Consider the following 115,343-nt stretch of genomic DNA (forward strand, 5'->3'; position numbering starts at 1 on the left):
GCTGTTTATAATTATTAACTATTTCCAGTCTTTGTTTTTCTGAAAGTATCAAGCCCAAATCCTGTACACCCCTGAAACAGGAACAGAAGTAAAAACAGAAGATACAGAGTTTGTGGCAAATAAAGAAAATAACTCAACCATGTAAATGGATCCACTTCGTAAACTCCGGTTTCAGGTTTCACCGGAACAAGTTCCTTAGGGATTGAATTGAGATCATGCGTGAATAATGCTACCAGTATAATAATAATTAAAAATACAGAGCTTATTCTCGTCCAAAACCCCAGTATTAAAAATAAACCAAATACGCATTCACAGAAAGCTGTAAAATTGGCTGTAAACTGAGGAAAAGGAAATCCAATGGAACTAATGGTGTTCAACATATATCCTTGAAAAATAGGATGGAATAGTTTGTTAAAACCCGCTATAAAAAAGAATAGCCCAATAAGTATTCTGCATATTACATATATATTGACGGTATTCTTTTCCAGGTTTGATAGTATTGTTTTCATTATTTTTTTAATTCATTTATTGATTAAATCAACATGACAACACCATGAACAGGGATTGATCATGTGATTATGGATTAGATAACAGGTTTTCTTATATAAATTTCAGATCGTATAGTTAACGGTAACTGAAATTTATACTGTTATTTTCGGAGGAATCCAGATAGAATTAAAAAATGAAGAATAGGGAGGATCATCATATAAAAAGTAGCGACTGCTTACTTCCGGATCCATAAATTTCTCAAATCCAAAGGAATGAAAAGATGCGGTAAAAAAGAGTGAAGAATTAGAACAATAGTTAGTATTGCATTTTATCGGAGTCTTGTTATTTTCTTCAAGAAAAGTCTTATTACACTTTTTCTGAGGACTTTCTTCGGAATTGGAATTACTTGTGATTTCTATGGTAGAAAAAGCAGTGCGTTCTGTTTTTGGGATCAGAAAATGGAGTAGTATTAAAAATATACTAATTATTTGTATACCCTGTAATATTCCATTTTTTTCTGTCATAAATCCCGCACTATTCAGACAAATATAATAAAATATTTATAGCTTCCTTTTAAATGATTATCATTTTTCAAGTTCCCGAACAACCGTTTTAGCCATTTCTTTGGAGCTGAACGGATTTTGTCCCGTGATCAGATTACCGTCAATTACCACATTGGAAGTCATTGGGATAAAGGCTTTTCTGTAATATACACCTCGTTCTTTAAGTGCTGCTTCGAGATTAAAAGGAACTTCGTTTTTTCTTCTGGCCAATGTTTCTTCAAACCAGTCAAATCCTGTAACAGATTTTCCTTTAATCATATATTCTCCGTCAGATAATCTTACATTCAGCAATCCTCCGACTCCATGACAAATCGCGGCAACTATTTTATGACTTTCATACTGTTTCCTAAGAATAGCCTGTAATGTAGCGTTATCCGGAAAATCATACATGGTAGCATGCCCGCCTGTGAGGTAAACACAATCGAAAGAAGTATTTTCTATTTCACTCAGACTTTTTGTATGAGCCAAAATATCCATAAATGCAGGATTTTCATAATACTTTTTTGAAATATCATCAAGCACAAATGGTTTCAGACTTTCCGGATCAATAGGAGTATGCCTGCCCTTTGGAGAAGCAATGGTAATCTGCCATCCTTTTTCTTTTGCTGCATGATACATATGGGTAAGCTCACTCAGCCACAATCCTGTCTTTAGCTGGCTGTTGGCATATTGGTCTACATTGGTTACAATTAACAAAATATTTTTCATCATAACAGTTTTAATTAAAAGATTTTCTGAATTCTAAAGGAGAAACAGCCGTCTGATTTTTAAACAAACGATGAAAAGACTGTGGATGCTCAAATCCCAGGCTATAAGCAATCTCAGATACGGACATTGTAGTGGTAGACAACAGCTCTTTTGCCTTTTCAATCACTCTGTTCTGAATATGCTGCTGTGTGGTCTGCCCTGTGTGAACCCTTAGCATATCGCTTAAATAATTGGGGCTGATATTCATTTGCTTTGCCACAAATTGTACAGTAGGAATTCCATTGAGCAACAGGTTTTCATTTTTAAAATAATCATCCAGTAAGTTTTCAAGCTGGGTCAAAAGATCATGATTCACTTTTTTCCGGGTTAAAAACTGGCGGTTATAGAATCTGTCACAATATTTTAACAGTAAATCAATATTGGATACCAATAAATCCTGGGTAAAACCATCCATATTGGCTTCGATCTCTCTGCTGATATTATCCATGATATCCGTTACAGATTTTTCTTCTTTTTCGGAAAGATACAGAGCTTCATTGGCCGTATAAGAGAAGTAGCCATAATCTTTTATGACAGAAGCTAATGGATATCCCTGCAGAAAATCGGGATGTATAACCAGCACGTTTCCTCTCACTTCAGAAAGCAGAATATCTTCAAACTGCAATACCTGATGGGGAGCAATAAAATACATGATTCCATCCTCAAAGTCATAATAATGCTGTCCATATTTACATCTTCCTGCACAATCCTTTTTAATGGAAACCACATAAAAATCTGTAGTCACGGCACTCAGAATAGTTTCCGGATCAATACTCACTTCGTTAAAATCAAACACACTGATCAAAGGGTTGGAAGGTCTTTTCAACTTCAGATAGTTGTGCAATGCTGTTATAGACGTTACTTTTTCAGGAGCTTTCATTTTATTTCTTTTTTCACCACCCCGTCAAAAATTCTTTGAATTTTCGCCACCCTCCAAAGAAGGAAAATGTTTTGCCCTTTGGTTGTGGTATTGGTTGTTCTAAGTTACTTATTTTAAAGAATTATTTTGAGCTTTGCTGTTCTTTTTTGATCTCTTCAATTCCCTGTCTGTAGGTAGTTACCTGAAATTCCGGGAATCTTTTCCTGAATTTTGAATCGTCAAAGAGGTTATCATATTGATATCTTGGAAGCAGTTCCTGCAGTTCTTTTGCATTTTTGTTGAAAAATGATCCTATAGTAAAAGCCAGATTCGGGATAATGGAATATTTGAATTCTTTTCCATAGATCTGAGAGATTAGTGCGATGAACTCCTTATAGTTTAACTTATTATCATCTACCGGCAAATGCCAGGTTTGTCCATAGGCATCAGGAGTATTTCCGATTAAAGCTGTAGCGCGGCTTGCATCAGGTGTCCAGATCAGACTTCGCAGTTTATCATCTCTTAAAGGTACTTTCAGTTTTTTATCTTCTTTAATGGCATTAAAAATAAGACTATTGGTAATACTTTGAGTTTTCCCCGGACCATAAAATTCAGGAGCCCTGCAGATTACAGCGTCTATTGTTTGGGCTTTTATTTCTTTCAGAAGCATCTCTGCCATTACTTTTCTTACCCTTCCTTTTCTGCCTACAGGAGCAAATTGGGTTTGTTCTGTTAATATTTCGTTATTCTGAGGATACATATAAGTATTGTCAAAAAATACCAGTTTTGTGCCACTGATTTTACAAGCTTCAATAACATTTTTCAATATTACGGAGAATTGTCTTTCCCAAAGACCGGTATCCATGGGAAGTCCCAGAGTAAAGTAAGCAATTTCACTTCCTTTTACGGCTTCTATTGCCTTTTCTCTGTCTGATAAGTCTGCTGAGAAAACAGTATCTGTATCATTTACTTTTTTAGCATTTCTGCTGACAATACGGATATCTGAAGTATAATTTCTTTTCAGTTCTCTTGCCAGCTCTTCGCCAATCTGCCCATTGGCTCCTAATATCGTTTGCATCATTTTTTATTTTGAGGGTTAGATATCACACTGAAAATAAACAGAATATTCAGTTGCTCTTATTTCTGATACAAAATTCGGGCATAATGATAAAAACAGAGTAACTGAATCCATGAAAATTGTAACATAATCTCTGAGATCATAAAAAAAGCTGAGAAAGTAAAGATCACAACACCTGAATAATTGTCTTTTTATTCTTCATTGTTTCCTTTCTTTCCCAGCCTTAAACTGCTAGCTTTTTTAGTTTTTTCCTATCCAGAGCCAGAGCATTGTCATCAATTCTGCTGATCAGAATGTAGAATAATCCTGCATAAATCATCTGAATACCCATGGCTTCCCAGTTTTCGACAGTACTGCTTCCAAAAAGCAGTAGAACAATCAGAGAAGCTCCGGCTATTGTAGCTATCCGTGTTTTAAAACCAATCATCAACAATAACCCGATGAGAAATTCAAAAAAGGGGAGTGTAATCCCGAAGAGATGTACCATTGACTGTGGAAGCCAGCTCGTTTCAAAGCCTTTCATCATTCCTGATGCGAAGTCCTGTAATTTTACCAAACGGACTAATCCGTGTCCTAAAAGGTTTATTCCCATCGAGACGCGAAGGAAAAAATAGGCTGTTTTTGTGTGCATATAGTAGTATTTTTTTGGGGTTAGGAGAGGGAAGCTGGAGAAAGGAAGTTATTAAGGTCTGCAAAACAAATTACAGGTTAATTTAAACAGATAAAAAAGATGGTAAAATGAATCATACCAGATATAACTTCCAGCTTCCTTACTTGTTAAACTTTTCTTCGTTATTATCAATAGGAGTGTCAGGATCATTCATTACCATTTTGGCTATATCATCTTTTCTCATAAAGACTACTCCTTGTTTTTCTTTGGTATATTTTATAAATCCTTCCATTGCATGTACCATTGCAGGAGTTCCGCCAATTCTGTCGTGAAAGCTGATACTCATCATTCTTCTTTTTGATGCTCCTTCTTCATAAAGACGATCAAATTCAAATTTTAACTGATTCAAAAACTGATCAGGACTCCAATGTTTTCCTTCAATATTAACAATATCATTATTACGCAATGTATAAGGGATTACCACAAAGTTTTTACCTTTTACTTTAGTAATGAAAGGTTCATCGTGGCTTAAATCATCTATATGATACAGAAAACCAAGATCTTGTAGCACTTTAAGCGTATTTGGGCTTCTTCTCAGCCAGTTACAGTTATATCCAACTGCTTTCTGGCCTGTAATTTTTTCAACAACATCTACGCCCTGTTTCACAAAATTTAACTCATCAGCATAATTTTTATTCCACTGATTATCCCAGGTAAAACCATGGGCTGCAATTTCATGACCTCCGTTGGCAATAGCTTTTGCTACTTCCGGATACTTTTCTGCTGCCGTTCCCACCACATGGGAGGTTACTTTAATGTCATATTTTTTCCATAGATCCAGCATTCTGTAAATCCCTTCATTTCCGCCGTAACGATACCAGCTTTCCGCCGGAAGATCTGGCTGGCCTTTAGGAAGTGAAGTTCCACTGAAAGGACTTTCAGCACCTTCAGGCTGCCCACCTGTTTCAAACTGCATGGAAACGGAAATCACCAGCTGTGCCCCATTAGGCCAGTATTTTTTTGTTAAAGTCTTTATTTCAGATTGATCTTTTTTTACTCTTTTATCATGATCAGAAAAAGACATCAGAACGATGGTAGAAGCAAGCAACAGTACAGATTGTTTTATATATTTCATTTTGAATGTATTTAACAGGACAAAATTGATCAATAATGGATCACAATATATTGTAAAAATTAATGGTAAATTTGTAAAAATCCATTCTTTTAATGAAACGAATCGTTAACTTCAATTCTTTTAATGTTTTCAGCATTGAAAAAGAAATATGGGACGTTGAATATCACAATCATAATTTTTATGAACTGATTATCATAGAACATGGAAAAGGATTTCATCATCTCAACAATATTACTTTCCCCTACAAAAGAGGAGATGTTTTTCTCCTGCGGCCCAGTGATGGCCATGAGTTTTCCATTACCAATAAAACACGTTTTATTTATATAAAATTTACAGAACATTACATTTGGGAAAATCTGCTGTCTGATAAAAAAAATGAACTGAAAAAAGTTGTCCAACTTCTGATGGAAGACCATTCCTTTGTATACGAATCGGTGATCAAATGTAAAACAGATAGGGAACATCTGTTGCAGCTTGCCCGAATTCTTCTGTACGAGTTCAGCCACAAAAACACTTATAATAAAGAGATAAGTTCAGATCTTTTCTCTGCCATTATTACTATTCTCATCCAGAATACCATGAGTAATATCACAGCTAAAAACTGGATTACTCAAAACCTGAGCAGAATTGAAAGGATATTGTATTATATGAATATTAATGCTTTGGATGCAGACAAAATGAAAATTGAAAATCTGGCCAGAGAGTTTATGCTTTCTCCTAATTACATCAGCATTTATATTAAAAAGCAGACAGGATTTTCTATACAGCAGCATGTTATGCAGCATAAAATGAAAATTGCAGAAAAACTTTTGCTTCAAAGCCATTACAACATCAGTGAGATTGCAGATAAACTGGGTTTCAATGATGCCAGCCACTTCAATAAAATATTCAAAGGATATAAAGAAATATCGCCTTCTGAGTTTAAAAAGAAATCAATGGTGAAGTAATTAAGATAAATTACATGTCAGTCCCTTATAGTTCTCTTTTACGGCTTAATTAATATTTTCATATCTTTAATAATCAAACTTTTAAACTTATGAAAGTGAGTGCTGGCGTTTTACTCTTTAAAAAAGAAAAAGACAGTTTGTATTACTTTCTGATACATCCCGGTGGGCCTTTTTGGAAAAATAAAAACCTGGGTGCATGGTCTATTCCAAAAGGAGAGCTCCTTCCAGACGAAAATCCATTGGAGCGTGCGTTAATAGAATTTAAAGAAGAAACCGGACAATCTATAGAAGGAGAGTTCATCAAATTATCTCCCATTAAGCAAAAGGGAGGAAAAACCGTTTACGCATGGGCTGTAGAAGCTGATATTGACACTTCAGTTCTTTACAGTAATACATTCTCTATGGAATGGCCACCCAATTCCGGCAAAATAACAGAAATCCCCGAAGTAGATCAATGGGAATGGTTTCCCTCAGAAGAAGCACTGCAACGAATCAATACTGCACAGAAAGATTTCATTACAGAACTTGAAAACATATTAAAAAACAACACCTAACAACAAAAACCATGAAAAAATTAAACAGAAAAAAATTAAAAAACATTATTGGAGAAATAGGAATAGAGCTGAATCTTCCTCTTCCTGTTGGCATATGCCTTGGAAATATTCTTTCCCTATGTCCTCCTCATTCTCATTGCCGCGCAGATGAAAGTTGCTATCCTGATGCAGTGGGTCCCTGTATCAACGGGATGTGTCCTTCCGGCTATCACTGCCATTCGGGAGAATGTGTAAGATAAAAAAACAAAAAACGTTTATCAGACTGATAAACGCTTTTTTATATATTAAAGTTTTACCGCTTTATCCCAATAGCCCTTAGCGCACTGGATGTCAAAAATATATCATCAAAAACAGTAAGCGATTCTACATCATTGAATCCTGCAGGGAGCAGGTCATTTTTATTGAATGATAATTCTATAGAAGCATCATAGGAAGCAATAATTCTCACTTTTGAATATCCGTTATAGTCTACTTTAAAACCTTCAAACATACAGTTCTGTTCGGCCTTCTGATATTCTCCATATTCTTCAAACCCTGCAATATCAGTCCTTTTTCCGTCATTATGGTCAAGGGATTTCCATGAGTCATAATTTTTAGGTTCTTTCAGGATGTTTCCTTCACGATCTAAGGGAACAAACATTCCAAGAGTCAGACGTTTCTTTAAAAAATTGGCATAATTATTCATCAGATTCAAAATCTGAAGATCGGCATATCCTTCGTGTGAATAATATTCCAGCACGAAAGTGGTCATCGGAATCAGCTTATGAGAAGCATCAGTCGGCATAATGAGTCTTTACTTTTTTTGGCCGATAAAAATAGTATTTTTATTTACTTTACCCAATGGAAGTGAATGAATAGGATGGTATTTATACCCATTCTGAATAACAATAAGAGTAGGAATGTCCTTCATTATTCAGTATTTTTGAAGGAAATAACCTTATAACAAAAGCAAACTCTTTTCCCAAAAAAGGAAATATTAGGTTTGTCCAAATTACAATATGTTGAAAAAGATATTATTAGGAGCTGGCATTATTCATTGCTGTTTTTATACTATCATGGCACAAAAACCTGGTGAACATCCTGTTTATACATCTGAATGGGGACATCTCTATCGTGAAAATGGTAATAATAAAGATCTTCTGGGAATATTTTCTACTGAAGCTCCCGTTTACCTTCTGGATTCTACCCAAACCCAATATAAAGTACAGGTAAGTAATGGTGATATTGGGTTCATAGATCGTCAGCCTTTATTAAAATCCATGCGTGGCAAGAAATCTCCGGGTGAACCTGTTCAGTATTTTTATAGAGGAACACAGGGATATCAGTGTCCACACTATTATGTACAGGTATCTGAATTACGTGTAAGGAAAGCTCCTGCCACAGAAAGTGCTGCCATCCGAAGAGCTGCTTTAAACGAGCTGGTGTGCATTGATTATGTCCCTTTATATCAGGATGGCTGGGTATATATTGGAGATCATTTCCATGAAAATCCTGAATATATTCAAATGAAATATCTCGGCACTGAGCTTACTTATGAGAAAGTTTTGAAAGAATATCTTGCAGTGAAAGGAAAAAATAAGGAAAAGGAACTTACACAGGTGGGAAGATTACGTGAAATTGCATGGCTGGAGGACAAAAACCTGAAACAAGCCTTGAATTACTGGAAAGAATCTTATACAAATGCCGGTGTAGAAAATCCTAAAATAGATATCGACTTTGAACTCCTTGTGGCAGATCAATTGGCAAAAAAACAGGGAACAGAAGCTTATGAAAAAAAACTGAAAGCCCTGAACCTGCATTTTATATGGAAAGACACTCAACTTTTTGATGGAAAAATTACAGAGGCCCAGGTAAAACAGCTGGACATGCAGAAAGTAAAAGATATCCCCAATACTCCTGAATGTGGATGGGAGCCCCAATATTTTTACAGAACACCCAATATCACTGTTGCTTTTGAAGAATATAAAGGAAAAGTTTCCGGAAGTATCTACAAAATGTCTTTTAGCAATGGTGAAGCTTTAGTCATAGGAAATGAGCGTATGGACTCCAATTATGATGAAAGAAATTTTGTAACCCATTTTGGGGATATGCTGTCGGCACGCTGGATTTCTTCTCCCCATGAGTACCACATTCAGAATAGTGATGCAGGTCTTTTCATTTTTACCTTTAAAAACGGAAAACTTTTCAGCTATGAATGTATGTTCTATTGCTAGATAAATTTTTAATTACATTTATAAATCATAACATTTAAATTTTACATTAATGACCAATGATCCTATTTCCTTAGCTGCTGATACTGCTGCATTTGGTTATACAATAGCAGAACTCGTTGCTGATAAGTTACAGAATGGGTATTTTCTTGGATATCAGCATCGTGATTTTTGCGGAATGGCAATGAAAATGAATGAAAAAAATCAATTTCTATATGGAGAACTTTACGATGGAACTGACTTTTCTGTTCCCACGGTTTTTGAAGACAGAGGATTATTTGTTGCATGGCTTTCTGAACAATCTACAGCCTCATTAGCCCGACTTGAAGATGATGATTTTTATAGAGGAAATCAGGTAATTACGAGAAAACGGCTATTGGAATTTATAAATGATTGAAATGGGCTTCAGCTAATCCCCAAAAGGCAGGTTCTCTATTCTTCAAAAAGCCCATCTATTTTCCTACAACAGTGATTAAATTTTAAAGCTGTATCTTTACACTACCAAACAAAATATTATGTCATTTATTACACCGGAAGGAGCCAGGAAGGCTCAGCTATCCCTATCCGAAAGAGCGCCCGTTGCTCATGCTATTCTCTCCGGAGCAGAGAATATTTCGAAATACAACAGTGGAGTATGTCATGACGTGGTAGCCTATGCATTATATATGCGTGGGGCATCCATAAGTCCTGCTCAGCTGGCAGAATCAGCCGGACAAAAATGGTTGACTCTATTTAATTATCTTTCAGGAGAGAAATGGGACGGATATTCACCTATTCCCGCAGGAAAAGCCATTGGTTTTTACCGACTTATTGATAAAACCTTCTTTCACTCAGCGGTTACTACTGGAAACGGAAATGAAATAAGATCCGTTAACGGATTTTCATTAGGTTCTGCATGGTCTGTACCTGTAGATATGAAATGGGTATTGGGCAAAAGAAATTCTGATGGCACTTTCAACTATGACGGTACCAAAATAGAAGTCTATATCTCTTCTTTATAGTAACAAATAAAGGTAAAAAGGCAGATGAGCGAATTCGTTTATCTGCCTTTTTTGTTTTTTAAGCATCAGCACATTTTGGGCAGATCCCACTGATAATAAAATTGTACTCCTGTGCTATAAAATGCTCTGGTAAACTGATTTCCGGAATCGCGTTTTCAATGCACGTTACAGAATGACATTCTTTGCAGTTGAAGTGAACATGATTATGGAAATGTTGCTCATGAGTACATTTTCCACTGCACTTCGCAAAATTCACCACACCGTCAATATTAACAATCTTGTGGATAGCGCCTTCGTTTTCAAGCCTTTCCAAAACCCTATAAATCGTTACCCTATTGCATAGATTACCCAATTTCTTTTGGATATCTGAGTGCGTAAGAGCAATATCTGAGTTATTAATAAGGCTTAAAATTTCAGTTTTGGCATGTGTATTTCTGACCTGTTTCATATTTTAATGCAACAAAGTTGCGTTATTTAAATTTTTATCTATACTTTTGCAACAAAGTTACAATAAGAAAAATTAATCCATACTATTATGAAGTCAAAAATTCTTGATGCTGTAGGAATCTCCGCTGCTGTTTTATGCCTGATTCATTGTATAGTCTTTCCATTATTACTGATTGTCCCTTTGGGTATATCCCATAATCCCTATATCGATTTAGCTTTCCTTTGCATTGGTACCGTTGTCGTATTCAGAGTAACAAAAAAAATAACCAACCGATGGCTGAAACTTCTATTCTGGATATCTGTTGCTCTCATTTTTATTTCTGTACTCACAGATCTGATATTTGAGATTCATGTCCCTCTGATCTATCTTGGAACTGCGGGTTTAATCACTGGCCATATCATCAATTTTAAAAATCATAAACATTAATTACATGACGAAAAAACTTCCTGTAACGGTACTCAGTGGCTTTTTGGGAGCTGGAAAAACCACATTACTGAATCATATTCTCCATAATAAGCAAGGCTTAAAAGTAGCTGTCATTGTGAATGATATGAGCGAGGTTAATATTGATGCCCGCCTTATTGAAAATCAAAATACTCTTTCCAGAACAGAAGAAAAATTGGTAGAAATGAGTAACGGATGCATCTGCTGTACACTCCGCGAAGATCTGATGGTAGAAGTAGAACGCCTTGCCCACGAAAATCGTTTTGATTACTTATTGATAGAGAGTACGGGGATCAGTGAACCCATTCCGGTTGCCCAGACCTTTACTTATATTGATGAAGAGAGCGGAATAGACCTTTCCCGTTTCAGCTATGTAGATACCATGGTAACTGTAGTGGATTGTTTCAATTTTATGAAAGATTTCGGTTCCAATGAACTGTTGACGGATCGTGACCTTACCGATATGGAAGGAGATTACAGGACAATTGTCAACCTTCTTACCGACCAGATTGAGTTTGCCAATGTTATTATTTTAAACAAAACAGATCTTATAAATACTGAAACACTTGGATTTTTAAAGGCTGCCATTAAAAAATTAAACCCAGACGCCGTTATTCTAAATTCCGAGTTTGGTAAAATTGAACCTCAACAGATTTTAAATACTCAGCTTTTTGACTTTGATAAAGCACAATCTTCAGCTGGCTGGCAAAAAGAATTACAGGCTGAACATCATACCCCGGAAACTGAAGAATATGGAATAAGCTCATTGGTATTCAGAGATAAAAAACCATTTCACCCTGTAAGACTTTGGGAATATTTGAATTATCATTATCCTGAAGGAATAATAAGAGCAAAAGGCTTGTTCTGGCTGGCCTCAAGACCAAGCGATGCTTTGAACTTTTCCCAGGCAGGAGGCTCTTTCCGTCTGGAAAAGGCAGGAGTCTGGTGGGGCAGTATGCCTATGAACCAACGGGTACAGTATTCTTCATTCACAGAAAATCAGGAGTTTATAGAAAGTAGATGGGATAAAAACTGGGGTGACAGAATCAATGAGCTTGTATTCATCGGGCAGAACCTGGATAAAGATCAAATGATATCAGACCTTCAGCATTGTCTTATTAATGAGCAGGAAAAAGAATTGCTTGAACAAAAAATGCCTTTTGAAGATCCTTTTCCAAAGAATATTTAAAATTAACTTTTAATTAATGCAACTTGGTTTCGATAAAAAACTAAATACAATAACTTTCCGCTTTATTTCAAAACAATATGGACAGAAGAAAATTTCTAAAAGGCTCAGCATTACTTTCAGGGTTATTGACTTTATCACCGTCTGACCTCTGGAGCTTCGGGAAAACTATTGAAAATCCCCACACAGGAAAAGCAAAGAACATCATCTTTATGGTAAGTGATGGGATGAGTCTCGGAACGCTTTCAATGGCAGACATCTATTCCCGGAACATTTTGGGAAAGGGGAGTAACTGGCTCAATCTGTATCATGACAAAAAAGTGACCCGTGCTTTGATGGACACTGCTTCAGCAAATTCTATTGTAACAGATTCTGCTGCGGCAAGTTCAGCATTCGGAGGCGGAATACGGGTTAAAAATGGAACCCTGAACATAGGAGCCAACGGTGAAAAACATCTTCCCATATGGCAGCAATATAAAAAAGCAGGAAAGAAAGCAGGCTGCGTGACAACGGTTACCATCACACATGCCACTCCTGCAGGATTTTGTGTAAACTCATCAAAAAGAAATGCAGAACCTCAAATCGCCGAAATGTATGCTGAGCTGGAACTGGATGTACTGTTAGGAGGCGGAGACGAATTTTTCAATCCAGCCAAAAGAGAAGACAAAAAAGATCTCTACTCTGTGTACAGTAAAAAAGGATACAGGATTCTAAAAACACAGAACGACCTTAAAGAAATCAAAAAAGGAGAGAAGTTATTAGGAATATTCAGTACAGGAGCATTGCCCTACAGTATTGACAGAACCCATCTTCCGGAATTCAAAAACACACCGGCTCTTGCTGAATTGGCAAAGACTGCTATCGATCAGATGAAAGATCATCCCGAGGGTTTTGTTCTTCAGGTAGAAGCCGGAAAAGTAGACTGGTCTGCCCATGCCAATGATGTAGCAGCACTTATCCATGATCAGCTGGCATTTGATGAAGCTGTAAAAACCGTAATGGATTTTGCCGAAAAAGACGGAAATACATTAGTCATTATCACTACAGATCATGGAAATGCCAATCCCGGAACAATCTACGGAGCTGATGCCACCAGGAACTTTAACAGCATTTCAGATTATAAGTACACCAACGAATATATTCTGAACAAGATTCAGAAAGATGATTCCGTAAAAGACATTAAAGACTGGATCTATGAAGGTAATAGAATCATTCTGAATGATGATGAAGCCAAGCATCTTCTGAGTTTTTACAACGGTCTTGAGAAAGAGGAAGAAGGGCTCTATAATTATAAAAAACTGCCTTTCAAACTTTATTCAGAAATTCAGAAAAGCAGGAACTCTGTAGGATGGATCAGCATGGATCATTCCGGAGATTATGTGGAAGTGGCGGCCTATGGTCCCGGAAATGAACTTTTGCAGCCTTTTGTTAAAAATACAGACCTGCATAATCTGATGCTGAAAGCCTGTTTAATATAGACATTCATATTTTTTCATATTTAATTATTTGGGAGAGTGCAAGGCGGAGTGATTGTGTCCGCCTTGTTTTTTTGTGATTTATTTACATACTCTTTATAATATCACCTAATCTTTTCAGAGCATTTTCTACCTTATCATTCCAAAGATTATTACAGCTGATCCGGATATAGTTTCTATAATCTCCATGATTGGAAAACAGCGGTCCCGGAGCAAAATTTACAAACTGATCAATAGCTTTTTTCTGAAGTTCAAATGCATCAATGTGCGCAGGCAGCTCTATCCATACTACCAGACCTCCTTCAGGCCGGCTCATCCGGATATCGGGTGGAAAATATTTTTCTATCGCCTGAAAGGTCAAAAGCATGAGTCTATGCAATTCAGGCCTAAGCTTGCGCAAGTGACGGTCATAAGCTCCTGTTTTCAGTAATTGTAACAAAGAAGACTGTACGATACTTGCTGTAGCAACATTTGTAACAGCTTTCAATTTAATTACCTGCTCTGTAAACCTTCCTGCAGCACACCAGCCGATTCTGTAACCAGGTGCAGCCGATTTGGAAAAAGAGGAGCAAAGCATAATCCAACCATGCTCGTCATAACTTTTTATCGTTGTTGGGCGCTGTGCCTGAAAATGTAAATCCCCATAAATATCATCTTCAATGACAGGAACTTGCATTTTTTCAGCAAAAGCAACTATTGCTGATTTCTGTTCATTATTTAAGGTAATACCATTTGGATTATTAAAATTTGAAATTAAAAGACATGCGGAAATCTTTTGTCTGCTGCAGATTTCTTCCAATTCCTGAATATTGATTCCGGTCAAAGGACAGCCGGAAAATTCAACTACTTTGAGATCAAGACTTTCAATGGTTTGCAATATACCATGGTAGATTGGAGACTGCACAAGAACAGTATCACCCGCTTTTGTGACAGCACGCAGACATAAACTTACTGCTTCCAAAGCGCCATTGGTGATCACTACATCATCAGCCACAAGATTACCCTGCCAAAGGAAAGACCTGCGGGCAAGTTCAGCTCTCAACTGACTGTTTCCTGCAGAAGGTTCATACTGTAAATGCGGTCCTGTTAAATCTCTGGAAGCCTGCTGTAAACTTCTCCGTAAAGCATTAAAAGGCAGAAGGTCCGGATGTAAGACAGCGTTAAAAAATGAAACATAAGATTTGTTTTCCGAATCAGGAAATGATACTTCCTGTAATACTTTCCCAATAGCTATTTTTTGAGCAAGAGTATTGCTTTCAGTCTGTTTTGGCAGATTTACAGAAGAAACTGAAGTACGGAGAACAACGAACCCTGACCTTTCTTTTCCTGCCACCAAACCTTTATCTTCCAATAAAGTAAAGGCTTTCAGAATAGTCCCAACACTTATTTTAAATTGTTGACGAATACTTCGTAATGATGGAAGTTTGGTCCCAACAGGATACGTTCCGTTGTTAATGGAAAGTTCAAACTTATCTGCAAGTGCTATGTATTGAAAATCCTTCATCTGTTATACTAATATATTCATTTTTTGTATCTGTTACAATATAGCAAAGATATCTACTTTTACTGAACAAAAAAATAAGAAGAATATGAAAAAATTAGGATTGGTAGGAGGCATCAGCTGGGCTTCTACTTTAGACTATTACCGCCTTTTGAATGAAGGAATTAATCAGCAATTGGGTGGATTGAATTTCGCAGAATGTATTATTTACTCAGTCAACTTTAATCATTTTCAACAGTTTAATGCAGATTATGACTGGGATGCTACTTACGAACTTCTATACAATGCTGCAGAAAATCTAAAAAAGTCCGGAGCGGAAGCTATTGTACTTTGTGCCAACACAGCCCACATTGTTGCTGACAGGATTGAAGAACAAATAGGATTGCCGCTCATTCATATTACAACCGCTACAGCCAATGCTGTTAAACGGAAAGGCCTAAAGAAAATCGGTTTACTAGGAACAAGCTATACGATGGAGCTGGATTTTTATAAGGATAAACTGATCGAAGGTGGCCTTGAACCTCTGATTCCCGAGAAAAGTGAAGACAGAGATTATATTGAGGATATTTTAAGAAATGAATTAAGCAGGGGAATTATAAATCCTGAAACCAAAAAAAATTATCTGAAGATTATTCAGGAACTTATAGGCCGTGGGGCAGAAGGGATTATTTTAGGCTGTACAGAAATTCCACTTCTGATCAAACAGGAAGATGTGTCTGTTCCGGTATTTGATACCATACAGATTCATGTAGATGCTGCCGTAGCATTTTCCGTTTCAAAGCATAACATAACAGCGATATCATAAAACACTAAAATACAATCAAATACAGTTCAATTTAAAAGAAACCGACAATAATCAATTGAGTTCAATCTATTTAACGGTTTCAAATATAAATACCACATAATCACATGTGGTATTTTTTATTCCATAATACCTATTTCTTCTTTTAAAATCCGGAATTCACTTCAATGAATTTGAAATAATCATATATATACCTTTATTGTGAAATTTACTACAATGGAATACAAAATTATTTCGTATTTTGGTTTACTTATTAAAATAATAATTTAAAGGACTTAAAAATGCTTAAAACACAAACTTTAAGGCTTTGATTATCATTTTTTAATAATCGAAAATGAAAAATCTCTAACAGTTGAAATAATATATGAAGAAGTATCCAATTCCTGCAAATGAAGAAGCCCGAATGAAGAAACTGGAGTTTTTTGATCTTTTAAACCTGGAAAAAGATCCCCAGTTAGACATTTTTGCAGAAACAGCATGCCTCGTGACCGACTGCCCTGCAGCGCTTATTGCCATGATGGAAAGTGAAACTCAGACCATCCAAAGCTGCGTGGGTCTTGCCCTTGATTTTGTAGACAGGAAAAGTACTTTATGCCAATATTCTATTGCAAGTGGAGAGGTGGTTGTTATCAATGATACTTTATTAGACGAAAGATCTTTTGACAACCCGCTTATTCTGGCAGGAGGAATCCGGTTTTATGCAGGAATTCCTCTGATTGATGATGAAGGATTTGTATTAGGAACCATCTGCGTCATTGATTATAAGCCTAAAACAATTACAGACGATCAGATCTCAACCCTGAAAAAGATAGGAGAGGCGATCACAAAAGTCCTGACTGGTAAAAGAAAAAACATTCAGGCTGAATATTTTCAACAGACATTTAGTATTTCCAATAACCTGATCTGTGTTCTGGATAAAGATTTCTCTCTGAAAGATGTCAATCCAGCTTTTGAAAACGTTTTTCAATTGGAGAAGTCTCAGGTCATTGACCAGAACTTCCTCAATGTTTTGGGTAACCATAACTCCCAACTGCAACTGCTTACCAAAAATCTCCCCACTACAGATGAAGAAGTAACATTTACCACATCTACAAATATTGATGATACACAAACCATTATTGTAGAATGGAATCTGAAACTGAATCAGAAGTATTCTGAAATTTTCTGCTTCGGAATTAATATTACCCAGCGTATCGAAGAAAAATTAAAGCTCGAAAGTTCAGAACGCCGCTTCAGAAGCTTCTTTGAAAATGCAATAGGCCTCATGAGTATGCATGACATGGAAGGGAATATTACCGCCGTAAACGAAAAAGGAAGAGAAACCCTGCAGTACTCTGCAGAAGAAGTGGAAGGACTGAATCTCAGAGACCTTGTCCCTGAAAAAAACTGGCCATTGCTGGAACAGTATCTGGAAAGAATTAACAAAAATCAGGAAGATTTCGGAACTATGATTCTGAAAACCAAAGGAGGTGAAGAAGTGATCTGGATGTACCACAATCTGGTGGAAATCAATAAAGAAGGAAACCCTTATGTAGTAAGCACCGCACTGAATGTTACCGAAAGAATGACATTGGAAAAAGATCTTGTTCATACCAAAAAAATGCTGGAACAGACAAGTGCTGTAGCCCAGGTGGGGGGATGGGAAGTTAATCTTAAAAAGAATACCGTATTCTGGTCACAGTCTACCAGAGAAATACATAAAATAGATAAAACATTCCAGCCCAATCTGGAAAATGCACTGGGCTTTTACAGCGAAGACAGCCGCGAAAAACTAAAGTTTTTATTTGAGAGAGCTGTAACAGAAGGTGTTCCTTATGATGAAGAATTACAGCTTGTACGAAATGACGGTGTGATGATCTGGGTAAGGGTAAAAGGAATACCGGAGTTTGAAGAAGGAGCCTGTATCAGAGTATATGGAATCATTCAGGATATTGATAATTTCAAAAATATATACCTTGAACTGGCCAAAAAAGAGGCGATGCTGCAGTCATTCGTCGCCTATGTTCCTGCAACAGTGGCTATGTTTGACAAAGAGCTTAATTATCTTTCTGTAAGCAGCAGCTGGAAAGATGAATTCCAGATGAATGATATCAGGCTTATCGGGGAGAATATGTTCAAAATTTCTCCTAATGTACCGGATGAAAGGTTAAAAATATATAAGGATGCCTTAGCAGGAATTGCCTATAAAAATGAAGACATGGCAATAGAAGTCCCTGGTAAAGAAATAATTCAGCATTACAATATTGAAGTTACTCCATGGTACCTTTCCAGTCATACAATAGGCGGAATCATTGTTTCTGCACAAAATATTACAGCATCCGTAAGAATCAATAAAGAGCTTAAAAACGCCAAGAAAATGGCTGATATTGCCAATAAAGCAAAATCAGAATTTCTAGCCAATATGAGCCATGAAATCAGGACTCCGCTAAATGGTGTCATTGGATTCTCTGATCTTCTGCTAAAAACTCCGTTGAACGAGATACAGACTCAATACCTCAATTATATTAATGAATCCGGGGAAAATCTGTTAAGCATCATTAATGATATTCTCGATTTTTCTAAAATAGAATCTGGAAAAATGGATCTTTCTATTGAAAAATCCAATGTATATGATCTTGTAAGCCAGGTGATCAACGTTATCCTTTATCAATCGCAGAAAAAAAATATAGAATTACTGTTAAATATAGAACAGGGACTTCCGGAAACCATTTGGGTGGACGAATCCAGACTGAAACAGATTCTGATCAACCTTCTCGGAAATGCAGTCAAGTTTACCTCACAGGGAGAAATAGAACTTAAAGTAGAAAAACTGAAGATTGACCATAAAGATATCACATTAAGATTTTCAGTCCGGGATACCGGAATCGGTATTCATAAAGAGAAACAGCAGTTTATTTTTGATGCCTTCACTCAGGAAAACAGCTCTATCAGCAAACGTTATGGCGGAACAGGACTTGGGCTTACCATTTCAAACAATATTCTCAAATATATGGGAAGCAGCCTGTCTTTGGTGAGCGAGGTTGAAAAGGGTTCTGTTTTCTATTTTGACATTCAGATTCCTTATGAAATGACAGAACACCCTGAAGAAGAAGATCTGAAAATAAACAGAGTTCTTATTGTTGATGATAATGAAGCCAACAGGGTGATTCTTCAGCATATGCTTGCCTATAAAAATATAGATTCAAAGCTGGCTGCCAATGGTATGGAAGCTCTTCAGATACTTCTTGCCGGGGAACGTTTCGATGTTATTCTTATGGATTACCATATGCCGATCATTTCAGGACTGGAAACCATAGAAAAAATCAAGGAACTTTTTAATAAACAAAACGAGCTTTCTCCTCTGATTATCCTTCACACTTCTTCCGAAGAACACGATGTCATCAATTCTTTCCGTCAGGAAAACAATTCTTACTTCCTGCTGAAGCCTATCAAATCAGAAGAACTGTATAAAACATTGAAACAGGCTGTAAAGCACACAGAAAAAGAAATCAGACAAGTTCCACATCCGGAAACTGACACTTCATTACTTATGCAGGCACCTCAGGTTCTATTGGTGGATGACAATCCTGTTAATATGGTCCTTAACCATAAAATGATGCGTTCATTAATTCCTGATGCAGAGCTTATAGAAGCTACTGACGGCTTACAGGCATGGGAACAGTGCAAAGAAAAAACATTCAATATCATTTTAATGGATGTTCAGATGCCAATAATGGATGGTATTGAGGCTACAAAACAAATCCGTTTACTGCCCGGCTATGCTGAAGTTCCGATTATTGGAGTAACAGCCGGAAATGTATTGGGAGAAAGAGAAAAATGTATGGATTCCGGGATGAATGATTTTCTGCCTAAACCTTTAAGACAGGCCGATCTTCTGGAAATGCTGAAGAAATACATTATGAATAAAAATCATACAGTGTCTGAGGATTCTCTGGATGAGACAAAATATCTGGATATCAATCTTTTGAATGAACAAATAGGTGATGATGATGAAGATTTCAGAAAAGTATTTTTGGACCTCGTAATACAACAGCTTACTCAGGCTGAAGAAGATATTAAAAAAAATGCCGCTGAAAAAGACAGTACCAACCTGAAATTGATCCTTCACAAACTCAAAGGAACTTCCGGAACCGCAGGATTGCTGAAACTTACAGAATATACGGCAGACTGGGAAAGAAAAACAAATCCGGATATGGATTTTGCTGCCATGGAACAGGAAATCATCCAGGAAATAACAACAGGATTACAATTAATTAAAAATTTAATACAATAAAAAAATAAAACTATGTTGATTCTAATCGCTGAAGACGACGAACTGATTCTAAAAACGATAGAACATAAATTATTAAAAGAAGGCCACGAAGTGATCCTCACCCGCAATGGTAAAGATGCTATTGAAACCCTTAAAACCAAAGAGGTAGATCTGGCTATTACAGATATTATGATGCCATTTGCCTCGGGAATTGAAATACTTTCAGCTATCAAAACAATGGACAAGCAGGTACCAGTGATCATGCTTTCCAGTATGGGGCAGGAAGAAGTGGTACTGAATGCTTTTGACCTCGGAGCTGCCGATTTTATAGTAAAACCATTCAGTCCCAATGAATTGATATTAAGAATAAAAAGATTTTCAAAATAAACTATAACCATGTTTCTCACTACTTCTGTGCATTTTCTTTTTCTTGTATTTATGGGAATGCTTTCTTTAGTACTCTTACTGATCATAGCCGTACTCATTTACAGCTTTTATCAGTACAGAGAATCTCTCCATATTTTCAGATGGTCAGAAATGATCAATAAAAGAATTTCAGAAGTGATTGTATATGGTGAAGAAACCTCTGCTGACAAAAACTTTTCAACAGCATCCGGACATTCTTTATTCAGAAATTTATTCCTACAAAAACTGGCAGAATCCGAGAAGAAATTTTCCGGTGCAGCACAGCATAAACTCAAAGACCTTTTTCAGGAATATGGTCTTCAGGAAGAAGCATTAAAAAAGCTGAATCAAAAGAAGATACATATTATTGCAGGAGGCATACAGGAACTTACAGCGATGAATGTAGAAGAAGCACTGCCAAAGATTTCTACATTTTTAACGCATCCTTCACCACAGGTTTATCAGGAAGCACAATATGCGATGGTTCATTTTAAGGGATTTGAAGGACTCCATTTTCTGAACAGCTTTTCAACAAAGATATCAGAATGGCAGCAGCTGCGTCTGCTTATTTCAGTCACCAGCATTCCTGAAAATTCCAGTGACAACATCAAAAGCTGGGTTGAAAGTTCTAATGCTTCAGTGGTAATTTTTACCCTTAAACTATTAAGAAAATTTCAGGTATTATCTCTTTATCCTTCAGTCATTGATCTGCTGGATCATCCTTCGGTTGAAGTACGGGTACAGGCAGTACAGACATTATTATCCCTTGAAAATTCTTCAACTATTGCTTATCTCATGGAAGTATATCCCAATCAGCCTCTTGAAGTACAGAAAGAGATGCTTAAAGTAATGAAGAAATCAAAAGACCTATGTTCCGTAGATTTTCTGAAAGATCAATTATTAAAAGACACAGATTCCGGAATAAAGGTCTATGCAGCAGAGGCTTTATGCGCAATGGAAAAACAGGACTACCTGATAGAAATATCAAAAAAAGAGACTTCACCAGAGGAATTAATTCAAATCATTAAATACGCGTTACAGGAAAAAGTATGTTAGAATTCTCACACATCATCTATGAAGTTGTTATCTGGCTATTCCTGATTTACGGAACGGCCATAACCCTTATCTATGGCTGGATAGGAATTTATGCACTTGGAGCTGTACTTCGTTATAAAAAAGAAAACACATTTACAGATTACAGCATTATTGCTGCAAACCCCAATGCTCCGGTATTCAGCGTTATTGCTCCGGCGTATAATGAAGGAATGACCATTGTAGAAAATGTACGTTCTCTGTTATCTCTTTACTATCATAACCTCGAAATTATTATTGTAAATGACGGAAGCAAAGATGATTCCATCCAAAAGCTTATTGAAGCTTATGAACTGGAATCCATGGCTTATTTCATTCAGGGAAAAATAGAAACCAATACTGTAAGAGGCGTTTATAAAAGTAAAAATCCAGCCTTTAAAAAACTGATTGTTGTTGATAAAGAAAACGGCGGAAAAGCAGATGCCCTGAACGTAGGAGTGAATATTTCTTCCGGCAAATATCTCGTTTGTATTGACGTAGACTGTATTCTGGAGCAGGATGCAATCCTGAAACTCGCAAAACCAATGCTGGAACAGACCGATAAAAAGTTCATCGCCTGCGGTGGAGTCATTCGTCTTGCTAATAATTGTGTAATAGAAAACGGTAAAATAGTAAGTGTCAACATGCCGAAAACCCTTTTGGGCAGAACACAGGCATTAGAATACATAAGAGCTTTTGTACTCGGACGTATGGCGTGGTCCCGGGCATCAGGACTGATTCTGATCTCTGGTGCTTTTGGAGTTTTTGACAGAAAAATAGTACTCGCTTGCGGCGGTTATGATAAAAATACGGTGGGAGAGGACATGGAGCTGGTGGTAAGGATGAGAAAGTACATGGAAGAAAGGAATGAACCCTATGAGGTGCTTACCATTCCGGATCCTTTATGCTGGACAGAAGTTCCCGAATCCAAAGATATTCTCAGAAAACAACGTAACAGATGGATGCGTGGAACAATGGAAACCCTGTGGAAGCACAGAAAGATGATGTTCAATCCGAAATATGGAAAACTAGGAATGATCAGTCTTCCGTATTGGTTCTTCTTTGAATTTCTGGGTCCGTTAATCGAGTTTTCAGGATATATCATCTTTATTATCTTTTTATTGCTGGGAATTATCAACTGGCCGTTCTTTACGGTTCTGTTTGCCCTCGTTATTTCAATGGGATTTCTTTATTCTATTTATTCAATATTGGTAGATCTTGTAAGCAGGCAGGTTTATACCAAAAGAAAAGATTTCCTCACCCTTATAGTAACAGCTTTTTCCGAACCTTTTTATTTTCATCCTATTGTGGTAAAAGCAGGAGTAAGCGGATTTATAGATTACTTCAAAAAATCTCACGGCTGGGGCGAAATGACAAGGCAGGGCTTCAATCAAAGCACACAGCATTTACCTTTCAAAGAAAGAATGTACGCTATTCTTCAGTCAGGTCTTAAAAAATGGGGAATACTCACATTAGTTTTCTTTGCCTTATTTTTAGTGGGAGTAACTGCAGAATGGTTATGGTATCGGTATACATTTCCAAAATTGGAAACTTCTGCAATTATTGGAAACCTTTTTACAGACAATATTTTATTTGCCCTCAGACTCACATTTTGTGTTGGAACTGCTTATCTTATTATCAATTTCGTCAGAGAAAGCTGGGCAAGAGCTCTTGCTGTTACAATTTTGCTTGTTGTTACCGTTACTCAGTATATTTTATTTCTGTATTTCGCAGAAACCCGCAATATATTGGGTGCAGACCTTTTATACTACAGCAAAGAAGAGATGAAGCAGATTTTACAGGCAAGCGGAATGCTTAATTTTAAGAACTTTGCACTACTGGGTATTTTAATAACGGCTTCTCTCGTTCCTATATGGATAGCAGGTAAAGCAGCCTTAAAATCCATCTATCCGGGACTTGTATTACTGGTCTTCGGGTTAGCAGCATTTTTCATCCCATCCAATATACTGGGTGCCAAAACCTTGGGTTCTGAGAATGAATTTAACCAAAATGCTGCAAAAAGTAAATGGGCTTATTTCTTTAAATCCAATGAAGACAATTTTATCAGTGATCATCCTGAGCTGAATAAGTTACTGAGCGAAAATGAAGACTTCACCGCCAACGCAGAAATGCTCGACAAAAATTTTCCTTTCTGGAGAAAAGAAAATACACCGGACTTTTTAGGACCTTATTTCAACAAATCTGAAAAAGTTCCCAACATCGTTTTCCTTATCATGGAAGGTTTTGGACATGCTTATACTTCTCCAAAGGGATATATCGGTAACTTCACTCCATACTTAGATTCTTTATCCGGCAAAGGATTATATTGGGAAAACTCTTTAAGCTCAGCAGGAAGAACATTTGGGGCATTGCCATCAATCACAGGATCACTTCCTTTTGGAAAGAACGGTTTCCTTGAAATAGAAAAAACACCGGAAAACTTCAATCTTTATAATATTCTGAAGGCGAACGGGTTTGAAACAGGTTTCTATTATGGGGGGCACACATCTTTTGACCGTTACCGCGAGTTCCTTGAATATAGTGGGGTAGATCATATCGTAGACGAGGCTTCATTCAGTAATCCTTACCGCAAGCTTCCCGCCAATAACGGAGAAAGCTGGGGATATGAAGATCAGGCCGTTTTTGGTAAAATGCAGCAACAGCAAAAACCACAGGATCGTCCATATTTCAATATGATTCTTACACTTTCAACACATAATCCTTTCTTAATCAACAATAAAGATTATTATGAAAAGCTGTATAATCAAAGGCTAAATTCAGGTATTCTAACTTCTGAACAGAAGAAATGGGCCGCAGCTCACAAAGACCAGTTGATTTCGGTTCTTAATGCCGATGATGCCATCAAAGGTTTCTTTGAAAGTTACAGCAAACGTCCGGATTTCAGGAATACCATTTTTGTAATCACGGGAGATCACAGTATGCCCGAAATCACGTTACAGTCTAAAATTGATAGATTCCATGTACCATTACTGATCTATTCACCTTTGCTGAAAGAATCGAAACGTTTCTACAAAACAGCAAGCCATTTTGATATTGCACCTTCCATTTTGGCTTATTACAGAAATAATTATAAAATCAGTACACCTTCTACGGTAACATGGGTAGGAAGAGGATTTTCTCCGGATTCCGAAATCAGCAAAACCGGAATTCCAATGATGCAGAGCAAAAACCAGCTTATTGATTTTGTTTCTGAAAAGTATTATATCCATGACGGACAGCTTTTCACCCTGAAAAATATGGAAGAAGATGCATCCAATAATAACGCAACCCTGAGTAAAATCAACGGCAGATTCAATCAATACAAAAGCATGAATTCCCAGTTTTATTCTACTAAAAAACTGATGCCTGATTCGGTAATGGTAAACTTTAAGAAAAAAGTAAAATCAAAGTTTTAAAACTTTCTGGTATAGCCTAACGTAACATCAAACTGATTTCCTTTTTCACCCGGACGGTATTCCTGATTATAATACATCGTCCCCACTGAAAACAGATTGGAATGATAGGAGAAATTGTATTCACCTCCTATTTTAAATGTTTTAAGCTTAAAAGTTTCATTTTCCAGAAGGTTATTACGGTTTTCTTCCGGACTAATTCCGGTTCCGATCTGGAAAGCAAAATAATCCTGGGCTCCTTTTGTATAATACCTTACAGTTCCTGTATAAGAATGTGAAATATTTTTGCTGTCAGGAGTGATATAAGTACGCAGATTAAACCAGAAGTTTTTATAATATTTCCCTATGGCAGCGGTATACATCCAGATACTGCTGCTGAAATAAAGCTGGCGGTACCCTAATTCTGCTTCAAAACTATGGGGAAGGTTTGCATTCAGAGAAACTCCAGTACGATATTTCGGAAACAAACCGACATCGTCAGAATAACCTCCGCCTACATAGAGGTAAAACATTTTAGAAAGCCTTGGGTAAGCTTCCAGCTCAATTTGTGTTCCTCCCTGAGCAAATTTATTGGCATAATTTCCGCGAAGAATTACAGAACCGATAGGAGTAATTCTCTTATAGCTTACCCCCACAATATGCCAGTCATCATCAAACTGTTTGTCAAAATGAGAGTAATTATAAACAATTCCTACTGCATTTTTAGAATTAAGTTCATTTATTCTTACCGCAAGAGCCCTTGCTTCTGTATTTTTAGGATTGATGGTCAAAAGAGTAGTTACAGCCTTATCTGCCTCCTCATAATTATCCATCCCAAAATACACTTTCGCTTTCAGCAATAATAATGTTTCAGATTTAGGATGATAGGAAAGTCCTTTATCTATGATTTCAATAGCTTTTGTATTTTGATCATTCCAGTATTCCAACGAAGCATAGGCCAGAAAATAATCTTCATCCTGAACCTCTCTTTTTCCAAGCTCTTCAAATATGGCCCTTGCGGAAGCCAGGTCTTTGTTCCAGGTATATAGCCTGCCCAGAAAAACAGAAATATCTGTATAATTAGGAGCTTTTTCCAATGCCTCTTTGGCCAGAGCAATAGATGCAGGATAATCTTTCTGTTCAAAAGCAGCGGTTCGGGCTTTAAGGAATAATTCATCAGCTGATAAATTCTGCTGACTGTACATTGTGATTGGAAAAAGTAATGCAAATAAAAAGGTCGAATATCTTTTCATTGAAAGTTTAATTATTAATGAACTACTGGTATCACAAATATATTGAACTTTTACATCACAACCCAGAGATTATTCGTCAAAACATATTTTTTTAAGATTATTTTTCAATTAAACAACACTTAAAAGCAGTTATGATGGAATAATTATTGCCGTAATTAAAAATAACTGATTTCTTCAAAAAACTTCATCATGAAGCAAGATAATGCACATTACAATATACTCCCGGTTTATAAAATCAGGAGCATATTATATAATAAGGTTGATATGAATACTAAGACTGTTTACGGCGGCGGCCAGAAACCTTTTTATCAAGATCCCTGATATCCTGTCTCAGCTCACGGAACATTTCTTTAAAATTATAGCTTTCATAGTCGCCAGGCTCAAAATCTTCCGGGAAAATTCCTGAAGCATACTGCCAGATTTCAACAACTTCTTCAAACGGAATCTCATAAGGTTCATAGAAAGAATTGTCAGCGCTTACACAGATTGTATTTTCTTTTCTTTCCTTAAAGCGTTTATAAGTAATCCCGTCATTCAGCGTTACAAAAACATAGGTTTTTCCCTGTTTCAGATCATTGATTCCTTCCACATATTTTCCTACAATATAAGACCCGTTTCTGAATGGAGGCATAGAATCACCATCTGCGGGGAATGCTCTGTATTTTCCGTTAGTAAGAAAGGGAAGAGCAATACGCTGAAGGCTCTCAATATAATCTACATCACTATAGCCTTCCAGATATCCCATGGAAGCCTTTTGAGGAATAATTTCTATTGTATCATTCCCGTGGGTATCTACCGCTACCGGAAGAACAATTCTATTGTCCGGCAGTTTCAGCATATCATCCGTAGGATACTTCTGAATATCTACGGACAGCATAAGATCAATACTTACATGAAAATATTTGGAGATTTTTATAAGCAGTTCGATAGGAGGTTCAGATATTCCGTTCTCATATTTTGAATACCGGACTCTGGAGATCACCAGTTCATCAGCTACATTTTGTTGGGAGAGCTTTCTTTTCGCTCTTAAGAAGCGTATATTATTTGAAAAAATTGACATTGATAAAAGTATGTAAGCAAAAATACAAAATTTGAATGCGTTAACAACCACTGGAGCGGGTTTTACTAATAAGATATAAGGAAATTTAGCTGGTTTGCTCTCTATTTTTACTAAAACGAAGAAATCTTCATGCCTGAATATTCAATTTTCTCACGATAAAAACTGATTTCCGAGCAAATATACAAGGCTTCGCATAGGTTAAATAATAATCATTAATAAACAGAATTTAGCACAAAAACAATAACTCCAAATTTCATAAATTGAGTTATTATTTTTAACATTTAGTAAATCAATCACATATAAGTGAAAACCATATTTATATTAAAACACACATATATTAATGAAATATTAAATAATAAAAACATATAATTAATTTATTGAAAATAATTTGCATTTGTAAAAATATTATTCATATATTCGTGATGTAATAATCATATAAAATTATAGTTATGAAAAACTTAAAAAAATTAGACAGAAACGAATTAAAAGCTATTTCAGGTAACGGATTACTAGATCCAATCGGCGGACTTCTAGGTGGACTAGGAGGTGTTGTAGGTGGAGTAGTAGGCGGAGTAGGTACTATCGTTGGTGGCGTAGTTACTGGCGTAGGATCTACAGTAGGTGGTGTAGTTGGCGGTGTAAGCACTGTTGTAACTAACGCATTATGCCAGACACAATGTGTTGTAAATGGTGTAATCCACATCAAATTACTTGAGTGCGGATCAACTTGCTAGTCAGTAAGCATTACATGTAAAAAATCAGACCGCTCTTTTCAGAGCGGTTTTTTTATGCCTTTGCCGCACCAGCAATTAAAACTCCTAATTGAAAAAAATTGTTGAAGATTCGGCTGCAGTGTAATATTTGAAATTTATAAATTTTATTGACGATTTACGGCATTCCATAATTTATGATAGATTAGATTTATTATCTTTGGTTAGATCACATAAACTGAAAAAAAAACAATTATTTTAGTGCTGATTGTAAATAAGCAACTCTATTAATTAAATAACAATTATGAAAAAAACCATTACCTTTTTTACTATTCTTTTATCGATAGTAAATATTCAAGCTCAAGAAAATATTGATTTATTGACATACGAAAACACTCAGGATATTAATTTTTTCAATACTATTAAAAGTGGCGCTCAGGTTAAAGAATATGTAACAACGAGTAAAAATAGTGTGAAGGTGGGTGATACTTTAATACTAGGATCTCCTACCTCTGAAGAACTGAATACAAGAACTTATTCAGGCAGCTATGGAAATAAAGCAAGAGGAGGTATTGCACAATCAAGAAGTACTTCAAAAAAAACTTATGAATTTGTACAAATGGGAAGACCAGCCGGATTTGGAAGCATTATGTCTGCTATGGGTGGTGAAGCACAGAATATGGCAGATAACAGTTTAAAAAATACTAAAGTTATTGTCAGAGAGATAAAAACATATCATAGAGGTAGTAAAAATAAACCTTTGTATGTAGTTATGGTTTTGGGAGAAATAAATGATAGAGCTTTTGGAATAAATAAATATTTAAGCGTCATGGATACAGAATTAGGGATTGAGTCTGGTGAAATTCTTTTAAAAAATAGAAAAATGACTAGAGATGAAGCGATTGCAAAATTAAAAGAAGCAAAAGAACTAGTGGAAATTGATATGATGAGCAAAGAAAAGTTTGAAGAATTAAAAAAAGAACTTGCACCGATTATTAACAATAATAACTAAGAATTACACTTTTACTGATAAAGAGAAACATAATTAAGCAATATTATGATCAGTGACTTTCCTGTTATTTTAACAAACGAAAAAGGTAATGAAAAAAAGTCTGAATTTCGTAATACACTATTTAATGTAGACAAAGTATTATCAGCAATAATAATGTAGAACATCTGATGACTATTTATAACTTAGCAAAACAATTAGATATTCGAAATAAAGTATTGAAATTGCTATATGATTTTAATTATCCATTACTGAAGGATTTTTTCACAAGTGCCTACAAGAAAGAGCGTTATTTGGATATGAAAATATATGCTTTACGTGGACTTTTATTGAGGAAAAGGAAATCGCTCAGCTTTAAAAAAAATTTAACCAATCATTGACTAAAAGACAGCAAACGACACCATATAATTTTCAGGAGTATGAACTTTTAAAAGGAAGAAATACTTTGCCCTATTTTGTTGAAAAATTTGGTTATCCTTGTTTTAAAGAAACACTGGAACAAGTAAACATACAATGCAATGCCGGATGCATTTAAAGGACATTATAGAATTGATGAAAATGGAGACATCAAAATGCTGAAAAGCCTAGGAGAATCTAAGGCAATTATGAACAGATTTTGGGAAGAGGAGAGAAGCAAGCTAAAAATAATTCTTTTAAAGCGTATCAAAATCTCAAAAATGATCTAAAATTTTTGTGCTTAAATGCAGCCTTACATAATGTTATTAATATGGATACAAAATCTATCAATTTTCCCAATCAAAGAAACCAAAACGTTGTACTACGTTTCCTGCATTTGTATATTATTTCTTATGTGTATCTTTTTATATTTACATCACAGTTTTCACCTTTAGAAGGAATATATAAGAATGGAGTACTGTGGTTGTGTAAAAATGTTTTTCACCAAAAGCAGGTTGAATATATTAAGATGACTGGCAGCGGCGATACTACATTGGATTATTGGGTAGTAATTGTAAATATTGGCTTAGCGGCCGTGGCTGCACTCGTTATACTTCTTGCAGATAAAAAACAACGAACCTTTAAAGACCTTCATTGGTTTACGGTAGTAGTCGCACGCTATTATGTAGCTATGATAATGCTTTCGTACGGTTTTGCAAAACTGCACAACGGACAATTTCCCGCTAACTCAATTGGCAGATTAGAAGAAAAAGTCGGGGATATGTCGCCAATGGGTATGGTATGGACCATGATGGGAGCTTCCACTGGCTATACATTTATTTCCGGATTGTTGGAAACTATTGGTGGACTTTTACTTCTTTTCAGGAGAACCAAAACTTTTGGCGCACTTTTTTCCATGACAGTAATGATCAATGTGGCTCTGTTGAATTTTTTTTATGATGTGCCGGTAAAAATATTTTCCAGTCATATTGTTTTATTCTGTGTCTTTATTGTAAGCGGTGATGCAATTGCATTATATCGTTTTTTTGTTTTACATCAGCCATCGCAATTACGTTTTCAAAAAAGAACATCTGACAAAAAATGGAAGAGAATTACACTTACCGGACTCAAATGGCTCATAGTGGCTTTTTTTATATTAAGTTCGTCATCAGCGCTGTTTTATACACCTCCGGCTGTACCAATGGAAGGTGCGTATAATGTTGATAAATTTATTATAAACAATCAGGAAATACCAGTCAATGATTCTTTTGGCTGGAAAAAAATATTGATCAGTTATCCAGGCCGGACAAATATAATTCTTAACAATGACAGCACTAAAGTATTTCAGAGTGTTTTAGATACTGGAAAAAAAACACTTATGCTTCGTAAAACAGATCAACAAGACATTTACGCTTACCTGCATTACAATATTCAGAAAGATAGTATCATTTTTACGGGAATTAAGGGGAGCGATTCTATAAAAATAAAAACAATAAGAAAGAAAAAGGAAGATTATCCCTTAAACAAGAGAGGTTTTCACTGGATTAATGAATATCCGTTTAACAAGTAATAATCAATGAAATTTACAGAACAGGAAGAAATAATTGAACAGATATTGAAAGCTGTGGAATTACAAACCGGTATTAACAGATCTGATTTTGTTTCTAATTCAAGAAAAGAAAATTATTTGGACGCAAGAAAAAAGGCTACAGAACTTTTAATTAAAGAAGCTCATTTAAATGATGAAGGAATAGCAAAGGTTTTGGGAGTTTCAAAAAGTACAGCAAACACCTATAGAAACAGTCTGCACTATAAACGCAAAAACTAATAGCAAAAATCTATAAACGTAGCCCTAAGGATTAAAAGATCATTTGATTTTTGAAAATGGAAAACAAATACAATTTAACATAATATAAATTATAGGATTTTTATTATGCCCATTAAAAGAGAGTACTAAGCTCTCCAGAATCCCTTATTCTTCTTTTTTTCTTTACTAATATTCTTTAACCGTTTCTCAGAATTCTTTATTTAATTTCCTCCACCAGCATCTTTTGTACAGACATTTTTTTTTCACGTTCATTTATAAGCTTGTCTAGTCCTTTATAATCATAAATTCATAGTCAGAAAAATTTTCATAATTTTTATCAGTATATACAGCCTCTGTATTTCCTCTTAATTTTTACAATACTCTTACTATGTTTATTAGAATTTATCTCAGACAAATATTATGTTAAATTGAAGCTGATGAGAATCTCCTCTTAATCTTAAAATACAAAATCTTGCCACATGACAGCTTTTATGATCACAAAACTGAATACCTTTATCTTAACCAAAAAATAAATAGTATGAAACCAAAAATGATCTGGGCGAATCTGGCTGTAGCCGACCTTGAACGCACACAGAAATTTTATACAGAACTGGGATTCAAGCCCAATAATCCGCACAGTTCTAATGAATTGGTAAGTTTTTTTGCAGGTGAAAATGAATTTGTTATTCACTTTTTCTTAAAAAACATCATAGAAAGAAATTTAAAAACAATGAAATTTGGAGATCCTCAAACCTCCAATGAAATCATATTCACCCTCTCCGCTGAAAATAAAGATCAGGTTGACGATTGGGCTCAGGAAGTAAAAGATGCCGGAGGAACTATTGTTTCAGAACCTGAGAGTTTTGGAGAAAATTATTATGGTTTTGTGTTTGCAGATCCTGATGGACACAAGTTTAACGTATTTTATATGTAGATTTTACCCTATTTTTTCTATATTTGATATTCAACAGATAAATATGAACTTAGCGAGCTGTATTTCCCCACCAAGATTTTAATATTTCAAATTCTGATTTGAAGTGCTGAAGCTGATAAATTTTTATTGGCCAATTGGTTTATGCTTCAAATTTCACAATACATAATTTAAAATCTTTATACAGTTCATTCTCAATGAAAAAATCATATTTATTATTGCATTTGGCCGTAGTACTGGCCGGATTTACAGGAGTATTCGGAAAATTGATATCACTTAATGAAGGTCTTTTAACATGGTACAGAGTTATGTTTTCCTGCGTGATTCTGTTTTTTATCCTTAAAATATTTAAAATTCCCAATACCGCTTCAGGAAAAGAAAAACTGAAAATTGCTCAGGCAGGACTTCTTATTACCTTACATTGGGTTCTGTTCTATGCAAGCATCAAATATTCCAATATATCAATTGGAGTTGTGTGCTATTGTCTCACCAGCTTTTTTACAGCTTTACTGAAACCGATTATTGATAGACAGAAATTCAGGTTATCAGAACTGGGACTCAGTACTTTGACGCTTTTGGGAATCAGCCTCATCTTCCATTTTGATGCGTCTTACCAGCTGGGAATTATTTTAGGTGTATTTTCTTCTGCAGTTGCAGCGCTTTATACCATTTATAATGAGCGCCTGGTTCAGCGTTTTGACAGCATTATTATCAACTATTATCAGATGCTTGCCGGCACTGTATGCCTTGGAGCAATTTTGCCCATATATCTCCTCTATTTCAAAGCAGATAGCATAGTTCCTGGATTAAAAGACATGGCTTATTTAGGGCTTTTAGCGCTTTTTTGTACGGTAGGACTTTATGTGATATTTGCAGAAGTTTTAAAGAAAATTCCGGCCTTTACAGTGAACTTAACTTTCAATCTGGAGCCGGTATATGCTATTATTATTGCCTTTTTATTTTTCGATGAAAGTAAAGAAGTTAATCTTTCGTTTTATATAGGATTGGCATTTATTATTGCTTCCGTAGCTTTGCAGACATTGATTTCAATTAAGAAAAAATAATAGAAATAGATATCTTATTTATTAAAATATTCTAAATTAAATTGCTCACAGTTATTTTTTTTCATCAAAATCATATATTTGCTACTAAACAAAAAAATAACTGTGAGTAAACCTATTATATTTGGTGAAATTGAAGGTATTGAAGAGGGATATCATTTTAATAATAGAAAAGAGATGATGCCAACAAGCTTTCATAGAAATTGGGGTGCAGGAATTGACGGAAATGCAAAAGAAGGTACTGCTGCAATTGTTCTTTCTGGAGGATATGAAGATGATTTAGATTTTGGAGAAGAAATTATTTATACGGGTGCTGGTGGTAACGATAGCAATACTGGAAAGCAAATAAGAGATCAGACATGGGAAAAAGGGAATGCTGGACTTATAATAAGTATGGACCAAGGATTACCCGTAAGAGTTATACGGGGATCAACACATAGATCTGAATTTTCTCCTCAAAATGGTTATTCTTATGCTGGATTATATAGCGTTGTTGATGCTTGGGAAGAAACTGGTAAAAGTGGGTTCAAAATTTGTAGATTTCGTTTAGAATATTCTGGTAATAATCAGTCTAAAAAAACAGTGCAACAAATTGAATTAGACTATTCTGAAAGGACAAAAAAAAGAATAGAAAGTACTATTTTAAGAATTGTACGAGATACTAAAGTTGCATTGCAGATAAAAAGATTATATAATTTTAAATGCCAAGTTTGTCAGATTTCTATTCCAACCAAATTAGGTCATTATGCAGAAGGAGCTCATATCAAACCGCTAGGTAAACCCCATAATGGAGATGATAATCCTAATAATCTTATTTGTCTTTGCCCTAATCATCATATCATGTTTGATAAAGGTGTATTTTCAATTAAAGATGACTTACAATTAATTGGTTTATCAGGAGAACTTACAATTAATGATAATCATACATTGAATCTTTCAAATCTACAATACCACCGTCAAACGCATGGTTTCGAATAAAATATTAGCCTCTTAGAAATAATATTTTGAGAGGCTTTTTTATTTAAACTTATTATTTATTAATCCCTAAACTGTTGTATATCTTTACCTGCCATATCCCCACGACCTCTTTAAGCATAACAAAAGTAAACGCAGCATTATAGCTGTTAGGAAAAAAAGTGATTTCTGAATCTATAAGATCTGATGCCTGCGGAATAGGTTTTAATCCAAATATCTGAAACAAAGCAACAGATCTTTTCATATGAAAGCCCGAAGTAACCAAATAAACATTTGTAGGAGCCATCTTTTTTACAATCGGACTTGAGAATTTTGCATTCTGATACGTATTCATGCTTTTATCTTCCTTGATGATATCGGAATCTGACACCCCCATTTTTTTAAAGTTTTCACTGAATAATTCTGCTTCGCTTGTATGCCCTCTTCCCTTTCCGGAAATTATTATTTTACAGGGCATATTTTTTTCCTGAAATTCATGATACAATTGATAGGCCGTAACAATTCTGGAATAAGACATCGTATGCAGTTTTTCAATATTGTTAATATCTACAACTCCACCACCCAATACAACAATAACAGGTTTCTGAGTAACCGCTTTATTCATTTCAGAAGTCTTGAGGTAATTATTCTGCAGATATCCGGAGATTAGTTTCCCTAGGAAGCCATTTCCTATAAAGATGATGATTAAAACGACCGATATACCAATTCCTATTCTAAGTTTTTTACGCTTATTTTTTCTTTTCAGCAAAGCTATTATAGCTACTGCAAGAAATAATAAGAAATAAGGTTCCGTAAATAGCTGTAAAACACGAAATAAAATGTCCAGTAAAAATTTCATCTATGATAATATTGATTAATGTATAGAAAACATCAGATACAAAGGTAGCCATTTTCCTGAGGACTGCCTTTCTCAATGCACTTTCAAAGGTTTATTTGAAATAATTTCTTTTTTATTTAATACTTTTATAAAATCAGAATGTAAAGTACAATGGATTATCAAACCTTTCAGCCACAGCCCGATCTGGCTTCTATAATAAAATGCTATTGGACGCTGGACAATCCCATGGAAGCCATTCCTCAGGTACAAACCATTATTCCGGATGGCTGTATGGAAATGATTTTCCATTATGGTGATCTTTACAAGCAATATATTAACGGGAAAGCAGTTCTGCAACCCAGGAGCTGTGTTTTCGGACAACTCACTGAGCCGTTAAAAATAGAACCGACAGGCATTACCGGTATTTTCTCTGTCCGTTTTCATCATGATGGCTTTATTCCTTTTGCTGCCATTCCTATTAAAGAAATGGATAATCAGGCTATTCCACTGGAAAAACTCTTCGGAATACACGGAACTGAGTTGGAAAAAAACGTGTTGCAAGCCCCTACCACAGAAGAAAAGATACATATTGTAGAAACCTTTTTATTGAAAAGACTGAACAGAGAAACCATCGACAGAATTGTACAGTCTACCATTGATCTGCTTTTAAATGTTGATGGAAAAATATCCGTAAACGAACTTTCCAGGCAAACAAATATCAACAGAAGACAACTGGAACGCAAATTTTCATCCGTTATTGGATTGAGTCCGAAACAGCTTTCAAAAACCATACGGCTTCAGACGACACTCAAGCATCTTCTCAATAAAGAATACACCAGCCTTACAGCACTCGCCCACGAATCTGAATATTATGATCAGGCCCATTTTATCAAAGACTTCAAAGAATTTACAGGATTTACACCCAAAGAATTCTACGGAGATACGCTGCAGATGTCTCTCCTGTTTTACGGAAAAATTTCCTGATGTCGCATTTTTACAATTTTAAAACGCTTCTTATCCTGAACTTTGCTCAAATCAAACAATTGGGCAATGAAAACAACATTAATACTTGCAATGATCGGTCTATCCATCGCAGGCAGCTGGGCACAACAACAAAGTGAAACTAAAAAAATAGAATGGCTTCTCGGAACCTGGGAAACCAAAACCTCAAAAGGAAATCTCTATGAAACCTGGACACGAAAAAGCCATACAGAATTTCAGGGAAAAAGCTACTACCTGAAACAAAAAGACACTCTCTTTTTAGAATCTGTTCGTCTGGTAGAAAAAGAGAAAAAGCTGCATTATATTGTTTCTGTAAAAAATCATAACCATGAACAGCCTGTAGATTTTGCTTCTAAAGCAATAAAAGATCCTGCTTTACTTGTCTTTGAAAACCTTCAGCATGATTTTCCTCAAACCATCACTTATAAAAAAGTGGGCAAAGATTCTTTGTTTGCAGAAATCTCCGGAATTATGAACGGAAAAATGGCCAGACAGGCATTTCCTATGAAGAAGATACAATAACTCTTTATTCTGCTTGTCATAGCAGGTTTTGCATTTTCATACGGATATACAATGTATTGACCGCAACAAAAAAATTAAAAAATTATTAAAATTTTTCGCTTAATTTATCTTTCTGTTTATACAATTATTTATACATTTGCACTCATCAAACAACACACTTTTTAGTGTGCTAATGAAAAAGATAAATACCTACCCTAGTGAAAAAGCAGAAAAGTATCGCCGTTTTTATGACCGTACTCCATATATTTTTGGACAGACATTTTTGTAAAGAGAAAAACAAAAGCTCTTCCTCAAATCTCAGGAAACAGTTGTAACATCAAACAAGGAAAAGAAATCCTTAAGACAAAAAATAAAGATTGATATTGAACCTGTTCAATATTTTCAAAAAAATCATCCGGCAAGTAAGGAAAGAAATACTCTACTTTTCTTAGATAGATGATTATTTTTCCCCTACAATTCTATTATCATAGCATTATATATTCGGCGCCTCTGGCGCCGAAACTTTTCACTACCCTTCATCAGGCAAGAGAACTTGCTAACCCGTTAGCTTCCTAAACTTATCTCTCGAAAGCCGATCCTTATTTTAAAACTATATTTTAAATTAAAATAAGATATCCTATTAATAAATAATATTGTTAAAAGATTTAATATCAAAATTAACATTATCTCAATATAATATGGATTTAAAAAAAATACATTTGTCTTGTACAATTTAACATAATACCGAAATGTCAACAGTTCTCAAAACATTTGTAGCTTATCTTAAAAGACCTGCTCTTTATCCTGAACTGGGCAGAAAAATCATTAAAAATACGGTAAGCAGAAGAAGTCCGTTTAAGGGAAAAGCAAAAGCAAATTTCTGGGCTGCATCCGTAGCAGTTTCACAAAAAGAGGTAATCTCTAGACTTTTCTCTATAGATACAGATCATTTCAGATCTACTTATGCTGATATCCTGGAAAAAGCCCGTGTAAAAGAAAAAGAATGCCCCATTACAATGGGTGGTGCTGGCGCACTGGAGCTTATTTATTATGCCTGTGAATTTACCAAAGCACAAAACGTTCTTGAAACAGGAGTGGCTTATGGATGGTCTTCCTTAGCCATATTGCTTTCGCTTCAAAAAAGAAATGGTACGCTCTATAGCTCAGATATGCCTTATCTTGCTCAGGATGGTGATCAATATGTAGGATGTGTTGTTCCTGAAAACCTTAAAAAATATTGGAAGCTATTCCGTTTTGCAGACAGAGAATCTTTACCGAAAATTTTGAAAAAAGTTTCTTCTTTTGATGTTTTTCATTATGATTCCGATAAAAGTTACCACGGAAGAATGTGGGCTTATCATAAGATTTATAAAAGACTGAGACCTGGCGCAGTATTTATCAGTGATGATATTGGCGACAATTCCGCGTATCAGGATTTTTGCAACAGAATGAATATCAGTACTCTTGTTGTAGAATACAATGGAAAATATATCGGAGTTTTTGTAAAACAATAATCTTCCGCTTCATCGGGCAAGTTCACTTGTCCATTCTTTGCTTCCTAAAATAAAAACTCTTCTAATTAAAGCCTTTTGTAATAATTATTATAAAAGGTTTTTTAGTTAAATACCATTTTTTTCAAAAAAAACTTGCGTAGCTAAATAACTACACGATGAATTTAAGAAGAGATGTATTTCAGGCGATAGCAGATCCTACAAGACGATCTATATTGATGTTGGTGGCGGCACAGTCGATGACAGCGGGAGCCATTGCCTCCAATTTTGATACGGCGAGACCTACCGTTTCAAAGCATCTCCAGATCCTTACAGAATGTGAACTGCTAAGATCCGAACAAAACGGCCGAGAAATAATCTATCACCTAAATCCCAATAAAATGAAAGAAATAGCCGATTTTATAGAACCCTTCCGCAAAATGTGGGACGAAAAGTTCAATAAGCTGGAAAGTGTAATGAAAGCCTATCAGAATAAAAATGCGTGATGCGAGATTCGGGGTACGGTTTCGGGATGTGCAGGATAAATGATTTGCAGCTTACCATCTCAAAATCCTCACACACAAAATAACTCAAATCTCAATAACCCGTAACACGCATCAAACCCAAAACCCTCCCACTCTAATACTCTCAAACCCAAGAAAACCACCAACATCATGGAACTTAAAACAAAAATCCACGCCGAAGACGGAAAACAGGAAATTTTCATCACCAGAGAATTTGATCTTCCGGTAGAACTTCTTTTCAAAGCCTATACAGAAGCAGAGCTTTTTGAACAATGGATGGGCACCAAAGTGACAAAATTTGAAAACAAACAACACGGAAGTTACCGATTTGAAACGTTAAATCCACAAGGAGATGTAGTTTTCAGTGCCAATGGAACTATTCATGACATTGTTCAAAATGAAAAAATTATAAGAACTTTTCAGATGGAAAACACTCCTTTTCCTGTTCAGACTGAGTTTTTAGAATTTGAAAAAATCACGGATACCACCAGCAAAATTACCATCCAGACGATCTATAAATCTGTAGACTTCAGAGACCAGCATCTGAAAATGCCATTCGCACAGGGAATCAATATGGCGCATAACCGTTTACAGGAATTATTAGGTAACAGGTAGCAGATAATAGGTGATAGGAAATGCGTACATCGAAATATACGGGATGCGAGTTTCGAGATTTATACTCCACCCCAACTCTCCCACTCTAATACTCTCAAACCCTCAAACATAAAACACCATGAATCCAAAAGTCAATTTTTTCTTTAATGAAAGCCAGCAATGGCACAAAGAATTTGAAAAATTAAGAACAATTGCCCTAAGCACCGAACTTGTAGAAGATTTAAAATGGGGATGCCCGTGTTATACTTACGAAGGAAAAAATATTTTCCTTATCCACGGTTTTAAGGAATATTGCGCCCTCCTTTTCTTTAAAGGAGCTTTGATGAAAGATCCGGACCAGATTCTGATCCAGCAATCCAAAAATGTACAGGCAGCAAGACAGGTTCGTTTTACAGATGCAGATCAAATCAATGACTTGGAAGATGTTCTTCGGAATTATATGTTTGAAGCCGTTGAAATTGAAGAATCAGGTGCTAAAGTTAAAATGAAGAAAACAAAAGAGTTTGAAATGGCCGAAGAGTTTCAGAATAAACTGGATCAGGATCCGGCACTGCAAGAAGCTTTTAAGGCATTAACTCCCGGAAGACAAAGAGCTTACCTACTCCACTTTTCTTCTGCAAAACAGTCCAAAACCCGTGAAGCCCGCATTGAAAAATGCATTCCACAAATCATGGACGGAATAGGATTAAACGACTAACTATAAAAAACATATCATGAACACACCACAACAATCACAAAAAAGAACAAAGATCATCTATTGGATTTTTACCCTTTGGATGGCACTGGGAATGGTTTCCACCGCAATTGTACAGCTGATGAAAAGTAAAGATGAGCTGCTCAATTTCACCAATTTAGGTTATCCTTCTTACCTGATGACCATCATCGGAATATGGAAAATATTGGGAGTAATTGCCATATTAATCCCCAAACGCCTGCTTTTAAAAGAATGGGCTTATGCAGGATTTTTCTTTGTAATGTCCGGAGCTGTTATTTCCCATCTGATCGTAGGCGATATGGCAGGAAGAACTTTTCCGGCAGTATTATTATTGATGCTGGTTATTATTTCCTGGTATTTCAGACCTGCAGACAGAAAAATCACTATTATTGACTAATCATTTTTAAGATTAAAAAAGAAAGAAATTTTATCGCAGATAAAAGCCTTGCGCATAAAAAAAACTCTTATTTGTAAAACTTGAGCCTTTGCGATTATCCAACAGTATAAACCAATTCAATCAATAATAAAACAAAACTTGATATGAAAAAGAAACTGACACAAGAACAAATCAACGAACTTTTAAAAACACTAAAAGCCCGTTTTGAAAAAAATATGCCCCGCCATAAAGACCTGAAATGGGAAAAAATCCAGCAAAAACTGGAAGCAAACCCTGAAAAAATATGGTCTCTATACGAAATGGAAACTACAGAAGGTGAACCCGATATTGTAGATTACAACAAAAAGACAGATGAATATTCTTTCGTTGACTGTTCTCCGGAAAGCCCGAAACGAAGAAGCCTTTGCTATGATTATCAGGCCTGGGATGCCCGAAAAGCCAACAAACCGGAAAGTAACGTCATCGACAAAGCTAAAGAAATCGGTATTGAACTTTTAACAGAAGAACAATACCGTAACCTTCAGGAACTTGGAAAGTTCGATCAAAAGACATCCAGCTGGATAAAAACTCCATCACAGGTAAGAGAACTTGGAGGCGCTCTTTTCTGTGACAGACGATACAACACCGTATTCACTTATCACAATGGTGCAGATTCTTATTATGCAGCAAGAGGATTCAGAGGAATACTAAAAATATAAGAATACATCAGGAATCTCTCAACCAGGGAGATTCCACACTCCAGAAGATAATTTTTACCCCAAGATAGTTTTCAGCATATTCTACAAACTCTTCTTTGGTAAAAGGTTTTTTAGTTTTCGGATTTTTGTACGTAAGAGTCGGCTCCTGAACCGCCATGGCAACTAAAGGCAGCTTTCCTTTATATTGATTAAAAAAGGGATATGAGTTTTTCATCTGGCCTTTTTTATTCGGAACAATATCCGGTCCTCCCAGCCCTATATTATTTTTATAGGCAAAATCAAATAATCTGGACATGTATTGATGATCATTATCCCATTCACAAGGAAAAAAATTGACATACTGCAAAACATTGGATTGATGGAAAGCATTTCTCGCAAACTTCAGATTTTCTAATTCGGCCTGAAAATAGCGGTCACAGCTAAAACCTGTTTTATCTGCTCTCATTTCTATATCTATTGATGTTTCAGGAAGATTAATCCCTTGAATTTTGCCGTCAAACTTCTGTGCCAGCGCTCCTATAAGCTTTTGAAATCTCTCCCGGACAGCAGAATTCCATTGCTGGGTAACCCATCCGCTTCCAACAGGTTTATTCTCACCAGGGTTATCATATTGAGGAACCAATCCTCCTGTATACTCTTTATCATTCAACAGATAATCAGGAACATACCTGGCCTGTGGCTCAAAAAACCTGTCCTGAAGCTGAATAAATAATTTTTTATGCAAAGAAGTTAAATATTCCAGATCTTTTTCAATACCAGAAAAATCATACACACCTTTTGAAATTTCCAAAGCTCTCCAGTTGTAAACAATCTGTACCCCTCCAATATCCTCACGAGTGATCATTTTTTCTATGTTCTTAAGGTCTCCCGAAGATGTATAAATATAATTCTGAGGAGTCTGTCCCGACATCCAATGCAAACCAAGCATAAGTAATCCCAATCCCAGCGCTTTGGTAATTTTTTTCATTACAATCATTTCGCAAGGTAGATCATTTTTCGTGCCTAAATCTGTTTAATAACTAAAGATCAGGATTACAAGGTTACAGGAACTGAGTACTGTGATAGAAAAATAAAAATCAATTAAACATATCAACTCATATTTTAATTAGCATTTTTTCTTAAAACCTCTTTTAAAAAACACTAATTTTCATCATAAAATGATTATCTCTTTATATCCTATTTTTAATATACAAATACTATTGTTATTTTAGCAGAATAGAAATTTGATTTAACAATTAAGGATATGAAAAAATTAATCTTATTGGGTGCTGTATCAGCTTTTTTAATCAATTGTAATAAGAAAACTGAAGCTCCGGCTCCCAAAGCAGCTGCAGATACCATCGCTGTTGAAGAACCTGTAATAGATACTCTTGGGCCAAAATCGTTCTGCTATATCGGGGTAACAGGAAAAGACAGTGTTTTTGCTTCTATTGATGACAATTTAGGAACAATCACCGGAAAATTATCTTATAAAAACAGTGAAAAAGACAGCTCAAAAGGAGATATAACCGGTTTCAAATCCGGAGATACCCTGAAACTGACTTACGAATTTGCTTCAGAAGGTAAAAAAAGCAAAAGAGATATTTACTTCATCCAGAAAGACAATACTTTGACAGAAGGAATTGGAGATCATAAAGAGGAAGACGGACAGTCTAAATATGCTGACGAGAAAAAAATCAGCTATAAAGACGGACAGAAGCTAAGCACTGCAGACTGTAAAGTAGTAAGTGAAGCCTTAAAAAAATAATATATTATCAATAAAAAGTTGTCTCAAAAGTCAAAATAATAGGCTTTTGTCATTCTGACGAAGGAAGAATCTTATTTAAAACAAGAATATGAGATTCTTCACTACATTTCAGAACTACGTTCGCAGACCTTTAGCCTGTATTCAGAATGATATTTTTGAGACAACTTTTTATAACTATAATTCTGTTTCTATAATCTCAATAAAGCGGTTCACAGCTTCATCACCCGTATTCCAGGAAGTAATAAGGCGAATGGCCGAAAAATTATCATCTACTTTTTTCCAAACATAGAATTCAAATTTTTCAGACAGAATCTCAATAAGATCATTACTCAGAATAGGAAAAATTTGATTGGTATAGGTATCTGAAAGAAAGGCCGCTCCTTTTTTCTGCAATGCACTCTTAATTTTCATAGCCTGCTGATTGGCATGCTTCGCCAGATCAAAATACAGATTATCTTTCATCAGTTCCATAAACTGTATTCCCAACAATCTTCCTTTAGCCAATAAAGCTCCTTTCTGTTTGATATTAAATGCAAAATCCTCCTGAAGAACCGGATTATTAATGACAATAGCCTCTCCTATCAGCGCTCCGTTTTTGGTTCCTCCAAGGTAAAAAACATCCGTCAGACGGGCTACTTTTTCCAGAGTAAGATCACTGATTTCTGATGTCAGCCCATGTCCCAACCTTGCTCCATCCATAAACAGGTATAGTTTATTTTGCTTACAAAATGCTGAAAGCTCTTCCAGTTCTTTTGCCTGATAAATGGTTCCCAGCTCTGTAGAATTGGATATATACACCAGCTTAGGCATCACCTGATGAGGCACATTGCTATGACCTTCTAAAACAGGAATGATGTCTGACGGTTTCAATTTTCCATCCTCAGTTTCAATACTTAATACTTTATGGCCTGTGGCTTCAATAGCTCCTGTTTCATTATTCAGAATGTGGCCGGGAGCGGCAGAGATCACACATTGATAAGGTTTTAAGATGGCTGAAATAACAATTAAGTTAGCCTGCGTTCCTCCTGAAACCAAAAAAACTTCAGAACTCTGATTGTTGATTTTTTCTTTAATTAGTGTTTTTGCTTTTAATGAATACTCATCTTCTCCATATCCGGCCTGCTGATCAAGATTATGCTGTAAAAGAGCCTGTAAAATATTGGGGTGGCACCCTTCAGAATAGTCGTTTTTGAATGAAAATTTCATAGAGTAAAAGTAAAAAAAGTTAAAATAACAAGAGTAAACTTTTCATTTTATTTTGTTAGATTTGTATTGAAAATCATCTAACATTTTGAAAACAACCCTAACAGAAGAGAATTACCTGAAAGCTTTGTTTCATTTAGTTGACAATGAAGGAAAGGTTACGATTAATGAACTCAGTAAATTTTTGAATGTAAAAATGCCGAGTGTCAATAATATGATGAAAAAGTTTGCAGAGAAAAAGTGGGTCATTTATGAAACCTACAAACCTTTAATCGTCACAGAAAGCGGAAGACGTGAAGCTGCGCTGGTAGTCCGAAAACACAGACTTACCGAAATGTTTCTGGTTAAAAAAATGAATTTTGGCTGGGAAAACGTTCATGAGATTGCGGAACAGCTAGAGCATGTACATTCTCAAATTTTCTTTGATAAAATGGATGAAATTCTGGATTATCCTAAATTTGATCCCCATGGAGAGCCTATTCCTGATAAAGACGGAAATATTATTTCCCAGGATCTGCAGAAACTCAGCAATTGTGAACCTGGTGAAAATGTTACTTTTGCTTCTGTCACTTTATCTGACGATGCTTTCTTAACCTATCTCAACGATCGAAAGCTTCTTCTCAACACCAAAGTAAAAGTCGTTAAAGTGGAAAGTTTTGACAAATCAATGACCATAGAAATTGATGGTAAAACAGAAATTTTAAGCAAAAAAGCGACTGAAAAAATATTGGTTAAGAAATAATCTTAACGATAAAAATAAGCCTCACAGATTGTAAAGTCTGTGAGGTTTTTTATTCCCGCGACATCACTTTAAATAAGTTTTTTGAAATCTTAAAAAACAGTGTGTTTCTATTCCTGTAACTGTTAAAAAACGGTTAAACTCTCTTTCATAAAATACCTGAAAATTAATTTTTAATTAGGTTTGCAAAACATTCTACAGACTTTGTCTTTCCGACAAATACAAATAATTAATTATTACCAAAAAAAAATTATGAAAAAAAGCATTCCGTTTTTTATTATTTCGATGTTATTAAGTCCATTTACAAATGCTCAGACTACTGAGGTAAGGGATTTTGTGATTGAACCTCAGATTAAACCCAATTTTTATATTTACAAAACTTTCGGAGTATTTGGAGGAAAAGAATATTCTACCAATGCTGTTTATCTTGTTACAAAAAAAGGCGTGGTCCTATTTGATGTGCCATGGCAGAAAACCCAATATCAAAGCTTGATGGACACTATTCAAAAACGTCATAACCTTCCTGTTATTGCAGTATTTGCCACCCACTCGCATGAAGACAGAGCCGGAGATTTAAGCTTTTATAACAACAAAGGAATTAAAACTTATGCAACAGCAAAAACCAATGAACTGTTGAAGAAAGACGGAAAAGCGACTTCTACAGAAATCATCAAAACAGGGAAACCTTACCGTATTGGCGGAGAAGAATTTGTGGTAGACTTTTTGGGTGAAGGACATACAGCCGATAATGTAGTGGTATGGTTCCCAAAATATAAAATCCTGGATGGAGGATGTCTTGTGAAAAGCAAATCAGCAGTTGATCTCGGCTACACAGGAGAAGCCAATGTTGCACAATGGCCACAAACCATGACAAAACTGAAAACCAAATATTCACAGGCTACTCTTGTGATTCCCGGCCACGATGAATGGAAAGGCGGCGGACATGTAGAGCATACTCTTGATCTTCTGAATAAAAAATAAAATCAAAGAGCCCTGGCAAATGCCTGGGCTCTCTAATTTTAAAGCCATCATTTTAATGATTAATATTTTCTAAGAGTTGTGATACGCTTTCTATTTCCTCTAATGTATTGAAATAATGAGGTGATAACCGGATCGCATGATCTACATTTTTAGATGTAAAATCAATTAATGCATCTCCTTTTTTATTTTCCTTAAAAAACACATTGTTCTCAGTCAGTATTTGATGAACCTTTTCAACCCCTCCGTCTGCCTGGCAAAAAGTAATAATACTGCTTAATCTGTTTCCCTTATCCAAAACTCTGAAGCCATTCTTCTGCAAACTGGTCCTTAAGGTATCTGCCAACGCACGATTATAATTCTCAATTTGATCTATTCCAATCATATTGGCATAGCGCAAAGCCTCTGTAAATCCTAACAGAGCAGCGTATGACCTTTCAAAAAGTTCAAACCTTTTAGCAGTATCATTAAGTTTAAAATCATCAAAAGAAGTCCATTTTGCCCCAAAGCTATCTAAAAACAAAGGATACATATTCTCATTTAAGGCCTTATCAGAAACATACAAAAAGCCTGTTCCCCTTGGTCCTCTCATAAATTTCCTTCCGGTTGCCGTCAAAAAGTCACAATTAATTTTTTCAACATCCACCACAATCTGTCCTACAGACTGACATGCATCCACAAGATAAAGAACATTATACTGTTTACATAAGTTCCCCACTCTTTCTACATTTTGAATTAGGCCGGAATTCGTAGGAATGTGAGTGACAGCAATTAATTTAGGATTATGCTTTTTGATTAAATTCTCAAAATCTTCAAGATCAAGTTCGTAGTCAGGCAGATTGGCAACTCTGATGATTTCAATATGATACCTTTTCTTCAGGGAAATAAAAGCAATCTGATTGGATATATAATCATCGTTGGTAGTAATAATACAGTCTCCTTCTTTAAAAGAAATACTGGACAATGCTTTTGCATAACCATCTGTTGAGCTGCTTACAAATGCAATATTGGAAGGTTTTGCATTAATCAGTTTCGCAGTCTCTTCATAAAACTGGCTTATATGAGCTGAGTTTCGTACCGCAGCCGTATAGCCTCCAAACTCCTGTTCTTCATATAAAAATTTAACTGTAGCATCTACAACGCTCTTAGGCATTAATGATGCCCCTGCACTGTTTAAAAATATCTTATCCGAACATCCCGGGGTCTCCTGTCTAATGAGCTCTAAATTCATTTTTATCAATCCTTAAAGTAAATTTACTTTTAATTTTTTCTGCATATCCACATAAAAAATCCCGAATTTAAATCCGGGATTCTATTTTTTAAAGTGATTTAATCTAAAACACTCCAGCCTCTTTTAGGATTTGTATTGGTAGAAACCTCCTGCTCGTTAACAATGATGTTTTCTTTTCTCTGACCGATATAATCAAGTTCGCTTAGTTTAGAGAAAATTGTCTCAAGACTTTTCAGCATCTGTTGGATGTAAAGCAACGGTTCTCCACAGTTATGATGATCATAATTCGTTTCTGCAACAATAGAAAGCTGGTTTAATAAAGTATGAGGAGCAATCTCACTCCATTCCAGACTATAATTCAGCATTTCTTCCAATTCAGCAGGAACAAGAAGCTGGGTTGAATTATATAAATGAAGAGCTAATCTTGCAAAAGACTCAATCAAAAATACAGGTGGCTGCCAAGGAGTAATATTTCTGAACTGGAAATACATATCTCCAAAAGTATTCACCATTGTGCTGCACAGGAACTTAACGTTTTGTGCTAAAGCTGTATTCTGGTTTTTATGGGAGGTCTTCTGAATAATTTTAAAAGCATATTGCTGAAGATTCCCGATAGATTTTGCATAACTGCTGTAATAATCCACCAAAGCCGGATGACTTTGCACAGAAGTACAAGGCGGAATAAAGTTGGAATCTACCTGAGCGATATTCCCTTTTAAATCTACTTTCCCAATAATAAGATAATTACCTCCGGAATAGCTGCTGTTCAAAGAAGTTACAGGAAGCAGTTCAATATGGTGGTTGGGCTGTGCGCTTGGGTGACGTGGCGGAATTTCTTCAGGGTCAATATCTCCGAAAGGAACTTTATCAAAAGGGTTTACAGAGATTAAGATATAATATTCTCCGTCTGCCTGCTCTTCGTTCATAGATTTTGCCAAAGACTTTACACTGATTCTTCTGTCTGTCAGTTCAATACGGTACCCTGCCATTGTTACAGCGCTGCAACGCTTGATAACAAGCTGTACATCATTGGTTGCTGTGTTGTGAACATCAAAAATGGTACGGTCTGTAAATTCATTGGAAATAGGCAGAAGTCCGTAGTTATATGTAGTAATTCCAAGGGAATTGGAATCTCTGATGGTATCAATTAAGAAATTATCCTGATCATTAAGGTGTCTCTGGGAAACCTTCATCCCATCCACCCAATTGATTGCAAAATGTTTTATTGGCTGTATCATGTTTAATACTTTTTAATTTTTTGTGATTATGATTTTCTTGCGACTCCCTCCTCTTCATGCTGAATGACTCTCTTACAAATCACCACTTCATTTTCAGAAATGCTGTTTGTTGTAATGTCCTGGTCGAAATCTATATATTTTCTGAAACTGAAAAACGATTTTTTAGTGTAAAATATCCAGTAATAAGGTTCATTCCCCTCATCTGAAAGATGAATAATAGAACCTGGGTTTTTATGGTTATAATCATCCACTACTCTATAGAACCAATCTCCGAAGGTAACTCCTGTCGGAAGTGTTTTCGCTTTGATTCTGAAACGGTTGGTATCTTCTAATTTTTTGCTCAATTCAACATTCAGTACCATTAATCTGTCAAAATCTGCCCCTTCAAAATCTGGCAGTTTCTGCTCCGGTGAATATCTCCATGTTTTATAAATATCAAAAGGAATTGTAATAAACTGGATATAACAGTAATAAAATACCATCGGAACTACAAAGATCAGCATACTTGTTGCTGCCATTACAGAATATCCTAATCCTTTACTCATCCAGTTAAAGATCAAAGTAAAAAGATACCCTCCCAAAGCGATACACGTTAATGAAAGTATAGACTCAAACAGAATACTCATTGCCAGAGATTCTATATGCTTCTTGAAATATTTATGCAATAAATTCACATGAATAATCCCAAAAATAAGGTAAATAACTTGTGCGATGAGATACCAGTACGGATTAAAAAGGTTTCCGGCAAATCCAAAAAACCCCGGAATAGCCAGGCATAAACTGCACAGAAGTACATATATAATAATTACTTTAATTTTTATCGCAGGTTTATTTCTCCTGATTACACCCAGTATAACCATCATAATAATTGCGATTAAAGGCATTAAGATATACCTTAAAAAAATACCTTTTACTGAAGAAATTTCCATTTGTTTCTTTTCGAATTTATACTTTGTTGGTAGTTGTAAATATAATAAAATAATTTAGAGGAATGTAGAGTATCCAAGGCGGCTGGCATTTCTTCCATCGTCCTCAAGACTGAACGAATATTCCTCTTTTTCTGTAACAAAATTCTCTTCCACATCCACTGTTACCGGAAGAAAATAATCATACAGCGACTGAAGTACATTTCTGAACGGACTTCCCGGGATATATTTTTTCATATCTTCATAAGGTATAGGTCCAATATTCACCACCCAGTTTCGCTGCCCATCCATATGAGGACCACTTGGAATATAGGTTACCCCCAATCTTGAATTCCCCAATAACATGGAGTTATCATTTTTCTCAATCTCATCAATAATGTTGGGTGAAAAAGTTACGTTTACCGGTACCTGCAGGAAAGCAGTCATACATCTTTCAAACCATTTTTTATCTCCTCTTATCTGGTGGAAAAACGGAAGAATATGCATAAAAATATAGGCACTCTGCTTGTCCAGCATCTTTATCAGCGGCCAGAGTTCACTTACCGTTTCCAATAAAGAATCCGTATTGCTTGTAATATCAAATTCAGATTCTTTAAGTAAAGCACTGATCTCCGTAAAAAAAACTTCCAGCTCAAAAGGACGGAAAAACTTACGGGCATCATCTTCTACTCTTTTCTGTTTACGGATTTCCCTTACCACAGTATCTACATTCTTTCTGGAAGCCCCAAGAGACGGCGGATGGAATAAACCCTCCGGAAGATAGTCATAAATGCCTTCCCTGTAACTCTCTATGGTAAATACTTCCTCATCAAATCCTAAATAACTGCTTGAAATACTCTTAATATCCTTCAGATAAGCACGGTCGTTCACGCCAACACGCTCAATAAATATATTGCTTACCGCACGGTGATATTTCAAAAGGTTAACAGCCACAGCTTCAGCTTTAAAGTCTGTCTGCAGCTTATTGTAATGCATATCTACAATATTAGTCTCATACATAGTGTTTCCTCTGATTATGACTTGTAAAGATAATATATCTCATAAGTTTGAAAAAATATTTTACGAATAATTTTATCCTAAAAATAATAATTTATTGACATTAAAAGGAATAAATTCAGGCAAATTCCGTAAAAATACGGTAAATAAAAGGTTTACTTGTTTTTTTAAATTTAAAACTAACTATTCAGAATCAGACGGTTAAAGGTCTAAAATTCAATGTTTGAGTTGATATTAAAGTTTTTTATTTTAGTTCATCCTTTATATATAAGAATCTTGTGTCTTACTATTCTTCTATATCCACACTCTCCTGTTCCTGTTATTTATTCTCGTCTCCTGATCCGATAAAATATAAGCTTCAAACGTAGTACAATTACATCTTATCATGCAGATTAAATTTTATTAACATCATCTTATGGAATAAATTCGGGATAATGCATGCTCATTCCGAAAGTGGGCCGTATCTTTGCAGACTGAAAATTGTTATTTAAAATGAAAAGTATTTATTCTAAAATTCTGATTTTAGCATTCATGGCCTCTTCACTTTATTCTTATGCATGGGGATTAACGGGACACAGAGTTATTGCAGACATTGCAGAAAACCATCTTTCCCGAAAAGCAAGAAGAGAAATCAAAAAAATAATGGGAAAAGAACGCCTGGCTTACTGGGCAAACTGGCCGGATTTTATTAAATCTGATACCACAGGAGCATGGAAGCAGGCTTCGTCATGGCATTACGTAAACATTGATCCAATGACCGACTTTAAAGCTTTTGAACAAAACTTAAAAGCACAGGCAGGACCAAGCCTTTACACTCAGGTAAACACCCTGTCCAGCCAGATCAAAGACAAAAACACTTCTGAAAAAGACAGAAAAATTGCTTTAATCTTCCTTATCCATATTATGGGAGATCTTGCACAACCCCTTCACGTAGGAAGAGCAGAAGATTTGGGTGGAAATAAAATCAATGTGACCTATTTCGGGGAAAAAACCAATTTACACTCAGTTTGGGACGGAAAATTGGTAGATTCTCAAAAATACAGTTACACAGAATATTCTAAACTTTTAGATATTAAATCTAAAGAAGAAGTAGCACAGATACAGTCCGGAACACTGGAAGACTGGTTGTATGATTCTCATAAAATTGCCAACAAGATCTATGCGCAGACTCCTAACGATTCTAAATTATCTTACGACTATCAGTATAAATTCAACGATACAGTAGAAAGACAATTATTGTATGGAGGATTGAGACTTGCAAAAGTATTAAATGAGCTTTTTTAGTTACTAGTTATGAGTTGCGTGTTGCGAGTTTACGGGTTCACAAACCCAAACTTAAAATAGTACTCTTAGATATAAAAACGAAACTTCGGTTTCGTTTTTTTTTGTTTAAGGTTTAAGGAAATTACAGAATTCTCAGATAAGGTCTGGTCTTTTTGTTATTAATGAATATTTTATTTATAGTCCGAAACAAACCATAAACAACTGAATATCAGAAATATATTTTGTTTTTAAGAAAATTATCATTATTTTAACAGGTTTCTTTTCACAAAAAAAATAAAACTTGTGTAACCTTTTTACCTTTTCATACGTATATATTATAGTAACTCTTTTTTGAGGATAAAATAAATGAGACAATTAAAAATCACTAAGCAGGTAACCAACAGGGAAACTGCTTCATTAGACAAGTATTTGCAGGAAATTGGTAAAGTGGAACTGATCACTGCGGACGAAGAAGTAGAATTGGCACAAAGAATACGTGCAGGCGACAGAGCCGCACTGGAGAAATTAATCAAAGCCAACCTTCGTTTCGTAGTTTCTGTATCTAAGCAATACCAAAATCAAGGTCTTTCTTTACCCGATTTGATCAATGAAGGTAACCTAGGATTAATGAAAGCGGCAAAAAGGTACGATGAAACTAGAGGTTTCAAATTTATCTCTTATGCAGTATGGTGGATCCGTCAATCAATCTTACAGGCATTGGCTGAGCAGTCAAGAATTGTAAGACTACCATTGAACAAAATTGGTTCTATCAACAAAATCAATAAAGCATACGCTCACCTTGAGCAGGAAAATGAAAGACCACCTTCTCCGGAAGAATTGGCTGAAGTTCTTGACATGAGCGAGGAAGATATTAAAGAATCTATGAAAAACTCCGGAAGACACCTGTCTATGGATGCACCTTTAGTAGAAGGTGAAGATTCTAATCTTTATGATGTATTACGTTCAGGAGAATCTCCAAGTCCAGATAAAGATCTGATGCTTGAATCTCTACAAATCGAGATTGAAAGAGCATTGAATACTTTGACGCCAAGAGAGGCTGATTTGGTAAGATTATACTTCGGACTGAACGGAAAACACCCAATGACTTTAGAGGAAATTGGTGAAACTTTCGATCTTACAAGAGAGAGAGTTCGTCAGATCAAAGAAAAAGCAATTAAGAGACTAAAACACAATACCAGAAGCAAGATTCTTAAATCTTATCTGGGTAAATAATTTTAGCGTAAAAAATTTTATAGGCGGAGTCTGGTTTCAGGCTCCGTTTTTTTATTTATTCCAAAGGCTATATAGAATCAATTACATTCAATCTGCAGACTTCTGTAACATTTTTCACCGTTTGTTCAACTAATTAAAATCATATCCTTTCCTCATTTGCATTAAAATCTAAATGAGTAATTTTAGTTGTTGGGATATGATACTGATGATACACCAAAATAAAAACAGACTATGAAAAAAATACTTTTTGCCTCTATCCTTGCATTATCTGTACTTTCTTGTAGAGAAAATAAATCCCAAAAACATGATATTGTTGAAAAAGCAGCTGAGAATACGGAATCAAGTATGCCAATAAAGAGATTAAGTAAAACTCAGGATATATTCAATGGTATTTATTATGAAAAAATAAAAAATGATGAAGGATTAAAGAAAATGGATGAGAAAATATCTTTAATTCAAGAAGATGCTCATAAAATGCAAAGTATATAGCAGCATCATTTCTAATTCAGAAGATTATTATTTGATTGCAAAAAATGAAGCAAAATCTATTAATGATTCGGTTTTAAGAAAGGAAATGATGAACCTCATCACAGAAAGTTCAGACAAGTATTATCTAAAAGTTCAAAAAATAAAAGAACTTAAGAGTAAGATTAATAGGAATAAACAAAGTATTTACAGTGTATATGCTGCACTCAAAATCAGAAAAACCCTTCCTGAAATTGAAAAATACCAGAATGCCCATCCTCTGAAAACAGACAGCCTCAATCAATTCATCAATAAACAAAAACAACTGCTGGAAGAGTTGAAAAAAATAAAATAAACACCGCTACACCTCATGAAATATACTACAAAATGGCTCACTGATAAAGCCCGCGTTAAAGAACTTGTGGACTTTTTTATTACTCATAAAACAGACTCTTATATTTCCCATGGTGAAATGATGTCCGGCAGAGCCATCGATTCCCATCACTGGAATCCCGATCTTGAACTGATTCTTACCGAACAGCTGATTACTGATTTTAATTCTGATGGCAGTTCTAAACTGAATATTTTAATTGCAGAAAACGAAAATGGGGAAATTGTCGGAATGATGGTTTTCAATGTGATCAACAGTCCCTTTAAAAAGTATGCGATTTTAGAAGACATGCTTTTGGATCAGTCCGTAAGAGGCCAGTCACTGGGAAGTAAACTTCTGGAAAAAGCTATTCATGAATCTAAAAACTGGAATATCAGTTTTATCTTATTGGAAAGCGGAGTCAACAATCATGGAGCGCACAACTTTTTTAGCAGATATGGTTTTAAAAAGGTATCGGAAAGCTATATTATAACAATTTAAATTAAATGATGTCTTATGAACACCATTTCAATCATCGGAGCCGGAATCGGAGGGCTTACCCTCGGAAATATACTGAAACAGCATCAGTATGATTTTACAATCTACGAGTCTGCCCCTGAAATAAAACCTGTAGGAGCCGGAATTATGATGGCAGTGAATGCAATGCAGGTTTTTGATCAACTGGGATTAAAGGAAAAAATTGAAAAGGCAGGTAATAAAATTCACAGAATTGTTATCGCCAATGAATCTTTACAGACTATCTCCAAGACAGAAATTCTGGAACTTGAAACGAAGTACAATTCATGTAATGTTGCAATCCACCGTGCTGAACTCCAAAAGATTTTAGCTGAAAACCTTTTTCCCGATTCCATTAAACTGAATCATTCTCTACAGAAAATTGAAAAAAAAGAAAACTATATTTTAGATTTTGAAAACGGAAATCAGATTGAAAGTAAAATCGTTTTTGGAGCAGATGGTATAAAATCCCCTATCCGAAATCAGATTTTAAAAACCGGAACAATCCGCAACTCAGGGCAGAAATGCTGGCGCGGTCTTTTAGATTTCGATCTGCCTGAGAAACATCATCAGGAAGCTTTTGAAATGTGGGGAAAAGGAAAACGCTTTGGGTTTGTAAAAATTTCTGACAAAAAAGTATACTGGTATGCCTGCGTGAATGAGAAAAGTTTCGGGAGATATATTGAAATTGCAGAGATTTTTAATGATTTTGATCCTTTGGTTTTACAAATTATTGACGCTACTCCAGACGAAAATATTATTTGTAACACAATTTCTGACCTCTCACCTATTCCCAAATGGTATTCTGAAAATCTATGCCTGATTGGAGATGCCGCTCATGCCACAACTCCCAATATGGGTCAAGGTGCCTGTCAGGCTATTGAAGATGCTTATATCATCGGAAAGCTGTTGGAAAAAGATAAGGATTTCAATACAGTTTTTGAGGCATTTCAAAGCATCAGAAGAAAAAAAGTGGATTATATTGTCAACACAAGCCGAACCATAGGAAAAGTATCCCAATGGGAAAGAGGAAATTCAATACGTAATTTTCTCATGGGTATGATTCCGGAAAGCATCAATCAAAAAATGGCTAAAAAAGTTATAGAACTGGAATTGTAAAAATTCGGTTAAAAAATAAAATTTAAAAAATTATATTCGATTTATTAATAACAACTAAAAATTAAAAACATGAAAAAAATCTTTTACGTATTGCTCTTATTCATAGGAGTACATACAGCACAAGCACAGGAGGTCCCGGTACTGGACAGGGGTTTATTTTTTGGGAACCCGGAAATTTCCGGAGGACAGCTGAGCCCGGATGGAAAATGGATTTCCTTCACGAAAGAATATGGAGGCATTATGAATATATGGGTAAAAAAGATTGATGAACCTTTTGAAAAAGCCCGCCCACTAACGGATAGCAAGCGCCCGATGAACGGATATTTCTGGTCAGAAGACGGTAAGTATATTCTTTATGTAAAAGATGGAAATGGTGATGAAAACATGAATATTTTTGCTGTAGATCCCATGGCAAAAGTAACCACCGGAGTTCCGGAATCAAGGAATTTAACTCCGCTTAAAGAAGTAACAGCTCAAATCTACATGGTAAGCAGAAAAGATCCTGATTTGTTGATGGTGGGATTAAATAACCGTGATAAAGCATGGCATGATTTATACTCATTGAAAATTTCTACAGGTGAGCTGAAAAAGATTTATGAAAATACAGACCGCATTACAAGTTATGAATTTGACTGGGATGAAAAATTGAGAGTTCTTTCCAAAACGGATGATAAAGGAACTACCCAGTTTTTTTATAAAGAAGGAGATAAACTCACTCCTATTTACGAGACTTTGGTAACGGAAAGCGCCTATATCTCAAACTGGAACGAGGATAATTCTAAGTTCTATCTGGTAACCAACAAAGGGAACCTAGATAAATCAACCTTATTCCTGATGGACCCGAAAACCAAAGAGATTACAAAAATAGAAAGCGATCCTAAAGATAAAGTAGATTTTGGAGGGTTGTTTCTGGACAGAAATACAAGAAAGATGATCTATACCTCTTACACCGGAGATAAAACAGAGTATTACTGGAAAGACAAAGTATGGGAGGACAATTATAAATTTCTGCAAAGTAAATTTCCTGGAAGAGAAGTTAATTTTTCAAGTTCTACCAATGATTATTCTAAATTCTTAGTTGCTGTTGGAGGTGATAAATATGCTTCAGAAGCGTATTTCTTTGATGCAAAGACAAAACAGCTGATTTTCCAGTATACCCCAAGAACAGAATTAAAAAAAGTGGAAAAATATCTGGCTGCGATGACTCCTATTTCTTATAAAAGCAGTGACGGACTTGAAATTCCGGCTTATCTGACTTTACCTGTAGGTTCATCGGGTAAAAATGTACCTGTAGTTGTTTTGGTTCACGGAGGTCCGAAAGGTCCAAGAGATTATTGGGGATACAATTCAACCGTACAGTTTTTAGCTAACAGAGGATATGCGGTATTGCAACCTAATTTCAGAGCGAGTGGTGGATACGGTAAAAAGTTTCAGAATGGCGGCGATCTTCAGTGGGGAAAACTGATGCAGGACGATATTACATGGGGTGTAAAATATTTAATTGATAAAGGAATTGCAGACAAAAGCAAAGTAGTGATTATGGGAGGAAGTTACGGTGGATATGCAACGCTTGCAGGTTTAGCATTTACTCCTGATGTATATGCTGCCGGAGTAGATATTGTAGGACCAAGCAACCTCTTTACTTTACTGGATTCTGTTCCTGCTTACTGGGAAGCTGCACGCGCTTTCCTTTACGGAATGGTAGGTGATCCTAAAACTGAAGAAGGCAAAAAACGTATGCATGATGCCAGTCCGTTGTTTAGTGTGGATAAAATTAACAAGCCATTATTGATTGTTCAGGGAGCTAACGACCCGAGAGTAAAACAGGCTGAAGCAGATCAGATTGTCATTGCGCTGCGTGATAAAGGTAAAAAGGTAAATTACATCCTTGCTGATGATGAAGGGCACGGATTCCGCAAACCGGTGAACAGCATGGCAATGTATGCTGAAACAGAGAAATTCCTTGCTGAAGTAATTGGAGGAAGATATCAGAAAGAAATGCCTGAAAATGTAGCAAAACGTCTTAAGGAAATGACGGTTGATATTGCAAAAGTTACTTATACTCCGGCGAAAAGCGAAAAAACCGCAGGAGCTTCTAAATAAAGTTTCGGTATAATAAAGACAAAGCCATCTCATTTTTACGAGATGGCTTTTATTTTTTAAGTCTTATTTTTCATTTTCAGTCTGCATCAGCTCTATCCAGTGAACTATTTCTTTTATCTGTTTTTCGGAAAGTTTAGCTTCCGGATGAAGATAAGTATATGAGGTAAGCGGCATTTTCTTCTGTTGTATCTGATTGGCAATAGAATTTAATTTATTGACCTGTTTACGACGGCTGTAATTACTCCATTCATTAAAATTCAATTCTTCTTTTCCTTTTTTAATATGCTTTTCAAGATAATAACTTAAAGGCTGTATATAGGAATAGAATGGATAATGGGTAGAATTGCTATGACAGTCATAGCAGGAATTTGTAAGAATAGATTGCACATTCTTAGGAAGCTTGTAAACCTTTGAAATATCTGTTGAAGGAACCTGCCCATAATCAATATTACGGGCAGGCTGAATGATCTGAATGAGTAAAAAAATTAGAACAAACCCTAACAATATGTTTTTCACGTGTCGGTTCATTTTTTTTACAATTTTAAAATACTTTTTTTATAGATCCGCAATTGATCATTTTTTGCCCTTCATATGGATTGACAATCTCTTCCGACTCACTGATCCAGGTTCCACCCTTTCCATTATTATACATAGGACAGAAATCCTGATACAATTTTAATCCGTCAGTCCCCTTTTCTTTTATTAAATCAGTAATATCATTACTCAGAGAAAGTAGATGTTCTCTCTGATGGGCTATATCGTCAGATTTTTCACTGATATGCTCTGCATTTTCTGCTGCACTTTCCAAAATATCTTTTACTTCAGGGCTTAGTTTACTTACATCCTGTTTTTTTAAGACAGAATATAATTTTTTAGCTTCTGATGAGGCTGTTTTAGAATCATCCTTCGTTAAAGCATTTTTTAAAGGAAGATAGCTCTCAACAATCTGTTTTATTGAAAATGCTGAAGAATCTGTTGATTCCTTTTTATCTTTCTCCGAATCATTATCTGCCTTTAGCGGTTCGGTTGCTACGGATGATTCTTCCTCCATTTTAAGATCAGCTTTTGTCTCCTTTTTGGTGGAATTGTTTTTAGTACATGAGTATAAAAGACCTCCTACTAAAAGAACGGTTACTATGTTTTTCATTGTTTTACTAATTAATTTTATAAAAATTTTAATGTTTTATCAGTATGTTAAAGTAACACCTGCACCCCAGCCCATTTCATTATCATAATTTCCGGAAACGGATATCCATTTTTGAAGAATGTACCTCATTCCTGTTGAAAATTCACCATCGGAATTGACACTGAAATTTCCTCTCAATCTTCTGGAAAGCGGGATATCCTCACGGCTCAGTTCTAATAATACTTTTCCGTTTTGGTCAACACTTGCATCAGCGGTAATCAACATTGGCAATACATACTGCATACCCACCATGAATGCAAATTTGTTTTTTGAAGCTTTCTGCTGTCCGAACCAGGTCTTTTTACCATGAAAATCCATTCCCAATTCCTCTGTCATCTGCCTTTCCATAATCTCATGATTTTTTTGAACTCTTACTCCTGCATACGGAAGTGCCCATTGGAATTTCCCTAAAAATCGTCCCACTTTTGCACTTCCTTCAAAATGATCAAAATTCCAGTTAGAATGAAACTCATTAAGGTTAGCCCATCTCGGACCGAACATTGTCATTGTTTCTGCATGGATTTTATTGCTTGCGACATCCAGCATCGCCATAGAGCTGGTCATTTTATTATCCTGTATAAAATTTTTCCAGGCCAGTTTTCTGTTCGGAAGCTGTGGATTGGGTTTAGAGTTTTCATAGCTGAAAATTCTTCCCATTCCTGCCATCATATGGTATAAAATATGACAGTGGAAAAACCAGTCACCATCCTGATTGGCTGCAAATTCTATCGTTACGGTTTCCATCGGCATGATATCTACTACGTTTTTCAGTGGAGAATACTCTCCTTTTGAATTGATCAGTCTGAAATCATGACCATGAAGATGCATCGGGTGGCGCATCATAGAATTATTATACATTTTAATTCTAAGAACTTCTCCCTTTTTTATCAGGATTTTATCTGTTTCTGTTACGGTTTTATTATCCAGAGTCCACAGATAATGATTCATATTTCCTTCCAGCGTAAACTTCATTTCACGGATGCTGTCTGTAGGAAAAATAGTTTTTTCAGGAGACTTTAAAATATTATAAGAAAGCCTCTTAATCGTTTTTTCTTCCCCCATATCCATTCCTGAGTGTTGAGAATGATCTTCTTTTTTATCTTCTTTTGTCTTCACCCCCATCATCTCATTGATATGCTTTGCAGTAGTTTTTCTTTGATTTTCAGATAATTCCGGATACATTACTTCGTTCATATCCATCATCTGGTTTCCCATCGTCATGGTCATGGGCTTCATATTTCCGCTCATTTCCATCATACCATTCATCATTTTCATTCCTTCAAAAAGCATTAGTCTTGGAAGATTAGGCGCTTCTACCTTTTCACCGGAGCCCAGCCAAAGGGATGCATGCCCTATTCTGTCTTCCGAAGTCGCTCTGAATTCAAAGCTTTTATTTTCCGGAATTGTGACTTCAATATCATAAGTCTCGGAAACCCCAACAATCAAACGGTCAACATCTGTCGGAACTACATCATTACCGTCATTTCCTACTACTTTTATCTTCCCACCTCCATAATTCAGCCAGAAATAAGTAGATGAACCTCCGTTGGCCACTCTTAATCTTACTTTATCTCCAGGCTTTAGATTGGAATAATCTGAACTAGGAGTACCATTAATCAGGAATTTATCATAATAGACATCACTTACATCCATCGCCTCCATCCTTTTCCATTCATTCAGTGCTTTTGTCCCGAAATTTCCAGACTTGATGGCTTCCCAATAACTCTGTACTGCGTTTTTCTTTACCGCATACCAGTCTGTATTGGCCATATGAAGTCTTCTTGCAATCTGCATTGGATCATCATCACTCCAATCTCCCAGCAATACCGGAATCTCAGCATTGTATTCTGTTTTAGGTTCACCTTCTCTTTTCTTGAAAACCAGTATTCCATTCATTCCTATTTGCTCCTGAAGGGCTTCATGGGAATGATACCAATACGTCCCGTTTTGGGAAACTCTGAATTTGTATAAGTGGGTTTCTCCCGGCGTTACCGGTTTTGTGGTAAGATACGGAACCCCATCATGCTCGTTGGGAAGAATCACTCCGTGCCAGTGCAATCCTGTATTTTCCTTAAGCATATTGTGCAGATAAATTTCCGCAGTATCTCCTTCCGTAAAATATAAAGTCGGAGCCTGAAGTTTCCCGTTAATCGCGATCGCTCTTCTGTTTTTTCCGGTGAAGTTGACAATGGTATCTTTTACATACAGATCATAACGAACCGTTTTCCCACCGAAAGTAATTCTTCCGTTTTCTGAATTACGTTTTAAAATAGATTTTTCCTCATTTGGATTTTCAGCCTGCCCATGGGAATGATCTTCTTTTTCTACCAGATCCATCCCGCATTTAGGACATTTTCCCGGCTTATCCGAAACTACTTCAGGATGCATGGGGCAGGTATAAGTAGTTTGAGCGTGAGTTAAAACCTGAGATTTAGCTGGTGATGCAGCTTTTTTCTCTGGTTGAACAGAAGGCTTTATTACTTTTGCTTTCTCAACCTTAGTTGTTTCCTTTACTTTATTTATATTTATATTTATCTTATTTATTTTTGTTTCTGCAGGCTTTGCCTTCGTTTCTGTTTTAGATACAGGTTTCACTTCCGGTTTTACAACAACTGTCTTTTTTACCAGAGTCATTCCGCATTTCGGACAGTCTCCAGGTTTTGATGACACCACTTCAGGATGCATCGGACAGGTATAATACGTTTTTGTAGTTTGTGCGAAAGTAAAAACAGAGAATAAAAGCACCAGAAACATTATCAGTTTTTTCATAATATTTCAAAGTTTTTAGAAGTTGCATAGCTTAAAGCTAATTATAATTTAAACTATACAACTTATTGTTTTAAAGAATAATAGACTAATTATTTAATCTCTGACTTTACGCTTCCACATGAAAGCATAGATTTCCCGTAGTATGGGTTTGCAATCTGTTTTTCATCGCTCAGCCAGCTACCGTCTGCCATTGGGCAATATTGTACATAGACTGGTTTTTCAGAAAGTTTGAACTGCTTGGTTAAAGCGATCATATTGTCTGAAAGGTTGAGAAAAGTTTCTCTTTGAGCAGTAACCGTTCTTGCTTCAGAAATAGCAGAAGCATCTTTTCTAAGAATATTAAGATTACCTTCAGAAACCATTTTATAATCAATGGTTGAGGCTGTTTTAATGAATTCTGTTGCTGCTTTTGAAGTTTTGTCAGCATCATCTGAAGCTAACGCTGATTTGATTGCGATATAGTTCTGATACAGTTTAGAAACCGTAGCATCCTTTTTAGATTGCGCTGATAGTGAAACGATTGAGAATAAAGATAAGGCTGCTGTAATGATATATTTTTTCATTGTTTTAAATTTTAGAATTAATTTTTTTAATAAGAATAAGGGACACATCGGAAAATGTGTCAGAACATGTCGCCTGTAATTGTATACGATAATGATACAGAAAACGACAGACGGATTCTAAATTCTAAAATTACAATGATTGATGTAGATGGGTACCGGCCGGTATTCAGGCGGTGCATTGATCTGAATTTGAGTAAATTTGGTAGCTGAAAAAGACTTATCAATAACAGCAAACTGATGTTCCACAGGAATTTCTGAAACTGCACTTAAGAAATCTACGTTAAGATAATCAGATTTCTGGGAATCATCTACTTTTACTACTTTGATCTCTGTTTTGCAGCATCCTTTTTTTTCTTTAACACCGCATTTAGCACAGATATCGTCTGTTTTCTGGCTTACAGAAACAAATTCCTTCATGCAATAATGAATGCTAAAAGCTGCTCCGGAAGAAAATCCGAAGTAGAAAATAGAAAACAATATGGCAAGAATCTTTTTCATTGGTAAGACAAAGTTAAAAATATCTCTGAGACCGTTGTTATAAAATTTGGTAATGTTGTTATAAAATTCGGGTAAAATAAAAAGCTTCCGAAATTTTCCGAAAGCTTTTATTTATTCTTTGAGAGATTAAAATAAACCTCATCTTTAATTTTTATAGTTTGAATTCCAGTTTCACATTAAAGAAACGCCCTGTAAGACGTACCGGAACGGGATACATATAATTGCTATTATAATCTGTAATCCATTGGTTGGCTACCGTATTATTAATATTAAATGCGTTGAAAACCTGAACTCCTAATGTCAGCTCTTCAAAATTACCCCAGAAGCCAGACCTCTTATTCTTTTCTTTCGGATCAATAAATACCTTCGTCAATCCTAAGTCTACTCTTTTATATGCAGGAAGAGTCTGCTGATAATTATAAGCAGAGCCAAAATCCGGCTGTCCATTACTGTTGAACATCACAGGAGCGCCTGTTGGTAATCCCATAGCATATACCAAAGTAAGGTTTACTCTCATAGACGGGAAGCTTGGCATATAATCCTGATAGAACATCGCAAATCTCAATCTCTGATCTGTAGGTCTCGGAATATCTCCTCTTCCGTCAATATTTTCATATACTCTGGCATAACTCGCAGATAACCACGAATCTACCCCTGGAACAAACTCTCCAAATAGTCTTGTATCAATACCATAGGCATATCCTTTGGAATTATTCTGTCCGGAATAACGGATTCTTACATTATCCATATAGTACGGAATCAGATTATCCATTTTCTTATAGTAAAGTTCTGTAGTAAGCTTAAATGGCCTGTCATACATCTGGAACTCATAATCATTGGCAAGAATCACCTGAATAGAGCGCTGTGATTTTATATTGGAGTTAAAATTACCATCCAGATCTTTTATTTCTTTATAGAAAGGAGACTGATAATAGATTCCCCCTGAAATTTTGAACAACATATCGCTTTCCCAATCAGGCTTAATAGCAAACTGGGCTCTTGGTGAGAATATCGTTTCTTTATTGAAACTCCAGTTGGCAACACGTACTCCGGCATTTACAAATACCTTACTGGCTCCCCAGTAGAACTTCTGTGAATATTGTGCATACGCAGAAAGTCTTGTAGGCTCAATATTGTTTTGTCCGGCAATATAATAAGCAAGCTTAAGATCTCCAGTAGTTCCTGTTCTCGGATCAATAATTTCCGGTCTTGGAAGGCTGTATCCTGCAGAATCTACAAGTTTCCACTCATTGGTAAGATCTTTCAGGTTTTCTTTTTCATATTTAAATCCAACCTCAAAATCTGTGTTTACATTAGGAGAAAATTTGGCTCTGAACTGTGTTCCGTATGTTCTTACAAATAAATCATTTCTTGCATGTTCTATCTGTCCGCCAACATCGAAAGATGTCACAGGCTGCTGTGTCACCGGATCAAATGTCTGCAGCTCGTATGCTGACTGTATGGTATAATATTCTCTTTCTCTGTTCTGATAGGCAAAGGCATCCAATGTAAGCTTCCAGTTATCAGTCGGCTTATAATTCATGGAGAATGTACCCATCATATTTTTATACTGGTCATTTTCTTTACCCGCATACCCAATATTCACGGTAATAGGCTGCTGAAGGCTTCCGAAAGTAACACTTTTTGCCTTAGGAATCATCTCGTAATCATTCTTGGAATAGTATCCGATGAATGACATGGAGAATTTATCACTGACATGATAATTCAGATAAGACTGGAAATCCCAATACGTAGGGTTAAAGTCCGTATCTTCCTTCAAGGTATTAAGAACAAGATTGGTATTTCTGTATCTTCCGGAAAATAAGGCTGTAAATTTTTTATTTTTCGAAGCCAGACCTGTTGTTAATCTACCTCCAATTAAACTGGCCTCTCCTGAAACTTCAAATTTTTCAGGCTCACGGTAATAGATATTTAAGGCAGAAGACATTTTATCACCATATTTGGCTTCAAATCCTCCTGCAGAGAAGTTCACTGCAGAAACCATATCCGGATTGATGATACTCATCCCTTCCTGTTGTGAATTTCTAATCAGGAAAGGTCTGTAGATCTCAATATCATTAATGTAGATAAGGTTTTCATCATAGTTTCCACCACGAACCATATATTGAGAAGACAGCTCAGTATTGGAGTTTACGGAAGGAAGTGTTTTAAGCAATCCTTCAATTCCACCGTTGATAGAAGCTACAGATTTTGCTTCTTTTGCTGAAATTCTCACATTGGTAAGGTCATTGGTTCTTCCTGTTGTTTTTTTCTGGAAGACAACTTCCTCTATATCGGTTACTTTAGTGGTCGCTGTATCCTTTTTTCTTTGTTGGGAGAAAATCAGAAAAGGGACCATAAGGCTTAGCGGTAAAACTAGTTTTTTCAAAAGAAATGTTTTAGAATTTCTAAAATTAATGTTTTTTTAACAATTACAAAATTGATTCTCTAATTCTTGTCAATTTTTGTAACAAATCTTCTAATAAATCTAATCTTAACATGTTGGCCCCATCAGATAATGCGGTTTCTGGTGTAGGGTGTGTTTCAATGAAAATTCCGTCTGCACCTACAGCAATCCCTGCTTTGGCAACAGTTTCAATAAGGTCTGGTCTTCCGCCTGTAACCCCTGAGTTTTGGTTAGGCTGCTGCAGAGAGTGTGTAACATCTAAAATAACGGGAGCATATTCTCTCATCGTAGGAATTCCTCTGTAATCCACGATAAGATCTGTATATCCGAAAGAATTTCCTCTTTCAATAATGGCTACTTTCTGGTTATCAGAATCTGTTACTTTCTGAACGGCAAATTTCATGGCTTCCGGTGAAAGGAACTGCCCTTTTTTCAGGGTAACACATTTTCCTGTTTTCGCTGCTGCGATTAATAAATCTGTCTGACGAACAAGGAATGCAGGAATCTGCAGAACATCTACATACTGTGCTGCCAACGCTGCATGCTCATTTTCATGAATATCCGTTGTTGTAGGAATATTAAACGTCTCTCCTACTTTTTTAAGGATTTCAAGAGATTTCTCTTCCCCAATGGTAGTGAAAGAATCTACACGGCTTCTGTTTGCCTTTTTGAAACTTCCTTTGAAAATATAGGGAATATTATATTTATCTGTGATATTGATTACTTTTTCAGCAATTCTTAATGCCATATCTTCCCCTTCAATAATACAAGGTCCGGCAATAAGGAAAAAGTTCTTTGAATCTTTGTGCGAAATATTATCTAAATACTGAATCATTTTGTTGTAATTAAAAAGTTCAGTAAAAATACTGAGAAAGTTTCAGAAATGGAAATTAATTGATTGCTTTAACAGGCTATGGTGGCAATAGTTTTTGAGTCTTTTGGATTTTTAAATTTCCAGTGATTAATTGATAGGTGCTTCGACAGGCTCAGCATGACAACTCTAATACTATCTGATATATTAATGTGAAAACTATGATAATCAGTATAAACAACCATTGTAGAGAACATATTGGAATTTGCATTACATTAAGGTTATTTTATAACGATGTCATGCTGAGCCTGTCGAAGCATCCGCAATATTTTATTTAGAATTTCTTCAAAATCTTCTCAAATGTATTCACATTTCTGCTGGTAAAATGATCTTTAAGGCTTTTCTTACCCAACACCTTTCCAAAGGTAGAATCCAAAGTATTCCCTTTCGGCACCTGCCAATAAAATATATCATTGATAATCTCCGCCTTTTCATTTTCTGCCTGAGTTGCTTTTTGAAACTCTTCCATCAAAACTTTTTCCACCCCCGGAATACCGACAAAACTATAAATATGAAAACTTTCATTCTTTTCAAAGGGAATACTGTTCCAGAAAACCTCCGTTTCTGCCTGAGATTTTACAAACAGAAATGCTTCATAAGAAAAATGTTCTGACATCGCTTTTTCCAAAACAATCTTTAGGTCATCTACACTTTTATCTGAAGAAAATACAATATTTCCGGAAGCTAATATTGAACTCACATCTTTCATTCCGGCATCTTTAAAGACCTGACAGACATCTGCCATTTTCATATTGGTTCCTTTTACGTTGACACCACGGAGAAAAGCACAGTATTTCATTTTTTCAGGGATTAGGGATTAGATGGTAGGTTGCAGGTTTTTTGAGTTTGAGGGTTGGAGAGTATTAGAGTTTTTGAAAGTTTTTATCTAGCTTCTGATTTCTCTTTTAATCAATCCTAATGTACAAATTATAGTCTGTTCCGGAAGGTTTCAGATGGTAAATTTTTTCCAGAATCTTATTGTCACTTTTCAGATGGTCTTTCACCCTGAATTCTTTTAAAAGCCTATAATGGGTTTGATAATACAATGAATTTGCATTGTTCCCTTCATATAGATTCTGGTAAGAAAGAAGATATTTTGGTTTTCTTGCCTTTACCGTATTGATCCAGTAGTTCACTTTATCTTTCTTAATCTCTTCCTGAATCTGTTTATCTACCAATCCAACCTCATCAATTGTTTTTAATCCTGAAAAATACGGTACATAACCAGCCGGCTCCAGTAAGATCCATTGATTTTTGTCTTTTTCATATTGATTTAAATAGGTTCCAATAGTTCTGCGGTAGTTCCACTCTCCGTTTCCTGTTGCAATAGAATGTACAGTCTGAAAAGCCAGCATCGGAAGAATATAAAAAATAATAAGTAATGAAAGCCATAGATTTCTCTTCTCTTTCTGTTCCAATACAAAAATAAAAATGGGAACGAAAAGTAAAAGTTGCGGAACCCAGTAGTACCAGTCAAACAAACTTTTTTGAGAAATAAAAATCAACTGTTTTGTCCATCCAAAAATAAAGATCATCCATAAGAAGTAGTTTCTCTTTTCTCTTTGTCTGATCAGGTAAATAAAACAAAGTAATTCAAAAATCAAAATTACAACTGTCATAGGATTGAAATCTCCAGGCACTTTCAGCATTCCCCAGAAGTTTCCGAAGCTCTTAAAAAAGTAACCGATATGCTGTTGAAAAGTAAGGTTTTCTTCGTAAAGCAGTTTTTTTGCAGTAATAGTATTATTCACCAGTTCCCCAAAGTAAAACCAATTGAAAGCAACCGTTGATAAAACCCCTAAAATTCCTCCAAAAATATAGTTCCATCTGATTTTTCTATTCCAGAAGATATCTACCAGAAATACAATTCCAAGGAATATTACCGTATCAATTCTTGTAAACATTATTAAAATGGGAAGAAGTGTCAGTACCCATTTTTTCCCTTTATGAAAACCATAATACAGCAATGCCATCTCGAGGAAAAACAGAATTCCGTACTCCATTCCAAGAATTGATATTTTAATAGCTGGCGGTAAAATACCGATCAAAAATATGAAAATTGCTTTATGCCACGGGTTTTTAAGAACCAAATGAGAAAGCAGTAAAGTTCCTATCGTAAACAGTATAGAATTAAAAATTAAAAGAGGTTCAATAAAGTTTTCTTTGCCAAAAACAAGATTGAACAGATAAGACACAAAAACATACAGATGTGTTGTAGAGGCAGAGATCTTAGTATCCCCATTGAAGCCGATCACTCCATAGTCCAAAAGATTCTGGGCCACCCTCCAGGTAATAAATGCATCTTCCTGTATGTAATGCGTGAATAAAAAAAGAAGTTTAAAAAGAACCGTAACAATTACGGCATAGATTGGGAATTTGCTATTTTGTGTTTCAGCCATTATGTATTTTTACCTTACAAATATAACCTTAAAATTCAGGAATCCCAATAATAAAAAAACGGAACCGAAGTTCCGTTTTAAATATTTTATTTAGTTGCTTTGATAATCGCAGTGGTAATCTGATTTTCTTTTTCTTTTGAATAAGTAGAATCATAAGGCTCCATGACATCAAATAAATACTGATAGAATGGCGTGATCTGCTGTACATTTTCAGACTCCTTCATCGCTTTCTCTTTACCCATTTCCTGAAGATCTTTTACAAATACATTGAACTTCTTGTCAATAGGCTCTATAGATTTTACCAGATAAGCATATGCTTTTTCTTTCTGTCCGATCTTTGTATAAGCATCCGTTACGGCAGCTACTACAAGAGAATATTCCATAGGTTTTGTTCTCATTTGTCTTCTCAGGTAGCTTTGATCTGCTTTGGAAAGGCTTAAATAATAATCATATTCTTCAAAGATTCCTTTTTTAAGAACCTCAGCAAGCTGAAGGCCTTTCTGCTCCTGACCTGCGATGATGTATCCTGATACAATTGAGCTTAATGAACGAGGGTCATTATATTTCTCAGCAGGAATTTCTTTGGCTGCAAGATCCAGAATTTCTAAAGCTTTAGCTTTTTGTCCGCTCAATGCAAGTGCTGCTGCTGCTCTGCTCGCTGACATTCTGTAGCTGATGATATTGGAAGTAGCCGTTTCGTCAAAATGAGCATTCAAGTTTTTGAAGTTCCCCCATCTGAAGTTTTTCACCACATTATAAAGAGAATTCGTATCTACTCTTCCCATATCTCCATCAGCTGTCGGAGGCGTTTGGATAGGGATTAATCTGTAACTGAATCCGTCAAACTGAAGGTAATCGTTCAGATAGAAAATATTTTCACTGTCATAGATACCTCCTGATGAGAAGTTGATTGGTCGCTTCCAGTCGAAGTTTGCCAAAAGATCCATCAAAATAAGGTTATTCTTATACAATGTATTTCCTTTGTAAGTAATCATGATCTGATTGGCTACATTCGGTAGATCTTCTTTGTTGATGATTCCTGCTTTTAAAGCATTTTCTTTATTTACAGGAAGGATGAACTTGTTTACAGGAAGGATGTTATATTTTTCAAATTTTTCTTCTCCGAAATACATTTTCAACAATTCGTCTTTTGCAGGAGACTTGACTTTAATGAATTCAATAGCCTGCTTCAATGTTAAAGAATCCTGAGTAAGATACTTTCTGAAAGACTGGAATTCTGTTTCAGGAGCCCCCTGTTCTTTCAACATAGAGAACACACCTTCCCAGTCTTCTTTCTTCATCATATAGATCTGGTCATTTACTCCATCTCTGTAATCTTCGTGGGTCAGCTGGCTAGGGATTCCCATAGCATTGTAAGTTCTTCTTTTGATCTGGTCAAGATTCCAAGGTGTTGAAGCAAGGGTAAAGTTCACTACCTTCACATCATCTCTGAATCTTTCTGTTTCCTGAATTGCCCAAACCGGATAAGTATCGTTATCTCCGTAAACGAAAAGAATGTCGTTTTTCGGTAATGATTTTAACACTGAATATGCGTAATCGTAAGCTGTATATCTGTTGCTTCTGTCATGAACATTGTAGTTCTGGAAGCCCATCATGAAAGGAACCCCTAATAAAACCACTCCTAAAGCAATATTAGCTCCGTTTGATTTTATCTTAGACTGCAAAAACCATAGAATGGCTCCCGCTCCCATACCAATCCATATCGCAAATGCGTAGAATGAACCTACCATTGCATAATCTCTTTCTCTCGGCTCAAAAGGTTTTACCCCTGTATAGAAAATAATCCCCACACTTGTTAAAATAAATAAAGATAACAGTGCATAGAATCTTCCGAAGTCTCTGTTTAACTGGAAAAAGAATCCAATCAGACCTAAAATTAAAGGAAGGAAGAAGAATTTTACCGTACTTTCATTCTTGAATTTGGCAGGCATTTTATCCTGATTTCCTACAGTTACATTATCTATAAAAGGAATTCCGGAAATCCAGTTTCCTTTTGTGCTTTCCATGTTTCCTTCAAGATCATTCTGTCTTCCTACATAGTTCCACATCAGATATCTTACAAAGTAGTATCCGTTCTGGAAAGAAATGAAATACTCCATATTCTGCATGAATGAAGGCTTCTGAACATTGATAAGATTATAAGGCTTTACTTTCAGATAATCTGCAGCTGTGATCGACTTATCTTCATATTTTGCTCTCAGCTCGTCAAAAATCTGCTTAGCCTGAGGGTTATCTGCCACATCTTCATTTCCATAATTGAATGTAAAATCAGGAGCGCCATACATTGAAATATAGTTCGCCATTACATCCTTATCCTCATTAAACATTCTCGGCATTAAGCTTACCTGAGACTTATTGAATACATAATTGAAACGGTCTCCTGTCTTTCTATATGTTCCGGTTTTTTCATCTTTTTCATAGATTTCGCCGGTTTTTTGTGTTTTAAAGCTTCCGTCTTCATTCTTTTCAATTCCGTTTGCATCAAGGAATGCTGTATAATTCTGTCCGTAGATTGTTGGCCAGTCACCATACTGCTCTCTGTTATAATAATCCAACATACCAATTGCTGTATCCGGATCATTAAGGTTCATTGGCGGATTGGCATTGGCTCTGATAGGAATAACCATCCAGCAAGAGAATCCGATCATCATAAACACTACAGATAATGCTGCAGTCTGGTAGATATTTTTCTTTGCTTTTCTTGCATACTTGATTAAGAAATAGCAGATCGCTACCATTAAAACAAAAGCGGCAATTGTTCCGGAGTGGAAAGGAAGTCCAAGACCATTTACAAAGAAAATCTCAAGTCTTCCGAACATCGTCATAATCAAAGGGAAGATAATTTTGAAAACAATAATCAAAATTCCCAGTGTAATAAGGTTCGCCCAGATAAAGTTTTTCCAGGTAAACTTATAATTTCTTGCATAATATACCAGACATACCGCAGGAATTGCCAGCATACCCATCATATGCACTCCTACAGAAAGTCCTAAAACGAAGAAAATAAGAATAATCCATCTTTCACTGTCTCCCGCTTTGTACTCATTTTCCCATTTGGTGATTAACCAGACCAAAAGCGCGATAAACATAGAAGCCATAGAGTAAACCTCTCCCTCTACTGCAGAGAACCAAAATGTATCTGAGAACGTAAAGCAAAGCGCTCCTACTGCTCCTGCAAATAAAATAGAGATCTCCTGATGTTTTGTAATTTCTTCAAAATCTTTGTTTAAAAGTCTTCTCACAAAGTGTGTGATCGTCCAGAACAAAAATAAAATAGTCAGCGCACTGAACAATGCAGACATCGCGTTGATCACGATAGAATAATTTTCGCCTTTCCCTAATGCAAAAATGGCTGCCACGGCACCCACTATCTGGAATAAAGCAGCTCCGGGAGCGTGCGTTACTTCAAGTTTTACTGCAGAAGAAATGTACTCGCCACAATCCCAAAAACTGAAATTGGGTTCTATGGTGGACAAGTACGTGAAAAACGCAATGACGAAAATCACCCATCCTAAAACGGTGTTCCATTGCCTAAAAGTCCAATTTTTCATAGTATTAAATCAATTATGCGAAAATAAGGCTTTTATCTTATTTTATGCGGGTTTTAACAAAATTTAAAAATTTTGGCGTAGTATTTGCGAATATTGACGTATCAAAACTGCAAATAAGAAAATAAGTTTTATAAAACTAAGCCCTAGAAATCAAACAAAAGTTTAGTAATTATTTATTTTTTTGTATTTTTGCAGTCAGATTTTTATTGAAAATAACAAATAATGAGTAATGTTTACGATAATATCCTTGGCCTAATAGGACATACTCCTATGGTGAAGCTAAATACTGTTACAAAAGATATTCCAGCAACCGTTTATGCCAAGTTAGAATCATATAATCCTGGACATTCCACCAAAGACCGAATCGCACTTCACATTATAGAGAACGCAGAGAAAAAAGGCCTTTTAAAAGAAGATTCTGTAGTTGTAGAAACTACATCCGGCAATACTGGGTTTTCTATTGCGATGGTATGTATCATTAAGGGATATAAGTGTATTCTTGCAGTAAGTGATAAAACAAAACCAGAGAAAATTGCTTACCTGAAAGCATTGGGTGCTACGGTGTATATATGCCCAGCCAATGTACCGGCAGATGATCCGAGATCATACTATGAAGTTGCTAAAAGAATCGCCCAGGAAACTCCTAATTCTATTTACATCAATCAATATTTTAACGAGCTGAATATTGATGCGCACTATCAGACCACAGGTCCCGAGATCTGGGAACAGACGGAAGGTAAGATCACTCACCTTTTTGCCTGCACCGGAACCGGAGGTACGCTATCCGGATCAGCAAAGTTTTTGAAAGAGAAAAACCCCGATATTAAAATTATCGGAGTAGATGCAGATGGCTCTATACTAAAAAGCTATCACGAGACAGGAGAAATTCACAAAGAAGATGTACATCCTTATCAAATTGAAGGAATGGGTAAAAACCTGATCCCTGCTGCCCTGCTTTTCGACAAGGTGGATGAATTTGTAAGGGTAAATGATGAAATGTCCGCGTACAGGACCCGCGAAATTGCTTTGAAAGAAGCCATTATGGGAGGTTATACTACCGGAGCTGTAACACAGGGTCTGATGCAGTATGCACAGTCTCACGAGCTTACAGAAAATGACATTGTTGTTTTAATATATCCTGACCACGGTTCAAGATACATCACTAAAGTATACAGTGATCAATGGATGGCCGAACAGGGATTTGTTAACAACTGTGTTCACAATTATGACGAAGTTTTCAAAACGGAGTTTATCAAATAAGAACGAATAAAATCACGATACAAATAAAGCCTTTTGCGTATACAGACAAAAAAGGCTTTATTACTTAAAAATTACGATACAATGTTGGATATTTTTGAAAGAATAAAAGAAAATCCAGGACCACTTGGACAATTTGCAGATTATGGTGAAGGCTATTTTATTTTCCCAAGATTAGAGGGACCTATCGGCCCTAGAATGCAGTTTCAGGGGAGAGAAGTAATTTTCTGGAGTGCCAATGACTATTTAGGATTGTGTAATCATCCTGAAGTAATAGAAGCGGATGCAAAAGCGGCTGCAGAATATGGAATGTTCTATCCAATGGGAGCAAGAGCGATGTCCGGAGAAACAGATCAGCACCTTCAGCTGGAAAGAGAATTGGCAGACTTCGTACAAAAAGAATCAGCATATCTATTGAATTTCGGTTACCAGGGAATGGTTTCTACCATTGATGCTTTGGTAAGCAGAAATGATGTTATTGTTTATGATATGGATTCTCATGCCTGCATCGTGGATGGAGTAAGACTTCATTCCGGTAAAAGATTTACCTACAAGCACAATGATATGGCAAGTCTTGAGAAAAATCTTCAGAGAGCAACCAAGGTAGCTGAAGAAACAGGAGGAGGTATTCTTGTGATTACAGAAGGGGTTTTCGGGATGAGAGGACAGCAGGGAAAAATCAAAGAGATCTGCGATCTTAAATCTAAATACCAGTTCAGACTATTGGTAGATGATGCCCATGGTTTCGGGACACTTGGTAAAACAGGTGCCGGTGTAGGTGAAGAACAGGACTGTAATGATCAGATTGATGTATACTTCTCTACATTTGCTAAATCAATGGCTGGTTTCGGAGCATTCCTTGCGGGTGACAAAGAAATCATCAGATATCTGAAATTCAACCTGAGATCACAAATCTTCGCAAAATCTCTTACGATGCCAATGGTAATCGGAGGATTGAAAAGATTGGAGCTGTTGAGATCAAAACCTGAGATCAAAGCTAAACTTTGGGAGAATGTTTACAAACTACAAAACGGACTTAAAGAAAGAGGATTCAATATTGGAGATACCAACACTTGTGTAACTCCGGTAATGATGCAGGGAACTCCGGTAGAAGCAACTCTATTGGTAAAAGATTTAAGAGAAAATTATGGTATCTTCACCTCAGTGGTGGTATATCCGGTCATTCCAAAGGGTATGATTCTTTTAAGATTAATTCCTACCGCTTCCCATACAGATGCAGAGATTAATGAAACTCTGGCTGCATTTGAAGCCATTCATGATAAATTAGTAAGTGGTTACTATAAAGAGCAGGAACAAAAATTACTGCAGGAACAAGGATTAAGTTTTAAACCAATTTAATTTAAAAATAAAAAAACCACTGATTGATTCAGTGGTTTTTTATTTAATACCGATAACAACACATGAAACTTAGAGGTTATGCATTGGGGATTTTGTCAGCTGTTTCCTATGGGCTGATTCCAATTTTTATTCTGCCTATCAAGCAGGCACATTTTTCACTGGACATTACTCTGTTCTATAGATTTTTCTTTTCAGCTTTAATGGTGGGAGGATATCTGCTGTATTCAGGAGAAAGTTTTAAAATCAATAAAAAAGAAGCATTAATCCTTGCTATACTTGGAGTCTGCTATGCCCTTTCTTCTGAGTTTCTGTTTTTAGGATATGACTTCCTTACTGCTGGAATTGCCTCTACCGTTTTATTTATTTATCCGGTTATTGTAGCCTTGATTATGTTTTTCTTTTACAAGGAAAAGCTTACCAGATTGTCAGTTGTCTCTTTATTTCTCGCCTTCATCGGAGTTATTGTTTTATGCTTAAAAGGTAACGGATTGGAAATTAATTTTACAGGATTGGGAATTGTAATGCTCAGCTCATTATTCTATGCGCTGTATATGGTTATTGTTAACAAATCGAATATAAAGGTTTCCGGATTTAAGCTTACTTTCTACTCCATGCTTTTCACCTCCTTATTCTTTATGACCAAAGCCGGAGCAGCTAATGAGTCGTTTGCTATTCCTTCAGCAGAAATATTTTTTAACTTCCTTATTTTTGCATTTCTCACTACAGTTATTTCCAGCCTTTGTCTTGTGTATGCAATCAAATATATAGGATCTACTCCCGTATCTATTTTAGGCGCTCTGGAACCGGTAGTTGCTGTACTGATCAGTGTACTGATGTTTCATGAAAAGTTTACCAACAACTTACTGATCGGGATTACGCTTATTTTAATAGGAGTTACTTTAAATGTGATTACAGACCGTAAAAGCCTGAATCATGCATAAAAATAACTGATACAGATAAGATCAAATTATTAATTTAAAAAAGAAATCATTCGTATCTTTTTATATGATTTGAAAAATATTCAAAAATAACTCTGTCCCTCTGGCATAAAAAAATTTATCTGACTATATTGCAATGGTCTATTGATAGGCATTCCCTCCTATCACAGATCAATGCATTTAGTTTAAAAGCCGATGAAAGAATTACAAAAACTCACCAAAGATCAATTATACAAAAAACTCAAAGAAAAATCCGAAAACCTTTATGCCATCACTCATGAAGCACTGGAAAACAATTTCTTCAATGAAAGCTCTTTAGATGAAGAAAGCCTTGCTGAGTTTCTTGAAATGCTGGATGATGAAACAGCAGAAAAAATAAAAGATGCCTCACTTCACCTTAATAATGAAGATGATGCTCCCGAGATTGTCCTCATAAAGAATGAAAACAGCACCTCTCTTGAACTGATTACTGGAGAAGGTGAAGGCTATAAAATCATTCTCATAGAAGGTGATATTCATTTATCCAAAACCCTTTTTGTTGAAGATTATATTGTTCTTATTGCAACAGGCAGTATACAGGCAGAAAATATTATCATCAACGGTTCACTTTACTGCTCCGGAAATGTTACCAGCAAAGTATTATTCGGAGCATCAGGCAATGATAACGAAACGTACATCGGTGGAAGTATTATGACGTCCTTAATTGCAGAAAACGGACATTATACTGTTGCAGAAGGAAATATATATTCCAGATATTTAATTAGTTTTCATAACGAAATAACAGGAAAAACCGGAAAGTTCATCGAGAATATCAGTTTAGAAAAACCAAGTGAAATTGGATTACTAAATCCCGAAATTCTGGACGAAGACGGATATTTTGATGAAGATTCTTTTTTAAGATTCATTGATAATAATCCTCCGGATGCCTTATTTGTTAAACCAACTAACTTATTTTGATACACCCCATAGAAACAGATTGTCATTAAACAGAACTCTAAAGACTTTTCATCACTGTTTATAATCAGGAGAAAAAATTTTTTTCTAAAAAAACTTTAGAATAACTTTGCAAAAAATTTCTGTTGAAAGACCTGCTTCTTATTACTCCGCCTTTTACCCAACTTAATACTCCTTACCCCGCAACGGCTTATATTAAAGGATTTTTAAATACCAAAAATATTTCCGGTTACCAGGTAGATTTGGGGATTGATGTTATTTTGGAATTATTCTCAAAGGACGGCATTCAGAAGGTTTTCAGCAAAAAAATTGATCTTCAGGATACCTCTGAAAATTCTCAGAGAATCTATGCCTTAAGAGAAGAATATATTAAAACCATAGATCAGGTTATTTTGTTTTTACAGGACAAAACGCCCACATTGGCAAGACAGATCTGCAGTATGAATTTCCTTCCGGAAGCTTCCCGTTTCAACCAGTTAGATGATATGGAATTTGCTTTTGGTAATATGGGTCTTCAGGATAAAGCTAAACATCTAGCAACATTATATTTAGAAGATATATCAGATTATATTGTTGAAAATATTGATCCCGATTTTGGTTTCAGCAGATATGCGGAACGCCTCGGGAAAAGTGCCAATTCTTTTGATGAATTATATTTAAAATTATCTGGCGGTCTAACATTTATAGATGAATTTACTTTAAAAATTCTTCGTGAAAAAATAGAAATGGTTCAGCCGAAATTGGTTTGTTTTTCAATCCCTTTTCCCGGCAATCTCTACTCTGCTTTCAAATGTGCGCAATGGATCAAAAAGAATCACCCTCACATCAAAATTGCGATGGGTGGAGGTTTTCCCAATACCGAATTAAGAGAAATTAAAGATCAGAGGGTTTTTGAATTCTTTGATTTTATCACGTTAGATGATGGTGAACTTCCTATTGAACTTCTTTACCAGAATTTAGAAATTTCCAACGGAGAAGGTGAATTTAAGAGAACTTTTCTCCTCGAAAATCAAGAAGTTGTTTATAAGAATAATTCTAAAAGACATGACTACAAGCAAGCTGATATCGGTACTCCGGATTATACGGATTTAAGGCTGGATCAATATATTTCTGTTATCGAAATTGCCAATCCCATGCACAGCTTATGGAGTGATGGAAGATGGAACAAACTCACAATGGCTCATGGATGCTACTGGGGAAAATGTACGTTTTGTGATATTTCGTTAGACTATATTAAAATCTACGAACCTATTTCTGCTAAAATTCTGGTAGACCGAATTGAAGAACTGATCAGAACAACAGGTGAAACCGGATTCCATTTTGTGGATGAAGCCGCACCGCCAGCCCTTATGAGAGAGGTTGCTTTAGAAATTCTCCGAAGAAATCTTGTTGTTACCTGGTGGACAAATATTCGTTTTGAAAAAAGTTTTACCCGAGATTTATGCTATCTTCTGAAACTTTCAGGATGTGTTGCTGTTTCCGGTGGACTTGAAGTGGCCAGTGACCGATTGTTAAAATTAATAGACAAAGGAGTGTCTGTAGAACAGGTTGCCAATGTAACAAGAAATTTTACAGAAGCCGGAATTATGGTGCATGCTTATCTGATGTATGGCTACCCCACCCAAACCGTTCAGGAAACAGTTGATTCTTTAGAAATGATTCGGCAGATGTTTGAAATGGGAATTCTTCAAAGTGGTTTCTGGCATCAGTTTGCGATGACAGCCCATTCACCTGTGGGAATGAAGCCGGAAGATTTTGGCGTTGTTCCGGTAAAACAGGAAATTTTGTTTGCCAATAATGATATAGACTTTCAGGATAAAACCGGAATTGATCATAATAAGTTTAGCTTCGGACTAAAAAAATCCCTATTCAATTTTATGCATGGAGTGAATTTTGAACTACCACTTCAGGAGTGGTTTGATTTTAAAATTCCAAGAACTACTATTCATCCGGATTATATTCATGACTGTCTTTTAGAAGATGGACAGTTTCAATTGAAGACCAACTCCAAAGTGGTCTTTTTGACCAAAAATGTAATCGCTGAGAATCGCGTAAAAAATAAAAAGAAATATTCTGGTACATATACCGTACTTACATTCCACTTAAAAACCAATATTGTGAAGATTGAGCTGGAACAGGAAAAGGCAAAATGGCTGATGAATGTACTGGAAGAGAATTCTATTGAAAATTCAAAAAAGCCTACTATTCAACAACTTAAGAGTCAATTTGAGGAAGATTTTGAAGATTTTGAACTATTCTGGTTCTCAAAACCGATGCAACAATTGAAGGAAAATGGTGTGATTTTAAGTTTATAAAAATTTTCAATTTTTTCTCAAGGATTTTTAAAATGATAGATGCTTCCTAGAAAATGTAAGTAAAGCAACTCTTTTTGACCTTTCAAAAACATTCATACAATCTCACATAACCATAAAGTTTTTTATGGATTGAATTCTTATTGCAATTCTGTAAAGTCTTGGTTAAAGACTACATGTCTCTTGATAAATTATAGCTAGCAAAAGGTTTAAACAAACTTATTATCAATAGCTTACAATAATTAATACGATTTGCCGTTGTTAAGATCAATATAAAAATTAATAACACTATGAAAAATTTTAAATCGATCTTAACATTGATATTATTCTCTGTTTTTAGTCTTAATAGTGCGCAAAAGACAGGATATGTAGATTTCCAGTATATATTAGAAAAGATGCCTCCTTATAAAAATGCTGAAGCAAGATTAAATGCACAAATTGACACCTGGCAATCTGAACTTCAAAATTTACAATCTGTATATGAAAAGAAAAAATCGGCTTTTGAAAATGAAAAAATTTTATTAACTGAAGAGCAGTTAAAGTTTCGGGAAAAAGAAATAACAGAGCTGGACAAAAATATTAAGTTGATCACCATGCAAAGATTTGGGACTAACGGAGAAATTACGATGCTTAGAAAAAATCTGATTATTCCTTTTGAAGATCAAATATATAATGCTATAACGCTTATTGCTGAAAAAAATGGATTAGCCACAGTTTACAATAAAGATCACAATGTTCTTTATCTCCAGAAAAGGTTTGATTATACAGAAAAAGTCTTAGGGATTCTCTTAGCACAGTCTTCTGTTACTGATAAAAATAATAAAAATTAACCTCTGGTAAAAAACTCCAGGGTTTCTATTAGTTTTGGCTAAAGCCCGTCCCTATTGATAGAAAAAGAATAATTCTTCCAAATTTATTATTAATTAGGGCTTTCTTTTGAAACGGTACCCACAGATACTTTTTCTTGTATTTTAATAAAATTAGGATCCATAATAGCCATTCGTTCAGCAAGTGCTTTATAGGTTGGGAACTTCAGGATTGAAGCTCTGCCTGACATTTCTTTGTAAATTGTAAAAGACTTTCCGCCTGCTGTCTTTAATTGCTTTGTGGTAGTAATATATCTCCCGATCAGCTTACTTTTAGCATCGTAGATCTCAATATCTATAGATGTTTTATCCATAATTGTATCATCTGAGCCGAAACTTACAGGTAAATTGGTAAAATATCCCACCGGAACACCATTGCTTAAGATCTCTCCCACTTTATTGACCTCAATATTCATCTTATCAATTTTCTTTCTGATCGTGTAAGCATCTTTGGTCTTGCTGTCCAGCTTTCTTTTGGGAACATTTGAAAAAATCTCATCAAGATTTTTCACATTAATACCTTTATTATCAATGATTTTAAGGTCCTTCACTGAGGTATAGACTGCTGACTTTTCTTCACCAGAGAATGCTGAAGGTGATGAATAATCAATTTCAATCGTTTTGTCCCTGTTATATACTCTATTGATACTGATATAGCTGTCCCGAACAGAATCAACGATATTTTTATCAATGAATTTTATAGTATACAATGGAGTCTCTTTAAGATCCATAAACGTATATTCGCTGGATTTGTTGGACAGTTTCGCTACCGGAATACCGTCCAGATTGATAATTCCTCTTTTGGTCTTGATATTCTGAGCATGGAGGAAAACACCCAGAACTGTAAAGAATATGATTATGCCTCTCTTCATACAATCAGACTTTTACAAATAAAAAAAAGTGTAACACAAAGTTACACTTTCTTGAAAATATATTTAGCTTTTCATTTAATTATTCACAAAGGATAATTCCTTTATCATGATTAAATTCTACAACACCGCTTTTGATAGCATAAGCAAAAACAGAGTCTTTTCCAGCTTCTTTGGTAAAGTTTTTAGCAAAAGCCTCATCAATAGAATTAGCATAAAGCTTTACATTACCTCCGATCAAAGAAGAAACAATTCCCGCGTGGTTTTTCATGATGTGAAATTCACCATTTTTTCCAGGCAACAATACTGAGTCTACTTCTCCTTCAAAAACTACGTATTCTGGTGTTAAAATTTTTATATTCATTTTAATTTAGATTTGAAGATTTCAGATTTCAGATTTCAGACAACCTTAAAGTCTCATGTCTGGTATCTTTTATCTTTATGTCTAATTATTAAGCGTTTTCAGCTAACATTTTTTGTCCTGCTTCGATAGCTTCTTCGATAGTTCCTTTCAAGTTGAAAGCAGCTTCTGGTAAGTGATCTAATTCACCATCCATAATCATAGTAAATCCTTTGATTGTGTCTTTGATATCTACTAATGATCCTGGGATACCTGTAAACTGTTCTGCTACGTGGAAAGGCTGAGATAAGAATCTCTGAACTTTTCTTGCACGGTATACAACAGATTTATCTTCTTCAGAAAGTTCTTCCATACCAAGGATTGCGATGATATCCTGAAGAGCTTTGTATCTTTGAAGAATTTCTTTTACTCTTTGAGCGCAGTCATAGTGTTCCTGACCGATAACTTCCGGAGCAAGGATTCTTGAAGTAGAAGCTAGAGGATCTACCGCTGGGTAAATACCTAATGAAGCAATCTTTCTGTCAAGTACCGTAGTTGCATCCAAGTGAGCAAACGTAGTTGCAGGAGCCGGGTCAGTTAAGTCATCCGCAGGTACGTATACCGCTTGTACTGAAGTAATTGAACCATTTTTAGTTGAAGTAATTCTTTCCTGCATCGCTCCCATTTCAGAAGCAAGAGTTGGTTGGTAACCTACCGCAGATGGCATACGACCAAGAAGTGCAGATACCTCAGAACCAGCCTGTGTAAAACGGAAGATGTTGTCTACGAAGAAAAGTACATCTCTACCTTGTCCGCTTTCTCCACCGTCTCTGTAGTACTCAGCTAATGTAAGACCAGAAAGTGCTACTCTAGCTCTTGCACCTGGCGGCTCGTTCATCTGTCCGAAAACGAATGCAGCTTTTGAATCTTTCATAGCTTCTAAGTCTACTTTAGAAAGATCCCAACCTCCGTTTTCCATAGAGTGCATGAAATCATCACCATACTTGATAATACCTGATTCCAACATCTCTCTCAAAAGGTCATTTCCTTCTCTCGTTCTTTCACCTACTCCGGCGAATACAGAAAGACCCCCGTGTCCTTTTGCAATATTATTAATCAACTCCTGGATCAATACTGTTTTACCTACACCGGCACCACCGAACAAACCAATTTTACCTCCTTTTGCGTAAGGCTCAACTAAGTCGATTACTTTAATACCTGTAAATAAAACTTCTGCAGAAGTTGAAAGTTGATCAAATTTTGGAGCTGGTCTGTGAATTGGTAGACCACCATCCTTAGAAATATCTTGAAGTCCGTCGATAGCATCACCAACAACGTTGAATAGTCTTCCGTTTACAGCCTCTCCGATTGGCATCATAATAGGATTTCCGAATCCAATTACGTCCTGCCCTCTTTTAAGACCGTCAGTAGCGTCCATTGCGATACATCTTACTGTATCTTCGCCAATATGTTGTTCTACCTCTAAAACTACTTTTTCACCGTTTTCTTTTGTAATTTCTAACGCGTCATAGATTGCTGGAACAGCTTCCACATCTGTGAAGACAACGTCGATTACCGGACCAATAATTTGAGAAATTTTACCTTTAATTTGGTTTGCCATTGCTAAATTTTTTCTTGGTGCAAATATAGTGATTCTTCATAAACCCGCAATTGGTAAAAAAAAGATTTTTATCATGCTTTTGAGAATAGATTATTTTAGTATTATACGATAAAACCATGAATCAGTATTGTAATAATAAGGTTATAGCTATTACGCCATTGTTATATTGATACATTGGCACATTATTTCTATATTTGCAGTCAAATTTTTCCGTTTTGAAAGTTTTCAAGAATTTTACAGATTATTCCTCACAGAAGCCTTTAGCATTGTCTTTAGGAATGTTTGACGGGGTACATCTCGGGCACAAGAGTATTATTGATGAACTGACTAAAGTAGGTACAGAGAACAATCTGGAAACTGCAATCCTTACTTTCTGGCCCCATCCTAGGTTTGTTTTTAATCCTAATGAAGATTTAAAACTTCTGAATACATTAGAAGAAAAGAAACAGCTGGTTGAGAAATATGGTGTTGATAATCTGTTCCTGAAGGAATTTGATGAAGAATTCAGAAACTTAACCGGAGAAGAATTTGTACGTCAGATTTTAATTGATAAACTCAACGTTAAATACCTTATTATAGGATACGACCACTCTTTCGGGAAAAATAAAAGTGGAAATTTTGAACTTCTTCAGAAATTATCCAAAGAACTTGATTTTGATGTTGAACAAATGGAAGCCATTAATATTCATGAAAACAATATCAGTTCTACAAAAGTACGTAATGCCCTATTAACTGGAAATATTAAGGAGGCCAATGAAATGCTGGGATACTCCTACTCTGTTTCGGGAACGGTAGTGCATGGAAAGAAAATCGGGCGAACAATTGGCTATCCAACGGCTAATATTGAAACGGAATCCATTAAACTTTTACCTAAAAAAGGAGCTTATATTGTAGAAGTATTCGTAAAAGGCAACCAATATAAAGGAATGCTGAGTGTTGGAACCAACCCTACGGTAAATGGAGAGAAATTAACTGTGGAAGTTTATATCCTTGATTTTGACGGAGATATTTATGATGAGAAAATTACGGTAAACTTCAGAGATTTTCTTCATGATGAAATCAAGTTTGAAGGTCTTGAAAAACTGATTGAAAGACTGGATGAGGATAAAAGATTAACACAAGAATATGATTTCAAGGAGTAATAATTTTGATTTTCTAAGGCTTGTCTTTGCAAGTCTTGTTATTATTACCCACTCCTATGCTCTTTCCGGAGCTGCTCAGGGAGATCCTTTATCACAACTTACCAACGGCCAGATGGAATTCTCTTATCTTGGAGTTCATGGCTTTTTTATTATCTCCGGATATTTAATCTTTAAAAGTTTACTGCGCTGCAAAGGTCTCGCTGATTTTTACTGGAAAAGGCTTTTAAGACTTTTTCCTGCTTTAATAGTGGTACTTTTACTCACCGTTTTGCTGGCACCTGCAGTGTATGAAAGTTCTGTTCCTTACTTACAGAACAAATCTGTTTACACTTATATTCCTCAAAATATAACCTTATTCTTCAGGCAGAAAGGTATTGACGGTGTTTTTGAAAACAATCCTTACAAACATAGCATCAATGGAAGTTTATGGACTATATGCTACGAATTTAGTATGTATGTAATGGTCTCTTTGCTATTCTTTATCCGTAGAAAGGCTTTTGTAAAAACTGTTGTTATCCTGTTATTTGTATCAAGTTATGTCTTAAGCATCTACTATCCTTATTTTCTTTACGGGTTATTTCTCAAGTTGGCATTGGGAACTAATCATTTTTACAATCTGATGTGTTTTTTTGCAGGAGGTATGGTATTGACTTATCTGAAAATAAATAATAAAAAAACTGAAAACATCATCATTCTGATTTCTTTTATCGTTCTTATCATCAGTTTATATTTAAATATTTTCAAATATACCTGCTATATTACGCTACCTTTACTGGTTATTCTTATTGGTGAGAGATCTACCCGATATCTCAATAAAGTAGGAGAAGTAATTGGAGATACGTCTTACGGAATTTATATTTATTCTTTTCCCATACAGCAGGCGCTCATGTATTTTTTTAAGCTTGATACTGTTATGCTGTTTATATTTTCATTGCCACTTTCAATTCTTCTGGGATATATTTCCTGGCATCTGATTGAAAAGAAAGCATTAGGATACAAAGATTTATTTGCTAAAAAGGCTATTCAATGATGAATAGCCTTTTTATTTATTTTAATACTTTTAGGTAGATTTTCTGAGTTTCATTATTGAGTTTCACGTTGGGAAACTGCTTATCATAATCAATAAATAGATCTCCTTTTTCATCTGCTTTTCCGTTTCCATCAGAATCCCAGCTTATTGTTACATAATATTTTGCAGGTCCTGCAGGTTTTGGATTGATCTTACTTTCAGCATCCTTGGGTATCGGCAGATCAATAGTAAATGGTACAGATTTCTGCTCATATTCCTTTTCTGTAATTAAAGTGGCGGGAGCATCTGCCAGTCTTTCATCCATTCCGTATAAGCTTACTTTAAGTTTTGAATTTTTAATCGTAAAATTCTCTGTTCCTGAAAATTCTATTTTAAGATTATCAGAAGAAGTTTCTGAGGCTGAGACAGCAGGAGTCTGATTTTCAGCAGTACTTTTGTTTACTGGCTTGGTGCAGCTTGACAGCATCAATGTACCTGCTGCTACAAATAATAAAAGGTGATTTCTCATTTGTTCTTTATTTTGTTACTATTAAATTATATATTTCACTGATCATAGATAACAAATTTCATACCTCAAATTATGCTTACTGCTTTATAAAGAATTTACTGCAATCTGAGCCTTCTTTGTCAGAGATTTAAAAACCAAATCATAGGAATGATCAATGAGTTTAAAGATCAAATCTCTTTTCAGACCATCCGTTGTCACAGAATTCCAATGGGTTTTGTTCATATGATAAGCTCCTGTAATCTGAGGATACTGCTCCCGAAGTTCTGCACTCCATTCGGGATCTGTTTTCACATTTATTGCTAAAGGTTGTCTTTCAAGTCCCATCAGTAAGAACATTTTGGTATCTACTTTTAATACAAGAGTCTCGTTATCAAACGGAAAGCTTTCTGTAGTTCCTCTTTTGGCTAGACAATAATCTAAAATTTCGTTGGCATCCATATCAGATATAAGTAATGAGTGATCAGTAATAATGATTAAATGATATAATTCTTTAATCTTTAATTCAAATTTAGTAAATTTAAGAAAGAAATAATCCCGCAAAATCACAATTATTATGAAAGCTCTGGTAATAGGTGCTACAGGCGCCACAGGAAAAGATCTGGTACATCAGTTACTCAATGACAAAGAGTTTGACGAAGTGGATATTTTTGTTAGAAAACCTGTTGATATTCAGGATGAAAAACTTAAAGTTCATATTGTGAATTTTGAAAAGCCTGAAGAGTGGAAAGATATGGTGAATGGAGATGTAGCATTTTCGTGTCTGGGAACTACTTTAAAGGATGCAGGAAGTAAGGAAGCACAAAAGAAAGTAGATTTCAATTATCAGTATGAATTTGCGAAAGCCGCAAGAGAAAATGATGTGGAAGATTATATCCTGGTATCAGCCTATGGTGCCAATCCGCAATCAAAGATTTTCTATTCCAAAATGAAAGGTGAACTGGAAGAAGCTGTGAAGCAGCTGCATTTCAATAAGATTACGATTTTCAAACCGGGAATGCTTGAACGAACAAATTCTGAGAGAACCGGAGAGGTTTTAGGCAGCCGGATTATAAAATTTGCTAATAAACTTGGGTTATTGGAAAGTCAAAAACCGCTACCTACCAATATTCTGGCAAAAGCAATGATCAAATCTTCAAAAATAAAAAGTAACGGCTACTCCAGTATAAAGCTTGGAAATATTTTCTGTTTTGCGGAAAAGACTAATGAATAAAAGATTTGGGATTCGAGGTTCGTGTTACAATTAGAAAACCTTCTTATTAATTTCCCTACCTATTACAAAATTACTTTGTGGTTCTGCTTCCCATCTTCTGTCCTAATTTTTCATATTCAATATCATTAGGTTCCCAAAGTTCTATTTTGTTACCTTCAATATCCATAATATGGACAAATTTCCCGTATTCATAAGTCTCCATCTTATCAACAATGGTTACATTCTCTTTTTTAAGCTGCTCAATCAGTTTTTCAAGGTTTTCTACCCGATAATTGATCATGAAATCTTTTTCAGAAGGCTGAAAATATTTTGTTTTTTCACTGAAAGGACTCCATTGGCTGAATCCTTTTTTAGAATTGTCTGCTCCCTGATACCACTCAAATACAGCTCCGTATTCATTGGTAGCAAGTCCCAGATGGCTTTCATACCATTCTCTCATCTTTTTAGGATCTTTACATTTAAAAAATATTCCACCAATACCGGTTACTCTTTTCGTTTCATCAGACTTTTTTTCTGTAACGGCTTTAAAAGCAAATCCTAACATAAAGGAAGCCAGGATACAAAGGGTAAAAATTATTTTCTTCATTTGAATCATTGATTAGTTATAAAAATAAAAAAAGTGGATGTAAACACCCACTTGTAAAAATATACTTTTTTCTCTTTATTTCAGATATTTTGTAATCGCCTCATCAGTAGGCTTTGTAGTACTTACAAAAGAATCAACCAGTTTACCGTTTTCATCAACCAGGAATTTGGTGAAGTTCCAAAGAATAGTTGTGTTTTTTACTCCGTTTAATTCCTTTTCTGTTAAGTATTTGAAGATTGGAGCGGTATCATCTCCTTTCACAGAAACTTTAGCCGCTAAAGGAAATGTTACTCCATAATTTTTCTGGCAAAAAGCGCCAATTTCTGTATTGGTTCCGGGTTCCTGTCCTCCAAAATTATTGGCAGGGAATCCTACAACAACCAGTTTATCTTTATATTCCTCATATACCTTCTCCAGATCAGCATACTGAGGGGTAAACCCACATTCTGAAGCGGTATTAACAATGAGGATTTTCTTTCCTTTGAAATCAGCAAAATTGATTTCTTTTCCGTCAAGACTTTCTACTTTGAAGTCGTATATTGTTTTTCCCATAAGTTCAGTGGTTTTGGCTTTAGAAATTTCACTTTTTTGATTGGTGCAGCTTTGCAGGAATGCTATACAAGAAAGCAGCAGTAAAAAAATATTTTTCATTTTTTATCATTTTATGCAGCTGGGCTGCAGTTGAATTAAAACTTAAAAATGTTAGCCGGAAAAACTTTGTTGATTTCTACTTTGTTCAGTAACATCACATAATCTCCGTCTTTTTTGGTACTGGAAGATTCAATTCTGAAAGGCATGATGATATTTCCTACTTTTTTATAGTCAGAATAGATCAGTGTTTCATCTTTTTTCACTTCTTTTAAAAGCATATAAGTCTTAGTATCAAAATAATACATATTCTTATTCACATTTTTGGTAAGTTCCACTTTATGGCAGTAGATATCTCCTACTTTTTCTTTTCCAAGGTATTTGGCATCAAAACCTTTATTTTCCCAATCAATGAAGTCATTGTCAAAACTTTCCGGCACATATTCAGGGTATTCCTGAAGTTTATTGGCTGCATAGTTCATTGCGTATCCTTTTGTTCCGTCAAAGCCTTCAATTGCGGTTTCTTTTCCGCCGGTAGTAATTAATGTTTTAGTAAGATTTGGACGTTGCTGATAAATTTTTATCGGATACTCATCTTTGATTCCCAATACTACTTTTCCCTGAAGCAATACCGAATTTAAAAGTTTCCAATTGGTTAACCCTCCGGATAATTCAATGTTTTTGTCTATAATTTCCTTTGCGGTCTGTGCCAATATCACATGCGAAAATATCAGTCCAAATACTAATAGTAACTTCTTCATTAATTTTATTTATAAATTCAAATATAGGGGGATTTATGTAAAATTGCAAAAAAGACGAAAGAGCAAATCTGTAAATTTACTTTTTGTCCAGACATTTTTTAAATCAGCTTTCTGGCTTTTTCAAGATCTTCCGGTGTATCTATACCTACTCCTATGAAATTGGTTTCTATCATTTTGATCTTCATTCCGTATTCAAGGTAGCGGATACATTCAATTTTTTCAGATATTTCCAATGGTTTCATTTCCAGTTTTGAAAATTGCAACAGTGCTTCTTTCCTGAAAGCATATACCCCAATATGTTTAAAATAACTTACATCATAGGAGACTTCTCTGTGAAAAGGAATCACAGAACGGCTGAAATACAACGCAAAACCATTGTTATCCGTAATAACTTTTACATTATTTGGGTTTCCAACTTCCTCTTTTTCATGAAGTTGTATCTTTAGAGAAGCTAAAGAAATTTCCTGCTGATCATCATGTTTAAAGACTTCTATCAGCTGCTGTAAAGGTTCCAGTTTAAGGAAAGGTTCATCTCCCTGAACATTGATCACAATATCACAGTCTATATTCTGTACAGCTTCCGCAATACGGTCGCTTCCAGTCTCGTGCTGCCCTGTCATAACGGCTTTTCCACCATTTTGTACGATTTCATCAAAAATAATTTCAGAGTCTGTGGCAACAAATACTTCATCAAACAGCCCGGTTTCCACTACGTTCTGATAAGTGGTAGTAATAACAGTTTTTTCTCCTAAAATCTGCATTAATTTCCCTGGAAAACGGCTTGCTTCGTAACGGGCAGGAATGACAGCGATTATTTTCATTTAGTAAAATATTAAGTAATTCTCTTTAATTCAACAGGTTTCATTTCAGTATTTGCAAAAGCTGAAATATACCTTTTATAATGAGACCAAATGTAGTGAAAAGTATCTTATTTACTCTATAAAACAGAGATTTCGGCGGTTTAAAAAGAGAGTTTTACGCCTACCATATTATATTCCCATTGGCGGGATGCCGTAAAGTTGAGATTATATTTTGTTTTTCCTATAGTTCCTTCTGAAGAAGTATATCTGCTTTTTGAAATGGTTTTTCCTATAAAATATCCCATTAATAAAGCTAGCGGATAATCTGAAGCCCAGTGAACTTTACTCTGCATCATCTGAAAACATAAAGCTCCTGCTAAGGTGTATCCTACCGGTTTTATCCATACTGCATCCGGGTAATTGTCTGCAATCACGGTAATTCCGGCCATAAATGTTGTTAAGTGTCCGGACGGCATTGCATCGTAATTCGAGGTATTCTTACCAAATTCTGAAAAGCTTGGAAAAGGATTCCAGGCTCCTCCTTTATTACCGTTTATTTCTGCAATAAAAGGGCTTTCTCTTCCTGTAATTCTTTTAATGGTTTGAGTGAAAACGCCGGAAAGAATTAAACTTTCCATCAAACCACTGGCTGTAGCCTGCGCCCTGTAATCATTTTTAATCAAACCATAGGTTCCGAAACCAATGCCTAACAATACTAACGTAGAGCCATTTCCTATGAGATACAGAGTAGATCCGATATCTTTCGGAATTTTAAAAACTCCGCCTATTTTGTTGTAGTTATTATCCTTATCCATTCCCCATCTTTCTCCCAATTCTCTTGAATTGTCAATCAGTTTCTGGTCAAATGGTAAGAGAATCAGTGTAGTTGCAATGGCTCCTCCCAGGTAATAAGCGTGATCTTTGGCAACAAAATCTTTGTTTGTATTGATAAAGTTTCTGGGTAATTTGGTTACGAAATCCAATAACTTTGGCTTGGGATAAGTTCTGACAGAGCCGTCTTTCAAGGTGTAAGTCTGTACTTTTGGCAGCTCAGATTCCTTGGGCAGTTCTTTTATTTTCAATGTATCAACCTCTTGTGAGCATACCAATATTGAAACTGGTAAGAGTAGAAATCTCAGTTTTTTCATCGTACAATTTTCGACTTTATTATATTCAGGTGTGTAAAAGTCTCAAAGATAATTCCTAGATAAGTGTTGTACAAAGTGGTTGTTAAATTTTTAATATTTATTTAATCTTTTTATAAATTAATGTAATATCTCATTTCCCGAGAAGCTTCATGATTGTATATAAAAAGCTTCGGCTCTGCTCAGTGCGACACCGTTAATATTAACTTTTAGTTATAACAATGTCATGTCGAACAGAGTCGAAGCATATATTTTTTATGTAAAGACTATTTTAAATTGTTCAAAGCACTTTCCAGTTTTGGAAGCATTACTTTGATCTCATCTGTAGCCAATCCTCCTACAGAAGCACGGAACCAAGGTTCAGATTTGTCTTCTCCAAAGGCTGAGAATGGTACTAAAGCCACTCCTGCTTCATTGATCAGGTAAAATACCAGGTCTGAAGAGTTTTCAATCACAGCCCCATCCGGCTTTGTTTTTCCGATATAGTTTAACTTAATCGTAAGATAAAGTGCTCCCATAGGTTCAATACTGTCAACAGCAAGTCCTTTTCCTTTTAAATCCTGAACTCCGTTGTGAAGAACTTTTAAGCTTTCTTCAAGTTTACCTTTAAAGTCTTCAACAAAAGTATCTACATTTTCTGAATTTTCATAGAATTTAGCAGTTGCTTCCTGCTCAGGTTTTGGTGCCCATGCTCCAACGTGAGTAAGAAGTGCTTTCATTTTGTCCAGAATATGAGCAGGTCCGAATCCCCATCCTACACGTACTCCTGTTGCTGCAAGGCATTTGGAAATACCGTCGATATAGATTGTATAATCTTTCATTTCAGGGAAAAGAGAAACCGGATCTACATGCTCAGCTCCAAAAGTAAGACAAGAATAGATCTGGTCATACATAAGGTATAACGGTTTTTCATTTTCTCCTCTTTTTTTGTTTTCAGCGATTACCAATTCACAGATTTCTGAAAGCTGTTCTCTTGTAAACATTGTTCCTGTAGGGTTCAATGGCGAACAAAGAGCCAGTAAAACAGCACCATCAAGGTGAGGTCTCAAATCATCAGCAGTAGGAAGGAAATTGGTTTCCGGTTTTGTTTTCACTTCTACCGCATTGGCTGAAGTAAGGTAAGCATAGTGATTGTTATTCCAAGATGGTGTAGGATAAACTACTTTATCTCCTTCATCTACAATTGTTTTGTATACCGCATAGATCAAAGGTCTTGATCCTGCTGTGATCAAAATATCTTCTGGAGAATAGTCCAGATTCCATCTTTTTTTAAGGTCTTTGGAAACTTCTTTTCTTAAAGATAAAAGTCCGTTTGCAGGCGGATAATTCGTCAGATTATTCTGATATGCTTTCTGAATCTCTTCCTTCAGCAATGCCGGAATAGGATAGATATTAGAATTCAGATCACCAATAGTAAGATTGGCAATTTCTGCTCCCTTTGCTTTTAGATCATTTACTTCGTTACCAATTTTTACAATTTCAGAACCGATCAGGTTCGCTGCTAATTTTGAAACTTTCACTTTTTCTTATTTTAAATTTATATTATCGTTCTCCATTGATCTTCTCATATATTTCATCTACCGGCATTTGTGAATCAAAAAGCGCTATTGCTTCTTTTGCTTTTTTTGCCGTATTGGAATTCGGATATTTTTTGATAATCCTGTTGAATTCCGCTCTGTTTTCATCGTTTAGTTTTCCGGTTCCTTTGTCCATGTCTCTTTCAAAGGTTGGCGTATTATCCATTCCCAAAAGATAATCAGACAAATATATTTTATAGTCCTGTTTGACAGTCTTTATAAGATTACTCTTAGGATATTTGTTCATAAAGTTTTCCCAGAACATAAGCCTGTCTCCCAGCTGTTCCCAGGTAATTATTAATCCAGCATCAGCTGCATAATTGGATTCACTTTCTTTATCAGTCTGTGAAATATAGACTTCATAATCAGGTGTTACTTTATTCTTAAACAAGGATGAATAATATCCCGGAACGGTCCAGATTTCAGTTATTCCTTCTCCTACTTCCCTGAACTCAAGACCTTCTTTTTTCAGTTCTGAAGCTAATTTTTTAACATTGTCCGGTAAGTTGTACTGATCCTTATCATAGTTATAATAATTCACATATTTATCTAAAATATCAGTATGCAAGTTCATCAGACATTCTGTATACTTTCCTCTTATTTTTAAATAATCTTCATATACATTGTCATTCTGCTCCGGACTGTTTCCAGCCATTTCTTTTCCGATTTTTGTACGGTACCACTGAAGTGATGTGATATAATCCTCCGTTTTATGAGCTGGAGAACATGCTGTATCTATCGGTTTGTACTGATCTTCTTTGGTTTCTGTAGTAGCAATCGAATCATTTTCAAGTTTTGTCTCTGAAACTGCAGTTTCCTTTTTACAGGAAACTACAGCTGCAGAAAGTAGGCAAACTACTATTATTTTTTTGATCATCTGCTGTTTTCGGGGAAATTAATCCAGTTTCAAATCTGTTTTAACGGCTCCGATTTTAGCTTCCAATGATTTTAATTTATCTCTGAAATCCGCTTCTGAAGTAACAGAATCTTTTACAGAAACATAAAACTTAATTTTAGGTTCTGTTCCTGAAGGTCTTACGCAAACTTTTGTTCCATCCTGTGTGTAATAGATCAATACGTTAGACTTCGGAATATCGTTCATTACTTTTTTCTCGTTGGTAGAAATGGTAAGGCTTGTCTGTTCTTTGAAATCCTTTACTTCTTCCACTAATGATCCTGCCAGTTCTTTTGGAGGGTTTTCACGGAAGTTTTTCATCATATTCTGAATTTCTTCAGCACCTTCTTTTCCTTTTCTTACAATGTTGATTAATCCTTCGTAATACATTCCAAGATCCTCATAAATCTCAATCATGTACTGATACATTGTTTTTCCGTTGGCTTTACACCATGCTGCAATTTCGCAGGCTAAAAGGATACTTCCGCAAGAGTCTTTATCACGGACGAAATCTCCGGTCATAAATCCGAAACTTTCTTCACCTCCACACACAAATTTCTGTGTTCCTTCTGCTTCACGGATCATTTTTCCAATCCATTTGAATCCGGTAAGACCTACTTTACATTCAACACCGAATTTCTGTGCAATATCAAAGAAGATGTCTGAAGTTACAATCGTAGAACCTATAAATTCTTTTCCTGTAATTCTTCCCTGCTTTCTCCATTCATTAAGGATATAATAAGTAAGGATCGTATTGGTTTGATTTCCATTTAGCAGCTGCATTTCACCATCAAGGTTTCTTACCGCAATTCCCAATCTATCTCCATCCGGATCTGTCCCAATTACGATATCTGCATTGGTAATTCTTGCCAGATCCATTGCCATTTCCAGTGCCGCAGGTTCTTCCGGGTTTGGAGAGTCTACTGTAGGAAAGTTTCCGCTTGGGATCATCTGCTCTCTCACAAGATCTATTTTTTTGAATCCTGCTTTTTCAAGAGCTTTAGGAACAGTGGTATATGTTGTTCCGTGGATAGAAGTGAAAACAATGTTTAAGTTTTCTTTTCCAACATTCTGATAGGTAGAGTTTTCAATACATGCATCAATATATACATCATCCTGCTCTTCTCCGATCCACTCGATCAGATCATCATTTCCGTTGAATTTAATTTCGTCAAATTTCACAGAATATACTTCATTGATAATGGCTTCATCATTAGGCGGAACAATCTGCGCTCCGTCATTCCAGTATACTTTGTAGCCGTTGTATTCCGGTGGGTTGTGAGAAGCTGTCAGTACAATTCCTCCGTTACATTTTTTGTCACGTACAGTGAAAGACAATTCCGGTGTAGGTCTGTGGTCTTTGAAAAGCAATACTTTAATTCCGTTTGCCGTTAAAACATCTGCTACCAGTTTTCCGAATTCTTTTGAGTTATTACGAACATCATAAGCAATGGCCACTTTAATTTCTTCACCTTTGAACTGTTGAAGCATATAGTTCGCCAATCCCTGAGTAGCCTGTCCTAATGTATATTTATTCAAGCGGTTGGTTCCTACTCCCATTATTCCACGCATTCCTCCTGTCCCGAATTCCAGTTCTCTGTAGAAAGAATCTTCCAGATCAGGGGAATTACTGTCGATCAAAGCCTGTACAGCATCTCTCGTTTCTTTATCGAAGGTATCACTTAACCAAAGTTTCGCTTTTTCTAATGTATTCATATTTGTATTGTTGTTCTTTTATAGTTTGTAAAGTTCCTAGTTTCTAGTTTAAATAATGCTGTTTTAATCCAGCTTTTTGTTTTCGACTTTTGTCGTTTTATCAATTTTAAACGCTCTGATTGGGTCGTTATAATAGACAAATTTTGCAGTGTTTTGAATATGTCCTTTTAAGGAATCTTTCACATTTACTTCTGCATAATTTCCGTTTTTAGAGTCGATGTTCAGGTTGGTGATTTTCCAATATGGAGCAATTAAACTTGCTGTATCTGAAATCTTTATAACAGCATCTTTGGATAATCCCAGAAAATTGGCGCGGCTTCTGTTATGCATTTCCACCTCTGCTCTTCTGGTGTTTACAGATCCCATGAAACTTGCATTATTTTTCATATTAAGTCTGAAATTGTCTGTCTTTATTTCACTTGAAATATTCACTTCCACAGAATCGGAAACAGCTACTTTTTCCAGATTATATTTTGAATAAATCGTTACATTATAAAAATCTACTCCTTTTGTGCCCCTTTTTTCTTTAATGAAAAGTGTTTTATCTTTTACATCCACATCCAGATTACCAGCTACATTAGGATAGGTCTCAATTTCCACAAAATTCTTAGGCCCTCTGGCATAAAATACACGGAACTTCCCTTCCAGATCAAGGTTTACAAATTCCGAAACATCCACATCTTTCTTTTCAATATTTCCTTTCGGAGAAACTTTTCCACAGGAAACTACTGCCATCAGCATCAATGTGTATACAACTTTTTTCATATTTAATTTTAAATATTCTATATTATAACCGTAACGATCTTTACTGAAAATCTCTGAAAGGTTTTTTCATGTCTCTCACAGGACTTTCAATATTACTTTGAACAAAAATAGGATTAAAATTTCTAAAAATCTTTGTCTTTTGACAATAAAATACCTGATAATTTTCAATTTTCTGCTTTTCAGAAAAAGACTATTTCTTACTTTTCTTTTACTTTTTTATAAAACCAGGTTTTGGGACTTCCGGTCATTGAAAATAAAAGCAGGTAATCTTTACTTACATTGGAGATTTTCATTGTTGTTGTGTCTTCAGCATCAGAGTATTTCATCTTTAGCAGGTTGTTTTCCATTTGATAAGTTCCGCTATTCCCCATCGAACTGAAATTTTTATTCGGATAAAATGTAAGGATTCCGGTTCCGTATCTGGAATTGTTTGTTTTGGTTTTCAATGTGTCTGTCTGACGAATTTCACCATTATAGATATCTATAAATTCCCAGGAACCAGAAAGTTTGTTGGATGAACAGGAAGCTGTCAAAAGTAAAAGAGAATAAAAGAGAATGGGCGTAAGTTTAAACATTTACATTAAAAGTTTTTATAAAATTACAAAAAAAGCACCCTGTTTTTGCAGAGTGCTTTTTTTATTTGAATTGAAGTAATTATTATCCGATTAACCACCCCGTCAAAAATTCTTTGAATTTTCGCCACCCCTCCAGAGGATGGGAATGGTCATATATTGATTGATAATTTTCATTAACATATTAAAAATCAATAAATTTTATTCAGGTTTTAATCTTTATATCACTTCGTCAATATTATAATTCTTATGTTCGCGGTTTGTTCTGATAATCATTTCTCCTAAGAATCCTGCTACAAACAGAAGACTTCCCAAAATCATCATTGTTAAAGCAATAAAGAACCAAGGATTATTGGTAATTAAATGTCCGTAAATTCCTCTCGCAACATCAATTAGTTTTGAAATTCCCAGCCAAAGTGCGGAAAGAAAACCAACAATAAACATTAAAGTTCCTACTGCTCCAAAGAAATGCATTGGCCTTCCTCCGAAACGGCTTACAAACCAAAGAGTTATTAAATCCAGAAATCCTCTGACAAATCTTTCAGTACCAAATTTTGAAGTTCCGTAAGGTCTTGCCTGATGCTGTACTTCTTTTTCAGTAATTCTTCTGAAACCTGCATTAGCCGCTAATACCGGAATATAACGGTGCATATCTCCGTATACATCAACAGATTTTACCACTTGTTTTTTATAAGCTTTCAGACCACAGTTGAAGTCATGAAGATAAACCCCTGAAACTTTTCTTGCTGCTGCATTGAATAATTTTGACGGAATATTTTTCGTCATTACATTGTCAAAACGCTTCTTTTTCCAACCGGAAACGATATCGTAGTTATCATGGATCACCATATTGTACAGTTCCGGAATTTCTTCTGGGAAATCCTGAAGATCGGCATCCATGGTAATCACTACATCTCCGTTTGTTCTTTCAAAGGCTGCATGAAGGGCCTGTGATTTTCCATAATTTCTGGAAAATTTAATAGCGTGGATCTGAGGATACTGAACTTTCATATTCTCAATAATACTCCACGACAAATCCGTACTTCCATCGTCTACAAACCAGATCTCATAAGATAAATTGCTGGTTGTGCATACTTTATCAATTCTTGAAAAAAGCTCTTCCAGAGAGTCTTCTTCGTTCAGTAACGGAATAACTATAGATAAATTCATTTAATTTTAATAAAAATTAGGCTTGATTTGTTTCTTCGGGCTGATGTATTGTTCTTGTTCTGAAAAACGCTCCAAAAAACACCGACAAAACTACGTAAAATATAAGAATTGCTGCAAAATATCCTGAAAAATGACTTGCGGTAAGCATATCTTTTCCTTTAACAGCCTCAGGAGTGAAGCTTTGTAATCTTTCTTTGTACTTCTGATCCAGCTCATCAATATCTTTCTGATGCTTCAGAATTTTTCTTGCAGAGGTATATTCTGTATCCAATTCTGATTTTTGTCTCTGAACATATTGGTAGTTCAACAGCTTTTTTGCCGCTGGATCTACAAAGTTTAAAAAGGCATAGATACTGAAGATGGAAAGAATTCCTCCGACAAACATCGGAACGAATGCTCTTTTGAAAGCTTCTTTAAATTTTACTACTCTATGGTTATTCCAATAGGATTTTACAGACCAGAAAGCGGCCCCGGCATAGAGAAGAGGCAAAACAAAAGCATTGGCTTTCAAAGAGATATCAAAGTAATTGATTCCTGAGAAAAAAGTGTACACTACAAAGAAAACGATCATTGTAGCGATAAAAAGTATAATTCCTAGTGTTGATGGACTTTTCGTCATATTTAAATTTTTAGAAAAAAGTTGAAAAATTTTCCCTCTAAATGTCAGGCGTTTAGCTTTACCACTGCATTTTTTCGACTAATTTTCTTTAATAAAGTTTTGAAGTTTATAAAATATTCCTACCTTTGCAACGGCAAGTCCTAAACAACCAGCTCCTGAGAATCCTCCAGGGTGGGAACGCAGCAAAGGTAATCGGTCGTAGCGGTGTGATTTAGGTAGCTTGCCATTTTTTTTTGGTTTAAAGTGAGAAGAGAGGTAATTTGATAATTATCTTTTTTTGTTTTTAATACCTTACGCATCATTTTCATTTTTCTAATTTTTCAGATTACCTATTCCCGTTATTGATTAAAATTCGAACGTCTCTCCCAATTTTGGTAAAACAAGTTCTACATTTTTATCGGCAAAATGCTTTAATGCACTTTCATGATTGATCTCAATTGCCGGGAAAGTATCAAAGTGGCATCCGATTACTTTTGGAGTTTTTAATAGCTCTGCAGCAGCAAAAGAGGCTTTTCTAGGACACATTGTATAGTGACTCCCAATTGGAAGGATAGAAAGATCAATATTCCCGTATAATCTCGGGAATAGCTCCATATCCGCCATTACTCCTGTATCTCCTGCCAAATAGATATTCTTACCTTCAGGAAGTCTGAAGATATACCCTACAGGAACGCCACCATAGCTTCCATCCGGGAAAGAACTTGTATGGTGAGCTGGTACCATGGAAATTTTAAGATCGTCGATTTTTGCCGATCCTCCTAAGTTCACATCGTCTTTATTTTTTGCCTGTTGGAAGTAACCGCATACTTCAGGAACTCCAATTACAGTAGCTTCCGGATAATGCTGTAAAACTTCTGCTACATCAGCAATATGATCACCATGCGCGTGAGTCAACAAGATATAGTCGATTTTTTGAGCAGCAATATCAAAACCTGATTCTGCTTTTTTGTAGTTGTAAAAAGGGTCACTCAAAATTGTTTTATCCTTGTAAGTGAACAGGAAACAATTTTGCCCTAAGAATTGTATTTTCATTTTAAATTAAGTTTCAATTATTATTAAACACAAATGACTCAAACAATTTCACAAATAGCACAAGAGATTAGTGACATTCGTGAAAGCATTCGTGCCATTCGTGTTTTTTAAATTTATTATTTCGATGGGAATTTATCTTCAATAAGTCTTAAATTAATTCCATGTTCCAGATATGCTTTACAGCCGTCTAAAACTGTCGTAAAACCTCCTGTATTATCATTAATTACTTTTAACAGATCTTCACCTGTCTGGCTGAATCCATAGCTTTTAATGATAACAAGAGTTCCTTTTTCCATGGTTTTGAATTCATAGTCTACATTCGTTGAAGGCTCTCCCCACTCTGTTCTGATCAGTTGGTTCGGAATGATCTGATGTACATTTACTACGTTTTTCACGCCATACATTTCCCATTCCCAGGTAACTGTTTTACCTTCTTCTAATTTTCCGGTAGATTTTGTGAACCAGAAATTAGTAGTTATTTCAGGATTGATGAATGCTTCAAAAACATCTTCAACCGGTTTTCTGATGAGCATTTGAGCTTCAACATAGGCATTAGAACTCATAATATACTATTTTAGATTTAGTTAAATAAGTTAAGGCCGGCTGCCGTAAGAATTGCCATTACAAACGTCATGATACCTACCTGCTTTAAATACTGGTCTAATTCTTTTGGTTCTTTTACTGATAAAATTTTCCTTCTCAGTTTGGATAGTGGAATCAACAGGATCATTACGATGAAAACATAATAATTTTGTCCCTGCATAAATCCGTTTATTCCTAAAAACATAAGAATCAGCAATAATGGAAGCTGTAACAGGACCATTTCATAGATCATTGCATTTCTGAATCCCATTCTTAATGCAAGGCTGTTTTTTCCTGATAGTTTATCGCTTTCAATATCTCTCATATTGTTCAGGTTAAGGACTGCCATACTCATCATCCCCACTGCTGTACCTGGTAACAGCATATCCCAGCTGAAAGTTTTGGTGAATAAGAAGTAACTTCCACATACGGAAACAAGTCCGAAGAAGATAAACACAAAGATATCTCCCAGTCCCATATATCCATAAGGCTTTTTACCTACTGTATACCCAATTGCTGCCAGAATACTTGCTACACCCAATCCTATGAAAATATAAAATTCATTCATATAGTTTGGAATGAAAGCCACATACAACAAAGCAATTGTTGCAATGAAAGATAATGCTGCGAAAAGAATCACTGCATTTTTCATTTGTTTTGCTGTAATTTTTCCTGATGCTACAGCTCTTGCTTCAGCTTCATTGATTCTTTTGGCATCGGTACCTTTTACTCCGTCACCATAGTCATTAGCATAATTTGATAAAATCTGGTATAAAAGTGTTACCAAAAGTGCCAGAGCAAAAATTTTCCAGTCCCATGTTCCCCCTTCTCCGTAAAGTCTCCATTTTGCAATGAAAGCTCCCATAATAATTCCGCTTAAGGAAAGCGGCAACGTTCTTAGCCTTGCGGCTTTTATCCAATCAGTCATATATTTATCATTGATAAACGATAATTGATAAATGATACATAATTTATCATTTACCAATTATCAATTATATTTTTAAGATATCCATTGATCTTCTCCGAAGTTTGGCTTTCTTTTTTCAAGGAATGCATTTCTTCCTTCTTTAGCTTCTTCGGTCATGTATGCTAAACGGGTTGCTTCTCCTGCAAATACCTGCTGTCCAACCATGCCATCGTCTGTAAGATTCATGGCGAATTTCAGCATTCTGATAGACATTGGAGATTTGGCTAATATTTCCTGAGCCCATTCGTAAGCCGTATCTTCTAATTCTGCATGAGGAACTACTTTGTTTACCATTCCCATTTCAAAAGCTTCCTGCGCGGAATAATTTCTTCCCAAAAAGAAAATTTCACGGGCTTTTTTCTGACCTACCATTTTAGCAAGGTAAGCAGAACCGTAACCACCATCAAAGCTTGTAACATCAGCATCTGTCTGCTTGAAAATAGCATGTTCTTCGCTTGCTAATGTTAAATCACATACAACATGAAGTGAGTGTCCTCCACCAACGGCCCATCCGGGAACTACTGCAATAACCACTTTAGGCATGAAACGGATCAAACGCTGAACTTCAAGAATATTTAAACGGTGTCTTCCATCTTCTCCAACATACCCCTGATCTCCTCTTGCTTTTTGATCTCCTCCACTGCAGAAAGCCCAACCTCCGTCTTTAGGGCTTGGTCCTTCTCCTGAAAGTAAAACAACACCTATTGAAGGGTCTTCGGAAGCGTCATAAAAAGCATCATATAGTTCTGAAGTTGTTTTAGGTCTGAAAGCGTTACGTACCTCTGGTCTGTTGAAAGCAATTCTTGCTACTCCGTTAGATTTTTTATAGGTAATATCTTCGTATTCCTTGGCGGTTTTCCACTCGATCATCTTATAAAAATTTTTCTCAAAGATACGGAATTACAGAGAAATTCTCTGTGTGAAATTCACCCATCATTTCAATAAAGAAGAGAAATTTTTCATTCAAAATTTCTGCCCATAGATATTGAGTAAGAATCTGTTTTTCAGAATAGGCAACATATCCTGTTTTCTTTAAAACAAAAGCCGGAACATTGCTGTTCCGGCTTTTTATAGTTGAGTTATCAAATGATTACTTTGCTGCACCGCTAAGTTCAGCTTCTTTAGCTTTCATTTCTTTAACTTTATCCATGTTTTTAGTTACCATGTAAATTTCCTTTAATGCAGAAACAGCATCAAGACTTTTTGGATTTGCTTTATACCATCCTTCTGCGTATGGCAATGCTTTTCCAAATCTTTCTCTTCTTTCGTCGATCAATTTAGAAGCTTCGTCCGGCTTGTCTTTTCTCAATGCGTTGATCTCTCCTACTACTTTAGCATCATCACCAATAGTTGTATATACTAAGTTCTGATAAGCATCAGAGAAATCAGGCTTAAGTTCAACTGCTTTTTTAAACGCTTCTAAAGCATCATTAACTGTAGCAGGATTTTTAGCCTGCATTACCCCAAGGTTATACCAGTTTGTGGCATCATTAGGGTTTTTAGCTAATTGTTCTTTTAATCCGGAAACAAATTTATCTGTGTTTCCAGATTGAAGGTATGCTGTAGTCTGCGCTTCTTTAAGTTTAGCACTGCTTGGGAATTTAACCAATCCTTTTTCGATAACAGCAAGAGCCTCAGGTGCTTTTTTTGCATTAAGAAGTAAAGAAGCCAGTGTTTCGTATATGTCTGATTCTATACTTTTTGTCTGCTCTGTTTTGAAATCACTGTAGTCAGAGTTCTTCTTCATAAGCTCCCAAGTCGCTTTATCAAGATTCACTACCTGTCCTGTTTTCTTTTCTTTTGCAGTATAAGTGGTTTCTACTCCTGTAAATCCGGAATTAACAAGATCTGTATATATTTTGATAGACTGATCACTGTTATTTGCTAACGCGTGGCTAAGTCCGGCATAATACATATATATTTTGTTGTCCTGTCCATTAGCTTTCAATAGGTCATAAACTTCTATAAACTTAGGTGCTGCAGCTGCATAATTTTTTGCATTATATGCATCCATAGCAACTTTATTAGCTTCCTGAAGCTGAGCATTCAAAGCAGCTGCATCTTTTTTCTGCCCGAAAGCAAAAGCGGATGCCACGATAGCCATTCCTAAAATTAGTTTCTTCATAATAACTATTTTATATTTATATTGTACAATTTATTCTTCAGAATCAGAATTCTCATTTCCCTCTGCCGGAGTTTCATTTTCAGCCTGAGGTATTGTATTGTCTTCCTGGTTATCAGTTACAACGTCTGTTCCTTCTTCAGTTTCTTCAGAATCATCTTCTACATCTTTGTCCATTGCTACTTTTGCGATGGCTGCAATTTCGTCATTTTTCTTAAGATTGATCAGTTTTACTCCCTGAGTATTTCTACCCATTACTCTCATTTCATCCATACCCATTCTGATCGCAACACCGGATTTATTGATAATCATCAATCCATCTTCGTCTGTTACGTTTTGAATAGCAATCAGATTTCCTGTTTTTTCGGTAATGTTCAGGGTGATAACTCCTTTTCCTCCTCTGTTGGTAATTCTGTAGTCTTCTACTGCTGTTCTCTTTCCGTATCCTTTTTCAGATACTACAAGTACTGTTTCGTTTTCTACATCGTTCACAACAATCATACCAATAGCTTCGTCTCCGTCTTCAAGCAAGATTCCTCTTACCCCGATAGATCCTCTACCTACTTCTCTTACTTTTTCTTCAGGGAAACGGATACATTTACCATTTTTAGTAGCAATCATAATCTGAGAGTTTCCATTGGTAAGGTAAGCTCCTAACAACTGGTCATTATCTCTGATCTCAATAGCATTTACTCCGTTTACTCTTGGTCTTGAATAGGCTTCTAATGAAGTTTTCTTGATTGTACCATTTTTGGTAACCATCACAACGCTCATTTGATTTACATATTCAGAATCCTTCAGATTGTTGGTTCTGATATAGGCTTTGATCTTATCATCCGGTTCAATGTTGATAAGGTTTTGTACCGCTCTTCCTTTTGCTGTTCTGGAACCTTCCGGAATTTCAAATACTCTCAGCCAGTAACATCTTCCTTTTTCTGTAAAGAACAACATATACTGGTGGTTGGTTGCAGAAACAATATATTCAAGGAAATCGGAGTCTCTTGTTGTTGCCGCTTTATTTCCTACACCACCTCTACTTTGAATTTTATATTCTGAAAGTGAAGTTCTCTTAACATATCCTGCGTGAGAGATCGTAAGAACTACAGCTTCGTTCGGGATAATATCTTCGATAGACATTTCTCCTCCCGAGTAATCAATTTCAGTTCTTCTTTCGTCTCCGTATTTTTCTTTGATTTCGATCAGTTCTTCTTTAATGATCTGGAATCTTCTAGGCTCATTGGCTAAGATATCTTCCAAATTTTCAATTTCTTTCATGATCGCATCGTATTCATCACGGATCTTATCAAGCTCCATTCCTGTTAAACGAGCCAATCTAAGATCAAGGATCGCCTGAGCCTGAATATCTGAAAGTTCAAATGCTTCAATTAATCCTTCTTTTGCAGCCTGAGGGTTTGCACTGTGACGGATAATAGAAATTGCTCTGTCTAAAGCATCCTGAGTTCCGATTACTTTCATGAACCCTTCAAGGATGTGCGCTCTTTCTTTTGCTTTCTTAAGCTCAAACTGAGTTCTTCTTACGATTACCTCATGTCTATGCTCTACAAAGTGATGAATGATATCTTTAAGGTTCAGCTGCTCCGGTCTTCCGTGTACCAATGCAATATTGTTTACACTGAAAGAAGTCTGAAGTGCTGTATATTTATATAATAGGTTAAGAACAACATTCGGAATAGCATCGTTTTTCAATTCATAAACAATACGAAGTCCTTTTCTGTCTGATTCGTCTCTGATCTCGTGGATACCAGGGATTTTCTCGTCTTTAACAAGCTCTGCTGTTCTTGCGATCATTTCCGCTTTGTTAACCTGATAAGGAATTTCGCTAACGATAATAGCGTTTCTGTTTCCTATTTCATCAAAGCTAACTTTAGCTCTTAAAACAACTCTCCCTCTTCCTGTATGGAATGCATCTCTTACTCCGTCATAACCGTAGATGATACCCCCTGTAGGGAAATCCGGAGCAATGATGTGCTGCATCAGTTCATCAATCGTAATTTCTTTATTATCGATATAAGCACAGATTGCATCTACAGATTCTGACAGGTTGTGCGGCGCCATATTAGTTGCCATCCCTACTGCAATACCAGAAGTACCGTTTACCAAAAGGTTCGGAATTTTGGTTGGCATTACTGTCGGTTCCTGTAAACTGTCGTCGAAGTTATTCTGGAAATCAACTGTTTCTTTGTCTAAGTCTGAAAGCACCTCATCAGAGATTTTTTTCAATCTTGCCTCAGTATAACGCATTGCTGCAGGCGGGTCACCATCCATTGAACCGAAGTTACCCTGGCCATCAACCTGAGGATAACGCAAGCTCCAGTCCTGGGCCATTCTTACCATAGCATCATATACAGAGGAATCTCCGTGCGGGTGATATTTACCCAAAACATCCCCAACAATTCTCGCAGATTTTAAATATTTTCTATTAGAAAACACCCCTAATCCATACATACCATAAAGTACTCTTCTATGAACGGGTTTCAAGCCATCTCTTACATCCGGTAACGCTCTTGAAACGATAACGGACATCGAATAATCGATATAAGACGACTTCATTTCATCAACAATGTTGATAGGAATCAGTCTTTCTCCTTCTTTTTGCATAAACAAATTTTATTATAATGATAGTCAGACCTTTAGCTGTAAGTCTGAAAATTATTTATTTCCAATTTTTATTAACGGGCTAATTTACGAAAAAAATGCCGATTTTTGCTGTAGAATTTATCCAAAAAATCTTAAAAATTCATAAAATATGGGAGTATTAAGTATAACTTTCCACTGCACGAAAGATAAGCTGGAAGAATGGGAAAATTATATTGATGAAACATTGGTTTTAATGACTGAAAACCTGATGGATGTAGACAAATATATTCTTTCTGAAGTGCATAGTGATTATATTGAAGATGGTAAAAATTACAATCTCTTATTAATCTTTGATAATGATGAATTGCGGGAAGATTTCATTAAAAGCGAACTTTTGAATATATCTGAAAGGATTGAGAAAAAGTTCGGACAGGAAGTGATGATCTTTAACACCTACCTGAATCCTAAAAAAACAAGATTATAATTGATAATAAAAAAGCACTGAAAAAAATCAGTGCTTTTCTTTTTTTATCTGTGATGTCCATGACCACGGCCTCTGTGATGATGGCCACGCTCTTCATAAATATACACTTTCTGAACATGACCTGGTGCATAGTATCTTGCACTTCCGCCATAATACCTTTTTGCGTGTCCCGGCGGCATTCTTCTTCCATGCGGCTCATGCACTATGCAAGAGGACAGCATTAATAGGACCACGCCTACCCCGGCAATTTTAAACATACTTTTCATTATTTTCACTTTTTCAATTTCGATAGCGAAATATATCAATGTTAATGCCAAAAGAAATTGGAATTAAGCTAATGTATGTTAAAACTAAATGCTGATGTTCTTATTTAATAAGTTAATAGCCACTTCTTTTTTTCACCTGTCCAGGGGCATAATCTTTTGCACTTCCTCCATACACTTTTTTAGCCTGTCCTGGCGGCAAGGTTTTACCACGATGCCCGTTGTCATGCACTACACATGATGACAACATAAACATCACGATAAGAACTCCTGTAATTTTAATCAAATTTTTCATTATTTCTATTTTTTCAACTTTATTATTACAAGGGTAATGCCAAATTGAAAAGTTCAGAGTTTAAGGTTGGAATATACAGCCTTTTATTATCAATGGTCAATTTTGCTTCTCAAGTCAATAATGAATTTTACTATGGAGATTAATGTGTTTATCAAACAAATTCATCATTCATCATTCATCATTCATCATTCATCATTCATCATTTATAATTTATAATTCTCTAAATGATTTCGCTTCTCTTTTCCATCAAAACAAGGTCTTTCCATTCGTTGTTGAGTTTTCCCATTTTTTTGCGGACTCCTACCACTCTGAACCCGTTTTTCTGATGGGACTTGATAGCCATTTCATTTTCGGAGAAGATATTGGTCTGCAATGTCCAGAATCCATGGTCCTCGCTGTCCAGAATTATCTTTTTAAGCAATATGGAACCCAATCCCTTACCCTGGTATTCGTTATCAAAATAAATGCTTACTTCTGCAACTCCTTTAAAACATTCTCTTTTACTTACCGGTTTTAAGGCACACCATCCTATCACTTCATTATTTTCATTTTCCAGCACCCAGCGGCAGTCATTGAAATATTCCATGCTCCAGGCTTCAGGGGTAGGAACTTCTGTTTCCAAAGTGGCAATTCCACCGTCTACTCCCTGCCGAAAAATCTCAAGCACCCGGGTTTCGTCACTGGGAAGCATTTCTCTTAATTCGTAATTCATTGTATTTAATGGTATTTTCTTTTGAGTTTTCTTTTAATTCTCGAATAATGGGTCTGTTTGCTTTTTTCATCCTGAGAAACAACACTGATATTCCCATCTACTTCCAGAACGGAAAGCTTTACATTCTGTATGTTTTCAATTCCATGTTCTCTTATAGCTTCTTCCAATTCGCTTTCAGTAATTTTTACACGATTCAGTGCTGCCTGGTCTGCAATTCCGTCCCTGATAAGAATTACCGGTTCATCTTCCATAAAAGTCTGAAAAGAACGGCTGGAAAACATGATTCTTTTTAAAATAAAATTAGCAACAAACAAAACCAATGCCGCAATAACTCCTCCCTGAAGAGAGGTATCAGGACCTACCATCGCATTCTGGACAGCATTTGAAATCAACAGCAACAACACAACATCTCCCGTATTGAGCTGGGAAAGCTGATTTTTACCAAATAAACGGATAGCAATCACCATGAAAAGGTAAACGCAGAGGGAACGGACAGCAACGTTAAGAATTGGATCCACAATTTTTTTTATCTACTCAAATGTATTGATTTTTGTGATTCTTAAAAAATATTTTATTGACAGATTTTGGTATACATTTTGAGCTTGGGATTCTGATAAATACCACAAAAAATAATAACAAATGAAAAAATTATTTCTCTTATTAGGAATTTTCCTTTTCCTTGCTTCCTGTAAAAAGAATGAAGCTCAGCCTGCTTTATCCCAAGAAACAGCTATTCATGAGAAGGTAAATGAGCTTTATACTCAGTATGGTAAATCCAACGAAGCTATTTATAATCAACCGATTCCGGATAGTTTGTTTTCTCCGGATTTAAAAAAAGTTTTAGACGAGGCCATACATGCATCAAAAGCGGATATTGAAAAGGTAAAAAAGAGTGATCATCCTGATGAAAAGCCATTAATCTTTGAAGGGGCTATTTTTTCCAGTCTTTATGAAGGATTTACAAGCTATACAATCAAATCTGTTAAGATACAGGATAAAACTGCTGAAGCACTCGTAGTGTTTGAATATAATATGGCTTCACCAAAAGTAACATGGATGGATACCGTACATCTCATCAATACAGAGAAAGGATGGAGAATAGATAATATTACTTTTGATAAGATAGGAAATTCTAAAGATCTTAAAGCGAGATTAACTGAATTTGTTCAAAGTACAAAATAATAGAAAAGCCGCTCATAAAAGCGGCTTTATTTTTTTAAGGACATTGAACGATTGGAATATCACTGCAAATTACTTTATTTGCCCATTCGCAAAACGTACAGTATTTTTTAGGCTCTCCTCCGTACACTGACTTCAAATCTGATTTCGTCAGTTTCTTTAAATTTTTCATATAGTTTTAATTTTATGGTAGCCCAAAATTAAAACCTTACTGCTTATTTTTTATTATAACTTAATCTGATAAGTTTTCATTATTCACACTTTTATGAATAATATGCAATGAATATTATCTGCTGTGAATCTCTACTGTCACTGGCATTACGTAAGTGTAGGCAACCATATTTTCAGTCAGTTTATTGCGGTCTACTTTGTAATCAAGATCACTTAATACTGTTTCAATTTCTTTGCTTACGGTTTTACAGTCTCCTGTGGAATGAACATTTACAATTTTACCATTTTTTGCAATATCGAATTTCACTACTGAGTTTACTGTGCCCTGCTTGTAATCAGGATTGGTAAGATCAAAGTTAGCTTCCAGTTTATTTCTTATATCTGTAAAAGTCTCGCTCCTATTCAGCTGAATAGGCTCAATGGTATTATGATTGGTAGTCTGGGCTTTGGCAGTGTTCAAAATGGCAGCAAATCCACAAACGAAAAGTGAAGCAAACAATATTTGAGTTCTATTTTTCATAACTAATTGGTTTTAAATATTATACTAACCTTTTTTTGTATCTCTTAACCAAAGTTATTAAAAATAATTCATATTAATTTTACATTGAGTTAACATTGAGTTAACATTGAGATTTAATTAATTGATTATCAGCGTGATAAATTTTTAAAATATTTAAAAATTTAATATTGGGAGGGTTATTTTAAGCATAAAAAAGGCTAAACCTGATTAGTTTAGCCAATTCTTATCTCGATTGTTAATTTAAAAAGTTGGTCAATATTCTAAAATAAATTATTTAGATTCCTTCGGAATGACAAAATGCTGAATAATTTTATGAATATGTTATTCCAGTTCCCTCTTCAAGAACTTCCCTGTCAAACTCTTCTTCGACTTCACAATTTCTTCTGGAGTTCCCTGTGCTACAATCTGCCCACCGTGTTTTCCTCCTTCCGGCCCAACGTCAATGATATGGTCTGCTAATTTGATTACATCCATATTATGTTCAATGATAATGAACGAGTTTCCAAGTTCTACCAATTGGTTGATAGCATCCATCAGGATTTTTACATCTTCAAAGTGTAATCCCGTGGTAGGTTCATCAAGGATATAAAGGGTGTTTCCGGTTTGTCTTTTTGCCAATTCGGTTGCTAACTTGATACGTTGGGCTTCACCTCCTGAAAGGGTTGTTGACTGCTGTCCAAGGGTAATATATCCTAATCCTACATCCTGTAAAGTTTTTACTTTTGCAAAAATCTTAGGAATCGGCTGGAAGAAATCTACCGCTTCATCAATCGTCATATCCAATACATCAGAGATGGATTTTCCTTTATAACGAACTTCCAGCGTTTCCCTGTTGAAACGTTTTCCGTTACAGGTTTCACAATGTACGTATACATCCGGAAGGAAATTCATTTCGATCACTTTCAATCCTCCACCCTGACAGGTTTCGCATCTTCCGCCTTTTACGTTGAAAGAGAATCTTCCCGGCTTATACCCACGGATCTTACTTTCCGGAAGCTCTGCAAAAAGGTTTCTGATATCGGTAAACATTCCGGTGTAAGTAGCAGGATTAGAACGTGGCGTTCTTCCGATTGGAGTCTGGTCTACATCTACAATTTTATCAATATTCTCCAGTCCTTCAATTTTTTTGTAAGGTAAAGGTTCCTGAACAGCTCTGTAGAAATGTTTATTCAGGATTGGATATAAAGTTCCGTTAATCAAAGAAGATTTTCCGCTTCCTGAAATTCCGGTTACTACTACTAATTTTCCAAGGGGAACATCAAGGGTTACATTTTTAAGGTTGTTTCCTGTAGCTCCTTTTAAAACAATATTTTTACCGCTTCCTGCTCTTCTTTCTTCAGGAATTGCAATTTTTCTTTTTCCATTGATATATTGAGCAGTGATGGTATCTGCTTTCAACAAATCTTTTGGTTTTCCCTGCCAAAGGATTTCTCCACCGAATTTTCCGGCTTTTGGACCAATATCCAATACCTCATCGGCTTCAAGAATCATGTCTTTATCATGCTCTACCACCAATACCGAGTTTCCGATATCTCTAAGATTTTTCAGGGAATGAATCAGTCTTTCATTATCTCTCTGGTGAAGTCCGATACTCGGTTCATCAAGGATATACAATACATTCACCAATTGAGATCCAATCTGAGTTGCCAGACGGATTCTTTGTGATTCTCCTCCTGAAAGGGTTTTTGAACTTCTGCTCAAGCTTAAATAATCCAAGCCTACATCCAGCAAAAACTGAAGTCTGGTTTCAATCTCTTTTAAGATTTCGTGAGCAATGATTTTATTTTTTTCCGAGAATTTATCTTTAACATCTGCTAACCAGTCTTTTAAATCCGCTAAGCTTAGACCATTGACCTCAGCAATATTTTTTCCGTCAATTTTAAAACTTAAACTTGAAGGCTGAAGACGTGTCCCATGACATTCCGGGCATGTTTCTTCTGTTGTGAAATGTCTTTCCAGCAAAATGGCTTCATACGATTCTCTTTCATCAATGATTTCCTCCATGAAAGCGATGAGACCATCGAAACCAATTTTAATTTTCTTGGTAATTCCGGCGTACTTAAGATCTTTATTAAATTCTTTATGACAGCCGTTATAGATGTAATCCAGTGCTTCTTCAGGAATATCCTTCAAAGGCGTTGTTAACCCTAATCCGAAAATCTCAAGAATGTTTTTAATCTGCGATAGAATCCATTTGTTTGATTTGATATCTTCCAATGGCAATAATCCTCCCTGATTGATTGATAGTTTTGGGTTATCAATAAAGTAATCGGTATTGATCTTTTTGATGGTTCCCAATCCTTTACAGTTCGGGCAGCTTCCTTTCGGTGAGTTGAATGAGAACGTATTCGGTTCAGGCAGTGCCAAAGAGTGTCCTGTTTCCGCATCCATCAGGTTTTTGGAAAAGTATTCGATGTCTTTACTTCCCAATTTCTGAATTCCGATAATTCCTTCCCCCATTTCCATCGCAGTACGCAATGATTTTTCCATTCTTCCTTCTGAGGCATTCTCCCCGATAATCCAGCGGTCGATAACGATATCAATATCGTGGGTTTTATAACGGTCAAGTTTTAAATCATATTCAATATCCTGCAGTTCTCCATCAATTCTTGCCTGTCCGTAGCCTTTTTTGGCCATCTGTACAAAGAGTTCATGATAATGCCCTTTTCTGGAACGCACTACCGGCGCCAAAAGCATAATTTTCTCTTTTTTATAGTTTTCTTTGATGGTTTCCAGGATCTGATCTTCTGTGTAGCTTACAAGCTTCTGTCCGGTAGACAAAGAGTACGCATCCGAAACTCTTGCATACAAAAGACGTAAAAAGTCGTAAAGCTCTGTAACAGTTCCCACCGTAGAACGAGGGTTTTTATTGGTTGTTTTCTGCTCAATGGCAATAACGGGTGAAAGTCCTTCAATTTTATCTACATCAGGACGCTCCAACCCACCCAAAAACTGACGTGCATAGGCAGAGAACGTTTCAATATAACGACGCTGGCCTTCTGCAAAAATGGTGTCGAAAGCCAATGAGGATTTTCCACTTCCGGAAAGGCCGGTAATAACGACCAATTCGTTGCGCGGAATTTTAACATTAATATTTTTAAGATTGTGTTCACGGGCTCCGTAAACTTCTATATATTCTGTTGATTTGCTCATAATTCAGAGTGATTTTGCCTGAAAATCACAACGTGCAAAAATACGAAATTTTATAGACTTTTTTTGAATTTTAAAGGGATAAAAGTTTTATAAATTCACAGAGGTTGATGAGAGTAATTTCTAATGCAATTATGTAGGTTTTTAAAGCCGTTTGAAAACCTTATTTATAAAAAAACAGGCTAAAGTCCGTTCCTATTGAAAATTTTCACGTTTGTTGATTTAGGGAATTGTATACCAATCTTTCAATTCAATGAAATAAAAAATGCCGTATTAACAACGGCATTTATATTTTAAACTGATTTAATTTTCTTTAAAGATTTACATGTCCTGGAAATCGACATCTTCATTATTTATTCTTACCACATATTCAATCCCGTCAATGGCTTTAGCAATGATCTGATTTCTGATAATATTGGCCATATTCTCCCAATAAGCTCTTCCGTAGAAAGAATAGTTCTGCGGAATAATTTCTACCTCAACGGTTCTTACAAAACCTTCTTTGGGTTTATTGCTGATCATGGTTCCTCTTCTTACCCTTACTTCTCTTGCTTCATCTTTCAGAATCATGCGGCAGTAATTTTTAACGTCTTCCAAGGAAATGATTTTATCTCTTGTTGTCAATGCATATTTATAAGCCTGAATACTGTCTGTTCCTTTCTGTTCTTCTGCACCGCCCAATGTTTCGGTAAGCAATACAACAGTCTGTGATTTCAACTGATTGGAAAGTTCTGTTCCCGGGCGCATGTGATTGGCCAAAGTACAGTGAGTTACCCAGAAAGAAGCATAGGTATGATCGGTTTTTTCTACCGGTTCCATGATGACATAATTCAGTTCCTGTCTGATATTCCTTTTGGCGTTGTTTACTTTCTGTACCATGGTTTTCATTTTATCGGACATTTCGCTGAGAACACCTTTTACATTGTCTCTGTTTAAAAGGGAAAATGCTGCAATTTCGTCTCTTGTTAATTCAAGAACATTAGCAATCATGTCAACTGCATTTCTGCTTGTGAAGCGCTCCATCCCTCCTTTTCTTACGGTATATAAGCCTTTTTTAAGATCATCTGCCGGTGTAAAAGGGATTTCGGTGTACTTTCTTCCGTCACCGTCCTGTACCTCATCTACATACAGGAAATGTTCTCCTTCATCTGTTACCAAAGGAATATTATTCCCCATGATATCAAGGCTGTATTCTGTTTTTTTCCAGCCTCTGTTGTAGATTGGGAAAGCATTCAGCACAAACGAAAAATTATCAAGTATTTCTGCGGAAAACTGTGGCGGGAATTCAAAAGTAAGCCACAAGAAACTTTTATTATCCAGAAACTTTGTAATTTCCTCTTTTCCTGCTAAGAAATCAAGATTCTGAGGAAGCTGTCCGGGTTCTGAGAACAGACTTTGAGAAATTCCTGTTACTTCAATAAATTTATGGCGGTAAATGCTTTTAATATCGTCAATCACCTTATTTCTAATGGACTGCTCTTTGAACATCTGCTCGTAACCGTCAGTGTGACTTTCTGTAAGATAGCTTAATCCTTCTCTTACAAATAAAGGATTTCCATTGCTGGACACCGAAATGTACGGCAATAATTTATAGACAAAATCCAAGTGTTCAAAAGCCGGATTGGAGCAGAATATACTTAAATATTTAGGGAAATTTTCACTGATATACTTGCTGACATCTACTCCTATTGTGATTTTTCTGTAATCTTCGGGTTTTCCCTGAAATCTTGAAATAGGAATTTTATTGAATCTGTCATCTATGCTGTAGCAGGTATTTCCTACAAACATAACAGAGGTGTGAACTTTATTGATTCTTACATTCCCTACCGGTGTAAAAGGGATATTCAGCTGCTTATCGGATTCTGACTTTACTGTGGAAGTCATCTGTTTACGGAAGAAAAACTCCGTATGTTCCAATAAAACTTCCGATGAATCATAAGGCTGTGTAAAAGCCACAGAATGAGCAGGAATAGGATGTGTATAGATGGACGGTGTAAGAAGTTTTGCCAATTTTTCCAATATACGGGCATTTACCGTCTGTATTTCATTATTCGCTTTAAAAACTTCTGTACTGAACGCATCTATCAACAGTTTTACAAAAGGATCTAAAGACTGTGGGCTTCTCAATCCCCATACTTTAGTTGCATTCTGAAGCATTCTTGCTTTTACAGATTCTTTGGAATAAATATTCTGATCTAAATTCATAATTTTCTTTCGCTGTTAAAAATATTAATCAATAGACATCGGGCTTAGAAACAATTCTGTTGAAAAACTGAAACGTTCTCCTGTTTCCTCCATTTTTGCATTGATGGCAATTCTTACTTTCTTTTTAATTTCGGTGTGTTCTTTAGTATCGTAGCTGTGTTCTACAAATTGTATGTGGGCATCGATCTGTGGACTTACAATTCTCGGTTCATATTCCTGGATTTGTCTTCTTAGGCTTTTGACAAAAACATTTTCCCAGATGGCACTTGTTACTCCGTTATCGAATTCAAGGTTCCAAACATCGTTTCCATAGTTTTCATCATATCTGTTCTCCCCTTTTTTGGTGGTGATCAGCAGCATAATATTGTGAGCAATACTTTCCCCCATATCGCAGGTATCGATACTTCCGCCTTCGGTCATTAAAGTAGACGGTACGAAAGGCATTCTGTAATTTGGTGTATCCATAACTTATAGTTTTTACTTCATGGTCCCGCTTATTTAAAAACGGAATACCAAAGTACGCATTTTCGCCAAATAATTGTTACAATACACTAAAATATTATTCAAAAAGAGGGACCTTCAAACTGAATTGAAAGCCCTGAATCTATTATGTCTTTTATTTTATTTAAACGCTTGCCTTTTTTCGGTTGATGAAATAATACACCGGAAGGCCCAGCAATACCAATACAAAGCCTGGCCATGTATATTGTTGTTTGTAAATTAACAGTAAAATACAGAAACATGTTCCTATGATAAGATAAATAACAGGTGTTACCGGATAAAGCCATGTTTTATAAGGCCTTTCCAGTTCTGGCTGCTTCATTCTTAAGTAAATTACTCCAAAAACCGTAATCATATAAAACAGAACGATCACGAAAGAGATCATATCCAATAAATTCCCGTACTGGCCGCTCAGGCACAAAATAGAAGCCCAAACTCCCTCCATCCATAAAGCATTTTCAGGAACTTCATTTTTATTGTTTTTGACTGCCGATTGAAAGAACATTCCGTCTTTTGCCATGGTCTGGAAAACTCTTGCTCCAGCCAGAATCAATCCGTTATTACATCCAAATGTAGAGATCATTACCAATAAAGCAATGATAATAGTTCCTGCACTTCCAAAAATGTTCTGAGATGCGGCTACCGCTACCCTGTCATTGGCTGCAAATGCAATTCCGTCTCTGTCCAGGGCGTTTAAGTATACATAGTTTACTGCTATATAAAGAATCATTACTGCAGAAGTCCCATAGATCATCGACTTTACTACATTTTTTTTAGGATTTTCAATCTCACCGGAAACAAATGTTACACTCTCCCAGGCAACAGAACTGAAAACAGAACCTACCATTGCAGCGGCAATTCCACCCAGCAAAGTCATCCCTCCAATGGGTTCCCAGCCTTCTTTAAGGAAATTACCACTCAAATCTTTTTTAAGATTATTAAAAGAATCTGTACCCCAGCTAAAGTTTTCTGATAAATGAGAAATATCTACCAATATAAACCCGGCAGCTATTAAACCCAATAATGCTATGATTTTAGAACCTGTAAAGATATTCTGAAGCATTTTACCGCTCTCTACCCCTCTTGTATTGATATAAGTAAGTAAAACAATAACGGCAATAGCCAGAATCTGTATCCAGGTGATTTTAAATTCACCACTTTGAAAAATTGGAGCAGCATCGTTAAGTGAAGGGATCAGATAGGCTGTAAATTTACCAAAAGCCATCGCTACTGCAGCAATTGTTCCGGTTTGTATTACGGTAAACAATCCCCAGCCATAAAGGAATCCCATCCTTCTGCCGAAAATCTCTTTCAGATACGTATATTGTCCGCCAGCTTTTGGAAACAGTGCAGAAAGCTCTCCATAGCTTATTGCCGCTGCTACAGTCATCACTCCAGTGATAATCCACACTACAATCAGCCAAAAACCTGATCCCAGGT

112 protein-coding genes and 1 other RNA gene (1 of these 113 running past the window's edge) are annotated in these 115,343 nt (G+C 35.7%); 52 read left to right on the top strand and 61 right to left on the bottom strand.

Annotated elements, in window-relative coordinates; all coding sequences use genetic code 11:
• Positions 1-14: 14 nt before the first annotated feature.
• The 6 genes from FW780_RS03740 to FW780_RS03765 form a co-directional block, all read right to left on the bottom strand.
• Positions 15-509, bottom strand: a complete 495-nt coding sequence (locus tag FW780_RS03740) for a DoxX family protein (protein ID WP_149832269.1) — start codon at positions 507-509, stop codon at positions 15-17.
• A gap of 564 nt (positions 510-1,073) precedes the next feature.
• Positions 1,074-1,763: a type 1 glutamine amidotransferase domain-containing protein gene (locus tag FW780_RS03745; protein WP_241676835.1), complete on the bottom strand. Its 690-nt coding sequence runs from the start codon at positions 1,761-1,763 to the stop codon at positions 1,074-1,076.
• 7 nt (positions 1,764-1,770) lie between these two features.
• Positions 1,771-2,679 carry a helix-turn-helix domain-containing protein gene (locus FW780_RS03750; RefSeq protein WP_149832270.1) on the bottom strand — a complete coding sequence of 303 codons (909 nt, stop codon included), beginning with the start codon at positions 2,677-2,679 and terminating at the stop codon, positions 1,771-1,773.
• 121 nt (positions 2,680-2,800) lie between these two features.
• Complete coding sequence (locus tag FW780_RS03755) at positions 2,801-3,736, bottom strand: NAD-dependent epimerase/dehydratase family protein (RefSeq protein WP_149833799.1); 936 nt, start codon at positions 3,734-3,736, stop codon at positions 2,801-2,803.
• 223 nt (positions 3,737-3,959) lie between these two features.
• A complete protein-coding gene (locus tag FW780_RS03760) occupies positions 3,960-4,367 on the bottom strand; it encodes a DoxX family protein (protein WP_149832271.1) in 408 nt (135 codons plus the stop codon).
• 139 nt (positions 4,368-4,506) lie between these two features.
• Positions 4,507-5,481, bottom strand: coding sequence for a polysaccharide deacetylase family protein (locus FW780_RS03765; protein ID WP_149832272.1), 975 nt, complete (start codon positions 5,479-5,481; stop codon positions 4,507-4,509).
• Positions 5,482-5,573: 92 nt separating this feature from the next.
• Between FW780_RS03765 and FW780_RS03770 the strand changes: the two genes are divergently transcribed.
• The 3 genes from FW780_RS03770 (at position 5,574) to FW780_RS03780 (ending at position 7,221) form a co-directional block, all read left to right on the top strand.
• A complete protein-coding gene (locus FW780_RS03770) occupies positions 5,574-6,428 on the top strand; it encodes an AraC family transcriptional regulator (protein ID WP_149832273.1) in 855 nt (284 codons plus the stop codon).
• A gap of 89 nt (positions 6,429-6,517) precedes the next feature.
• A complete protein-coding gene (locus FW780_RS03775; protein ID WP_149832274.1) occupies positions 6,518-6,982 on the top strand; it encodes an NUDIX hydrolase in 465 nt (154 codons plus the stop codon).
• An 11-nt stretch (positions 6,983-6,993) separates the two neighbouring features.
• The gene (locus tag FW780_RS03780) at positions 6,994-7,221 is read left to right on the top strand and encodes a hypothetical protein (protein WP_149832275.1); all 228 of its coding nucleotides are present in this window, start codon (positions 6,994-6,996) and stop codon (positions 7,219-7,221) included.
• A gap of 53 nt (positions 7,222-7,274) precedes the next feature.
• Here the strand turns inward: FW780_RS03780 and FW780_RS03785 are convergent, their stop codons facing one another.
• Positions 7,275-7,766 carry a hypothetical protein gene (locus FW780_RS03785; protein ID WP_149832276.1) on the bottom strand — a complete coding sequence of 164 codons (492 nt, stop codon included), beginning with the start codon at positions 7,764-7,766 and terminating at the stop codon, positions 7,275-7,277.
• A gap of 214 nt (positions 7,767-7,980) precedes the next feature.
• On the opposite strand from FW780_RS03785, the gene FW780_RS03790 reads away from it, so the two are divergent.
• The 3 genes from FW780_RS03790 to FW780_RS03800 all read left to right on the top strand — a co-directional run bounded on the left by FW780_RS03790 (position 7,981) and on the right by FW780_RS03800 (position 10,193).
• Positions 7,981-9,195: an SH3 domain-containing protein gene (locus FW780_RS03790; protein WP_149832277.1), complete on the top strand. Its 1,215-nt coding sequence runs from the start codon at positions 7,981-7,983 to the stop codon at positions 9,193-9,195.
• Positions 9,196-9,244: 49 nt separating this feature from the next.
• Positions 9,245-9,589, top strand: coding sequence for a hypothetical protein (locus FW780_RS03795; RefSeq protein ID WP_149832278.1), 345 nt, complete (start codon positions 9,245-9,247; stop codon positions 9,587-9,589).
• A gap of 118 nt (positions 9,590-9,707) precedes the next feature.
• A complete protein-coding gene (locus FW780_RS03800; protein ID WP_149832279.1) occupies positions 9,708-10,193 on the top strand; it encodes a hypothetical protein in 486 nt (161 codons plus the stop codon).
• A 58-nt stretch (positions 10,194-10,251) separates the two neighbouring features.
• Here the strand turns inward: FW780_RS03800 and FW780_RS03805 are convergent, their stop codons facing one another.
• Positions 10,252-10,641, bottom strand: coding sequence for a Fur family transcriptional regulator (locus FW780_RS03805; RefSeq protein WP_149832280.1), 390 nt, complete (start codon positions 10,639-10,641; stop codon positions 10,252-10,254).
• A gap of 87 nt (positions 10,642-10,728) precedes the next feature.
• Here FW780_RS03805 and FW780_RS03810 point away from each other — a divergent pair, with 87 nt between their 5' ends.
• The 3 genes from FW780_RS03810 (at position 10,729) to FW780_RS03820 (ending at position 13,749) form a co-directional block, all read left to right on the top strand.
• Positions 10,729-11,067 carry a MerC domain-containing protein gene (locus tag FW780_RS03810; RefSeq protein WP_149832281.1) on the top strand — a complete coding sequence of 113 codons (339 nt, stop codon included), beginning with the start codon at positions 10,729-10,731 and terminating at the stop codon, positions 11,065-11,067.
• Positions 11,068-11,071: 4 nt separating this feature from the next.
• On the top strand, positions 11,072-12,274 hold the full coding sequence (locus FW780_RS03815; RefSeq protein ID WP_149832282.1) for a GTP-binding protein: 1,203 nt from the start codon (positions 11,072-11,074) through the stop codon (positions 12,272-12,274).
• Between the two features lie 77 nt (positions 12,275-12,351).
• Positions 12,352-13,749: an alkaline phosphatase gene (locus tag FW780_RS03820; protein ID WP_149832283.1), complete on the top strand. Its 1,398-nt coding sequence runs from the start codon at positions 12,352-12,354 to the stop codon at positions 13,747-13,749.
• Between the two features lie 82 nt (positions 13,750-13,831).
• Here FW780_RS03820 and FW780_RS03825 read toward each other — a convergent pair whose 3' ends face one another.
• The gene (locus tag FW780_RS03825) at positions 13,832-15,250 is read right to left on the bottom strand and encodes an aminotransferase-like domain-containing protein (protein WP_149832284.1); all 1,419 of its coding nucleotides are present in this window, start codon (positions 15,248-15,250) and stop codon (positions 13,832-13,834) included.
• 85 nt (positions 15,251-15,335) lie between these two features.
• Between FW780_RS03825 and FW780_RS03830 the strand changes: the two genes are divergently transcribed.
• From FW780_RS03830 to FW780_RS03850, 5 genes are all read left to right on the top strand, one after another.
• The gene (locus FW780_RS03830) at positions 15,336-16,052 is read left to right on the top strand and encodes an aspartate/glutamate racemase family protein (protein WP_149832285.1); all 717 of its coding nucleotides are present in this window, start codon (positions 15,336-15,338) and stop codon (positions 16,050-16,052) included.
• A gap of 361 nt (positions 16,053-16,413) precedes the next feature.
• Positions 16,414-20,322 (top strand): response regulator, encoded by a 3,909-nt coding sequence (locus tag FW780_RS03835; protein ID WP_149832286.1) that lies wholly within the window; start codon positions 16,414-16,416, stop codon positions 20,320-20,322.
• Positions 20,323-20,334: 12 nt separating this feature from the next.
• Positions 20,335-20,688 carry a response regulator transcription factor gene (locus FW780_RS03840; RefSeq protein ID WP_149832287.1) on the top strand — a complete coding sequence of 118 codons (354 nt, stop codon included), beginning with the start codon at positions 20,335-20,337 and terminating at the stop codon, positions 20,686-20,688.
• A gap of 9 nt (positions 20,689-20,697) precedes the next feature.
• Positions 20,698-21,762, top strand: a complete 1,065-nt coding sequence (locus tag FW780_RS03845) for a HEAT repeat domain-containing protein (RefSeq protein ID WP_149832288.1) — start codon at positions 20,698-20,700, stop codon at positions 21,760-21,762.
• Complete coding sequence (locus FW780_RS03850) at positions 21,756-25,193, top strand: sulfatase-like hydrolase/transferase (protein ID WP_149832289.1); 3,438 nt, start codon at positions 21,756-21,758, stop codon at positions 25,191-25,193. Before FW780_RS03845 ends, FW780_RS03850 begins: the two co-directional genes overlap by 7 nt.
• On the opposite strand, the gene FW780_RS03855 is transcribed toward FW780_RS03850, so the two are convergent.
• Both FW780_RS03855 and FW780_RS03860 read right to left on the bottom strand, forming a co-directional pair.
• Positions 25,190-26,422, bottom strand: a complete 1,233-nt coding sequence (locus tag FW780_RS03855) for a YaiO family outer membrane beta-barrel protein (RefSeq protein ID WP_149832290.1) — start codon at positions 26,420-26,422, stop codon at positions 25,190-25,192. The genes FW780_RS03850 and FW780_RS03855 overlap by 4 nt on opposite strands.
• A 271-nt stretch (positions 26,423-26,693) precedes the next feature.
• Positions 26,694-27,482 (bottom strand): XRE family transcriptional regulator, encoded by a 789-nt coding sequence (locus FW780_RS03860; protein WP_149832291.1) that lies wholly within the window; start codon positions 27,480-27,482, stop codon positions 26,694-26,696.
• Between the two features lie 449 nt (positions 27,483-27,931).
• On the opposite strand from FW780_RS03860, the gene FW780_RS22305 reads away from it, so the two are divergent.
• The 8 genes from FW780_RS22305 (at position 27,932) to FW780_RS03895 (ending at position 34,374) form a co-directional block, all read left to right on the top strand.
• On the top strand, positions 27,932-28,216 hold the full coding sequence (locus tag FW780_RS22305) for a bacteriocin-like protein (RefSeq protein WP_002979306.1): 285 nt from the start codon (positions 27,932-27,934) through the stop codon (positions 28,214-28,216).
• 280 nt (positions 28,217-28,496) lie between these two features.
• The gene (locus FW780_RS03870; RefSeq protein ID WP_149832293.1) at positions 28,497-29,204 is read left to right on the top strand and encodes a hypothetical protein; all 708 of its coding nucleotides are present in this window, start codon (positions 28,497-28,499) and stop codon (positions 29,202-29,204) included.
• 515 nt (positions 29,205-29,719) lie between these two features.
• Positions 29,720-29,887, top strand: coding sequence for a hypothetical protein (locus FW780_RS22310; RefSeq protein WP_167510640.1), 168 nt, complete (start codon positions 29,720-29,722; stop codon positions 29,885-29,887).
• Positions 29,888-29,928: 41 nt separating this feature from the next.
• Entirely contained in the window at positions 29,929-31,167 is a 1,239-nt protein-coding gene (locus tag FW780_RS03875) for a hypothetical protein (protein ID WP_149832294.1), read from the top strand.
• Between the two features lie 6 nt (positions 31,168-31,173).
• Positions 31,174-31,425, top strand: a complete 252-nt coding sequence (locus FW780_RS03880; protein ID WP_149832295.1) for a hypothetical protein — start codon at positions 31,174-31,176, stop codon at positions 31,423-31,425.
• Between the two features lie 517 nt (positions 31,426-31,942).
• The gene (locus FW780_RS03885) at positions 31,943-32,338 is read left to right on the top strand and encodes a VOC family protein (RefSeq protein WP_149832296.1); all 396 of its coding nucleotides are present in this window, start codon (positions 31,943-31,945) and stop codon (positions 32,336-32,338) included.
• 194 nt (positions 32,339-32,532) lie between these two features.
• Positions 32,533-33,399: a DMT family transporter gene (locus FW780_RS03890; protein ID WP_149832297.1), complete on the top strand. Its 867-nt coding sequence runs from the start codon at positions 32,533-32,535 to the stop codon at positions 33,397-33,399.
• Between the two features lie 102 nt (positions 33,400-33,501).
• Positions 33,502-34,374: a YDG/SRA domain-containing protein gene (locus FW780_RS03895; protein WP_206669027.1), complete on the top strand. Its 873-nt coding sequence runs from the start codon at positions 33,502-33,504 to the stop codon at positions 34,372-34,374.
• Positions 34,375-34,426: 52 nt separating this feature from the next.
• On the opposite strand, the gene FW780_RS03900 is transcribed toward FW780_RS03895, so the two are convergent.
• Positions 34,427-35,209, bottom strand: a complete 783-nt coding sequence (locus tag FW780_RS03900; RefSeq protein ID WP_149832298.1) for a YdcF family protein — start codon at positions 35,207-35,209, stop codon at positions 34,427-34,429.
• A 150-nt stretch (positions 35,210-35,359) separates the two neighbouring features.
• On the opposite strand from FW780_RS03900, the gene FW780_RS03905 reads away from it, so the two are divergent.
• From FW780_RS03905 to FW780_RS03940, 8 genes are all read left to right on the top strand, one after another.
• Positions 35,360-36,172 (top strand): helix-turn-helix domain-containing protein, encoded by an 813-nt coding sequence (locus tag FW780_RS03905; protein ID WP_149832299.1) that lies wholly within the window; start codon positions 35,360-35,362, stop codon positions 36,170-36,172.
• A gap of 66 nt (positions 36,173-36,238) precedes the next feature.
• Positions 36,239-36,712 (top strand): DUF6265 family protein, encoded by a 474-nt coding sequence (locus FW780_RS03910; RefSeq protein WP_149832300.1) that lies wholly within the window; start codon positions 36,239-36,241, stop codon positions 36,710-36,712.
• 728 nt (positions 36,713-37,440) lie between these two features.
• Positions 37,441-38,205, top strand: coding sequence for an O-methyltransferase (locus FW780_RS03915; protein ID WP_149832301.1), 765 nt, complete (start codon positions 37,441-37,443; stop codon positions 38,203-38,205).
• Between the two features lie 155 nt (positions 38,206-38,360).
• The gene (locus FW780_RS03920) at positions 38,361-38,687 is read left to right on the top strand and encodes an ArsR/SmtB family transcription factor (RefSeq protein ID WP_149832302.1); all 327 of its coding nucleotides are present in this window, start codon (positions 38,361-38,363) and stop codon (positions 38,685-38,687) included.
• Positions 38,688-38,855: 168 nt separating this feature from the next.
• Complete coding sequence (locus tag FW780_RS03925; RefSeq protein WP_149832303.1) at positions 38,856-39,320, top strand: SRPBCC family protein; 465 nt, start codon at positions 38,856-38,858, stop codon at positions 39,318-39,320.
• 118 nt (positions 39,321-39,438) lie between these two features.
• Positions 39,439-40,017: a YdeI/OmpD-associated family protein gene (locus FW780_RS03930; protein ID WP_149832304.1), complete on the top strand. Its 579-nt coding sequence runs from the start codon at positions 39,439-39,441 to the stop codon at positions 40,015-40,017.
• Between the two features lie 16 nt (positions 40,018-40,033).
• Positions 40,034-40,432 carry a DoxX family protein gene (locus FW780_RS03935; RefSeq protein ID WP_149832305.1) on the top strand — a complete coding sequence of 133 codons (399 nt, stop codon included), beginning with the start codon at positions 40,034-40,036 and terminating at the stop codon, positions 40,430-40,432.
• Positions 40,433-40,575: 143 nt separating this feature from the next.
• The gene (locus FW780_RS03940) at positions 40,576-41,130 is read left to right on the top strand and encodes a DUF4256 domain-containing protein (protein WP_149832306.1); all 555 of its coding nucleotides are present in this window, start codon (positions 40,576-40,578) and stop codon (positions 41,128-41,130) included.
• Between the two features lie 7 nt (positions 41,131-41,137).
• Here the strand turns inward: FW780_RS03940 and FW780_RS03945 are convergent, their stop codons facing one another.
• Positions 41,138-42,097, bottom strand: a complete 960-nt coding sequence (locus FW780_RS03945) for a hypothetical protein (RefSeq protein WP_149832307.1) — start codon at positions 42,095-42,097, stop codon at positions 41,138-41,140.
• Between the two features lie 276 nt (positions 42,098-42,373).
• On the opposite strand from FW780_RS03945, the gene FW780_RS03950 reads away from it, so the two are divergent.
• Positions 42,374-42,877: a hypothetical protein gene (locus tag FW780_RS03950; protein ID WP_149832308.1), complete on the top strand. Its 504-nt coding sequence runs from the start codon at positions 42,374-42,376 to the stop codon at positions 42,875-42,877.
• A gap of 174 nt (positions 42,878-43,051) precedes the next feature.
• On the opposite strand, the gene FW780_RS03955 is transcribed toward FW780_RS03950, so the two are convergent.
• The gene (locus tag FW780_RS03955; protein WP_149832309.1) at positions 43,052-44,083 is read right to left on the bottom strand and encodes a threonine aldolase family protein; all 1,032 of its coding nucleotides are present in this window, start codon (positions 44,081-44,083) and stop codon (positions 43,052-43,054) included.
• 85 nt (positions 44,084-44,168) lie between these two features.
• On the opposite strand from FW780_RS03955, the gene FW780_RS03960 reads away from it, so the two are divergent.
• Together FW780_RS03960 and blaIND are read left to right on the top strand one after the other, a co-directional pair.
• The gene (locus FW780_RS03960) at positions 44,169-44,822 is read left to right on the top strand and encodes a metal-dependent transcriptional regulator (RefSeq protein WP_149832310.1); all 654 of its coding nucleotides are present in this window, start codon (positions 44,169-44,171) and stop codon (positions 44,820-44,822) included.
• Between the two features lie 249 nt (positions 44,823-45,071).
• A complete protein-coding gene (gene blaIND, locus FW780_RS03965; protein ID WP_149832311.1) occupies positions 45,072-45,800 on the top strand; it encodes an IND family subclass B1 metallo-beta-lactamase in 729 nt (242 codons plus the stop codon).
• Positions 45,801-45,852: 52 nt separating this feature from the next.
• Here the strand turns inward: blaIND and FW780_RS03970 are convergent, their stop codons facing one another.
• From FW780_RS03970 to FW780_RS03985, 4 genes are all read right to left on the bottom strand, one after another.
• The gene (locus FW780_RS03970; protein WP_241676836.1) at positions 45,853-47,028 is read right to left on the bottom strand and encodes an aminotransferase class V-fold PLP-dependent enzyme; all 1,176 of its coding nucleotides are present in this window, start codon (positions 47,026-47,028) and stop codon (positions 45,853-45,855) included.
• A gap of 98 nt (positions 47,029-47,126) precedes the next feature.
• Positions 47,127-48,266, bottom strand: a complete 1,140-nt coding sequence (locus tag FW780_RS03975) for a hypothetical protein (RefSeq protein ID WP_149832313.1) — start codon at positions 48,264-48,266, stop codon at positions 47,127-47,129.
• 26 nt (positions 48,267-48,292) lie between these two features.
• Positions 48,293-49,195 carry a TssN family type VI secretion system protein gene (locus FW780_RS03980; protein WP_149832314.1) on the bottom strand — a complete coding sequence of 301 codons (903 nt, stop codon included), beginning with the start codon at positions 49,193-49,195 and terminating at the stop codon, positions 48,293-48,295.
• 54 nt (positions 49,196-49,249) lie between these two features.
• A complete protein-coding gene (locus tag FW780_RS03985) occupies positions 49,250-50,191 on the bottom strand; it encodes a type VI secretion system baseplate subunit TssG (RefSeq protein ID WP_149385873.1) in 942 nt (313 codons plus the stop codon).
• Positions 50,192-50,680: 489 nt separating this feature from the next.
• Between FW780_RS03985 and FW780_RS03990 the strand changes: the two genes are divergently transcribed.
• The 7 genes from FW780_RS03990 to FW780_RS04015 all read left to right on the top strand — a co-directional run bounded on the left by FW780_RS03990 (position 50,681) and on the right by FW780_RS04015 (position 57,257).
• Complete coding sequence (locus FW780_RS03990) at positions 50,681-51,472, top strand: S1/P1 nuclease (protein ID WP_149832315.1); 792 nt, start codon at positions 50,681-50,683, stop codon at positions 51,470-51,472.
• Between the two features lie 345 nt (positions 51,473-51,817).
• Positions 51,818-52,684 (top strand): sigma-70 family RNA polymerase sigma factor, encoded by an 867-nt coding sequence (locus FW780_RS03995; protein WP_002979276.1) that lies wholly within the window; start codon positions 51,818-51,820, stop codon positions 52,682-52,684.
• Positions 52,685-52,915: 231 nt separating this feature from the next.
• The gene (locus FW780_RS22615; protein WP_241676838.1) at positions 52,916-53,173 is read left to right on the top strand and encodes a hypothetical protein; all 258 of its coding nucleotides are present in this window, start codon (positions 52,916-52,918) and stop codon (positions 53,171-53,173) included.
• Entirely contained in the window at positions 53,148-53,504 is a 357-nt protein-coding gene (locus FW780_RS22620; RefSeq protein ID WP_241676839.1) for a hypothetical protein, read from the top strand. Before FW780_RS22615 ends, FW780_RS22620 begins: the two co-directional genes overlap by 26 nt.
• A gap of 15 nt (positions 53,505-53,519) precedes the next feature.
• Complete coding sequence (locus FW780_RS04005; protein WP_149832316.1) at positions 53,520-54,020, top strand: GNAT family N-acetyltransferase; 501 nt, start codon at positions 53,520-53,522, stop codon at positions 54,018-54,020.
• 15 nt (positions 54,021-54,035) lie between these two features.
• Positions 54,036-55,154, top strand: coding sequence for an FAD-dependent monooxygenase (locus tag FW780_RS04010; RefSeq protein ID WP_149832317.1), 1,119 nt, complete (start codon positions 54,036-54,038; stop codon positions 55,152-55,154).
• A 69-nt stretch (positions 55,155-55,223) separates the two neighbouring features.
• Positions 55,224-57,257 carry an alpha/beta hydrolase family protein gene (locus tag FW780_RS04015; protein WP_149832318.1) on the top strand — a complete coding sequence of 678 codons (2,034 nt, stop codon included), beginning with the start codon at positions 55,224-55,226 and terminating at the stop codon, positions 57,255-57,257.
• A 63-nt stretch (positions 57,258-57,320) separates the two neighbouring features.
• Here the strand turns inward: FW780_RS04015 and FW780_RS04020 are convergent, their stop codons facing one another.
• The 10 genes from FW780_RS04020 to FW780_RS04065 all read right to left on the bottom strand — a co-directional run bounded on the left by FW780_RS04020 (position 57,321) and on the right by FW780_RS04065 (position 71,522).
• The gene (locus FW780_RS04020) at positions 57,321-57,773 is read right to left on the bottom strand and encodes a heme-binding domain-containing protein (protein WP_241676840.1); all 453 of its coding nucleotides are present in this window, start codon (positions 57,771-57,773) and stop codon (positions 57,321-57,323) included.
• A 25-nt stretch (positions 57,774-57,798) separates the two neighbouring features.
• The gene (locus FW780_RS04025; protein ID WP_149832320.1) at positions 57,799-58,404 is read right to left on the bottom strand and encodes a DUF3347 domain-containing protein; all 606 of its coding nucleotides are present in this window, start codon (positions 58,402-58,404) and stop codon (positions 57,799-57,801) included.
• A gap of 39 nt (positions 58,405-58,443) precedes the next feature.
• Positions 58,444-61,197 (bottom strand): multicopper oxidase domain-containing protein, encoded by a 2,754-nt coding sequence (locus FW780_RS04030; protein ID WP_174774451.1) that lies wholly within the window; start codon positions 61,195-61,197, stop codon positions 58,444-58,446.
• Positions 61,198-61,301: 104 nt separating this feature from the next.
• Entirely contained in the window at positions 61,302-61,775 is a 474-nt protein-coding gene (locus tag FW780_RS04035; protein WP_149832321.1) for a DUF3347 domain-containing protein, read from the bottom strand.
• A 117-nt stretch (positions 61,776-61,892) separates the two neighbouring features.
• Entirely contained in the window at positions 61,893-62,273 is a 381-nt protein-coding gene (locus tag FW780_RS04040) for an HYC_CC_PP family protein (protein WP_241676842.1), read from the bottom strand.
• Between the two features lie 151 nt (positions 62,274-62,424).
• Complete coding sequence (locus FW780_RS04045) at positions 62,425-64,662, bottom strand: TonB-dependent receptor plug domain-containing protein (protein ID WP_149832322.1); 2,238 nt, start codon at positions 64,660-64,662, stop codon at positions 62,425-62,427.
• A gap of 43 nt (positions 64,663-64,705) precedes the next feature.
• Complete coding sequence (gene kdsA, locus FW780_RS04050) at positions 64,706-65,515, bottom strand: 3-deoxy-8-phosphooctulonate synthase (RefSeq protein ID WP_047385197.1); 810 nt, start codon at positions 65,513-65,515, stop codon at positions 64,706-64,708.
• Positions 65,516-65,825: 310 nt separating this feature from the next.
• Positions 65,826-66,350, bottom strand: a complete 525-nt coding sequence (locus tag FW780_RS04055; protein WP_149832323.1) for a DUF1697 domain-containing protein — start codon at positions 66,348-66,350, stop codon at positions 65,826-65,828.
• A 106-nt stretch (positions 66,351-66,456) separates the two neighbouring features.
• Entirely contained in the window at positions 66,457-67,950 is a 1,494-nt protein-coding gene (locus tag FW780_RS04060; protein ID WP_149832324.1) for a hypothetical protein, read from the bottom strand.
• 86 nt (positions 67,951-68,036) lie between these two features.
• Entirely contained in the window at positions 68,037-71,522 is a 3,486-nt protein-coding gene (locus FW780_RS04065; protein ID WP_149832325.1) for a glycosyltransferase family 117 protein, read from the bottom strand.
• 222 nt (positions 71,523-71,744) lie between these two features.
• Between FW780_RS04065 and FW780_RS04070 the strand changes: the two genes are divergently transcribed.
• The 6 genes from FW780_RS04070 (at position 71,745) to FW780_RS04095 (ending at position 79,172) form a co-directional block, all read left to right on the top strand.
• Positions 71,745-72,782 (top strand): PLP-dependent cysteine synthase family protein, encoded by a 1,038-nt coding sequence (locus tag FW780_RS04070; RefSeq protein WP_149832326.1) that lies wholly within the window; start codon positions 71,745-71,747, stop codon positions 72,780-72,782.
• An 84-nt stretch (positions 72,783-72,866) separates the two neighbouring features.
• Positions 72,867-74,138, top strand: coding sequence for an aminotransferase class I/II-fold pyridoxal phosphate-dependent enzyme (locus FW780_RS04075; RefSeq protein ID WP_174774452.1), 1,272 nt, complete (start codon positions 72,867-72,869; stop codon positions 74,136-74,138).
• A gap of 62 nt (positions 74,139-74,200) precedes the next feature.
• Positions 74,201-75,079, top strand: a complete 879-nt coding sequence (locus FW780_RS04080) for a DMT family transporter (protein WP_149832328.1) — start codon at positions 74,201-74,203, stop codon at positions 75,077-75,079.
• Between the two features lie 192 nt (positions 75,080-75,271).
• Complete coding sequence (locus FW780_RS04085; RefSeq protein ID WP_149832329.1) at positions 75,272-76,033, top strand: hypothetical protein; 762 nt, start codon at positions 75,272-75,274, stop codon at positions 76,031-76,033.
• Between the two features lie 122 nt (positions 76,034-76,155).
• The gene (locus tag FW780_RS04090) at positions 76,156-78,345 is read left to right on the top strand and encodes a B12-binding domain-containing radical SAM protein (protein ID WP_149832330.1); all 2,190 of its coding nucleotides are present in this window, start codon (positions 76,156-76,158) and stop codon (positions 78,343-78,345) included.
• Between the two features lie 287 nt (positions 78,346-78,632).
• The gene (locus FW780_RS04095; protein ID WP_149832331.1) at positions 78,633-79,172 is read left to right on the top strand and encodes an OmpH family outer membrane protein; all 540 of its coding nucleotides are present in this window, start codon (positions 78,633-78,635) and stop codon (positions 79,170-79,172) included.
• Between the two features lie 89 nt (positions 79,173-79,261).
• Here the strand turns inward: FW780_RS04095 and FW780_RS04100 are convergent, their stop codons facing one another.
• The 3 genes from FW780_RS04100 to atpD all read right to left on the bottom strand — a co-directional run bounded on the left by FW780_RS04100 (position 79,262) and on the right by atpD (position 82,038).
• Entirely contained in the window at positions 79,262-80,080 is an 819-nt protein-coding gene (locus tag FW780_RS04100) for a hypothetical protein (protein WP_149832332.1), read from the bottom strand.
• A gap of 79 nt (positions 80,081-80,159) precedes the next feature.
• The gene (locus FW780_RS04105) at positions 80,160-80,441 is read right to left on the bottom strand and encodes a FoF1 ATP synthase subunit delta/epsilon (RefSeq protein ID WP_047374542.1); all 282 of its coding nucleotides are present in this window, start codon (positions 80,439-80,441) and stop codon (positions 80,160-80,162) included.
• Between the two features lie 88 nt (positions 80,442-80,529).
• A complete protein-coding gene (gene atpD, locus FW780_RS04110; RefSeq protein WP_149832333.1) occupies positions 80,530-82,038 on the bottom strand; it encodes a F0F1 ATP synthase subunit beta in 1,509 nt (502 codons plus the stop codon).
• A 215-nt stretch (positions 82,039-82,253) separates the two neighbouring features.
• Between atpD and FW780_RS04115 the strand changes: the two genes are divergently transcribed.
• Complete coding sequence (locus FW780_RS04115; protein WP_149832334.1) at positions 82,254-83,180, top strand: bifunctional riboflavin kinase/FAD synthetase; 927 nt, start codon at positions 82,254-82,256, stop codon at positions 83,178-83,180.
• Entirely contained in the window at positions 83,164-84,210 is a 1,047-nt protein-coding gene (locus FW780_RS04120) for an acyltransferase family protein (RefSeq protein WP_149832335.1), read from the top strand. The genes FW780_RS04115 and FW780_RS04120 overlap by 17 nt, the downstream gene beginning before the upstream one ends.
• Before the next feature lie 16 nt (positions 84,211-84,226).
• On the opposite strand, the gene FW780_RS04125 is transcribed toward FW780_RS04120, so the two are convergent.
• A complete protein-coding gene (locus FW780_RS04125) occupies positions 84,227-84,718 on the bottom strand; it encodes a YbaY family lipoprotein (RefSeq protein WP_241676843.1) in 492 nt (163 codons plus the stop codon).
• A gap of 84 nt (positions 84,719-84,802) precedes the next feature.
• Positions 84,803-85,156, bottom strand: a complete 354-nt coding sequence (locus FW780_RS04130) for an MmcQ/YjbR family DNA-binding protein (protein ID WP_149832336.1) — start codon at positions 85,154-85,156, stop codon at positions 84,803-84,805.
• Between the two features lie 115 nt (positions 85,157-85,271).
• Between FW780_RS04130 and FW780_RS04135 the strand changes: the two genes are divergently transcribed.
• Positions 85,272-85,928 carry an NAD(P)H-binding protein gene (locus FW780_RS04135; RefSeq protein ID WP_149832337.1) on the top strand — a complete coding sequence of 219 codons (657 nt, stop codon included), beginning with the start codon at positions 85,272-85,274 and terminating at the stop codon, positions 85,926-85,928.
• Between the two features lie 70 nt (positions 85,929-85,998).
• Here the strand turns inward: FW780_RS04135 and FW780_RS04140 are convergent, their stop codons facing one another.
• The 12 genes from FW780_RS04140 to FW780_RS04195 all read right to left on the bottom strand — a co-directional run bounded on the left by FW780_RS04140 (position 85,999) and on the right by FW780_RS04195 (position 97,122).
• On the bottom strand, positions 85,999-86,514 hold the full coding sequence (locus FW780_RS04140; RefSeq protein WP_317131556.1) for a VOC family protein: 516 nt from the start codon (positions 86,512-86,514) through the stop codon (positions 85,999-86,001).
• Positions 86,515-86,589: 75 nt separating this feature from the next.
• Positions 86,590-87,165, bottom strand: coding sequence for a glutathione peroxidase (locus FW780_RS04145; RefSeq protein WP_149832338.1), 576 nt, complete (start codon positions 87,163-87,165; stop codon positions 86,590-86,592).
• Positions 87,166-87,200: 35 nt separating this feature from the next.
• Positions 87,201-87,863: an outer membrane lipoprotein-sorting protein gene (locus FW780_RS04150; RefSeq protein ID WP_149832339.1), complete on the bottom strand. Its 663-nt coding sequence runs from the start codon at positions 87,861-87,863 to the stop codon at positions 87,201-87,203.
• A 98-nt stretch (positions 87,864-87,961) separates the two neighbouring features.
• A complete protein-coding gene (kdsB, locus tag FW780_RS04155; protein WP_149832340.1) occupies positions 87,962-88,684 on the bottom strand; it encodes a 3-deoxy-manno-octulosonate cytidylyltransferase in 723 nt (240 codons plus the stop codon).
• 140 nt (positions 88,685-88,824) lie between these two features.
• Complete coding sequence (locus FW780_RS04160) at positions 88,825-89,811, bottom strand: phosphatase PAP2 family protein (protein ID WP_149832341.1); 987 nt, start codon at positions 89,809-89,811, stop codon at positions 88,825-88,827.
• A 263-nt stretch (positions 89,812-90,074) separates the two neighbouring features.
• Positions 90,075-91,328 carry a pyridoxal phosphate-dependent aminotransferase gene (locus tag FW780_RS04165; protein ID WP_149832342.1) on the bottom strand — a complete coding sequence of 418 codons (1,254 nt, stop codon included), beginning with the start codon at positions 91,326-91,328 and terminating at the stop codon, positions 90,075-90,077.
• A 22-nt stretch (positions 91,329-91,350) separates the two neighbouring features.
• Positions 91,351-92,262, bottom strand: a complete 912-nt coding sequence (locus tag FW780_RS04170) for a hypothetical protein (RefSeq protein ID WP_149832343.1) — start codon at positions 92,260-92,262, stop codon at positions 91,351-91,353.
• 18 nt (positions 92,263-92,280) lie between these two features.
• The gene (locus tag FW780_RS04175; RefSeq protein ID WP_149832344.1) at positions 92,281-93,996 is read right to left on the bottom strand and encodes a phospho-sugar mutase; all 1,716 of its coding nucleotides are present in this window, start codon (positions 93,994-93,996) and stop codon (positions 92,281-92,283) included.
• Positions 93,997-94,059: 63 nt separating this feature from the next.
• Positions 94,060-94,761 (bottom strand): GIN domain-containing protein, encoded by a 702-nt coding sequence (locus FW780_RS04180; protein WP_149832345.1) that lies wholly within the window; start codon positions 94,759-94,761, stop codon positions 94,060-94,062.
• Between the two features lie 197 nt (positions 94,762-94,958).
• Positions 94,959-95,336 carry a hypothetical protein gene (locus FW780_RS04185; RefSeq protein ID WP_149832346.1) on the bottom strand — a complete coding sequence of 126 codons (378 nt, stop codon included), beginning with the start codon at positions 95,334-95,336 and terminating at the stop codon, positions 94,959-94,961.
• Positions 95,337-95,552: 216 nt separating this feature from the next.
• On the bottom strand, positions 95,553-96,503 hold the full coding sequence (locus FW780_RS04190; RefSeq protein WP_047425488.1) for a glycosyltransferase family 2 protein: 951 nt from the start codon (positions 96,501-96,503) through the stop codon (positions 95,553-95,555).
• A 16-nt stretch (positions 96,504-96,519) separates the two neighbouring features.
• Positions 96,520-97,122, bottom strand: a complete 603-nt coding sequence (locus FW780_RS04195) for a DUF4199 domain-containing protein (protein WP_149832347.1) — start codon at positions 97,120-97,122, stop codon at positions 96,520-96,522.
• Positions 97,123-97,253: 131 nt separating this feature from the next.
• Between FW780_RS04195 and ffs the strand changes: the two genes are divergently transcribed.
• An RNA gene (gene ffs / locus FW780_RS04200) (signal recognition particle sRNA small type) lies at positions 97,254-97,351 on the top strand.
• 116 nt (positions 97,352-97,467) lie between these two features.
• Here ffs and FW780_RS04205 read toward each other — a convergent pair.
• The 6 genes from FW780_RS04205 to gyrA form a co-directional block, all read right to left on the bottom strand.
• Entirely contained in the window at positions 97,468-98,154 is a 687-nt protein-coding gene (locus FW780_RS04205) for a metal-dependent hydrolase (protein ID WP_149832348.1), read from the bottom strand.
• A gap of 116 nt (positions 98,155-98,270) precedes the next feature.
• Positions 98,271-98,717: an SRPBCC family protein gene (locus FW780_RS04210; RefSeq protein WP_149832349.1), complete on the bottom strand. Its 447-nt coding sequence runs from the start codon at positions 98,715-98,717 to the stop codon at positions 98,271-98,273.
• Positions 98,718-98,734: 17 nt separating this feature from the next.
• Positions 98,735-99,664 carry a 1,4-dihydroxy-2-naphthoate octaprenyltransferase gene (gene menA, locus FW780_RS04215; protein WP_149832350.1) on the bottom strand — a complete coding sequence of 310 codons (930 nt, stop codon included), beginning with the start codon at positions 99,662-99,664 and terminating at the stop codon, positions 98,735-98,737.
• 72 nt (positions 99,665-99,736) lie between these two features.
• Entirely contained in the window at positions 99,737-100,573 is an 837-nt protein-coding gene (locus tag FW780_RS04220; RefSeq protein WP_149832351.1) for a 1,4-dihydroxy-2-naphthoyl-CoA synthase, read from the bottom strand.
• 220 nt (positions 100,574-100,793) lie between these two features.
• Positions 100,794-101,828, bottom strand: a complete 1,035-nt coding sequence (locus FW780_RS04225; RefSeq protein ID WP_149832352.1) for a tetratricopeptide repeat protein — start codon at positions 101,826-101,828, stop codon at positions 100,794-100,796.
• Between the two features lie 30 nt (positions 101,829-101,858).
• A complete protein-coding gene (gyrA, locus tag FW780_RS04230) occupies positions 101,859-104,444 on the bottom strand; it encodes a DNA gyrase subunit A (RefSeq protein ID WP_149832353.1) in 2,586 nt (861 codons plus the stop codon).
• Between the two features lie 148 nt (positions 104,445-104,592).
• On the opposite strand from gyrA, the gene FW780_RS04235 reads away from it, so the two are divergent.
• The gene (locus FW780_RS04235) at positions 104,593-104,907 is read left to right on the top strand and encodes a DUF4286 family protein (protein ID WP_149832354.1); all 315 of its coding nucleotides are present in this window, start codon (positions 104,593-104,595) and stop codon (positions 104,905-104,907) included.
• Between the two features lie 44 nt (positions 104,908-104,951).
• Here the strand turns inward: FW780_RS04235 and FW780_RS04240 are convergent, their stop codons facing one another.
• The 4 genes from FW780_RS04240 to FW780_RS04255 form a co-directional block, all read right to left on the bottom strand.
• Complete coding sequence (locus FW780_RS04240; protein ID WP_241676844.1) at positions 104,952-105,173, bottom strand: hypothetical protein; 222 nt, start codon at positions 105,171-105,173, stop codon at positions 104,952-104,954.
• Between the two features lie 112 nt (positions 105,174-105,285).
• Positions 105,286-105,465 carry a quinol oxidase subunit 4 gene (locus FW780_RS04245; RefSeq protein WP_149832355.1) on the bottom strand — a complete coding sequence of 60 codons (180 nt, stop codon included), beginning with the start codon at positions 105,463-105,465 and terminating at the stop codon, positions 105,286-105,288.
• A gap of 220 nt (positions 105,466-105,685) precedes the next feature.
• Positions 105,686-106,177, bottom strand: coding sequence for a GNAT family N-acetyltransferase (locus FW780_RS04250; protein WP_149832356.1), 492 nt, complete (start codon positions 106,175-106,177; stop codon positions 105,686-105,688).
• A 5-nt stretch (positions 106,178-106,182) separates the two neighbouring features.
• Positions 106,183-106,695, bottom strand: coding sequence for a DUF421 domain-containing protein (locus FW780_RS04255; protein WP_149832357.1), 513 nt, complete (start codon positions 106,693-106,695; stop codon positions 106,183-106,185).
• Positions 106,696-106,816: 121 nt separating this feature from the next.
• On the opposite strand from FW780_RS04255, the gene FW780_RS04260 reads away from it, so the two are divergent.
• Positions 106,817-107,359, top strand: a complete 543-nt coding sequence (locus FW780_RS04260; RefSeq protein WP_149832358.1) for a DUF3828 domain-containing protein — start codon at positions 106,817-106,819, stop codon at positions 107,357-107,359.
• A 34-nt stretch (positions 107,360-107,393) separates the two neighbouring features.
• Here the strand turns inward: FW780_RS04260 and FW780_RS22760 are convergent, their stop codons facing one another.
• From FW780_RS22760 to FW780_RS04290, 6 genes are all read right to left on the bottom strand, one after another.
• Complete coding sequence (locus tag FW780_RS22760) at positions 107,394-107,528, bottom strand: bacteriocin-like protein (RefSeq protein WP_089692266.1); 135 nt, start codon at positions 107,526-107,528, stop codon at positions 107,394-107,396.
• A gap of 114 nt (positions 107,529-107,642) precedes the next feature.
• Positions 107,643-108,047, bottom strand: a complete 405-nt coding sequence (locus FW780_RS04270; protein WP_149832359.1) for a hypothetical protein — start codon at positions 108,045-108,047, stop codon at positions 107,643-107,645.
• A gap of 321 nt (positions 108,048-108,368) precedes the next feature.
• Complete coding sequence (uvrA, locus tag FW780_RS04275; protein ID WP_149832360.1) at positions 108,369-111,200, bottom strand: excinuclease ABC subunit UvrA; 2,832 nt, start codon at positions 111,198-111,200, stop codon at positions 108,369-108,371.
• 318 nt (positions 111,201-111,518) lie between these two features.
• Positions 111,519-113,402 carry a type VI secretion system baseplate subunit TssF gene (locus FW780_RS04280; RefSeq protein WP_149832361.1) on the bottom strand — a complete coding sequence of 628 codons (1,884 nt, stop codon included), beginning with the start codon at positions 113,400-113,402 and terminating at the stop codon, positions 111,519-111,521.
• 24 nt (positions 113,403-113,426) lie between these two features.
• Positions 113,427-113,867, bottom strand: coding sequence for a GPW/gp25 family protein (locus FW780_RS04285; protein ID WP_047374475.1), 441 nt, complete (start codon positions 113,865-113,867; stop codon positions 113,427-113,429).
• Between the two features lie 160 nt (positions 113,868-114,027).
• Positions 114,028-115,343 carry the 3' portion of an APC family permease gene (locus FW780_RS04290; protein WP_149832362.1) on the bottom strand. The gene runs 97 nt beyond the window's last position, so only the last 1,316 of its 1,413 coding nucleotides appear in the window; its start codon lies beyond the right edge, outside the window — the gene reads right to left on this strand; its stop codon occupies positions 114,028-114,030.

This window comes from Chryseobacterium sediminis (assembly GCF_008386505.1).
In the GTDB taxonomy this organism is placed as follows: Bacteria; Bacteroidota; Bacteroidia; order Flavobacteriales; family Weeksellaceae; genus Chryseobacterium; species Chryseobacterium sediminis.

Bases quoted from the DNA above. Each gene is read 5' to 3' on its own strand.
- FW780_RS03740 (WP_149832269.1), bottom strand. From the start codon at position 509: ATGAAAACAATACTATCAAACCTGGAAAAGAATACCGTCAATATATAT.
- FW780_RS03745 (WP_241676835.1), bottom strand. From the start codon at position 1,763: ATGATGAAAAATATTTTGTTAATTGTAACCAATGTAGACCAATATGCC.
- FW780_RS03750 (WP_149832270.1), bottom strand. From the start codon at position 2,679: ATGAAAGCTCCTGAAAAAGTAACGTCTATAACAGCATTGCACAACTAT.
- FW780_RS03755 (WP_149833799.1), bottom strand. From the start codon at position 3,736: ATGCAAACGATATTAGGAGCCAATGGGCAGATTGGCGAAGAGCTGGCA.
- FW780_RS03760 (WP_149832271.1), bottom strand. From the start codon at position 4,367: ATGCACACAAAAACAGCCTATTTTTTCCTTCGCGTCTCGATGGGAATA.
- FW780_RS03765 (WP_149832272.1), bottom strand. From the start codon at position 5,481: ATGAAATATATAAAACAATCTGTACTGTTGCTTGCTTCTACCATCGTT.
- FW780_RS03770 (WP_149832273.1), top strand. From the start codon at position 5,574: ATGAAACGAATCGTTAACTTCAATTCTTTTAATGTTTTCAGCATTGAA.
- FW780_RS03775 (WP_149832274.1), top strand. From the start codon at position 6,518: ATGAAAGTGAGTGCTGGCGTTTTACTCTTTAAAAAAGAAAAAGACAGT.
- FW780_RS03780 (WP_149832275.1), top strand. From the start codon at position 6,994: ATGAAAAAATTAAACAGAAAAAAATTAAAAAACATTATTGGAGAAATA.
- FW780_RS03785 (WP_149832276.1), bottom strand. From the start codon at position 7,766: ATGCCGACTGATGCTTCTCATAAGCTGATTCCGATGACCACTTTCGTG.
- FW780_RS03790 (WP_149832277.1), top strand. From the start codon at position 7,981: ATGTTGAAAAAGATATTATTAGGAGCTGGCATTATTCATTGCTGTTTT.
- FW780_RS03795 (WP_149832278.1), top strand. From the start codon at position 9,245: ATGACCAATGATCCTATTTCCTTAGCTGCTGATACTGCTGCATTTGGT.
- FW780_RS03800 (WP_149832279.1), top strand. From the start codon at position 9,708: ATGTCATTTATTACACCGGAAGGAGCCAGGAAGGCTCAGCTATCCCTA.
- FW780_RS03805 (WP_149832280.1), bottom strand. From the start codon at position 10,641: ATGAAACAGGTCAGAAATACACATGCCAAAACTGAAATTTTAAGCCTT.
- FW780_RS03810 (WP_149832281.1), top strand. From the start codon at position 10,729: ATGAAGTCAAAAATTCTTGATGCTGTAGGAATCTCCGCTGCTGTTTTA.
- FW780_RS03815 (WP_149832282.1), top strand. From the start codon at position 11,072: ATGACGAAAAAACTTCCTGTAACGGTACTCAGTGGCTTTTTGGGAGCT.
- FW780_RS03820 (WP_149832283.1), top strand. From the start codon at position 12,352: ATGGACAGAAGAAAATTTCTAAAAGGCTCAGCATTACTTTCAGGGTTA.
- FW780_RS03825 (WP_149832284.1), bottom strand. From the start codon at position 15,250: ATGAAGGATTTTCAATACATAGCACTTGCAGATAAGTTTGAACTTTCC.
- FW780_RS03830 (WP_149832285.1), top strand. From the start codon at position 15,336: ATGAAAAAATTAGGATTGGTAGGAGGCATCAGCTGGGCTTCTACTTTA.
- FW780_RS03835 (WP_149832286.1), top strand. From the start codon at position 16,414: ATGAAGAAGTATCCAATTCCTGCAAATGAAGAAGCCCGAATGAAGAAA.
- FW780_RS03840 (WP_149832287.1), top strand. From the start codon at position 20,335: ATGTTGATTCTAATCGCTGAAGACGACGAACTGATTCTAAAAACGATA.
- FW780_RS03845 (WP_149832288.1), top strand. From the start codon at position 20,698: ATGTTTCTCACTACTTCTGTGCATTTTCTTTTTCTTGTATTTATGGGA.
- FW780_RS03850 (WP_149832289.1), top strand. From the start codon at position 21,756: ATGTTAGAATTCTCACACATCATCTATGAAGTTGTTATCTGGCTATTC.
- FW780_RS03855 (WP_149832290.1), bottom strand. From the start codon at position 26,422: ATGAAAAGATATTCGACCTTTTTATTTGCATTACTTTTTCCAATCACA.
- FW780_RS03860 (WP_149832291.1), bottom strand. From the start codon at position 27,482: ATGTCAATTTTTTCAAATAATATACGCTTCTTAAGAGCGAAAAGAAAG.
- FW780_RS22305 (WP_002979306.1), top strand. From the start codon at position 27,932: ATGAAAAACTTAAAAAAATTAGACAGAAACGAATTAAAAGCTATTTCA.
- FW780_RS03870 (WP_149832293.1), top strand. From the start codon at position 28,497: ATGAAAAAAACCATTACCTTTTTTACTATTCTTTTATCGATAGTAAAT.
- FW780_RS22310 (WP_167510640.1), top strand. From the start codon at position 29,720: ATGCCGGATGCATTTAAAGGACATTATAGAATTGATGAAAATGGAGAC.
- FW780_RS03875 (WP_149832294.1), top strand. From the start codon at position 29,929: ATGGATACAAAATCTATCAATTTTCCCAATCAAAGAAACCAAAACGTT.
- FW780_RS03880 (WP_149832295.1), top strand. From the start codon at position 31,174: ATGAAATTTACAGAACAGGAAGAAATAATTGAACAGATATTGAAAGCT.
- FW780_RS03885 (WP_149832296.1), top strand. From the start codon at position 31,943: ATGAAACCAAAAATGATCTGGGCGAATCTGGCTGTAGCCGACCTTGAA.
- FW780_RS03890 (WP_149832297.1), top strand. From the start codon at position 32,533: ATGAAAAAATCATATTTATTATTGCATTTGGCCGTAGTACTGGCCGGA.
- FW780_RS03900 (WP_149832298.1), bottom strand. From the start codon at position 35,209: ATGAAATTTTTACTGGACATTTTATTTCGTGTTTTACAGCTATTTACG.
- FW780_RS03905 (WP_149832299.1), top strand. From the start codon at position 35,360: ATGGATTATCAAACCTTTCAGCCACAGCCCGATCTGGCTTCTATAATA.
- FW780_RS03910 (WP_149832300.1), top strand. From the start codon at position 36,239: ATGAAAACAACATTAATACTTGCAATGATCGGTCTATCCATCGCAGGC.
- FW780_RS03915 (WP_149832301.1), top strand. From the start codon at position 37,441: ATGTCAACAGTTCTCAAAACATTTGTAGCTTATCTTAAAAGACCTGCT.
- FW780_RS03920 (WP_149832302.1), top strand. From the start codon at position 38,361: ATGAATTTAAGAAGAGATGTATTTCAGGCGATAGCAGATCCTACAAGA.
- FW780_RS03925 (WP_149832303.1), top strand. From the start codon at position 38,856: ATGGAACTTAAAACAAAAATCCACGCCGAAGACGGAAAACAGGAAATT.
- FW780_RS03930 (WP_149832304.1), top strand. From the start codon at position 39,439: ATGAATCCAAAAGTCAATTTTTTCTTTAATGAAAGCCAGCAATGGCAC.
- FW780_RS03935 (WP_149832305.1), top strand. From the start codon at position 40,034: ATGAACACACCACAACAATCACAAAAAAGAACAAAGATCATCTATTGG.
- FW780_RS03940 (WP_149832306.1), top strand. From the start codon at position 40,576: ATGAAAAAGAAACTGACACAAGAACAAATCAACGAACTTTTAAAAACA.
- FW780_RS03945 (WP_149832307.1), bottom strand. From the start codon at position 42,097: ATGAAAAAAATTACCAAAGCGCTGGGATTGGGATTACTTATGCTTGGT.
- FW780_RS03950 (WP_149832308.1), top strand. From the start codon at position 42,374: ATGAAAAAATTAATCTTATTGGGTGCTGTATCAGCTTTTTTAATCAAT.
- FW780_RS03955 (WP_149832309.1), bottom strand. From the start codon at position 44,083: ATGAAATTTTCATTCAAAAACGACTATTCTGAAGGGTGCCACCCCAAT.
- blaIND (WP_149832311.1), top strand. From the start codon at position 45,072: ATGAAAAAAAGCATTCCGTTTTTTATTATTTCGATGTTATTAAGTCCA.
- FW780_RS03970 (WP_241676836.1), bottom strand. From the start codon at position 47,028: ATGAATTTAGAGCTCATTAGACAGGAGACCCCGGGATGTTCGGATAAG.
- FW780_RS03975 (WP_149832313.1), bottom strand. From the start codon at position 48,266: ATGATACAGCCAATAAAACATTTTGCAATCAATTGGGTGGATGGGATG.
- FW780_RS03980 (WP_149832314.1), bottom strand. From the start codon at position 49,195: ATGGAAATTTCTTCAGTAAAAGGTATTTTTTTAAGGTATATCTTAATG.
- FW780_RS03985 (WP_149385873.1), bottom strand. From the start codon at position 50,191: ATGTATGAGACTAATATTGTAGATATGCATTACAATAAGCTGCAGACA.
- FW780_RS03990 (WP_149832315.1), top strand. From the start codon at position 50,681: ATGAAAAGTATTTATTCTAAAATTCTGATTTTAGCATTCATGGCCTCT.
- FW780_RS03995 (WP_002979276.1), top strand. From the start codon at position 51,818: ATGAGACAATTAAAAATCACTAAGCAGGTAACCAACAGGGAAACTGCT.
- FW780_RS22615 (WP_241676838.1), top strand. From the start codon at position 52,916: ATGAAAAAAATACTTTTTGCCTCTATCCTTGCATTATCTGTACTTTCT.
- FW780_RS22620 (WP_241676839.1), top strand. From the start codon at position 53,148: ATGCTCATAAAATGCAAAGTATATAGCAGCATCATTTCTAATTCAGAA.
- FW780_RS04005 (WP_149832316.1), top strand. From the start codon at position 53,520: ATGAAATATACTACAAAATGGCTCACTGATAAAGCCCGCGTTAAAGAA.
- FW780_RS04010 (WP_149832317.1), top strand. From the start codon at position 54,036: ATGAACACCATTTCAATCATCGGAGCCGGAATCGGAGGGCTTACCCTC.
- FW780_RS04015 (WP_149832318.1), top strand. From the start codon at position 55,224: ATGAAAAAAATCTTTTACGTATTGCTCTTATTCATAGGAGTACATACA.
- FW780_RS04025 (WP_149832320.1), bottom strand. From the start codon at position 58,404: ATGAAAAACATAGTAACCGTTCTTTTAGTAGGAGGTCTTTTATACTCA.
- FW780_RS04030 (WP_174774451.1), bottom strand. From the start codon at position 61,197: ATGTTTCTGGTGCTTTTATTCTCTGTTTTTACTTTCGCACAAACTACA.
- FW780_RS04035 (WP_149832321.1), bottom strand. From the start codon at position 61,775: ATGAAAAAATATATCATTACAGCAGCCTTATCTTTATTCTCAATCGTT.
- FW780_RS04040 (WP_241676842.1), bottom strand. From the start codon at position 62,273: ATGAAAAAGATTCTTGCCATATTGTTTTCTATTTTCTACTTCGGATTT.
- kdsA (WP_047385197.1), bottom strand. From the start codon at position 65,515: ATGATTCAGTATTTAGATAATATTTCGCACAAAGATTCAAAGAACTTT.
- FW780_RS04055 (WP_149832323.1), bottom strand. From the start codon at position 66,350: ATGAAATACTGTGCTTTTCTCCGTGGTGTCAACGTAAAAGGAACCAAT.
- FW780_RS04060 (WP_149832324.1), bottom strand. From the start codon at position 67,950: ATGGCTGAAACACAAAATAGCAAATTCCCAATCTATGCCGTAATTGTT.
- FW780_RS04065 (WP_149832325.1), bottom strand. From the start codon at position 71,522: ATGAAAAATTGGACTTTTAGGCAATGGAACACCGTTTTAGGATGGGTG.
- FW780_RS04070 (WP_149832326.1), top strand. From the start codon at position 71,745: ATGAGTAATGTTTACGATAATATCCTTGGCCTAATAGGACATACTCCT.
- FW780_RS04080 (WP_149832328.1), top strand. From the start codon at position 74,201: ATGAAACTTAGAGGTTATGCATTGGGGATTTTGTCAGCTGTTTCCTAT.
- FW780_RS04085 (WP_149832329.1), top strand. From the start codon at position 75,272: ATGAAAGAATTACAAAAACTCACCAAAGATCAATTATACAAAAAACTC.
- FW780_RS04095 (WP_149832331.1), top strand. From the start codon at position 78,633: ATGAAAAATTTTAAATCGATCTTAACATTGATATTATTCTCTGTTTTT.
- FW780_RS04100 (WP_149832332.1), bottom strand. From the start codon at position 80,080: ATGAAGAGAGGCATAATCATATTCTTTACAGTTCTGGGTGTTTTCCTC.
- FW780_RS04105 (WP_047374542.1), bottom strand. From the start codon at position 80,441: ATGAATATAAAAATTTTAACACCAGAATACGTAGTTTTTGAAGGAGAA.
- atpD (WP_149832333.1), bottom strand. From the start codon at position 82,038: ATGGCAAACCAAATTAAAGGTAAAATTTCTCAAATTATTGGTCCGGTA.
- FW780_RS04120 (WP_149832335.1), top strand. From the start codon at position 83,164: ATGATTTCAAGGAGTAATAATTTTGATTTTCTAAGGCTTGTCTTTGCA.
- FW780_RS04125 (WP_241676843.1), bottom strand. From the start codon at position 84,718: ATGAGAAATCACCTTTTATTATTTGTAGCAGCAGGTACATTGATGCTG.
- FW780_RS04130 (WP_149832336.1), bottom strand. From the start codon at position 85,156: ATGGATGCCAACGAAATTTTAGATTATTGTCTAGCCAAAAGAGGAACT.
- FW780_RS04135 (WP_149832337.1), top strand. From the start codon at position 85,272: ATGAAAGCTCTGGTAATAGGTGCTACAGGCGCCACAGGAAAAGATCTG.
- FW780_RS04140 (WP_317131556.1), bottom strand. From the start codon at position 86,514: ATGAAGAAAATAATTTTTACCCTTTGTATCCTGGCTTCCTTTATGTTA.
- FW780_RS04145 (WP_149832338.1), bottom strand. From the start codon at position 87,165: ATGAAAAATATTTTTTTACTGCTGCTTTCTTGTATAGCATTCCTGCAA.
- FW780_RS04150 (WP_149832339.1), bottom strand. From the start codon at position 87,863: ATGAAGAAGTTACTATTAGTATTTGGACTGATATTTTCGCATGTGATA.
- kdsB (WP_149832340.1), bottom strand. From the start codon at position 88,684: ATGAAAATAATCGCTGTCATTCCTGCCCGTTACGAAGCAAGCCGTTTT.
- FW780_RS04160 (WP_149832341.1), bottom strand. From the start codon at position 89,811: ATGAAAAAACTGAGATTTCTACTCTTACCAGTTTCAATATTGGTATGC.
- FW780_RS04170 (WP_149832343.1), bottom strand. From the start codon at position 92,262: ATGATCAAAAAAATAATAGTAGTTTGCCTACTTTCTGCAGCTGTAGTT.
- FW780_RS04175 (WP_149832344.1), bottom strand. From the start codon at position 93,996: ATGAATACATTAGAAAAAGCGAAACTTTGGTTAAGTGATACCTTCGAT.
- FW780_RS04180 (WP_149832345.1), bottom strand. From the start codon at position 94,761: ATGAAAAAAGTTGTATACACATTGATGCTGATGGCAGTAGTTTCCTGT.
- FW780_RS04185 (WP_149832346.1), bottom strand. From the start codon at position 95,336: ATGTTTAAACTTACGCCCATTCTCTTTTATTCTCTTTTACTTTTGACA.
- FW780_RS04190 (WP_047425488.1), bottom strand. From the start codon at position 96,503: ATGAATTTATCTATAGTTATTCCGTTACTGAACGAAGAAGACTCTCTG.
- FW780_RS04195 (WP_149832347.1), bottom strand. From the start codon at position 97,122: ATGACGAAAAGTCCATCAACACTAGGAATTATACTTTTTATCGCTACA.
- FW780_RS04205 (WP_149832348.1), bottom strand. From the start codon at position 98,154: ATGAAAATACAATTCTTAGGGCAAAATTGTTTCCTGTTCACTTACAAG.
- FW780_RS04210 (WP_149832349.1), bottom strand. From the start codon at position 98,717: ATGAGTTCTAATGCCTATGTTGAAGCTCAAATGCTCATCAGAAAACCG.
- menA (WP_149832350.1), bottom strand. From the start codon at position 99,664: ATGACTGATTGGATAAAAGCCGCAAGGCTAAGAACGTTGCCGCTTTCC.
- FW780_RS04220 (WP_149832351.1), bottom strand. From the start codon at position 100,573: ATGATCGAGTGGAAAACCGCCAAGGAATACGAAGATATTACCTATAAA.
- FW780_RS04225 (WP_149832352.1), bottom strand. From the start codon at position 101,828: ATGAAGAAACTAATTTTAGGAATGGCTATCGTGGCATCCGCTTTTGCT.
- gyrA (WP_149832353.1), bottom strand. From the start codon at position 104,444: ATGCAAAAAGAAGGAGAAAGACTGATTCCTATCAACATTGTTGATGAA.
- FW780_RS04235 (WP_149832354.1), top strand. From the start codon at position 104,593: ATGGGAGTATTAAGTATAACTTTCCACTGCACGAAAGATAAGCTGGAA.
- FW780_RS04240 (WP_241676844.1), bottom strand. From the start codon at position 105,173: ATGAAAAGTATGTTTAAAATTGCCGGGGTAGGCGTGGTCCTATTAATG.
- FW780_RS04245 (WP_149832355.1), bottom strand. From the start codon at position 105,465: ATGAAAAATTTGATTAAAATTACAGGAGTTCTTATCGTGATGTTTATG.
- FW780_RS04250 (WP_149832356.1), bottom strand. From the start codon at position 106,177: ATGAATTACGAATTAAGAGAAATGCTTCCCAGTGACGAAACCCGGGTG.
- FW780_RS04260 (WP_149832358.1), top strand. From the start codon at position 106,817: ATGAAAAAATTATTTCTCTTATTAGGAATTTTCCTTTTCCTTGCTTCC.
- FW780_RS22760 (WP_089692266.1), bottom strand. From the start codon at position 107,528: ATGAAAAATTTAAAGAAACTGACGAAATCAGATTTGAAGTCAGTGTAC.
- FW780_RS04270 (WP_149832359.1), bottom strand. From the start codon at position 108,047: ATGAAAAATAGAACTCAAATATTGTTTGCTTCACTTTTCGTTTGTGGA.
- uvrA (WP_149832360.1), bottom strand. From the start codon at position 111,200: ATGAGCAAATCAACAGAATATATAGAAGTTTACGGAGCCCGTGAACAC.
- FW780_RS04280 (WP_149832361.1), bottom strand. From the start codon at position 113,402: ATGAATTTAGATCAGAATATTTATTCCAAAGAATCTGTAAAAGCAAGA.
- FW780_RS04285 (WP_047374475.1), bottom strand. From the start codon at position 113,867: ATGGATACACCAAATTACAGAATGCCTTTCGTACCGTCTACTTTAATG.